108 protein-coding genes and 1 pseudogene (1 of these 109 cut by a window edge) are annotated in these 113,898 nt (G+C 60.6%); 39 read left to right on the top strand and 70 right to left on the bottom strand.

Features of this window, described 5'->3' with window-relative positions; translation table 11 throughout:
* The coding region (locus NKH38_RS07720) for a DUF5801 repeats-in-toxin domain-containing protein (protein ID WP_352904335.1) at window positions 1-4,525 on the bottom strand (4,525 nt) is incomplete at its 3' end.
* A 323-nt stretch (window positions 4,526-4,848) separates the two neighbouring features.
* Between NKH38_RS07720 and NKH38_RS07715 the strand changes: the two genes are divergently transcribed.
* On the top strand, window positions 4,849-5,787 hold the full coding sequence (locus tag NKH38_RS07715) for a transglutaminase-like cysteine peptidase (protein ID WP_023696389.1): 939 nt from the start codon (window positions 4,849-4,851) through the stop codon (window positions 5,785-5,787).
* An 85-nt stretch (window positions 5,788-5,872) separates the two neighbouring features.
* Here NKH38_RS07715 and NKH38_RS07710 read toward each other — a convergent pair whose 3' ends face one another.
* From NKH38_RS07710 to NKH38_RS07695, 4 genes are read right to left on the bottom strand one after another with little or no spacing between them, the layout of a single operon-like run.
* The gene (locus NKH38_RS07710; protein WP_023696388.1) at window positions 5,873-6,514 is read right to left on the bottom strand and encodes a ribbon-helix-helix domain-containing protein; all 642 of its coding nucleotides are present in this window, start codon (window positions 6,512-6,514) and stop codon (window positions 5,873-5,875) included.
* A complete protein-coding gene (locus NKH38_RS07705; protein ID WP_023738302.1) occupies window positions 6,504-7,793 on the bottom strand; it encodes an HlyD family type I secretion periplasmic adaptor subunit in 1,290 nt (429 codons plus the stop codon). Before NKH38_RS07705 ends, NKH38_RS07710 begins: the two co-directional genes overlap by 11 nt.
* A gap of 43 nt (window positions 7,794-7,836) precedes the next feature.
* Window positions 7,837-9,969: a type I secretion system permease/ATPase gene (locus tag NKH38_RS07700; protein WP_023691465.1), complete on the bottom strand. Its 2,133-nt coding sequence runs from the start codon at window positions 9,967-9,969 to the stop codon at window positions 7,837-7,839.
* Between the two features lie 37 nt (window positions 9,970-10,006).
* On the bottom strand, window positions 10,007-11,455 hold the full coding sequence (locus tag NKH38_RS07695; protein WP_023681072.1) for a TolC family protein: 1,449 nt from the start codon (window positions 11,453-11,455) through the stop codon (window positions 10,007-10,009).
* Between the two features lie 1,880 nt (window positions 11,456-13,335).
* Between NKH38_RS07695 and NKH38_RS07690 the strand changes: the two genes are divergently transcribed.
* From NKH38_RS07690 to NKH38_RS07670, 5 genes are all read left to right on the top strand, one after another.
* A complete protein-coding gene (locus tag NKH38_RS07690) occupies window positions 13,336-14,052 on the top strand; it encodes a pentapeptide repeat-containing protein (RefSeq protein WP_352761701.1) in 717 nt (238 codons plus the stop codon).
* Between the two features lie 503 nt (window positions 14,053-14,555).
* A complete protein-coding gene (locus NKH38_RS07685; RefSeq protein WP_352761702.1) occupies window positions 14,556-15,743 on the top strand; it encodes a magnesium transporter in 1,188 nt (395 codons plus the stop codon).
* A 473-nt stretch (window positions 15,744-16,216) separates the two neighbouring features.
* Entirely contained in the window at window positions 16,217-17,491 is a 1,275-nt protein-coding gene (locus tag NKH38_RS07680) for a tetratricopeptide repeat protein (RefSeq protein WP_352761704.1), read from the top strand.
* Between the two features lie 11 nt (window positions 17,492-17,502).
* Window positions 17,503-18,312: a FecR family protein gene (locus NKH38_RS07675; RefSeq protein WP_352761707.1), complete on the top strand. Its 810-nt coding sequence runs from the start codon at window positions 17,503-17,505 to the stop codon at window positions 18,310-18,312.
* Window positions 18,313-18,402: 90 nt separating this feature from the next.
* Complete coding sequence (locus tag NKH38_RS07670) at window positions 18,403-20,373, top strand: CHASE2 domain-containing protein (RefSeq protein ID WP_196814981.1); 1,971 nt, start codon at window positions 18,403-18,405, stop codon at window positions 20,371-20,373.
* An 88-nt stretch (window positions 20,374-20,461) separates the two neighbouring features.
* Here the strand turns inward: NKH38_RS07670 and NKH38_RS07665 are convergent, their stop codons facing one another.
* The 5 genes from NKH38_RS07665 to NKH38_RS07645 all read right to left on the bottom strand — a co-directional run bounded on the left by NKH38_RS07665 (window position 20,462) and on the right by NKH38_RS07645 (window position 23,630).
* Entirely contained in the window at window positions 20,462-21,436 is a 975-nt protein-coding gene (locus NKH38_RS07665; protein WP_023691458.1) for a L,D-transpeptidase family protein, read from the bottom strand.
* A gap of 313 nt (window positions 21,437-21,749) precedes the next feature.
* Complete coding sequence (locus NKH38_RS07660) at window positions 21,750-22,004, bottom strand: hypothetical protein (protein ID WP_023699977.1); 255 nt, start codon at window positions 22,002-22,004, stop codon at window positions 21,750-21,752.
* Window positions 22,005-22,227: 223 nt separating this feature from the next.
* On the bottom strand, window positions 22,228-22,431 hold the full coding sequence (locus NKH38_RS07655) for a hypothetical protein (RefSeq protein WP_023667962.1): 204 nt from the start codon (window positions 22,429-22,431) through the stop codon (window positions 22,228-22,230).
* Between the two features lie 289 nt (window positions 22,432-22,720).
* Window positions 22,721-23,143: a substrate binding domain-containing protein gene (locus NKH38_RS07650; protein WP_352761710.1), complete on the bottom strand. Its 423-nt coding sequence runs from the start codon at window positions 23,141-23,143 to the stop codon at window positions 22,721-22,723.
* A complete protein-coding gene (locus NKH38_RS07645; RefSeq protein ID WP_352761712.1) occupies window positions 23,070-23,630 on the bottom strand; it encodes a LysR family transcriptional regulator in 561 nt (186 codons plus the stop codon). The genes NKH38_RS07650 and NKH38_RS07645 overlap by 74 nt, the downstream gene beginning before the upstream one ends.
* Window positions 23,631-23,806: 176 nt before the next feature.
* Here NKH38_RS07645 and NKH38_RS07640 point away from each other — a divergent pair, with 176 nt between their 5' ends.
* The 5 genes from NKH38_RS07640 (at window position 23,807) to NKH38_RS07620 (ending at window position 29,741) form a co-directional block, all read left to right on the top strand.
* A complete protein-coding gene (locus tag NKH38_RS07640; RefSeq protein ID WP_352761714.1) occupies window positions 23,807-25,009 on the top strand; it encodes an MFS transporter in 1,203 nt (400 codons plus the stop codon).
* A 299-nt stretch (window positions 25,010-25,308) separates the two neighbouring features.
* Window positions 25,309-26,136: a transporter substrate-binding domain-containing protein gene (locus NKH38_RS07635; RefSeq protein WP_502896598.1), complete on the top strand. Its 828-nt coding sequence runs from the start codon at window positions 25,309-25,311 to the stop codon at window positions 26,134-26,136.
* Between the two features lie 143 nt (window positions 26,137-26,279).
* Window positions 26,280-27,560: an NAD(P)/FAD-dependent oxidoreductase gene (locus NKH38_RS07630; RefSeq protein WP_352761716.1), complete on the top strand. Its 1,281-nt coding sequence runs from the start codon at window positions 26,280-26,282 to the stop codon at window positions 27,558-27,560.
* A 19-nt stretch (window positions 27,561-27,579) separates the two neighbouring features.
* Complete coding sequence (locus NKH38_RS07625; protein ID WP_023687785.1) at window positions 27,580-28,551, top strand: amino acid ABC transporter permease; 972 nt, start codon at window positions 27,580-27,582, stop codon at window positions 28,549-28,551.
* Between the two features lie 626 nt (window positions 28,552-29,177).
* A complete protein-coding gene (locus tag NKH38_RS07620; protein ID WP_023681087.1) occupies window positions 29,178-29,741 on the top strand; it encodes a sigma-70 family RNA polymerase sigma factor in 564 nt (187 codons plus the stop codon).
* Here NKH38_RS07620 and NKH38_RS07615 read toward each other — a convergent pair whose 3' ends face one another.
* From NKH38_RS07615 to NKH38_RS07565, 11 genes are all read right to left on the bottom strand, one after another.
* Window positions 29,742-29,918, bottom strand: a complete 177-nt coding sequence (locus NKH38_RS07615; protein ID WP_352761719.1) for a hypothetical protein — start codon at window positions 29,916-29,918, stop codon at window positions 29,742-29,744.
* Between the two features lie 142 nt (window positions 29,919-30,060).
* A complete protein-coding gene (locus tag NKH38_RS07610; protein WP_023681089.1) occupies window positions 30,061-30,279 on the bottom strand; it encodes a hypothetical protein in 219 nt (72 codons plus the stop codon).
* A gap of 73 nt (window positions 30,280-30,352) precedes the next feature.
* Window positions 30,353-31,255, bottom strand: a complete 903-nt coding sequence (locus tag NKH38_RS07605; RefSeq protein WP_352761721.1) for a class I SAM-dependent methyltransferase — start codon at window positions 31,253-31,255, stop codon at window positions 30,353-30,355.
* Window positions 31,256-31,259: 4 nt separating this feature from the next.
* Window positions 31,260-32,237: a GNAT family N-acetyltransferase gene (locus NKH38_RS07600; protein ID WP_352761723.1), complete on the bottom strand. Its 978-nt coding sequence runs from the start codon at window positions 32,235-32,237 to the stop codon at window positions 31,260-31,262.
* Window positions 32,238-32,245: 8 nt separating this feature from the next.
* Window positions 32,246-33,373 carry a glycosyltransferase gene (locus NKH38_RS07595; RefSeq protein ID WP_352761725.1) on the bottom strand — a complete coding sequence of 376 codons (1,128 nt, stop codon included), beginning with the start codon at window positions 33,371-33,373 and terminating at the stop codon, window positions 32,246-32,248.
* Window positions 33,374-33,409: 36 nt separating this feature from the next.
* Window positions 33,410-34,342, bottom strand: coding sequence for a glycoside hydrolase 5 family protein (locus NKH38_RS07590; protein ID WP_023699985.1), 933 nt, complete (start codon window positions 34,340-34,342; stop codon window positions 33,410-33,412).
* The gene (locus NKH38_RS07585) at window positions 34,335-35,096 is read right to left on the bottom strand and encodes a TIGR04290 family methyltransferase (protein WP_023733222.1); all 762 of its coding nucleotides are present in this window, start codon (window positions 35,094-35,096) and stop codon (window positions 34,335-34,337) included. The genes NKH38_RS07590 and NKH38_RS07585 overlap by 8 nt, the downstream gene beginning before the upstream one ends.
* A 3-nt stretch (window positions 35,097-35,099) precedes the next feature.
* Window positions 35,100-35,903, bottom strand: a complete 804-nt coding sequence (locus NKH38_RS07580) for a sugar phosphate nucleotidyltransferase (protein ID WP_352761728.1) — start codon at window positions 35,901-35,903, stop codon at window positions 35,100-35,102.
* Window positions 35,903-37,003 carry a CgeB family protein gene (locus NKH38_RS07575; protein WP_023714676.1) on the bottom strand — a complete coding sequence of 367 codons (1,101 nt, stop codon included), beginning with the start codon at window positions 37,001-37,003 and terminating at the stop codon, window positions 35,903-35,905. The genes NKH38_RS07580 and NKH38_RS07575 overlap by 1 nt, the downstream gene beginning before the upstream one ends.
* Before the next feature lie 14 nt (window positions 37,004-37,017).
* Window positions 37,018-37,614 carry a histidine phosphatase family protein gene (locus NKH38_RS07570; protein ID WP_023667978.1) on the bottom strand — a complete coding sequence of 199 codons (597 nt, stop codon included), beginning with the start codon at window positions 37,612-37,614 and terminating at the stop codon, window positions 37,018-37,020.
* Entirely contained in the window at window positions 37,611-38,714 is a 1,104-nt protein-coding gene (locus NKH38_RS07565; RefSeq protein ID WP_023681094.1) for an inositol-3-phosphate synthase, read from the bottom strand. Before NKH38_RS07565 ends, NKH38_RS07570 begins: the two co-directional genes overlap by 4 nt.
* A gap of 85 nt (window positions 38,715-38,799) precedes the next feature.
* Here NKH38_RS07565 and NKH38_RS07560 point away from each other — a divergent pair, with 85 nt between their 5' ends.
* Complete coding sequence (locus NKH38_RS07560) at window positions 38,800-40,614, top strand: hypothetical protein (RefSeq protein ID WP_352761731.1); 1,815 nt, start codon at window positions 38,800-38,802, stop codon at window positions 40,612-40,614.
* A gap of 8 nt (window positions 40,615-40,622) precedes the next feature.
* On the opposite strand, the gene NKH38_RS07555 is transcribed toward NKH38_RS07560, so the two are convergent.
* The 9 genes from NKH38_RS07555 to NKH38_RS07515 all read right to left on the bottom strand — a co-directional run bounded on the left by NKH38_RS07555 (window position 40,623) and on the right by NKH38_RS07515 (window position 49,841).
* Window positions 40,623-40,808 (bottom strand): hypothetical protein, encoded by a 186-nt coding sequence (locus NKH38_RS07555; protein ID WP_023667982.1) that lies wholly within the window; start codon window positions 40,806-40,808, stop codon window positions 40,623-40,625.
* Window positions 40,809-40,902: 94 nt separating this feature from the next.
* Complete coding sequence (locus NKH38_RS07550; RefSeq protein WP_023681096.1) at window positions 40,903-41,943, bottom strand: UDP-glucuronic acid decarboxylase family protein; 1,041 nt, start codon at window positions 41,941-41,943, stop codon at window positions 40,903-40,905.
* Between the two features lie 23 nt (window positions 41,944-41,966).
* Window positions 41,967-43,070 (bottom strand): CgeB family protein, encoded by a 1,104-nt coding sequence (locus tag NKH38_RS07545; RefSeq protein WP_352761733.1) that lies wholly within the window; start codon window positions 43,068-43,070, stop codon window positions 41,967-41,969.
* Window positions 43,067-44,161 (bottom strand): CgeB family protein, encoded by a 1,095-nt coding sequence (locus NKH38_RS07540; RefSeq protein ID WP_352761735.1) that lies wholly within the window; start codon window positions 44,159-44,161, stop codon window positions 43,067-43,069. Before NKH38_RS07540 ends, NKH38_RS07545 begins: the two co-directional genes overlap by 4 nt.
* The gene (locus NKH38_RS07535; protein ID WP_352761737.1) at window positions 44,158-45,288 is read right to left on the bottom strand and encodes a CgeB family protein; all 1,131 of its coding nucleotides are present in this window, start codon (window positions 45,286-45,288) and stop codon (window positions 44,158-44,160) included. The genes NKH38_RS07540 and NKH38_RS07535 overlap by 4 nt, the downstream gene beginning before the upstream one ends.
* 2 nt (window positions 45,289-45,290) lie before the next feature.
* Complete coding sequence (locus NKH38_RS07530; protein ID WP_352761739.1) at window positions 45,291-46,391, bottom strand: glycosyltransferase family 4 protein; 1,101 nt, start codon at window positions 46,389-46,391, stop codon at window positions 45,291-45,293.
* A complete protein-coding gene (locus tag NKH38_RS07525; protein WP_352761741.1) occupies window positions 46,376-47,668 on the bottom strand; it encodes a TIGR04295 family B12-binding domain-containing radical SAM protein in 1,293 nt (430 codons plus the stop codon). The genes NKH38_RS07530 and NKH38_RS07525 overlap by 16 nt, the downstream gene beginning before the upstream one ends.
* Window positions 47,665-48,738 (bottom strand): GDP-mannose 4,6-dehydratase, encoded by a 1,074-nt coding sequence (locus NKH38_RS07520; protein WP_352761743.1) that lies wholly within the window; start codon window positions 48,736-48,738, stop codon window positions 47,665-47,667. The genes NKH38_RS07525 and NKH38_RS07520 overlap by 4 nt, the downstream gene beginning before the upstream one ends.
* Complete coding sequence (locus NKH38_RS07515) at window positions 48,735-49,841, bottom strand: NAD-dependent epimerase/dehydratase family protein (protein WP_352761745.1); 1,107 nt, start codon at window positions 49,839-49,841, stop codon at window positions 48,735-48,737. The genes NKH38_RS07520 and NKH38_RS07515 overlap by 4 nt, the downstream gene beginning before the upstream one ends.
* Window positions 49,842-50,058: 217 nt before the next feature.
* Here NKH38_RS07515 and NKH38_RS07510 point away from each other — a divergent pair, with 217 nt between their 5' ends.
* On the top strand, window positions 50,059-50,334 hold the full coding sequence (locus NKH38_RS07510) for a hypothetical protein (protein ID WP_023667991.1): 276 nt from the start codon (window positions 50,059-50,061) through the stop codon (window positions 50,332-50,334).
* Between the two features lie 214 nt (window positions 50,335-50,548).
* On the opposite strand, the gene NKH38_RS07505 is transcribed toward NKH38_RS07510, so the two are convergent.
* From NKH38_RS07505 to NKH38_RS07490, 4 genes are all read right to left on the bottom strand, one after another.
* Entirely contained in the window at window positions 50,549-50,875 is a 327-nt protein-coding gene (locus tag NKH38_RS07505) for a low affinity iron permease family protein (protein ID WP_023687797.1), read from the bottom strand.
* A gap of 110 nt (window positions 50,876-50,985) precedes the next feature.
* A complete protein-coding gene (locus NKH38_RS07500) occupies window positions 50,986-51,468 on the bottom strand; it encodes a DUF2269 family protein (RefSeq protein WP_023691442.1) in 483 nt (160 codons plus the stop codon).
* Complete coding sequence (locus tag NKH38_RS07495) at window positions 51,468-52,754, bottom strand: SDR family oxidoreductase (protein WP_352761748.1); 1,287 nt, start codon at window positions 52,752-52,754, stop codon at window positions 51,468-51,470. The genes NKH38_RS07500 and NKH38_RS07495 overlap by 1 nt, the downstream gene beginning before the upstream one ends.
* A gap of 165 nt (window positions 52,755-52,919) precedes the next feature.
* On the bottom strand, window positions 52,920-53,876 hold the full coding sequence (locus NKH38_RS07490; RefSeq protein ID WP_031214590.1) for an NAD(P)/FAD-dependent oxidoreductase: 957 nt from the start codon (window positions 53,874-53,876) through the stop codon (window positions 52,920-52,922).
* Between the two features lie 188 nt (window positions 53,877-54,064).
* On the opposite strand from NKH38_RS07490, the gene NKH38_RS07485 reads away from it, so the two are divergent.
* The 8 genes from NKH38_RS07485 (at window position 54,065) to NKH38_RS07450 (ending at window position 60,693) form a co-directional block, all read left to right on the top strand.
* Window positions 54,065-54,406: a DUF768 domain-containing protein gene (locus NKH38_RS07485; protein ID WP_023696361.1), complete on the top strand. Its 342-nt coding sequence runs from the start codon at window positions 54,065-54,067 to the stop codon at window positions 54,404-54,406.
* 156 nt (window positions 54,407-54,562) lie between these two features.
* Window positions 54,563-55,597 (top strand): ABC transporter substrate-binding protein, encoded by a 1,035-nt coding sequence (locus NKH38_RS07480; RefSeq protein WP_352761751.1) that lies wholly within the window; start codon window positions 54,563-54,565, stop codon window positions 55,595-55,597.
* A 10-nt stretch (window positions 55,598-55,607) separates the two neighbouring features.
* Window positions 55,608-56,375, top strand: a complete 768-nt coding sequence (locus tag NKH38_RS07475) for an ABC transporter permease (protein ID WP_352761753.1) — start codon at window positions 55,608-55,610, stop codon at window positions 56,373-56,375.
* The gene (locus NKH38_RS07470; RefSeq protein ID WP_352761755.1) at window positions 56,375-57,046 is read left to right on the top strand and encodes an ABC transporter ATP-binding protein; all 672 of its coding nucleotides are present in this window, start codon (window positions 56,375-56,377) and stop codon (window positions 57,044-57,046) included. Before NKH38_RS07475 ends, NKH38_RS07470 begins: the two co-directional genes overlap by 1 nt.
* Window positions 57,043-58,218: a lanthanide ABC transporter ABC transporter substrate-binding protein PedA1 gene (locus NKH38_RS07465; RefSeq protein ID WP_023815904.1), complete on the top strand. Its 1,176-nt coding sequence runs from the start codon at window positions 57,043-57,045 to the stop codon at window positions 58,216-58,218. The genes NKH38_RS07470 and NKH38_RS07465 overlap by 4 nt, the downstream gene beginning before the upstream one ends.
* Complete coding sequence (locus NKH38_RS07460) at window positions 58,206-59,168, top strand: PQQ-dependent catabolism-associated beta-propeller protein (protein WP_023729523.1); 963 nt, start codon at window positions 58,206-58,208, stop codon at window positions 59,166-59,168. The genes NKH38_RS07465 and NKH38_RS07460 overlap by 13 nt, the downstream gene beginning before the upstream one ends.
* Window positions 59,165-59,890, top strand: coding sequence for a lanthanide ABC transporter ATP-binding protein PedB/LutE (locus tag NKH38_RS07455; RefSeq protein ID WP_352761758.1), 726 nt, complete (start codon window positions 59,165-59,167; stop codon window positions 59,888-59,890). Before NKH38_RS07460 ends, NKH38_RS07455 begins: the two co-directional genes overlap by 4 nt.
* Complete coding sequence (locus tag NKH38_RS07450) at window positions 59,887-60,693, top strand: lanthanide ABC transporter permease protein PedC (protein ID WP_023681112.1); 807 nt, start codon at window positions 59,887-59,889, stop codon at window positions 60,691-60,693. The genes NKH38_RS07455 and NKH38_RS07450 overlap by 4 nt, the downstream gene beginning before the upstream one ends.
* A 1-nt stretch (window position 60,694) precedes the next feature.
* On the opposite strand, the gene NKH38_RS07445 is transcribed toward NKH38_RS07450, so the two are convergent.
* From NKH38_RS07445 to NKH38_RS07385, 13 genes are all read right to left on the bottom strand, one after another.
* Entirely contained in the window at window positions 60,695-61,111 is a 417-nt protein-coding gene (locus tag NKH38_RS07445; protein WP_023681113.1) for a c-type cytochrome, read from the bottom strand.
* The gene (locus NKH38_RS07440; protein ID WP_352761761.1) at window positions 61,092-61,970 is read right to left on the bottom strand and encodes a cytochrome c oxidase assembly protein; all 879 of its coding nucleotides are present in this window, start codon (window positions 61,968-61,970) and stop codon (window positions 61,092-61,094) included. Before NKH38_RS07440 ends, NKH38_RS07445 begins: the two co-directional genes overlap by 20 nt.
* Window positions 61,967-62,308 carry a hypothetical protein gene (locus NKH38_RS07435; RefSeq protein WP_023681115.1) on the bottom strand — a complete coding sequence of 114 codons (342 nt, stop codon included), beginning with the start codon at window positions 62,306-62,308 and terminating at the stop codon, window positions 61,967-61,969. Before NKH38_RS07435 ends, NKH38_RS07440 begins: the two co-directional genes overlap by 4 nt.
* On the bottom strand, window positions 62,308-62,913 hold the full coding sequence (locus NKH38_RS07430) for a cytochrome c oxidase subunit 3 (RefSeq protein ID WP_352761763.1): 606 nt from the start codon (window positions 62,911-62,913) through the stop codon (window positions 62,308-62,310). Before NKH38_RS07430 ends, NKH38_RS07435 begins: the two co-directional genes overlap by 1 nt.
* Window positions 62,910-64,886 (bottom strand): cytochrome c oxidase subunit I, encoded by a 1,977-nt coding sequence (gene ctaD / locus NKH38_RS07425; protein WP_352761765.1) that lies wholly within the window; start codon window positions 64,884-64,886, stop codon window positions 62,910-62,912. Before ctaD ends, NKH38_RS07430 begins: the two co-directional genes overlap by 4 nt.
* A complete protein-coding gene (coxB, locus tag NKH38_RS07420) occupies window positions 64,883-65,896 on the bottom strand; it encodes a cytochrome c oxidase subunit II (RefSeq protein ID WP_023696353.1) in 1,014 nt (337 codons plus the stop codon). The genes ctaD and coxB overlap by 4 nt, the downstream gene beginning before the upstream one ends.
* Window positions 65,893-66,426, bottom strand: a complete 534-nt coding sequence (locus NKH38_RS07415; RefSeq protein WP_023681119.1) for a c-type cytochrome — start codon at window positions 66,424-66,426, stop codon at window positions 65,893-65,895. Before NKH38_RS07415 ends, coxB begins: the two co-directional genes overlap by 4 nt.
* A complete protein-coding gene (locus NKH38_RS07410) occupies window positions 66,423-67,214 on the bottom strand; it encodes a substrate-binding domain-containing protein (RefSeq protein ID WP_352761768.1) in 792 nt (263 codons plus the stop codon). The genes NKH38_RS07415 and NKH38_RS07410 overlap by 4 nt, the downstream gene beginning before the upstream one ends.
* Window positions 67,215-67,272: 58 nt before the next feature.
* Window positions 67,273-69,150 (bottom strand): methanol/ethanol family PQQ-dependent dehydrogenase, encoded by a 1,878-nt coding sequence (locus NKH38_RS07405; protein ID WP_023681121.1) that lies wholly within the window; start codon window positions 69,148-69,150, stop codon window positions 67,273-67,275.
* Entirely contained in the window at window positions 69,147-69,929 is a 783-nt protein-coding gene (locus tag NKH38_RS07400) for a heme-binding protein (RefSeq protein ID WP_352761770.1), read from the bottom strand. The genes NKH38_RS07405 and NKH38_RS07400 overlap by 4 nt, the downstream gene beginning before the upstream one ends.
* Before the next feature lie 273 nt (window positions 69,930-70,202).
* Window positions 70,203-71,252: a chemotaxis protein CheB gene (locus NKH38_RS07395; RefSeq protein WP_023729514.1), complete on the bottom strand. Its 1,050-nt coding sequence runs from the start codon at window positions 71,250-71,252 to the stop codon at window positions 70,203-70,205.
* Between the two features lie 135 nt (window positions 71,253-71,387).
* Entirely contained in the window at window positions 71,388-72,356 is a 969-nt protein-coding gene (locus NKH38_RS07390; protein ID WP_023681124.1) for a manganese catalase family protein, read from the bottom strand.
* Window positions 72,357-72,723: 367 nt separating this feature from the next.
* Window positions 72,724-75,876, bottom strand: coding sequence for a GAF domain-containing protein (locus NKH38_RS07385; RefSeq protein WP_352758032.1), 3,153 nt, complete (start codon window positions 75,874-75,876; stop codon window positions 72,724-72,726).
* A 212-nt stretch (window positions 75,877-76,088) separates the two neighbouring features.
* Between NKH38_RS07385 and NKH38_RS07380 the strand changes: the two genes are divergently transcribed.
* From NKH38_RS07380 to NKH38_RS07365, 4 genes are all read left to right on the top strand, one after another.
* A complete protein-coding gene (locus NKH38_RS07380) occupies window positions 76,089-76,343 on the top strand; it encodes a hypothetical protein (RefSeq protein WP_023668018.1) in 255 nt (84 codons plus the stop codon).
* 127 nt (window positions 76,344-76,470) lie between these two features.
* Window positions 76,471-77,529 carry an alpha/beta fold hydrolase gene (locus tag NKH38_RS07375; RefSeq protein WP_352761774.1) on the top strand — a complete coding sequence of 353 codons (1,059 nt, stop codon included), beginning with the start codon at window positions 76,471-76,473 and terminating at the stop codon, window positions 77,527-77,529.
* A gap of 20 nt (window positions 77,530-77,549) precedes the next feature.
* The gene (locus NKH38_RS07370; protein ID WP_352761776.1) at window positions 77,550-78,080 is read left to right on the top strand and encodes a DUF1003 domain-containing protein; all 531 of its coding nucleotides are present in this window, start codon (window positions 77,550-77,552) and stop codon (window positions 78,078-78,080) included.
* A gap of 243 nt (window positions 78,081-78,323) precedes the next feature.
* Window positions 78,324-78,716, top strand: coding sequence for a response regulator (locus NKH38_RS07365; protein WP_023687818.1), 393 nt, complete (start codon window positions 78,324-78,326; stop codon window positions 78,714-78,716).
* Between the two features lie 186 nt (window positions 78,717-78,902).
* Here NKH38_RS07365 and NKH38_RS07360 read toward each other — a convergent pair whose 3' ends face one another.
* The 3 genes from NKH38_RS07360 to NKH38_RS07350 all read right to left on the bottom strand — a co-directional run bounded on the left by NKH38_RS07360 (window position 78,903) and on the right by NKH38_RS07350 (window position 80,473).
* Window positions 78,903-79,079 (bottom strand): hypothetical protein, encoded by a 177-nt coding sequence (locus NKH38_RS07360; protein WP_023687819.1) that lies wholly within the window; start codon window positions 79,077-79,079, stop codon window positions 78,903-78,905.
* Window positions 79,080-79,281: 202 nt separating this feature from the next.
* A complete protein-coding gene (locus NKH38_RS07355; protein ID WP_023668023.1) occupies window positions 79,282-79,518 on the bottom strand; it encodes a DUF6894 family protein in 237 nt (78 codons plus the stop codon).
* Window positions 79,519-79,537: 19 nt separating this feature from the next.
* Window positions 79,538-80,473: a Crp/Fnr family transcriptional regulator gene (locus NKH38_RS07350; protein WP_352761779.1), complete on the bottom strand. Its 936-nt coding sequence runs from the start codon at window positions 80,471-80,473 to the stop codon at window positions 79,538-79,540.
* A 213-nt stretch (window positions 80,474-80,686) separates the two neighbouring features.
* On the opposite strand from NKH38_RS07350, the gene NKH38_RS07345 reads away from it, so the two are divergent.
* On the top strand, window positions 80,687-84,016 hold the full coding sequence (locus tag NKH38_RS07345) for a DEAD/DEAH box helicase (RefSeq protein WP_352761781.1): 3,330 nt from the start codon (window positions 80,687-80,689) through the stop codon (window positions 84,014-84,016).
* 71 nt (window positions 84,017-84,087) lie between these two features.
* Here NKH38_RS07345 and cyoD read toward each other — a convergent pair whose 3' ends face one another.
* From cyoD to NKH38_RS07320, 5 genes are all read right to left on the bottom strand, one after another.
* Entirely contained in the window at window positions 84,088-84,498 is a 411-nt protein-coding gene (cyoD, locus tag NKH38_RS07340) for a cytochrome o ubiquinol oxidase subunit IV (RefSeq protein WP_023668026.1), read from the bottom strand.
* Entirely contained in the window at window positions 84,495-85,181 is a 687-nt protein-coding gene (locus NKH38_RS07335; RefSeq protein WP_352761862.1) for a cytochrome (ubi)quinol oxidase subunit III, read from the bottom strand. The genes cyoD and NKH38_RS07335 overlap by 4 nt, the downstream gene beginning before the upstream one ends.
* Entirely contained in the window at window positions 85,178-87,178 is a 2,001-nt protein-coding gene (gene cyoB, locus NKH38_RS07330) for a cytochrome o ubiquinol oxidase subunit I (RefSeq protein WP_352761863.1), read from the bottom strand. Before cyoB ends, NKH38_RS07335 begins: the two co-directional genes overlap by 4 nt.
* A 2-nt stretch (window positions 87,179-87,180) precedes the next feature.
* Window positions 87,181-88,071 (bottom strand): ubiquinol oxidase subunit II, encoded by an 891-nt coding sequence (cyoA, locus tag NKH38_RS07325; protein WP_050591515.1) that lies wholly within the window; start codon window positions 88,069-88,071, stop codon window positions 87,181-87,183.
* A 271-nt stretch (window positions 88,072-88,342) separates the two neighbouring features.
* Window positions 88,343-89,233, bottom strand: coding sequence for an MBL fold metallo-hydrolase (locus NKH38_RS07320; protein WP_352761784.1), 891 nt, complete (start codon window positions 89,231-89,233; stop codon window positions 88,343-88,345).
* Between the two features lie 299 nt (window positions 89,234-89,532).
* On the opposite strand from NKH38_RS07320, the gene NKH38_RS07315 reads away from it, so the two are divergent.
* Window positions 89,533-90,690, top strand: coding sequence for a glycoside hydrolase family 26 protein (locus NKH38_RS07315; RefSeq protein WP_352761786.1), 1,158 nt, complete (start codon window positions 89,533-89,535; stop codon window positions 90,688-90,690).
* A 69-nt stretch (window positions 90,691-90,759) separates the two neighbouring features.
* Here NKH38_RS07315 and NKH38_RS07310 read toward each other — a convergent pair whose 3' ends face one another.
* The 3 genes from NKH38_RS07310 to NKH38_RS07300 are packed head-to-tail and all read right to left on the bottom strand — an operon-like array spanning window position 90,760 to window position 93,646.
* Window positions 90,760-91,281, bottom strand: a complete 522-nt coding sequence (locus NKH38_RS07310; protein ID WP_023687824.1) for a ferritin-like domain-containing protein — start codon at window positions 91,279-91,281, stop codon at window positions 90,760-90,762.
* Between the two features lie 47 nt (window positions 91,282-91,328).
* A complete protein-coding gene (gene glf / locus NKH38_RS07305) occupies window positions 91,329-92,471 on the bottom strand; it encodes a UDP-galactopyranose mutase (protein WP_023668033.1) in 1,143 nt (380 codons plus the stop codon).
* A 2-nt stretch (window positions 92,472-92,473) separates the two neighbouring features.
* Complete coding sequence (locus NKH38_RS07300; protein ID WP_023729506.1) at window positions 92,474-93,646, bottom strand: glycosyltransferase family protein; 1,173 nt, start codon at window positions 93,644-93,646, stop codon at window positions 92,474-92,476.
* A gap of 353 nt (window positions 93,647-93,999) precedes the next feature.
* Here NKH38_RS07300 and NKH38_RS07295 point away from each other — a divergent pair, with 353 nt between their 5' ends.
* Complete coding sequence (locus tag NKH38_RS07295; protein WP_352761789.1) at window positions 94,000-94,917, top strand: glycoside hydrolase family protein; 918 nt, start codon at window positions 94,000-94,002, stop codon at window positions 94,915-94,917.
* Window positions 94,918-95,100: 183 nt separating this feature from the next.
* Here NKH38_RS07295 and NKH38_RS07290 read toward each other — a convergent pair whose 3' ends face one another.
* Window positions 95,101-95,280: a hypothetical protein gene (locus NKH38_RS07290; RefSeq protein ID WP_023712199.1), complete on the bottom strand. Its 180-nt coding sequence runs from the start codon at window positions 95,278-95,280 to the stop codon at window positions 95,101-95,103.
* 137 nt (window positions 95,281-95,417) lie between these two features.
* On the opposite strand from NKH38_RS07290, the gene NKH38_RS07285 reads away from it, so the two are divergent.
* Entirely contained in the window at window positions 95,418-95,927 is a 510-nt protein-coding gene (locus tag NKH38_RS07285; protein WP_352761791.1) for a pyridoxamine 5'-phosphate oxidase family protein, read from the top strand.
* A 40-nt stretch (window positions 95,928-95,967) separates the two neighbouring features.
* A complete protein-coding gene (locus tag NKH38_RS07280) occupies window positions 95,968-96,567 on the top strand; it encodes a cupin domain-containing protein (protein WP_352761793.1) in 600 nt (199 codons plus the stop codon).
* Between the two features lies 1 nt (window position 96,568).
* Here the strand turns inward: NKH38_RS07280 and NKH38_RS07275 are convergent, their stop codons facing one another.
* The 5 genes from NKH38_RS07275 to NKH38_RS07255 all read right to left on the bottom strand — a co-directional run bounded on the left by NKH38_RS07275 (window position 96,569) and on the right by NKH38_RS07255 (window position 99,366).
* Window positions 96,569-96,865 (bottom strand): SemiSWEET family sugar transporter, encoded by a 297-nt coding sequence (locus tag NKH38_RS07275; protein ID WP_023681146.1) that lies wholly within the window; start codon window positions 96,863-96,865, stop codon window positions 96,569-96,571.
* 15 nt (window positions 96,866-96,880) lie between these two features.
* On the bottom strand, window positions 96,881-97,453 hold the full coding sequence (locus tag NKH38_RS07270; protein WP_023729502.1) for a hypothetical protein: 573 nt from the start codon (window positions 97,451-97,453) through the stop codon (window positions 96,881-96,883).
* 114 nt (window positions 97,454-97,567) lie between these two features.
* Complete coding sequence (gene xth / locus NKH38_RS07265; protein WP_023668041.1) at window positions 97,568-98,344, bottom strand: exodeoxyribonuclease III; 777 nt, start codon at window positions 98,342-98,344, stop codon at window positions 97,568-97,570.
* 68 nt (window positions 98,345-98,412) lie between these two features.
* Window positions 98,413-98,625 carry a hypothetical protein gene (locus NKH38_RS07260; protein WP_352761796.1) on the bottom strand — a complete coding sequence of 71 codons (213 nt, stop codon included), beginning with the start codon at window positions 98,623-98,625 and terminating at the stop codon, window positions 98,413-98,415.
* A 213-nt stretch (window positions 98,626-98,838) separates the two neighbouring features.
* A complete protein-coding gene (locus NKH38_RS07255) occupies window positions 98,839-99,366 on the bottom strand; it encodes a YciE/YciF ferroxidase family protein (protein ID WP_023681150.1) in 528 nt (175 codons plus the stop codon).
* A 421-nt stretch (window positions 99,367-99,787) separates the two neighbouring features.
* Here NKH38_RS07255 and NKH38_RS07250 point away from each other — a divergent pair, with 421 nt between their 5' ends.
* Window positions 99,788-101,188, top strand: a complete 1,401-nt coding sequence (locus NKH38_RS07250; RefSeq protein ID WP_352761797.1) for a phospholipase D family protein — start codon at window positions 99,788-99,790, stop codon at window positions 101,186-101,188.
* Window positions 101,189-101,279: 91 nt separating this feature from the next.
* Here NKH38_RS07250 and NKH38_RS07245 read toward each other — a convergent pair whose 3' ends face one another.
* Window positions 101,280-101,576, bottom strand: a complete 297-nt coding sequence (locus NKH38_RS07245) for a hypothetical protein (protein ID WP_352761799.1) — start codon at window positions 101,574-101,576, stop codon at window positions 101,280-101,282.
* Window positions 101,577-101,649: 73 nt separating this feature from the next.
* Entirely contained in the window at window positions 101,650-102,642 is a 993-nt protein-coding gene (locus NKH38_RS07240; RefSeq protein WP_023681152.1) for a YihY/virulence factor BrkB family protein, read from the bottom strand.
* Window positions 102,643-102,835: 193 nt separating this feature from the next.
* Between NKH38_RS07240 and NKH38_RS07235 the strand changes: the two genes are divergently transcribed.
* The 3 genes from NKH38_RS07235 (at window position 102,836) to ligD (ending at window position 106,155) form a co-directional block, all read left to right on the top strand.
* Entirely contained in the window at window positions 102,836-103,060 is a 225-nt protein-coding gene (locus NKH38_RS07235; RefSeq protein WP_156933724.1) for a hypothetical protein, read from the top strand.
* On the top strand, window positions 103,057-103,350 hold the full coding sequence (locus tag NKH38_RS07230) for a hypothetical protein (RefSeq protein ID WP_352761802.1): 294 nt from the start codon (window positions 103,057-103,059) through the stop codon (window positions 103,348-103,350). Before NKH38_RS07235 ends, NKH38_RS07230 begins: the two co-directional genes overlap by 4 nt.
* 162 nt (window positions 103,351-103,512) lie before the next feature.
* Entirely contained in the window at window positions 103,513-106,155 is a 2,643-nt protein-coding gene (ligD, locus tag NKH38_RS07225) for a DNA ligase D (protein WP_352761803.1), read from the top strand.
* Here ligD and NKH38_RS07220 read toward each other — a convergent pair.
* A pseudogene (locus NKH38_RS07220) lies at window positions 106,135-107,019 on the bottom strand (alpha/beta fold hydrolase). The gene ligD and the pseudogene NKH38_RS07220 sit on opposite strands and share 21 nt — an antisense overlap.
* A gap of 182 nt (window positions 107,020-107,201) precedes the next feature.
* Window positions 107,202-107,672: a GFA family protein gene (locus tag NKH38_RS07215; RefSeq protein WP_352518767.1), complete on the bottom strand. Its 471-nt coding sequence runs from the start codon at window positions 107,670-107,672 to the stop codon at window positions 107,202-107,204.
* 703 nt (window positions 107,673-108,375) lie between these two features.
* Here NKH38_RS07215 and NKH38_RS07210 point away from each other — a divergent pair.
* The 4 genes from NKH38_RS07210 (at window position 108,376) to NKH38_RS07195 (ending at window position 110,876) form a co-directional block, all read left to right on the top strand.
* Window positions 108,376-109,863 (top strand): alpha,alpha-trehalose-phosphate synthase (UDP-forming), encoded by a 1,488-nt coding sequence (locus NKH38_RS07210; protein ID WP_245261363.1) that lies wholly within the window; start codon window positions 108,376-108,378, stop codon window positions 109,861-109,863.
* 244 nt (window positions 109,864-110,107) lie between these two features.
* Window positions 110,108-110,272 carry a hypothetical protein gene (locus NKH38_RS07205; RefSeq protein WP_023668056.1) on the top strand — a complete coding sequence of 55 codons (165 nt, stop codon included), beginning with the start codon at window positions 110,108-110,110 and terminating at the stop codon, window positions 110,270-110,272.
* 65 nt (window positions 110,273-110,337) lie between these two features.
* Entirely contained in the window at window positions 110,338-110,502 is a 165-nt protein-coding gene (locus NKH38_RS07200) for a hypothetical protein (protein ID WP_198026950.1), read from the top strand.
* Window positions 110,503-110,612: 110 nt separating this feature from the next.
* Window positions 110,613-110,876: a hypothetical protein gene (locus NKH38_RS07195; protein WP_023681159.1), complete on the top strand. Its 264-nt coding sequence runs from the start codon at window positions 110,613-110,615 to the stop codon at window positions 110,874-110,876.
* A 227-nt stretch (window positions 110,877-111,103) separates the two neighbouring features.
* Here the strand turns inward: NKH38_RS07195 and NKH38_RS07190 are convergent, their stop codons facing one another.
* The gene (locus tag NKH38_RS07190; RefSeq protein ID WP_031197822.1) at window positions 111,104-111,394 is read right to left on the bottom strand and encodes a hypothetical protein; all 291 of its coding nucleotides are present in this window, start codon (window positions 111,392-111,394) and stop codon (window positions 111,104-111,106) included.
* A gap of 2 nt (window positions 111,395-111,396) precedes the next feature.
* A complete protein-coding gene (locus NKH38_RS07185; protein WP_050588792.1) occupies window positions 111,397-111,951 on the bottom strand; it encodes a response regulator in 555 nt (184 codons plus the stop codon).
* Between the two features lie 158 nt (window positions 111,952-112,109).
* On the opposite strand from NKH38_RS07185, the gene NKH38_RS07180 reads away from it, so the two are divergent.
* Window positions 112,110-113,898, top strand: the 5' portion of a protein-coding gene (locus tag NKH38_RS07180; RefSeq protein ID WP_023687842.1) for a CheR family methyltransferase. It continues 1,319 nt past the right edge of the window; the window shows 1,789 of its 3,108 coding nt (coding positions 1-1,789); the start codon lies at window positions 112,110-112,112; the stop codon falls past the right edge of the window.

The raw sequence follows: 113,898 nt of genomic DNA, 5'->3' as shown, positions 1-113,898 counted from the left end.
CCGCAAGGCCGGCTTCATAGACCAGGTCGTGCGCGCCGGCCGGGTTGCCCTGGTCGACGACGATCTGCGGCACGTCGTTGGTGCCGTTGATGGTGATGGTCAGGGACGCCAGAGCGGTATCGCCGTCGCCATCCGCCACAGCATAGTCGAAGCTCTCGGCCACGGTCTGGCCGGCATCCAACGCCTGTACCGCGGCATACCCGGCCGGGTTCTGGGCCTGGGTGTAGAGCACGTATGTGTAGCTGCCGTCGGCGCCCACCGTCAGCTCGCCGTAGGTTCCTGCTACATGATTGGCAACGGCACCGTCCCAGGTGATCGAGCCCAGGCCGTCAGTGCCGAGGTGATCCGCGTGGCCGTCGGTTGCGTTGGCGTCGGCGCCGCCGACCCCCGTGATCACATTGCCATCTGCAGTCAGCGGCCCATCTTCGGTGACCGAGTCCTGATCGTTGACCGCAACCGGACCGTCATCCTGGAATTCGATGCTCAAGGAGACATGGGATACGGCGGTGCTCGTGTCGCCATCGAAATCGGTGATCGTGGCCTTGACGTGCAGGTCGGCGGCGACGGTCGCGATGTCGTCAAAGGCTGCCGCGCTTGACCCGTCGACATTGTGGGCGATCGGTTGATATTGCCCGATCCACACCGCTCCGGTCGGGTCGACATAGACCTTGAACACGTCGACGCCGTTGGCAGAACCAACCAGAACGCCGTCCGAATTCGTCGAGAGCATGATCGCCGAGCCGTCGAGTGTCTTCAGGCCCGAATCGACATTTGCCAGCGGGTTGCCGTTCGCATCGGTAACCGCAAACGAGAATGTCGCATCGTCATCGGCGCCAACCGAGGCATTGAACAGGCCGAGCGCACTGGCTGATGACTTTGCGTAGCCGAGCGCGTCTGGCTCCGTTACCAGCGCGGGCGGGGGGAGCGCGGTGTCATCCGCGGAATTGGGGTCGGCGGCGTTGTTGACGCCGGCTGACTCGTCGTGGCTGACCCGGAAGACTTCGGTTTGCGTGGTGACCGTCGTGACCTTGGCTTCGATGCCGAAGATCTTGAACGGGTTGCCGCCGGTCAAGGTGGTATCCGTTGTCCCGTTATTGTCGGAATCGAATTTGAAACTGTCGTAGTTGCCCACATTGAGCTGGTCGAACGGGGTGCTGCCGATGACCTCGACAGTCGCACCATCGGGCACGCCGGCGAAGGCATAGCCCACCTGCACGCCGCCTTCGAAGACAGCCGTGCCGGCGGTCAGCACACCGTTAATGTTCACGGTGAACGGTTCGAATGTGCCACCGTCCTTGGCGCCGATGAACATCACGGCGGCTTCGACACCCTGGGCTTCCGCAACATCGATCGTGAACTTGACCGAGGCGACATCGTACGAGCCGCTGTCGCTGACGCTTGGCGGATTCGGACCGTTGGGTGTGATCACAAGATCATTGACGAAGTCCATCGTCACGATTTCGGGGCCGGTCAAATGCGGATGGGTTTCGTATCCGTCGATGATCTGGCCGTCGCCGACGCCGATCTTGGTGCCGGTGGTGTTGACGGAATTGTCGCCTTCGTTGATGTCGATGCCGCTGAGCTTGATGTCGTGATTGCCGGCGCCATCCATGCCGCGAACATCGGTGTTGCCGGCCTGCAGCGTGTAGACGATCGTTTCGGTCGTGGTTGTGGTCGTCGTGCCGGCATCCCGCGCGACGATCTGCGGAACGTCGTCGAGCACCTGGACCTTGAATGTACCAGCCGCCAGTCCGATGGTATCGCCGTCACCGTCCATGGCGATGACGAAGGCCGAAAGATCGATACCGCCATTGGCAAGCGTATTTTCGGTGTTGTCGCCCGGGAGCGTATCCAGAGTCGGATGATCGATCTGATCGATCAGGGTGAAGACATAGGAGCCGTCCGCACCGACGGTCAGGGTGAAAACAGGACGATCCGTGCCCGCCTGATAGCCGGCGCCGGCGCCTACATCGACATAGCCGGTCAGGGTCGTGCCGTCGGAGACGATGAGGACGTTGCCGCCTTTCGAATCAAATCCCGAATCCGATGGGGTGGTTTGGGTGACAAGGCCGAAGGCCGAGCTCGCATTCGGGCCGTCAGAGCCGAAGTCGACGATTGCATTCAATGCGCCGGCAGCACCGATGGCAACAGCGGAGTTTGTTCCGGTCACTTCGCCGTCCGACTGAGGATTGTCGGCATTTCCGGTGGACTGGCTGTTGTGCAGACCGTCTTCGTCGACATTCGCGGTGACCTGGGCGGTGCCAGTAACCTTCGGCCCGTCATCGTCGAAGGAGAATGCGGAGCCTTGGCCGTTGATCAGGTCGACGGTCGCCTTCTCTGTGATGGTGTCGCCGTCGCCATCCTGGCGCGTTACCTCATATTGCAGCTGAACCTGGCCGCCATTGGTCAGCGACAGATTGAGTTCGGAATCGAACTTGTTGCCGTCGGCGCCATGGTTAAGTGCCTCATAGAGCGTGGTCTGCAGCTGCTCGGCGCCAGGCGCCCCGGTGATCGCGATGGTCAGAACCTGATCGCCATGCGTGTCGCGGCCGACGATCACTCCTCCTTCGAGGAAGAGCGTGACGGCGCCGCCGTCGGTGGCGGTGAGATTCGTGGCAAGGCCACCGGCCGGAATGCCGGTAAAGCTCAGATTCCCGGTAACGGTACCAGGACCGTCCGAACCATAGCTGCCGCCGACAGTGAACAGATTGGTCAGTCCGCCTGCTACCGCGGTGTTGGCCTGCGCCAAGCCCGGACCGGCATCATCCGTGTTGGCGTTGCCGCCGGCATCTTCGGTCTCGCCGATAGCGCCATTGTAGCGATCCGCGCCAACCGTCTCGTCGAGTTCGACGGAAAGCAGGCCAGCGGCTCCATCGTGGGCGCCAACCGTAAGGCTTGGCCCGTCATCGTCGAAGGAGAATGCGGAGCCTTGGCCGTTGATCAGGTCGACGGTCGCCTTCTCGGTAATGGTGTCGCCGTCGCCGTCCTGGCGCGTTACCTCATATTGCAGCTGAACCTGGCCGCCATTGGTCAGCGACAGATTGAGTTCGGAATCGAACTTGTTGCCGTCGGCGCCATGGTTGAGCGCTTCGTAGAGCGTGGTCTGCAACTGCTCTGCGCCGGGCGCGCCGGTGATCGCAATGGTCAGGACCTGATCACCCTGCGTGTCGCGGCCGACAATCACTCCTCCTTCGAGGAAGAGCGTAACGGCGCCGCCGTCGGTGGCAGTGAGATTCGTGGCAAGGCCACCGACTGGAATGCCGGTGAATGCCAACTGCCCGGTCGTGCTGCCCGGTCCGTCTGCACCGTAGACGCCGCCAACGGCGAATAGCGAAGAAAGGCCACCCGCCAGGCCGGTCGTCACCTGGGCCAGGCCAACCCCGTCATCGGTGTTGGCGTTGCCGCCGGCATCTTCAGTCTCGCCGCTATTGTAGCGGTCGCCGCCGACCGTCTCGTCGAGTTCGACTGAAAGCAACTGTGCCGCTTGCGCGGTTGCCTGGACCGAAAGCGTTGGGCCGTCATCCAGCACACCGATATTGAGGGTCGCGGTGGCAGGATCATTATCTGTGTCTGTAACCACGACGGCAAAGCTGTCGGAAACCCCCTCGGTCGTTCCAGTCGATGGGTTGTCGTGATGATCAAGAGTGTTGTCGGCAAGGGTATAAACCCAGCTATAGCCGTTCGTCGGATTGCCGGTGACCACGAGCGTGCCGTATTGCCCGGCAACGCTGCCGCCGTTGGTCACGTCCACACCGTCAATGACAAGCGTCCCGATGCCATCACCCGAGACGATGTTGAAGGTCCCTGAAACCTGCTCGGCGGTGCTGGCCGGATCCGTCCCGTCGGAAAGCGCGGCCTCGTTGACGACAAATCCGGAGCCAATGTCGATTGTCGGCGTCGTATCTTCTTCCCTGACCCCGATCGTCAGCTCACGCGGCTCCAGCCGTCCAAATTGCAGGTCCGTCGGCGGCAACAATGCGGAAAGATCGAAGCCGTCGCCGATACCGCCTGGGGGAATGGTGAAGTCGCCGCCGGCACTGCCTGGGGCGCCGCCCGGGCCGGCCGAGATCGAACCATCGGCACCGAAGGCGACATCGACGTGGCTCGCTTCAAGAGCGGCCAGCAAGGCCACGCGCGGAACTTCGACATCACCGATGATGAAGGTCGGCACGTTGAGCGCGCCATCCTTGATGAGGATGACTGAACCGTCGGCCTGTTCCAGCAACAGATTGTGGCCGTCCACCTTGATGTTGTCGATGGAGACGTCCGCCGGAAGTTTCACGATGTTGCTGGCGTCGGCCACGTATTCATGCGGCGCGGCTGCCGCCGGCGCTTTCGCCTCCGCGGGTGCTGCCGGCTGAACGGGTGCGCCACTGCCGACATCGACCGGCACCGGCTCGGCAGGCGCCGCCTGAGCGGCCTGCGCTACCTGGATGCCTGCCTGCGATGGCGAGCCGCCATGTTCATGTGAAGAGTGCTCGTCCCAAGAATTCGAGACGGTATCCAAATCGTTACTGGTCGTCATCGCCAAACCCCTCCGGCATTTCCCGGATAGAGACAGTGACGACTTCTGCTTTGCAACTGTCCCGCAATCAATTTCATATATCCCGGTATGCAAGTCTCGGCATTTTTTACGTGTGGTAAACCCGGAAGATATAATCTGATATACATTGGCCGCGCCGCGCTTCGTTTGATATCCGCCGGCTGAGCTGGATTGGTAAACAGAAGTATAAATTTGAATAAAGTTTTACACAAAATAGGTATTCCCGATTGAAGGAAACTTATCCACCTTCCTTTCCAGTAATTTGAGACAAGATTGGTACCGTCCACAGTCAAGAGGTGGGCGTCATGAAAAAAGAAAAATCTGCCCTGGGAATAACCGGGCTCAGGCTCCTCCTGCTGGCAATGGCGATCGCAAGCCTGCCGCAGCCATCATCCGCGAAAGCAATTGCCGTGAATGCCGGCGCTGCCGCTGGAGTTCTGGCGGCGGTCGAAACCCCGTCCAGTCTCGGCGGCGTTTCGCTGGCTCGGCCGCAGCCATGGCAGCCGGTTTCAGCCTACCGGATCGGCATGATTTTCAGCAGCTCTGTTGCCGTTGATGAAAAGCGTGGTTCTTCGATCGCGCCGCCCGCCGCCGGGATCGACCTGATCCAGACGGCGGCGATCATTCCCGGCGTGTTCGGTTCTGTTGCCCTGTCGATGCGCAATTTCCCGGTTTCGGCGCGCTGGGCGCCGGTCTACAAGGCAATTGTCGACTGTACCGCGAGCAGCGCGTGCGAACGCAAGAACAGCGCCTTTGCCGAGATAGTCAAGGCAGCCGGGAACAAGCGCTTCATCGACAAGTTGTCCTTCGTCAACTCAAGTATAAATCGCGCCATCGCCTACAAGAAGGACAGCGTGGTTTACGGCAAGCTCGACTACTGGGCCAAGCCCCGGGAAATCCTTGAGCGGCGGGCAGGGGACTGCGAGGATTTCGCCATCCTCAAGATGGCCGCGCTGCTGCATGCAGGCATCCCGGCGCAGAGCATGTCGCTGGTCGTCTTGCAGGATCGCAAGCGCGGTTTCTTTCATGCCGTGCTGTCGGTCAGCACCGGCAGCGGCGTCTTCATTCTCGACAGCCTGAGCAACGTCGTTTCGCGCGACACAGACCTGCCGACCTACGTACCGCTCTATTCGTTCAGCACGGATCGCGCGTGGATCCATGGCGCGAAGACCGGTTCTGCTCAAATAGCCGATATCAAGGGCGGCCTTTCGACGGTCGCGCCTGGTGAAGGTGTGCAGCCGTAAGCTTCCGTCAGAGAGTCTTGAGCGCTCTATCTCTTGTTTGACGCAATTTTCGACGGAAACCGCTCACATTTTTCCCGGAATTGCTCTAGCCGCCGAAGACGAACGCCATCAGCAGTTCCGGCTCGACCACCGGCGCCCGCACCGCGCTCAGTTGACCGCGGTAGCGGCGCTCGCCGGCGCCTATGACGAAACCGGTCGCGACCGGCGTCTCGCCATTGGCGTCGAGCCTGGCGAATATGTCGGCGACATTGAGGTCCAGTGCCAGCTTGAGATCCTGGCGCGCGTCCTCGTTCGGCGCCACCGGCAATTGCCGCCGCACCAACTGCTGGAACGGCGCATTGAAGGTCAGGATCTTCTTCGACGACGCCAGGGCAAAGGCCGGCGAGGGACAGGCGACGAGAATGGCGTTGATGGTCTTGATCGACGCGAGCCTCTGCAAGGTGACGTTCTGGTCGGCCAGTCCACGCATGCAGGCTACGCGGATTGCCGATGTCAGGTTTCCGGCGTTGGCGTGGCTCTCTGCAATTTCCTCGATCAGCGTGCCGATGGTGCATTTGCGGCTTTCCGCCATTTGCTTCAGCGAAGTCCAGAACGCCCTCTCCAGACGAATGCCGCGGCGCGTGCCGCCACGCGCCACAACCCGGAACTCGAGACCGAAATCCTCACTCGCCAGCGGTGGCAGCAGCCGGTCGCGATCGACCGGGCGGGAGATCGCACTATCGCTCACTCATTGCCTCCTCCCGCGCCTTGTTGATCGGCTTCAGAAGGTAAGTGAGGATCGTTTTGCGTCCGGTCTTGATGTCGACCGAACAGATCATGCCGGGGATGATCGAATAGGTCTTGCCGTCGCGCGTCAGGGTCGATTTGTCGGTGGCGACACGCACCTGATAGTACGGTTCGCCGGTCTTCTGGTCGACAAGGCTGTCGGCAGTGATGTTCGACACCTTGCCTTCGATGCCGCCGAAGATCGAGAAGTCATAGGCGGTCACCTTGATCAGGGCATCCTGGCCCGGCCGGATGAATGCGACGTCCCGCGGTGAAACCCGGGCTTCGACCAGCAGGGTCTCGGACGTCGGCACTATACCCGCGACGACCGCGCCGGGCTGGACGAAGGCGCCGACCGTGTTGATGTCAAGCGTGTTGACGATACCATCGACAGGCGAACGGATATCGGTACGCGCCACCTTGTCGGTGGCACCGCGTATCGTCTCGTCCACCACCGAGAGATCGGCCAGCGCCTGCGTCAGATCGCTGAGCGCTTCCTGTTGCAGCTGCAGGCCGAGTTCGTCGACCTGAAGCTTGGCTTCCGTGATGGCAGACCTGGCTTTCTTGATGGTCTCTCCGGCAAGCGTCAGCTGACCATTGAGCTCGGTCTGCTCGCGCTCGACGCGGAGCTGCTCGGTTCGCGCCATCAGGCCTTTCTTGACCATCGCTTCGACCAGCTTCGCCTCCTGGTCGCTGACAGCCAGGTTCTTGGTGAGGCGATCGGCATTGGCGTTGGCTTCGTCGAGTTCCTTCTCACGCTGATCGAGGCGCGACTTGAGAACCGACAGTTTGACTTCGAAGTTGTCGCGCCGCGCTATCAGCAGCTTCTGCTCGTTGTCGCAGATTTCCGGCGCCACCTTCTGAATCTCGGGCGGGCAGGGAAACGCGCCCTCTAGACTTCCGGTCTGTTCGAATTTGAGCCGTGCAATGCGCGTCTGCAATGCCCGCGCCTTAGCCTGCTGCTCTCCAAGGCTGGAAGTGTTGAAGGTGTTGTCGAGACGAATGATGAGGTCATTCTTCTTGACGACCTGACCGATCGTCACGGCGATTTCCTGAACCACGCCCGGCTCGCTGGCCTGGATGATCTGGGTCTTCGACGCCGGTATGATCTTGCCGTCGCCGCGTGCGATTTCATCGACCTCGGCGAAGGATGCCCAGGCTACCGAACTCGCAAAAAGCGCTCCGATAATGAATATCGAAGCCGACGCAAAAAGCGGCGGACGGTCTTCCCTGGCTAGCATTTACCACGTCCCAACGTGCTGTGTTCACGCATAATTCTGTTCGTCAGGCGCTTGTTTTCTGCAGCGCTTGTATCACCTGGTCTTTCGGTCCATCGGCAACGATCTTGCCCTGCTCGATGACGATCAGGCGGTCGGCCAGCTCGAGCATGCTGAAGCGGTGCGTCGATACGATCAGGGTCGTGTTGCGATCGAAAGCCACTTTGAGCTGCTTGATCAGCTGGCGCTCGGAAGCCAGATCCATCGAGCCGGACGGCTCGTCCAGGAACACGATTTTCGGTTTGGTCAGCAACAGGCGGGCAATTGCCATTGTCTGCCTCTGACCGCCCGAGAGATTGGTGCCGCGCTCGCCGACATTCATGTCGTAGCCTCGCGGATGGCGGGAGACGAAGTCGTCGACGCCGGCAGCCTTGGCCGCCTCGACGATCTGCTCATCGGTCGCCTCCGGGCACGCCATCAGGAGATTTTCCTTGATGGTGCCGGAAAATAGATCGTTGGCTTGCGCGACGATCCCGACCGCGGCGCGAACCTCCGATGGGTGGTATTGGCGGATGTCGATCCCGTCCAGCAGCAGCTCGCCGGAGGTCGGCAGGAAAAGCCTGCCGATCAGCCTCCCCATGGTCGTCTTTCCCGAGCCTATGCGGCCGATGATGCCAATCCGCTCACCGGGCTTCACCGAGAAATTCAGGCCGGTCAGCACTTCGTTTTCGGAACCCGGGTAGACAAAGCCGACATTCCTGAATGCCATTGCACCGTTGCGAATGGGGCGGTTGACGAAACCAACCGTGTCCGGCCGATCCTCAGGCTGCGCCATGATCGAATTCACCATTCGCAGGGACAGCATCGCCTGGCGAAGTCTGGACAAGGTGATCGCAATCTGCCCAAGCGGGGCCACCGCCCGGCCTGCCAGCATGACGGTGCCGATGATGGCGCCGGTCGAGACATGCCCTTCCGAAAAGGCATAGGCGCCGGCCACGATCAAAGCGACGGTGACCATCTGCTGGATGGCTTGGGTTATATTGCCGGCGGCAGCCGAAAGCTGTTTGATCTTCTCGGACGTGTTGGATGCGTTCTTGGAATGCTCCGCCCATTTTCGCAGAAGGTAAGCCTCTGCGCGCAGCGATTTGATCGTTTCCAGCGTGGAGATGGATTCCACCAGCAGGGCCTGGCGCTGCGAAGCCTCGTTCATGGAAGCGGCAACGCGTTTGCCGATGCGCCGTTGCGTGATCAGCCCGACGATCACCGAGGCCACAAAGGCAATGGCCGGTATGACGACCAGCCAACCGCCTATCGCATAGATGACAAGAAGAAAGACGAAGACGAAGGCCGTGTCGATGAAGACGCTGATGGTGTTCGACGTGAAAAACTCGCGCACGAACTCGTACTGGGTCACCCGATTTGCATATTCGCCGGTTGAGCCGGGCCTTGCCGACAAGGACGAATTCAGCACCTTCTCGAACAGCATATAGGAGATGCGAAGATCGGCCTTGCGCCCGGCATAGTCGATCAGTGACGCTCTGGCGGTCTTCAAGAGCAGGTCGAACAGAATGACCGCGCCGATCCCGATCGACAGCACCCAGAGCGTCGATATCGCCTTGTTCGGCAAGATCCTGTCGTAGACGTTCATGGTGAAGATCGGTGAGGCAAGAGCCAGCAGATTGATGAATACCGCCGACAGGATGACCTTCGAATAGGTGCGCCAGAACGGCCCCATCGTGCCGGTCAGCCAATGTCGCCGCTCGATCTTGGCCGCCGAACCGACGCTCATCGCCTCTACTGCGTTGGCATAGGTTATCGAGAACGAAACGCCGCCACTAATATAACTTCCGGAAAACTCGGATTTGCTGATTGTCGTGCGGCCGTCTTCCTGGGGAGCGGTCGTAAATCCACCGTCCTCGGTCTGGGCAAGCAGCGCTACAGGCAACTGGCTGACGCGAAACAGAATGGCGGGAAGGTCGATGCGTCCGCGAAGAAAGTCGCGATGGCTGAATTCCGTGATTTCAAGACCGATGCGTTCGGCAAGATGCCGGATGGCGTCGATATCGATGCGGGTGTCTGACAGCGGCACGCCGGCAAACAGCACGGTCTCGGAACTCGGCCTGCCCAGGTACCCGGCAACAGCGGAGAAGCAGGCCTTGAACGCCTCTTTTGGGGAGAGGATTTTGGGTTGTGGGTTCACGATCGGCCCGCAGGACTATCGTTCGTCCTTGACCTTCCTACTTCTTTCTTACCGGTGCGAGGATGTCGAAAGGCAGATCGTTCGTCTGTTCCGACGGCGTGCGCGCATAGGTTTCGGTGTCGGCCGTTTCAGGCGCATTGAACTCGGCCTTGGCATAGGCGGTGGCCTGTTTTGCCGGCTGAAGATTCATGGTCTTCAGCAACTGCCCGGTTGCCGCCAGCAGCCGGTACTGCGCGAAAAGCGACGCGTAGGATGCGGTGTCGGCAAGCGTGGCTGTGTTGAACCGCGTGTTCTGCGCGTCGAGCACGTCGAGCAGCGAGCGCTGTCCGACCTTGAACTGCTCGCGATAGGACGCCACCAGCCTTTCGTTGGCGGCAGCCTGAAGCTTCAATGTCTTTGCCAGATCGGCCTGCCGGAAGCGGCGATCCCATGACGTACGGACGGCTTCCTCGATCTCGCGCAGAACCTGGTGCAGCACAAGGCGCTGCTCGCTGGTGCGGCGGACCTGCTCTTGCTCGTTGGCTTTGTCGATGCCGCCGCGATAGAGGTTCCAGCGCAGCACCAGCCGCGCCTGCAGGTCGCTGGCGTCGCCATCGTCGCCGTCGATGTCATAGCCGCCGCGGGCGCGGCCTTCGGCGATGACGGAGGGCCCGAATTTCGCCCGCGCCGCATCCACCAGGGAGGCGGCGGCGTCGATATCGCTGTTGGCCATGTGGACGCGCGGATTGTTCTGTCGCGCCAGCCCTAGCGCGTCGTCGAGCGACCTTGGCAGCGCGCTCGAGACATCGCCTGGCCTTGACGCGTTGGTCAGCGGCTTACCGACCGTCTTGAAGAACCGTATCTTGGAAGCCTCCAGTTCTTCGGTCGCCTCCTGCATACGTGCCTTGGCAGCGAACAGCCGCTCCTCGGCCTGCTGGCGATCAGCCTCGTTCAACGCGCCGCCTGCAATACCTTGCCGGATGTCGCCGAGGATTGCCTGGTGAAAGCCCAGATTCTTCTTCGCTTCCGAAACGATCGAAGCCTGCAGCATGTATTCGAGATAGTCCTGGACGACAGACAGTCCAATGAATTCAGACCGTTCCAGCACCCGGAACGATGCGCCGTCGACCCGCGACGCCTGACGGTTCAGTTCCGCCCGCCTTGCGCCGCTGTCATAAAGCGTCTGCGTGACAACGACATCGGCTTCCGCCGGATAGAGCGCGTCATCCTCTATGGACAGCGAACGCCGGGAGGAATTGTCGAGACGACGAACCCCCGCCGACGCCTCGACATCGACGCTGGGAAGATAAAGTCCCTTCGCTTGGCGTAGCTCGAATTCGATTGCTTCGCGGTTTTCGATCGCTTGGCCAATTTCGGGGTTGGACTCCACCGCAACCGCCATCGCCTCCTGGAGAGTGAGCGCGTGAGCATTCCCACAACTCAATATGGCGACCGTCGTCAGCAGGCCGAGGCGCTTGCCTATCGCCGACATAGATGTCGTATTCATTTCACCCCACCCCAACGTTCCCCTGCGCCATTATTGCCAGGCGTTACAACTCAACCGTGATTGTTCACAAATTTGCAAAATATGGGAGCACTTATTGATTTAGTGACCGCTAAAACGCTGAATTCAAGCAAAATTCTATAGAATGTCGCAAAAATGGCACATAAAATACCCACTCCGGTTTTTGGGTAACAGCCGTCCGAGTTTGAACAGGCAAGCGAAACCGCTCCGGGAAGGAGGACCGCAAGGCCACCTTATGACCTATTTGCTCCTGATGGCTTGACTATTTCTGGGTGTACTTTTTCAGCGAGGTGACCGACAACATCTTGGTTGGCAGCTACAATCGGGAGGATAATCTTAGCCCGCTTGCCAAGAGCCTGGAAAGGACACCCCTGCCTTTCTTCGACCTGAAGCGTGGGCATAAATCCCTGAGCCGGCGAATAAACGCCGACGACTGCTTCACTGGCCGGCGTGCCAGCATAGGGCTCGTATGACGGCCGATCAACGACTGGGTCAACCGAAGAGGTGACGGTACTTTTTGAGGCGGTTCGGTAGGCCATCGAATGCCGCAAGGTCCAAAAATCCCTCGATTGATCCCGATAGCTGGTGAAACCTCAAAATATTTCTTGTGGCGATTTTCCGTTAAAATCAAAAGCGTAATTTTTTTGACGGTTCTAGTGTCGGCCTTTCGCAGCTCAGAAAAAATTTGACTTGTAACGAGTCATACGCTGTTTAAAATGCGGAACGAAGTGGTCGGTAGTGCCACCACTTTGCGGGACGACATACGAGAGTTGCAGGACGAGCGGTCAAACATCGAGGGGCCGCCGGCTCGTTAGATACCACTACTCGTTCCTCCGCGCCATTCCAACAGGCTGAACTTCGAGGCAAGTGAGCCCGTCCTGGTCCGGCGCCTCGACTCGTAAATCCATTCCACCGATTACAACTGCCTGCAAGCTGCCGCTTGTTTGTTACTTCCCAAGTCTCATCGGCCATATCGAGGCGTTAGACCGTCAGCTGGTCGCGCGCTGTTGCCACAGCTGCCGATCTGCAACCGCCCCCATTTCCGCCGTTCTGGACCCTGTCCCCCAACGTTTGCAAAACGAGGTCAGCTATGGTCGGCAGTTTGGGGGTCGCGGGAGCATACGGAATGATACGGGAACCTTTCAGATTTTGGCCCACCAAAAATTCAGCAAAATCAACAATTTCCGTTCGCCTTCGGGCCCACCAATAACTCACGGCTTAAGCCGAACTCTTTGTTTTGTGAATTGAGCGTTTTCCCGAAAGTATGGGCCTTTGGATCGACATAGTCGTCAGTCCGTTCGTCGATTCACCTTCTGGGATGCCACCTGTCACACGTAACCCAAGAATTTCAGCTTCGAAAGACTTCCAGCGATTCGTGCGGCAATCGGCGGCTACGACGTGCAACAGGATGGGTTCACACGACTGATGGCTCAAACCACGGGAAGGCGCTCGTTGACAGTCACTATGGTTGTCACGGCCTCACGCTTCAGGCTGTCGCTCTCCGCCCCGCCGGCGCTGGGAGGGTCACCACCGAACTTTGGATGGTGTCTCTGGCCGGGGGATATCCAGGTTTCTATGAAATCCAACGGATCTACGCTCCCCGTCATTTCCTTCGCGAGCGTCAGAAGCTCCTCCAGGCGCTGCTCACGCTCCTCGTTCGTGCACTTGAGGCGCTCATGCGCATCCGCGAAAAAGCACTCTACCGTCAAAGCCTTTCCCCACCTCTCGATAATTTCGCAAGCTGCTGCTGGCTATCGGCAGATCGTTGATGCGCAACTGTGACGGCGGTCGTTACCGTGGCTCGAGTGTCAGCAGATGTGGTAAGGTTGATTGTCGGCGAGTAGCAGAGGGGTCCAGCAACAATGACTTTGAGACGAACCAGAGCTTACGGCGGATCCGGCTTGGTTCTGGCGGTTTGCACTGTATTTGCTTGGCAAAACGCCACCGCCGCTCAAGATTGCTACGCAGCCGCGACGCCTGGCGTCAATTGGCAGGAGTGTGACAAAAAGCTTCTCATCCTGGAAGGACAGGACCTGAGCGGGGCAAACCTGTTCGGTGTTGATTTCACTTCGACCGACCTCAGGAACAGCAATCTCCTTGCGGCAAATTTTGAGAAGGCAACGCTTGTGCGCGCTTCCCTGGCCGGCTCGACCGCCAAAGGCGCCCGGTTCGACAAAATCGAGGCGTACAGGACCGACTTCAGCCAGATGGACGCGCAGGGCGCTGTGTTTACGGGCGCGGAAGTGCAGCGCTCGAATTTCCAGAACGCCAATCTGGTCAATGTTGATTTCACAAAGGCGGAATTGGGGCGTGCGCAGTTCCATGACGCCGATATCAGCGGCAGCCACTTTTCGTTTGCCAATCTCGCGCGGGCGGACTTCCGAGGAGCGAAGTTCACCGCACCGATAGACTTTGAGGGCGCTTTTTTCTTTCTGACCCGTATCGAGGGCCTCGATCTGTCCAACTCGGCGGGTCTGTCCCAGTGGCAGCTCAACATGGCTTGCGGGGACGCCCGGACCGAGTTGCCTTCTGGCATGACGAGGCCAGAAAATTGGCCCTGTCAATTCCAGCAGGAATAGCCCGCCCGTCCGCTTCCCGCCAAAGGCTGCCGGGCGGCAAAGCGCCTCAATTCAGTCCTCGGCCGGGGGTCAAAGCACGACACTGCGGGACATTTCCGGCAATCTCATTTACCGGCGAACGACAACGACCAAATGGAGGACGGATGCCCAAGGTCAAAGGTAGTACCGCTCTGGACAAGGAGCGCGCCAAAACAGAGAAGCTCCTCAAAAAGGTTGGATACACAGCCTTGAAGGAGGCCGGTGTGGTATCCAAGCGACCCGACCTCCCAAATCTAAAGATTGAAAAGCGAGGGAAGTAGCGCGGACACTCCCATGCTGACCTGACCGAAGGCACGCCCAAAATGTAGACGTCTGCTTTGCCTTCTCAAGCTAGGAGTGTGCAGGCGGCGCTTGCGACAACCACAAAGCGGACTGCTGGGGCCGGAAGAAGCTGTCGTATTTCCGCCCCGGTGCGGTCCGATACTTCACAACTTTTTCTCTTTCCAATTGGGGGGCCATAGCAAATGAACGAAGAGACCGGCGTTCAGAAGTTGGTGCGCACGCTGCGTGCTCGAGCACCTGATGACGCAGCTGAATTGCTCGCTAGAGAGTCTCCCGAGTTCATCCGCGACACACTAAAGCTGTTGCCGGACGGGCACGCCCGTAAGGTGGCCGAGCATTTGCCACTGCATATGCGGCCCATCAGCTCTCATGACGGTGAGATGGGTTTCGCGATCCCCGAGTCGCTCGTCGACGTGATGGACCCGATCCCCGCCAGCGTTCCTGTCGGGACGACGGTTGCTGCCGCGGTGGAAGCTGTCAGAGGCGCCCAGGTGCCGACCGAGCTCACTTATCTCTACGTCACGGACAAGGGCAATAAACTGGTTGGCCTGGCGGTCCTGCGCGATCTGATGCTGAGCGAACCGGACGCGGTTGTCGATCACATCATGCTGCCCAGGCCGTTCGCTCTTGATGTCGGTCTCTCTTTGAGTAACGCATGCAAGGCGGCGGTACGGCGTCACTATCCTGTCTATCCGGTGGTGGATGCGGAGAACCGGCTGCTCGGGCAGGTTCGCGGCTGGCGCTTGTTCGAGCAGCAAATCATCGAGATTTCCGCCCAGTCTGGCCAGATGGTCGGCCTCCAGAAGGAGGAGCGCTCTTTTACGCCGCTGTTTTCAGCCTTCCTGAAGCGCCATCCGTGGCTGCAGTTGAATCTCCTGACGGCCTTCATGGCCGCATTCGTGGTCAGTTCGTTCACAGGCACGATCGAGAAGATCGTCGCCCTGGCGGCGTTCCTCCCGGTCTTGGCCGGGCAGAGCGGAAACACCGGCTGCCAGGCACTGGCTATGACGCTGCGCGGCCTTGCCCTAGGGGATGTGGACAAACGACCGAAGCTGCACTTGGTGATGAGAGAGGGCGCGCTCGCGGTCGCTAACGGCGCGCTCGTCGGCGTTGTTGCGGCTGCGGCGATGTGGTTCTATGCCTCGAGGCGACCGGAGTCGGCGGCACAGGCACCGATGCTGGCACTTGTGATCTTGCTTGCCATGTCCGGATCGTGCCTCATGTCCGGCATCTCCGGCGTGCTGATCCCGTTGGGCCTGCGCCGGGTAGGCGCCGATCCGGCGGTCGCCTCGGCGATCTTCCTCACCACCGTGACCGATATTGTAGGCATGGGCCTGATGCTGGGGCTGGCCACCATGCTCGTGCTGTAGCAAGCTGCGTGCGGTGACGCGTCCCTGGGCGTTGAGGCAATGAGCTGACCTCGCGTTCAAAGAAATTGCAAGACCCGGGCCGAATCGCACACGCCTCGTGAGAAGCACCTCCGGCAGCTCTCCGCCCCTTGCGAAACGCGACGGAAGGCCTTTGGAGAAGCCGTGGGTGGCCTTGAAGCCTGGTGACCAGATACGCAGGATCGCCCTCCCAATATTAATCTTGTCGGCTGTGCGATCCACTACTGATGAGATTTGAGTTGTTACGCCTTCGGCCAAATACTTCAATTATGTGCAGCAATGTTGAGAAGAATTTTTGATAATCAGCGGAGCCGAAACAGGAATAAACCCGATATCTTGTTGCGCAGCTGCAACAGCTGCTGAGACTCGCATAAGTCCGGCGACCGTTCAGTCGCCTTTTTCTTGCAGTCGTGCTAAATCCCTCGCACTAGTCGGGTTTGGGGTGGGTTCTCGGCATGCAATCTTCGTTTCGAACGATCTTCGGCGTCGCCGCAGCGCTGCTTTGTGCCGGCGTGTTGCCGGCCGGCGCACAAGGTCTTTTTGGGGCCTATGACGATGCGTTTGCGGCCCGCATCGCCAGTCCGGCCGACAATGGAACGCTCGCCCAATTCGTCACGGTTGCGGTCAACGCTGGACAGTACGATCAGGCGATCTCCTCGATCGAGCAGTATCTAATCCAGTACCCCCGCGATGCGCGCGCCCGGCTTGCGGCCAGCCGGTTGTATTACCATGTCGGGTCCTATGAATTGGCCCGGCGGCAGGTGCAGTACGGCATCGAAGTCGGGGGTCTGACCGCAAGTGAGCAACAGGAAGCTGTTCGCCTGCTCGCCCGCATCGAGCGCGCGTTGCGTGGCGTCACCTGGGAACTCGCCCTGACCGGCGGCGTATTCAGCGCATTCACCGATTTTGAGCCAGGCGGGGCGCAGGACGACGACAGCTTCGTCTCGCCTTACGGGCAGGCGGAAGGTTTTGTGCGGTGGGACCTCGGCACGCCAAGTGCCGACGCGCTCGTTCTTTCGGGGTCGTTGACCGCGACTGAGCGTCTTTTCACGGAAGACCTGTCTGTTCCGGGTGGCGAGAAGACTTTTATCCACGGCAACGCAGCGATTACCTGGGACAAGGGACTGCCCAACAGCGGGATCGATTCGCTGCGCCTGCTGCTTTCCGCGTTCACCGTTACGGATCGTTTCGACAGCGACATTTACGAAACCGGTATCGGCCTCGGTGGACGTTTCGTCGTTCGCCCGACGGTCGAGACGACGCTCTTCGCCGGTGGCGGCTACATCGATCTAAGCGCCTCGCAAGGCATTTTCGCGGATAGCAGGGTCTTCTATGAGGCAGGCGGCAGCTACCGCTTCCGCAATGGCCAGGCGCTCGGCTTGCGCTTTGTCGGCTCGAATGACTTCGCTTCCGGATCGGGCGAAATCAGCCGCAGCTATACGGGCGAGGTCCGCTATGGCGGCCTGTTGATGAACGTACCGGATTTTTTCGCATGGTCGCACCAGATCGCCTTATCGGCCGGCCACAGCGACACTCCCGATCTGTCCGTCGGCATCGGCACAAATATCAAGAGCGACTTCTGGCGCATTGCCTCGGAAAGCGATTTTCAGCTGACGGAAGCGCAGAAGATCAGCGTTGATCTCGCCTATCGTAAAACCAACTTCGCCCTCGCCAACCGCGACCGAAAATCGTTCGAAATGCTCATGAGCTATACGTTGACGCTCAATTGAAAGAGGCCGCGATGAGGTATCATCAGATCGTCATTTTTATCGCCTGCCTCGCCTTCGCGGCACCATCCGCCGCTGAGACGGTCGGGTCGATGACGGCCTATCAGACCATCATCGTCCGCAATAACGGCGGGACGATGAACGTTGGCGCCGGCGTCGAACTCGGCGACCAGTTGCGCAGCAATCCCACCGGTCTCGGAATGCTGGTGTTCCGGGATGAATCGAGCGCCAAGATTGGTCCAAACACCAGCCTGACGATCGATGAGTTCGTCTACAATCCGGGCTCCGGGTCGGGAAAGATCGACATCGGGATGAACAGCGGCCTGGCCCGTTTTTATGGCGGCCAGGTTTCGAAAGGGGGCGTCATGCAGGTTGCGACGCCGCACATGGTGCTCGGAGCGAGAGGCGGCATCATCGAAGTGCTGGTGGCAGCCGGCCAGACCGTCGGCATATTGCGCGCCGGCCGTATGACCTGCACGATCAATGGCAAACGGCTGGTCATCACGAACCCGGGCTACGCCTGCACGTCGGACGATGGCAAGCTTCTGGCCGGCTACGGCGGCATCGACGCCTTCCCGATCTTGGACAGTTTCGACCGGATAGCGGGAACCGGCCTGCCGGGCGCACCGGGTCCTGGGTTGGACGTAAGCGCAATTTGCACGTCGGCTCTAGGCTCCTCGCTCAAAGTCTGCGGGTCCAGGGACGGCGCACTGCCAGGAGTGGTCATGGAATTCCCTGACAGCCCAACGCCACCTGCGGGCAGCGGGGGCCGGCGGGGCGAGTGTGAGGGTGAGGGTTGCTGCTACTACTACAACTGCGATTAGGCCTGGCTGCACGAGATGAGCCACTCGGTCGGTAGGCGCTGGGCTGATTGGCGGCAAGCCGGCAGGCGCAAAATATCCGGCCTTTTGGTCGTGCTCCTGCTGCTCGCTTGCCATTTGGCTTTTGACGGGCCGTTGTCGCGCCTGCGTGAGCGGACGTACGACTTTTATCAGTTTCTCGCCCCACGCCAGGCGACGAGCAATCCTGTCGTGATCGTCTCGATAGACGACGACAGCCTCAAGGCACATGGGCGATGGCCCTGGAACCGTGGCCTCTTGGCCGATCTGGTCGATGGCATCACGCAATCCGGCGCGGCGGTGGTCGGGCTTGCGCTGGTACTCCCCGAGGCTGACACCTCGCCTGAGGGCATGGCCGGAGACAAGCGCCTGGCAGCGGCGCTGTCCAAAAATCGAACGGCTCTTGCCGTCAGCCTGGGCAATGAAGCGACGGTTTCAGAAGCAGAACCCAAAGCCGGCTGGTCGATCGTCGGGCAAGTACCCGATACACTTCCCGGCTTCACCGGTCTTACCGGGTCGCTTGCCGAATTCTCGAACGCCGCCGCAGGCCTAGGCGTGATTCGCACCTTGCCCGATCCCGACGGCGTACTGCGCCATGTGCCGCTGCTCTGGCTTCGCAACACCCCTCAACGCGCGCAGCTGTGGCCGTCTTTCGCACTCGAGCTCCTGCGCCTTTACGCTGGACAGGACGGTTACACAGCCCGGATGAATGCAGCCGGGTTCGACGCACTCAGGATGGCAGGCGCCATTGTGCCGCTCGAGCCGGAGGGGAGCATCCGCCTCTGGGAAACCGCCACCGACACGCCTCGCCTGTCTGCCAGCACTATCCTTTCGGGCCATGGCGATCCGCGGCTGCGGGACGCCATCGCCATTGTCGACCTGTCGGCTGTGGGCCTGACGCAGTACCTGCCCACGCCGACGAGTCCAGCGCGACCAGGAGCGGAGATCCACGCCGATGCGATCGGCCAGATGCTTGCCGGGCGCTTCCTGGCAGAGCCAGCGCACGCGCGTATGCTCGAGCGGCTCTGGTTTCTCCTCAGTGCCGTCGTTTTCATCGGGGTTTCCGGAGTGCTCGCCGGGCGTGTCGTGCTTGGCGCCCTCTCCCTGGCGCTGCTGGCCGTCACGCCGTTCGTGTTCGGCGCTCTCGAGTACAGCCTGCAAGGTGCACTCTATGACCCGCTGCAGCCGGCGCTTGCAACCATCATGGTTGCGGGCTTCGAAGGCTATGTCCTCTACAGGCGCAGCGAGCAGCGCCGGTCCACCCTGACGCGACAGTTCTCCCAATATCTGTCGCCCTCCGTGGTGCAGCGCCTCGCAAGCTCGGACACCGAGGCAATCCTGTCCGGCGAGAAGCGCGAGATCACCATTTTGATCAGCGACATACGTGGCTTCACGACCATGAGCGAACAGCTCGACACCCAAGAGATCGCCAAGGTGGTCAACCATTTCCTCGGCATTGCGACCGATGAGATCCTCAAGCGCGACGGCACCATCGACAAGTTCATGGGCGATGCGGTGCTGGCCTTCTGGAACGCACCGCTAGATCAACCCGATCATCGTGAGCGTGCGCTCGACGCGGGCCTGGCCCTTATCGAGCGGGTGAGGCGCGAAGACGCCGCCTTCACCGCGGATGGCCATCGCTCCATCGAAATCGGCGTCGCCATCGAGACCGGCATCTGCTCGGTAGGCAATTTCGGCTCCGAACGGCGCTTCGATTACACCGCGATCGGCTCCCCCGTGAACCGCGCGGCACGGCTCGAATCGACGACCAAGAAGCTGGGCATCCCCCTGGTGCTTGGACCCGGCTTTGCGGCAGGAGCATCGATGCCGGTCGTCCAGGCGGGCGCCTTTGAGCTCCAGGGTTTCAAGGGCGAGGTGCCGGTTTTCACCGTTCCGGAGATGCAAGCTGCTCAACAAGGTATGAGCCGCGAAGTAGAGAGCCAACGTGGTGAGCAATCTGGCGCCCCCGCCATGGTGGTTGGTTCGCCGCCATCCGTGCAAATGGCGCCGCTTGACCTGACACCCCGAACCCGGAGCATCCGCTGATCGGATCCAGCGGATCGCAAGATGCGATTGTCACGGGCACAGACGGACATCTCGTTTCGGCGACCATCGAGGGATGCGACGGCTTGCGTCACTCGTCCTTGAAAGTCACCTTCATATGTTTGTGCACCATTGAGGCGAGGTCCTCGGCATCCCAGTTCGTTAGCCTGATGCAGCCGTGAGAGAAGGTCTTCCCGATCTTGCCGGGTTCGGGCGTGCCGTGAATGCCGTAGCTTTCGATGGAGAGGTCGATCCAGATTGATCCCACGGGATTGTTAGGGCCGGCAGCAATGGTGAAGGGCCGCTTGGTTTTGACTCCCTTGAATGCAAAATCGGGATCGTAGTGATAGGTCGGGTTGTGCACCACCCTTTGGATCTCTGCCTGCCCACTTGGTGCCGGCTTCTCGTCGCTCCCGATCGAGGCAGGGTAGACGGCAAGCGCTTTATTGGAGGGGTCGAGCACGCGCACCTGATGAGCGCCTTTGTCGACTTCGACGCCGGCAATGGTGGCGGGAGGTTCACCCCGGCCAACATCTGGTACCAGCAGCGTGGTTCCAGCTTTCCTGAATCCGGTGCCTGGGTTTAGCCTCCTGAGCAATGGTTCGCTCACATGGAAGCGCTCCGCCAGCTTCTCGATCGAGTCGTGATAGCCAAGCCTTCTCAGGCGAGCCATCCTCTCCATGCGCCCCGGAATGCGTTTGGTGAAGGGGCCGCGTACATCTTTGCGGGTCAGTTCATAGGTGATCAGAGCTGGGCTGGTGGAGGTTGCCATCAGCTTGTCCCAAGTCGCCTGGGTGAGCTTGCCATCTGGCGCCAGTCCGTTCGACGCCTGGAAGGCCTTGACCGCCTTGGCGAAGTTCTCTCCAAGGCGGCCGTCGATGAGCCCCGGTGAGAAGCGCGCACGATCCAAAAAAATTTGCGCCTTCAGCACGGCAGGATCGAGCCCTTTCGGATCGCCGGCGGAGAATTGCGCCTGATTTACCGCGGCTAGGTCCAGCTTGGCCGCCTCCGTCCCGCCGCATGCGAAGGCGAGTGCAATGGCGAGGAGGAGAAGGAGCCTGATCATCGATTTCACTCCTTACGTTAAATCGCACCTGATCTGCTTCTATGACGCGCTGTGGCAGATCTGGTTCCATTCGCCGGTAGGGGATCATAGGCAACCAGCCTTACGCTGCCGACCGGTCCGAGACGTTTGATGCCCATGCCTTGCCCCTCACGAGAGGCGTTGCTGGCCGCGCAGATCGGCAGTGTAAAAATGGTCTGGCCATGTTGACGTGAGCTTCTACCTTCAAACTGCCCACTACCTGGACCGGCAGTCAAATGGTCTCAGGGCAGCAAGTGAGGAGATGCGCTGGGAACCGGCTTATCGGGCGGGTATTCTATTGATCTTCGGTATCGATAGATCCATGTTCCGTCGTCACTGTGATCGCGTTGTCGCCCGCGATTGCTCTAGCGTATTCGAAGCGCTCCAACTTCTGTTCTGCCGACAGGCCTTTGAACATCGCGGTGGCCGAGTTCGTGATTTTGAAGTCGCCGCAACTCGGACAGCGAAACTCCCGGATGTCGCCAACTGTCTCCGAATTAACGAGTGCCTGCTCATCTGTGATAGGGCAAATTGCGGCCATCCAAGCCATCGTGGTCCTCCGTCCTAAGGCCGTCCTCGATTACCCAAAAGGCATCGTCGAGTGCAAAATCCATTCTACCGACGCTCACCCCACTAGAGTACTCCACCGAGTAGATTGCGCTCTCCACTCTCCAACCCGGAATGTCGATTAAAGCCGAGTTCCTCGGCGAGCGATTTGCTGGTGAGCGGTAGGCGCTCTCGCTCAGGAGCCTCTCCCAAACGATCGGAGATGTTCATGTAGCGTCGGGCAGGACCGAAGGGCCGGAACGTGGCGTTTTCATCTCTTCGGCAATCACCAGTAGCGCCTCCAGAGCGACGGCGATCCCCGACATCACCGTACTTATGTCTGCGCTGCCGCCGAGCGTCGAAAGTTCGGCCGCTCGCGTTTGCATGCTTTGGCTCAGCTCTTGTAACTTCAGGCGCAGTTCGTCATCCATGTATGTTCTCCAAGCTTGACGCTGGAGGAACGCGCCTGCTTACAACCCGTTCCGCCGGTAGCCGCAGAGAACCAGAGACACCGCAGATGCTACAACTCGCGCTGTGGCGGCGCTTAGGATGGGCGGTGGATTGAGCCTCAGCGACTGACCGTCGGCAAATAGCGGATGCTTCAGTCTCGAAAAGGTGCTGGACGGCTCGATATGCACCGCCCCTTGGCCCTGGGTGCTGGTCCCATGCACAGTAAGGCCGTGCAAGTGCGCGCGGCCTCTGGGCTCAACATTCCAGTCGTCATGGTCCAAAGTTGTCCCAAGGTGGGTTCTCACCAAAGTGGGCGGCGAGAAGCGTCACGAAGCTTTGAACTTTGGCAGAAAGATGCCTTCTTGACGGGTACATCGCGTAGATCGACCGGCTTACCGGCTTGAACTGGGGCATCACTGTCTCCAGTTGGCCCGAACGAATGGCTTCTCCAACAAGGAAAGTGGGGCAAAGTACTATGCCTGCTCCACCCAGCGCCGCATCGCGCAGGAGCTGCCCGTTCGTTGCCGTCATCCGTGCAGTGATTTTTACCGCCACTTCCCCCTTTGGTCCGTCGAACCGCCATTTTCCGCGGCTGGCGCGCAACGCGTAGTCCAGACAATCATGGTCGTGGAGATCCGACGGCTTTGTGGGACGCCCGCGTCTGTCCAGATAATCGCGCGAAGCGCAGACCACCTCGCGTGAAGGCGCGATTCGGCGAGCAACCAGATTGGAAACCGTGAGTGGAGCGATTTACCGCGACATCCAGGCCCTCTTCCACGATGTCAACCACACGGTCGTCCAACACCAACTCAACCGACACCTCCGGGTAGACCGCGAGATATTCTGCAACGACTCTCCCAAGGTGCATCGCGCCGAAGGAGATCGGCGCGCTGACACGCAGTGAGCCGGTGGGACGTGTCTTGCTCTCGGCCGCGCTCGTACGAACTTCCTCGACATCCTCGATTATGCGCAGACTGCGCTCGTAGACGGAGGCGCCGAGCTCTGTCAGGCTTATGCGCCGGGTCGTCCGGTTGAGAAGGCGTGCGCCAAGCCACTCTTCCAGCATCTGGACATGTTTGCTCACGGCCGCTGGCGATAGTCGCATCCGCTTGGCCGCTCCAGCGAAGCTGCCTTCACCGACGACGTTGGCAAACACGGTCATGCTGGTCAGCCGGTCCAACTGCAATCACCTCTTTCATTCACGTTTCGTGAATTCACCATCCATATCTCCCTCAATTATCAATCCGCAGTGGACAGATTATCTGAAACCAGGCCGGGATCAATTGCCCGATCCGTCTCTCTAACGTTTGCCCGAAACGTTGGCGTCGAGTGCCTTCTCGCGGGCTGGAGGTGATCATGTCTCTGACCAAAGCAGCCCTTCGGGAGAAACAGGGAGCCACTTTTCGCATGTGGCTCTCCGTGCTCACTGTATCGCTGGGTATTTTTTCGATGATCACTGCGGAGCAACTCCCTGTGGGGCTGATTCCGGCAATTTCTTCCGAGTTGAATGTCTCTATTGGGAGTGGCGGTCTCACGGTGACGATACCCGGCGTAATTGCGGCGTTCGCTTCTATCGGTTTGCCGTTGGCAGTGGGGAGGCTCGACCGGCGTATTCTGATGGCGGGCCTGCTCGCGGTAATGGCTGCGGCGAGCGTGATTTCAGCGCTCGCAACGAACTTTCCCGTTCTGCTCGCGTCCAGGCTGCTCGTCGGGATCACCATCGGTGGCTTTTGGGCGATAGCCGGAAGCATCGCAGTACGCCTTGTTCCTGGACCGTCCGTGCCGCGCGCCATGACTACTGTCTTCGGCGGTGTAAGTGCCGCTGCGGTGCTGGGCGTGCCGGCCGGCACGATCATCGGTGATCTAGTCGGCTGGCGCGGCGCGTTCTGGTCTCTCGCCGGCCTGAGCTTTGCCATACTGCTCGCCGCCCTGCTTGTGCTTCCGAAGCTGGAGGCGGCGCAGCCTGTGGAGGTGAAAGCCCTGCGTGCGCAATTGCGCAATCCCGCCCTCCTGTCGGGCGTGGTTGCGACCGCACTGCTGGTGGCTGCCCACTACGGTGCCTACACTTTCGTGAGCCCGGTGTTGCTGGAGGTCTCGGGCGTCACTGCAGGGAGCATAGGTTGGTTACTGTTGGGGTATGGCATTCTCGGAATGATTGGCAACGCCGTCGCAGGCGTCTGGGCCGCCAAATCCGTCGGTCGCACATTGGCCTGCATCGTCATTGGGCTCGGCGCCACGCTGGCTCTCTTCCCGTTGCTCGGGGTCACGCCGCTCACAGGAACCATCCTGCTGCTGGTGTGGGGCTTCGCGTATGGCGCGGCGCCCATCACGCTGCAGACGTGGGTGCTGAGTGCAGCACCAGAAAGCGCGGAGACCGCGACGGCCATCTACTGCTTCACTTTCAATCTTGCCATCTCCGTGGGTACCCTAGCGACCAGTCAGATCGTCGACACGATGGGCGTGAACAGGGTCCTCTGGGTCGACTCCGCCATCATCCTGCTGGTGCTGCTGCCGGTGTGCCGCGCACCCATGCTTAACCGGAACATCGGAAACTCGTAGACAGCAAGCCATCCTGTGCCGCCCATCTGGCAATGATGTGATAGGTTGAAGTAGATCTTCGTTTCCTCTGTCTTGAAAGTCACGCGCGTCACATCAAACGCGGGTTCCGCCGCACCGTGCGGGTGCCGATGCTTTGCGCCCCCGGAGGACAACTGGCTACTTGAAAAAGGACTTGATCCCCTCGTCGATATGTGTGCTGATATGAGATCGATCTCATGCCGCGCTCTCAATTGCTGTTTCTCTACGAGAGCGCGCTCTGGGAAGCATATGTCTGAATGACGATGAAGAGGGAGGTTCAAGTGAGGAAATTGATCGCGTGGCTGACCTTGGCCACTACCACGCTCGCGTTCGCGTCTGCGGCCTCGGCGGGTGAAACCATCGACCGGGTTACCTCGAAGAAGGCAATGGTGGTCGCCACAAACAGCGGTTGGCCGCCGCAGAGTTTCCTCGACGACAGCAATCAGTTGGTCGGCTTCGATATCGACGTCTCGAAGGAGATCGCAAGGCGCCTCGGTGTGGAGGTCAGTTTCGACACGCCGGACTGGGCGACGATGACGGGCGGCCATTGGCAGGGACGCTACGATCTGGGTGTCGGCTCGGTGACGCCGACCAAAGCGCGGGCCAAGGTGATCGATTTCGAAGGCATCTATTATTATAGCCCCTACGTTTACGTGGTTCACAAGGACAGCCCGGCCAAATCGGTCGCCGACCTGAACGGTAAGATCATCGGCGTCGAGACCGCCACCACGTCGGAGGATTTCATCCGCAGACAACTCGAGATCGATGCTCCCGGCCTGCCGCCCATCGAATACAAGCTGGAGCCCGGTGAGATCAGGACTTTCGCCGACTCAATGCTGCCGTTCGACGATTTGAGGCTCGGCGACGGCGTGCGCCTCAACGCGGTCATCGCACCAGAACAGACGGCTCAGAACGCGATAAAGAACGGCTACCCGTTGCGTGTCCTGGAAGGCGGCTATGCCTTCCGTGAGCCACTGGTGGTGATCGCGGAAAAAGGTGATGCCGAGTGGAATGCCAAGATCGGCGGCATTCTCGACGAGATGAAGAAGGACGGTACCCTCGCGAAACTGACCACCAAGTGGTACGGCAAGGATTACAGCTCTGACTGAGAGGCATCGTGGATAAAGCTTGGGCGGGGTGCATTCAATTGAACATCCCGCTCCATCTGTTTTGTTTCAGCCGCATTTCCACGACACCGGGCGGCTCCGCCTGCCTGCAAAATGCTCTAGTGCCGCCACCTCATCTATTGATCATGACATGTCCTGACACCTATTACCGACGCACGCTTGCCGACAACACCATCAGGCCGCCGCTGAGCGGCGTTTCCGAGTGCGAGACAGTCGTTGTCGGCGGCGGACTGGCCGGCCTGACGACGGCGTTGCAGCTGGCTCGCGCCGGCCAGCAGGTCGTCGTTCTTGAGGCGCAGCGGATAGGCTTCGGCGCCTCCGGTCGCAATGGCGGCTTCGTCAATCCCGGTTTCGCCACCGGCACCGACAACATCGCCGCGATGGCCGGCGTCGACGCGGCACAAAAACTGCACCGCCTGTCCATCGAAGGCGTCGACTTCGTGCGGCAGACGATCCGCGATCTAGACATCAAGGCGGCAGAGCCGCGCTCCGGTATATTGAGCGTGCTTCGCCACGATGGCGGCGCCGCGCTCAAGGCATATGCGGAGCAACTGGCGCGGGATTTCGACTATCGGCTCGACTATCTCGATCGCGACCAGGTGCGAGCGGTGCTGAATTCCGATCGCTACCACCAAGGTTTGCGCGATCCCAGCGCCTTCCACATGCATCCGCTTAACTATCTGCGCGCCGTTGCGGGCGAGATCGAACGGCTGGGCGGCAGGATATACGAGAGAACGGCTGCCGTTGAAGCCAACCTTGACGGCGCCGAAAAGATCTTGCGCACCGACAGCGGCGAAGTGCGCGCCCGCCTGGCCGTAGTTGCCACCGGCGGATATACGGGCCCACTGGTCGGCCGGCTGCAGCGGGCATTTCTGCCTATCGCCACTTACGTTATGGTGAGCGAGGAGGCGCCTGACCTCATCGCCAAGGCGATTACGACGACCGACGCCGTCGGCGATAACCGTCGCGCAGGCGATTATTACCGTGTTGTCGAAGACGGCAGGCGGCTGCTCTGGGGAGGGCGCATCACCACCCGGGCAGCCTCATCGGGCGTGTTGGCGAGGCAATTGCGCCGTGAGATGGTCACCACTTATCCGCAGCTCGAACACCTCAAGACCGAACTCGCCTGGTCCGGGCTCATGTCTTATGCCCGGCACATGATGCCCCAGATAGGCCCGTTGCAGCCGGGCGTCTGGTACCTCACGGCTTTTGGTGGCCATGGCATCAACACCACGGCGATCGCCGGCAAGTTGATCGCCGAAGCCATACTGGGACAATCGGACCGCTACCGGCTGTTCACACCCTTCGGCCTTGCCTGGGCGGGCGGCCCGGCTGGACTTGCGGTTGCGCAACTCACCTACTGGAAGCTGCAGGCGCAGGATTGGTGGCGCGAGCGGGCCCGCTGACCGCAGGGAGATCGAAGACGTGATCGGCCGACTATTGCTCAACCACCCGGACGCGGCGCGCCGCGTTGGCGTATTCTTCGTGCTCGCCGCCATCGCCGCCGGCCTGTATGGGCTCGGCATCAAAGCCAGTTGGCTCGGCAAGCTCGTTCCGGGGTCGGTCGAGTGGCTCGCCGCCAACCCGGACGTCGGGCGGGCGGTCTCGGCGGTGCTGATCGCATTGATCTTGGTGGCGAACTGGAACGCGCTGCGGTATCTCAGCCGCAAACAGCAGATTGTGGCAGTTTGGATAGAGCTGTTCGTGTTGCTAATGTTGTTTTTCTATTCCTTCGACCTGTCCTTCGCGTTCATCGCCAAGAAGATCGGCTTCCTCGTCTCGAAGGGTGTGGTGACGACCCTCTACATTTCGGCCATTTCGATCGCCATCGCCACCCTCATCGCCTTCGTTGGCGCCATCGCCAAACTTTCCCGCAACGGCGTGGTCTATGGCTTGGCGACCTTCTATACCTCTCTGTTTCGTGGCTTGCCGTTGTTGATGCAGATCTACATCATCTATCTCGGCCTGCCGCAGATTGGCTACGTGATCGGCGCCGTGCCGGCCGGCATCATGGCGCTGTCGCTCTGCTACGGCGCGTACATGACCGAGATCTTCCGCGCCGGCATCGAAAGCATCTCGCGCGGCCAGACCGAGGGTGCTACGGCACTCGGCCTTAGCGCTAACCAGACGATGTTCCTGGTCATCCTGCCGCAGGCGATGCGGGTCATCGTGCCGCCGACCGGCAACCAGTTCATTGCGATGCTGAAGGATTCTTCGCTGGTCTCGGTGGTCGGGGTCTGGGAGATCATGTATCTCGCACGCACGCAGGGCCAGACCGAGTTCCGCCACATCGAGATGCTCATCACCGCCTCAATGATCTATTGGCTGCTCTCGATGGGGCTCGAGTTCCTGCAGTCGCGGATCGAAGACCGGTTCGGGCGCTCACTCAAGCGCTGATCGTCATCCGTGATTTTCGCCAAAGCGAGTTGCACAGCACCGCAACAGCCAGCTTCGGAGAGCAGCTGCAGATTGTACGCCACAGCACGCCGTTCGGCGACGCCGTCAAGGGTGAATCAACCCGGTATTTCATCGGCTTAGCCTGATCGGAGGGCAGAATAGAGCAAGTGCTGGACGAGCATGTTCGTTGGCCGACTGCCCGGCAACTTCGACCGATTGCTGGATTTCACCCGCGCCAACAAATCGATAAAATCAACGACTTTAACATATCCTCCGGGCCAACCATTATCGCTATGTATCGATGGTAGCCGAGTTCGCCAAGTGGTTCGCCAATAGGTTTGTCAGGCAGTGGTTTGCGCGTTGCCAGCCGCACGACTCGGTCCATGCCCTGCACAGCCAAACGCACCGGCGAGGCTTCCCGGGAATGAAGCTCGGCATGGTGTTTCGTTCCCTTGAAGTGGGCGTGTTTGGGGGAAGACCGTAGTCGGCGCGTTCGCGCCCGATGGAATTTTCGAAGAGTTGTTTCCAACGGCGGGAACGAACCAAACTTCCATGCATTTAGCTCTGGCTTCGTTCATTCACTCTTTCTTCTGGGAGCTGGACCATTGTCATCCGGAGGCTATCTCTTGGCCGACCAACAAACCAATGACGTTTCCATCGTTGATCTGATACCTGCCCTGCGGGCTTTCGCGCGCACCTTCTGCCGCGTTCCAGACGATGCCGACGATCTGGTGCAGGAAACGTTGACCAAAGGGCTCGCCAACATCGACAAGTTCGAACCCGGTACACGCATGAAGTCGTGGCTCTTCACCATCATGCGCAACACCTACTACACCCGGATCAAGATCGCTGCACGGGAAGCGCCAGGCCTTCTCGACTGCGCGTCTTCGAGACCGATTTCGGAAGCTACCCAGGAATGGACCGTTCAGAGCAAGGAAGTTCACGGCGCCATCCAAAAGCTGCCCGAACATCAGCGCGAGGTGCTGATGCTGATCGGCGTTTTAGGAGTGGGCTACGAGGAAACCGCCGAAATCTGCGGCTGCGCGGTAGGGACGGTCAAGAGCCGGCTGAACCGTGCCCGCGCCAACATCCTTGAGCTACTCGGGGAGAGCTCTCTGCAGACATTGATAGAGAGACGAAATCAGCTGTCGGATGGTCAGCTCGATATAGAGGTCGACAACCGCAGATAGTCAGCTCTTCACGTCTCGCCGACGCTTCTCGACGAGAGCGTTTTGCAATTCGATCGCCAGCTTGGAGAGGCGGTCCGGTATCTTTTCCTGCTCTATGGCGGCCAGGAGGGAAGCAATCTCCTGATCCACTGCCATCTCGACAACCAGATCCGTGGTATCGTCGCTCGAATGAGACATCACGTTCTCTTGATAGCATCCCTAGATCCAAGTCTGATGATGAGCGCTCGGCACTACAAGGCGTTGTCGACCGCCGAGAGGCTCACCGGCGGCCCTTGCACAGTTTTTCCTCCGTGCCGCGGCAAGACGCGGCGCGGTGGCGTCAGTCCTTCAGCAACCGGTTTGCGGCGTGATCCTGAAATTGATCGGACTTGATTCGATTGCCGTCCAGCCCGCGCTCTCGGCCATGTTGCTTCCTGTCGCGGTTGGACAAAACCGCGTTTTCCTCGATCTTGTCCTTGTCCAAGGTGGTCATTGCGCCGGCGCCGGCACCTTTGCCTTGGCTGCCTTGGCCGAAATGCTTTTTGCCGCCGGATGCCATGATCTCCTCCTTCGAATCCAGGACACCGATCGGTGCCGACGCCCGAACCGGCATCGCGCTGTAATGTTCCGTCTCACCCAGCAAGCAGGAAGGCGTCGCCATCCCATGACCGAAACGGCTTCTCGCCGTCGATGACGACCCGCAATTGGTGAGCTTGCGCAAGACGGCCGATGTCGGCCCGGTCCAAAGAAAGCGATCCGCGATAAGAATAGTTCAGCAATGCGAGCCGGCCCGGCCGTTTGAGAACGCGCGCAATTTCATCGAAAAGCCGCTCAGCCATGCCGGCCAGGACCAGGTAGGGAAAGCTGTCGACCGCCAACACGCAATCGAAACTGTCGTCGTCGAAGTCGGCCAGATCGAGACCGGAGGTTTGGCGCAGTTCGACATTGCCGAGCGCTTCGCATTGCTCGGAGGCGATAGAGATCATCCGCGATGATATGTCGATGCCGACCATCCGCTTGAAGGAATTGGACAGCGCGCGCTCGAAACGTCCGATGCCGCAACCGATGTCGAGAATGTCTCGTTCAATTCCGGTGAATTCTCGCGCCTCGAGCCATTCAACGATTTCGTCGGTCATGGCTGTCAGCCGCCCGTCATCGCCAAGGGATCCTAACTGGACACTTGCGGCTGTCGAAATTGCTGCCGCGGCATCAAAACTCGAGGCCAGCCGCGTGACGACGGCAATATCCGTCTCGCCGTTACCGCGTTCATGCCGAACGGCGCCGCCTGTCGCTCGCAAAGTGGCAAGGACGCCCGGTCTGTGGCGCAGCAGTCCAGCGACCTTTCGCAGTCTTTCAGCATCGCCGGTATCCGCAGGACGGACTTTCAGCACGAACTCCGCCAATTCCGCCGCTTCAATTGTGGGCGGCAGGTGAAGCGCCAGCCTGACGAGAACAGCTTCGGCGCAGGCACCATCGGCCATGCAATCTTCGACCGCCCGTCTGACCGATGTCCGGCGCTGCGCGTGCACACTCATGACATCAACTCCGCGTCCAGATCCTCCGCATCGTCCACCTGTCGACGGCGCCCCAGCCATATTTGTAGGCCTCCTGACCGCGCAGGAAGTCGAACTCGCGCGCATCTTCGCGGATCGACTCCGCGATCGCGTGGCCGATCAGGATCGCACCTGGGCTCTCCTCGGCATAAGCAGGATCTAGGCCGCCGAGATAGGCATAGGCGCGGCCGCGGTGGTGAAATCCGTAATAGGCGGCGACAGTCGTGCCATCGATCGCGAGCAACCAGCATCGGACCAGACCGTGAGCATCGAGCAAGGGAAGTGAAAGCCCATGGAAGTGCTGCACGGCGGGGTCGGCCAATACACCACCTCCATGTCCAACCCAGCGTGCATGGTGCAGGCGGATCAATTGGTTCAGGAAGTTCTGATCGCCCCGGGCTGACGCCAACGCGAGCCGGCCGCGTCTGGACGCCGCTTGACGCGCCCGGCGCAACTGGCGCCTACGCCGAGCGGGAACGCAGCCGGCCAACGTTTCGTCGCCGGCAACAGCAAGCACGGGGCAGGCTGCATGAATTGCCGGCCTCTCGACCGTTAAACCGGGATGCGCGATCGTAAGACCGGCACTGTTTTGCGGCAGATCAGACAAGATCCATTGTGACCACCCGACGGAGCAGATCGTTTCGGCAATGGTGGCGACAACCGCCGCCTCGATATCCCGGACAGCCAGGATGTCCAGATAATCACTGAGCGAAATACCGACCGGAAGCAGCTTCGAACCGGCCGTTCCATGCTCGAGATAGAGTGGCGCCAGCCCGACCAGATCGCCGCCACGCCAGACCGCAACTGTCGCCAGTTCACCGGGTGCGAATGCGCGCCACCATGGCACCAGCCAAGCGGGGGATTGGAACGGCGTCGCAGAGGAGCTCTGCTCCCATAGTTTCCACCAGTGCGGCGTCAAGGCATCGAATTTTACGGGGTCATCGATGATTTCGCTGCGCAACACTGCTTTTCTCACGGTGCCGCTGCGAAGCGCCGGCAATCTGTGCCAAGTTGTGCCAGCGCCTGATAGGCAGCCATATACGACGAGATCATCCGTTCCAGCGAAAACCGCCGTCGCGCCTCCACCCGGCACGCCTCGGCGTCCAGGCTGGGCGCCGCAAGAATGGCTTGGGCCATCTCGTCGACTGTGTTGACGAGAAAGCCCGTCCTGCCGTGCTCGATGACATCCGCAAGCGCACCATTCGGGAATGCGACCACCGGGGTACCGCAGGCGAGGGCTTCCATGGCGACAAGCGAGCTTGTCTCGGCGGCGAGGCTTGGAATGACCAGACAGCGGGCTGCGTTGAGAAAGCGCCTCTTGGCGTTAAAACCGAGCGGGCCCAGGAAGCGGCGGCGAGCATCAAGACGGGATTGGACCTCGTCGCGAAAGTAGCGCGTATGTGTTTCGTAGGGGTAGACCTTGCCGCCGATGACCAGGGGCACGCCCGCCTGTTTGGCCGCGTCCAGGGCCAGGTGAATGCCCTTTTCCGGGCAGACCCGGCTGAGAACCAGGGCAAAGTCTCGCTTCGGCTGCACCAGGCTCAGTGCTTCGATGTCAACGCCGTTGGGAATCGGCGCCACCAGTCTGGCCTCTGGTGGCGCCGTTTGCTGCTGGGTGGGCGAGACCGCATGGAGCCACAGGTCGTCGCGCGTCGGTCGCAGAGCCTCGGCCGGATACCAGTCCAAGGGCAGGTGGAGGCTCACCAGGGTCGGACCATCGTCGGGCAGATAGGCATGAAAATCGATGCCGTGCAGATGAACCACATCGATCGGCCATCGGGCGCGGGCAGCGGCGATCGCTTTGCGATGAGCCTGCTGCGCGCGGCTCTTCGCCGCCTCGTCGAGCACGCCGTTTTCAGCCGGTATTTCCACAAGGGTACCGCTCGCGCTGGAGCCGCGGCAGCCAATGACGATAGAGCGGTGGCCGGCGCGAACCAGCCCCCGATCGAGCATCGACAGAACCTGTTCGGCACCGCCGACAGCATCGGGTCCGACGGGTGCGAGAGGGTAGGCGACATTGAGGACAGTGAGCGCCGCGGCTGGTTGCGCCTCGGTCCCGTATGCCGCACCACCTGTCGATGATGCCGCTAATTCGTCCAATGTATCAGGCGTCTGATGCATGGCAGCATGACACTTTCACGCTGCCGAGGCCCGCCGCGTCGGGAGCGAAGCGGACGTCATGCCGGGCGCATAGCGGCGGATCATGGTTGCGCAGAATTCCGCGAACTCCTCCGGCGCCAGTGGCGGGCTGGTGTGGTGGGGCATCATTCCCCGATGCTGCGGTGTAAAGCAAAAGGTGACCGTCACGTCGAAATCGGCGAGTGCCTCCATCTGCCGGTCGAACCAGTCCAGCGCGTTCGGCCGGAAGCTGTCTGCCCAGGAAAGCCCCGTGCGCATATTGGTGACGCCCAGCCGCTTCATCCAGGCGACGGCATCGTCCAGCCGGGGGTCCTCGAAATGAAACCACTGCACCAGCCCCATTGCGGGCGTGTAGCGCAGGAACTCCTCCAGCGCAGGTTTTGGCGTACCGTCCTGGCGCAGCAGCCCCATGTGGAAATGTCGATAGTAAGAAGAGCCCTCCGCCTCGCGATGCCGCGTCGTTGCTTCCCATTCGCGCGGAAGATCGTAGAGGCTGTACCACTGGATGCGTGGTGCGTTGCCAATCAGCAACTCGGCGGTGCGCTTGAGCCCCCAAACCTGGATTTCTTCCGCGCCGAAGGTCGATACGCCGACTTCGCTGACCCAGATGGGAAGGTTGGTGACGGTCGCGATCTCGCCGATCTTCTGTGGCCATTCGTGGATCTGCCACAGGTTCCAGTCGAGCGGAAAGCCGTGCACGGCGACGGCATCGACATGGTCCAGCACGCCGAATTCCTTCATGCGGGTGATAAAGCCCGGATCTATCGGCGAGATGCCACCGAGTACTTTCGTCAAAGACGGGTTCTCCGACGCGATTGCGTCAGCCGACAAGATCGCCATCCTGGCAAAGCGGCTCCAATCGGGATCGAGCTCTGGGTCCCAATGCGATTTGTTGTTGGGCTCGTTCCAGATCATGGCGGCTTCAATCATGGAGCTGTCCTTTCGAGGGGTAGATGGCGCCGCCGCCGGCCGGGTCCCCGGCTGCGCGGCAGAAATAGACCTCCTGCTCGGGGTGCAGAACGATCTCGAAACCGGCGCTGCGCAGCATCGCTTCGGTGCAGGCGCGGTTTGGAATCCACCAGTTGGTGGGATCGTCGGCATAGCGGTGCTCGATGAAATGCAGCTTGGGAAACTGCGGCTGGTCGAACAGGTCATGCGTCCAGAAATGATAGTTTTCTTCCAACTCGGGCAGATCCGCGCTGCCGCGCTGCATGGACTGGAAGATCATCAGGTCACGGGCGACATGTTCGCGGATCAGGTCGAGCGCGAGCAAGGGGTGGCGCAAATGGTAAAGCACTCCCATGAACAGCACGACATCGAACGTCTCGCGCAGCGAGCCGACGTCGTAGACCGAAAGCTTCTGGAATTCGATCTCGCAATCGGCAACCTCGGCGGCAAAGCGAGCCTGCGCCAGGTAGGCGTCATCGAAATCGATGCCGAGGACACGGTCAGCACCTCGCCGTTTCATCTCGATGGAGTAAAATCCTGCATTGCAGCCGATATCGAGTACGGCCTTGCCCCTCAGATCAGCGGGAATGGCATTGGCAAATTTGCGCCATTTGATCAGCGGGTAGTTGCCCAGAAAATGGTTGGGAGCGGTTTCGACGCCGGCAAGTTCCATGTTGTGGAACCATGGGCCGAGCGCATCGATGCGGCGGCGGATTTCGGCATGGGAATGCAGCATGGCTCAGGCTCCTTCGCCAGGAACGACGGGTACATGCGACTGCGCGCCGGGCATGATCATGGTGGGCCGGCGCTGCGCGGATGAGGCGTCGTTTTCAAGCAACCGCAGAGCTGTTCGATAGCCGTTGAAAGTGCCGACATCGACATAGTCCGACCCAGCCCTGACACCAAAAGCTGTACCGCCGGCCGCAATATAGGCGTTGACCAAAGTGCCGATATATTCGTCACTGCGCTCGCGCTCACGCCAGAGTGCCGCAAGCTGATGCAGGATATGGCCCGGCATCTTGAACGCACCCCAAATCCAGTTCGTGGCGGCATCCTGTCGTTTGACCTGGATTTCGATCACGCGCTCGTGGACGTCGGTGACGACGGCGTCGAAGAATTCCGGCTGATCCACCGGGAAAAGCAGAAATGAGAGCTGATCGTCGGGCAAATGGCGGAAACCGTCCTCGGGAAACCAGATCGTATCGGGAAGGCCGACCAGGACGACCTCGTCGGGCGCGACGAGGGGCGCCGCCCGGAAGATCGCATCGCACAGACCGACGGGGTTCGGCTGCACCACGAAGAGAGCCGCCGCGTCACCGTAGCCGGCGGCGTAGTATTCAAGGATGTCGGATTTGCCCGATCCGATGATGAAGCAAATCTTGTCGACGCCGGCCTGCACCATGCGCCGTACCAGATACTCGCTCACGGCGCAGGGACGCTCGGTCTGTCCATCGATCCGGCTACCGACCGGCAGCAGCTCTTTCGAGAAGCCGAGCGGCTGAATGCGGCTGCCGCGCCCGGCAGCGGGTACGATGCCCAACATCAAACCGCTTCCCTCATCGGTTCGCCGGGAGATCTTTGAAAGGCATCGTTCAGGATGCGATCCAGTTCCGCCGCGCGCCGTGCGGAAGTGTGTTCGCCCAAGACCCGGTCGCGGGCACGCCTTCGAATGCCGTCGAGCTCGCGCTCCGGCAATCGCAATGCGGCGACCACATCATCGGTGTCATGCGCCAACAAGATTTCGCGGCCGGGTTCGAAAAATTCGGCCAGGCCCGGCCATGCATCGGTGACGATGGCAGCCCCACACGCGGCCGCTTCGAAGAGCCGTCCCGACGGGCACCAGCCCTTTTGCGCCATCGCCTCCCGGGTGACGTTCAATGTAAGGCGAGATGATGAGAAGAAAGCCGGATGATCGGCGGGCGGAAGATGCCTGACAAAGAAGATATTGTCGCTCCATGGGAATTCCTGCGGATATTGCGCGCCGCCAATGATGAAGCGGTGGTCAGGCAGGCGCGCGGCCGGGCGGACCAGCAGCTTTTCGACGCCGGCCTGGCGATCCGCCGCGTAGGTTCCGAGATAGGACAGATCACCGGCGAATTCGGCCCGCTTCTCTGCCGGCCGGTGTTGGTCGGGATCGACATGCCCATAGAGCGGCACCACGTGACGCGCGCCCAAAACCGACTTAAGCGCCTCGATCGCAGAGCCGCCGGTGTAACTCAAAACGAGGTCGAAATCGGCGAGACCCTCAGGTCCGAAATAGGGCGGACGCTCGCCTTGCTCGATGCGGGCAAGCGTGACCGGAGTGTCGAGATCGTAGAAGACACGCAATCCGCGACCTGTCTGCTGCGCCAGCCGCGAGGCCTCCACGGCGTCGGCACAGTAGGAGGTGACGACGACGACATCCGCTTGCTTCATTGCCCGCTCCGCAACGCGACGGATGTCCTCCCAGTCCGGATAAATGACGACGTTGCCGCCATCGAGCCGATCGAGATCACGCGTCCCGGCATAGTAGGGGGTATCGCGTTCGAAGAAGGTGATGGACCATCCCAGCCGACCCAGGGCGCGGATCAGTCCCCGCCAGAGCGTGGCATGGCCGTTGCCCCATGATGATGTAACGGTGAGACCGAAAATGACCATCTGCATCCGGAAAGTCCTCGTCAGGCAGCTTCGTTCATTCGCAGGAGCTTGGAGCCCCAGTCACCCGACACGATCGTCGTGATCGAGGCTGGATCGATGTCGAAGCGGAAGCAGTCGCCGACCGGCAAGCCAAGCACCTTGCAGACGGCGGCTTTGATCACGTCGGCGTGGCTGACCAGGGCGACACACTGATTCGGATGCCGCTCGCGCACTGCGTTCATCAGTGCGACGATCCGCTCCTGGACATCCAGCATGGTCTCGCCGCTCGGTGTCCTGGCCTCCTGCCGCTGGTCGTTCCACGCCCGCCAGCCGGCGTCGCCGTTCAACTCGTCGAAGGTCTTTCCCGACCAATCGCCGAAATCGATCTCGTCGAGTTCGGCGCAGATCGCGATTTCACCGACGCCGCAGGCAAGCGCGATCGGCACGGCCGTCTCTTGCGTACGCTCACGCGGGCTGCACAAGATGGCTTCAATCGGCTCCCGGGCCATGCGGCCACCAAGATGCGCGGCCTGCGCCTTCCCAGCCTCGCCAAGGCAAACGCCGTCCATTCGTCCTGCAAGATAGGAGCCGACATTGTCGTGCGCTGCATGACGGATCAAAAAGAACGTTGTCGTCATTCCGCGGCATCCAGCAAAGGCTCGTCCTTGCCGGCGATGAAAGCGAGCGTGCGCTGCCGCGCTTCGGCGTCGGTGAACTGTTCGGGAGGCGACTTCATGAAATAGCTGCAGGGGCCGGTCAGTGCTCCCGCTATGCCGCGATCGAGCGCAAGCTTGGCGCAGCGTATCGCATCGATCACCACGCCGGCTGAATTTGGAGAATCCCAGACTTCCAGCTTGAGCTCGGCGTTGAGCGGCACGCCGCCGAAGGTCGTCCCTTCCACTCGGATATAGGCCCATTTGCGATCAGTCAGCCACGGTACGTGGTCGCTGGGTCCGACATGAATATTGCCCGGCTCCAGGGGAACATCGAACTGGCTGGCCACGGACTGGGTCTTGGAAATTTTCTTTGATTCCAGCCGCTCGCGTTCCAGCATGTTGAGGAAGTCGGTGTTGCCGCCGAAATTCAGCTGATAAGTGCGATCGATGCGCACGCCGCGCTCGCGGAAGAGATTGGCCAGCAGGCGGTGAACGATGGTCGCCCCGACCTGGCTCTTGATATCATCGCCGACCAGCGGCAGCCCTCGCTGCTCGAAGCGCCGGCGCCATTCCGGACGTGAGGCGATGAAAACGGGTATGCAGTTGACGAAGGCGCAGCCGGCCTCAAGCGCGCATTCGGCGTAGAAGCGCGTCGCCTCCTCGGAGCCCACCGGCAGGTAAGAGACCAGCACGTCGGCGCCGCTGTTGCGCAAGATTTCGCTGACGTCGGCAACCGGCTCCGGCGCCTCCTCGATTTCGTCGCGCAAGTATTTTCCGATGCCGTCAAGTGTCGGTCCGCGCTCGACGCGAACGCCGTTTGCCGCCGCATCGGCAAAGCGGAACGTGTTGTTCGGGGCGGCGTAGATTGCTTCAGCGACGTCGAGGCCAACCTTGCTCCTGGCGACGTCGAATGCGCAGACAATCTCGATGTCGTCGACATGGTAACCGCCGAGGTCGGCATGCATCAGCCCTGGGATTGGTTCGTTGCTTTTTGCGTGACGATAATAGGAGAGGCCCTGCACCAGGGAGGATGCGCAATTGCCGACCCCGACGATACCGACACGAACCTTTTTCGATCCCACGAAACTGCCGCCCTATGCTGTTCAAAGGTAAGTTCCTGCCGCCGAACCACCAGCGTGCCGGAATGTTCCTTGGCCTGCCGAAAAATTGCGCAAGACAGCATGGATCGAAGCAGCGCTCGCGGCGTTGCCGCAAGGCAAAGCATTGGAAAACCGATCGATGATCGTTTACGGCGACCAGAAGCGGAGGCAGAGCGCAGAACGGCTTCGCGAAGCTGCCAGCGAGATTGCTCAAAGTCTGGACCGCATGGCTCATGGCGTCCGACGCCATGCCGCGTTGGTCGGCCTATTCATCAGCGTATCGGAACTGGTTCGCGCGCTTGCCGATGTCGATTTCGAGGCCAGGGGCATCGACATCTTTTCGCCGCGGCAACAGCAAGGCGCCAGATTGCTGGTTGGTCTTGCGGCAGAGGTGGCGAAGTCGTGGCGAAGCGGTTTCGCCATGGGCGGTGGCATCGAGCCGGGACTTCTCCAACTGCTGGACGGGTTGGATTGCGAGGCTGAGGTTCTGACCGGTTCTGCCGAGGGTTACGCGCATTACGCGCTTTATCCCGAAAGCTATTTGGGAGCGGCGCAGGAGTCAGGTCTCGATGCGAACACATGCGTGATCGGCATCCGCAGCATCGGCCTGGGGCTTGCCGCCATAGTGGCTGCCGCGATTGGCGCGCCGGCGCCGTTCAGCGTTCGTCCGGTCGGCCATCCTTTCCGCAGGCACATCAATGCCGATCCGCGCTCGATCGCTTCCTGGAAGAACAATCCATCGACACGCTTCGCCGTTGTAGACGAAGGTCCCGGTCTGTCCGGCAGTTCGATGCACGCCGTCGTCGCGTGGCTGCGGGAACTGGGTATTGGTATGGACCGCATTCACCTGTTTCCCAGCCATCCTGGCAACCCGGGCACCGAAGCGTCACGGGAGGCCAGGGAGACATGGTCGCGCTGTCCGAAACATGTGGCGACGGCGCTCGAATGCACCTTCCCCGAAAGCTCGAACATTCCCTCTCTTACCGACTGGGTGGCCGAGGCGGTCGGCAGCCCCGAATTACGCCTGACCGAACTGTCTGGTGGCGAATGGAGGAGCGCCCACTACGTCGACGAAAAGCATTGGCCGCCGAGCCCGCGCGGCATCGAGCGGCGTAAATTCCTGGCGTCCGCGGGGTGTGGTCGCTGGCTCGTCAAGTTCGCCGGCCTCGGCGAAACCGGACGGAATAAGAAACGAACCGCGGAAATGTTGGGGAAAGCCGGGTTGGGGTCGCAAGTGGTCGGGCTTTGCCACGGCTTTCTGGTTGAACGGTGGATTGACGGCACCACGATGGACCAGGCGCCGCTGCCCAGAGGAAGGCTGGTCGCGGAGTTGACGCGCTATCTAGCCTGGCGGGCGCTCAATCTCCGAACCTGCGAACCGGGTGCATCATTGCTCGCACTCGCGGAAATGGCTGTTTCCAATACATCTGAAGCCCTGGGCGAGAACCGAGCGGCGACGTTGCGCCATTGGCTCTCGAAAAAAACCCCTGCGCATGTTCTGCAGCGGGTGGAAATCGACGGAAAGCTTCACGCGTGGGAGTTTCTCGTTTGTGCCGATGGCACGGTGGTCAAGACAGATGCGGTCGAGCATTGCCGGGCACACGATTTGATTGGCTGCCAGCCGATAGAGTGGGACATTGCCGGCGCCCGTGTCGAATATGGACTATCCGACAGCGATGTGACGACATTGGTCGAGGGGATGGGGCTCGATATTGACAATGGCCACATCGATTTTTTCGAACCCTGCTATTTGGCGTTCCAAATCGGGCTCTGGAGCACGGCTGCGCGATCCGAAAATGGGCAGGAAGAAGCAAGGCTGGCCGCGACGGCAGACCGATACAGGGCGGGGTTGATACGGTTCCTGGACGACTCTCAGGTGTAACGTTTCGATCAATCCAGCCTTCGCAGCATGTCTGCTTCCTGCTCGAGAATAGCGGCCACTTCCTCGCGCTGCAGATGCGTCATCATCAGGCTGACGCAGCACTCGAGATAGGTAATGGAGGAGCGCCGCAGATAGGCAGCCGCTTCGCGTTCGGCAATCTTGTCGACATCCTTCGCGGGTCGCTTGGGTTGCATGAGGATGATCCTCCGTATCGGGTCCCTCCCGCCAAACTACAAGGTTGGATGGATGTTCCGCACGATCTCCGGGCAGCTACGGCCGCGGCCCACGTCATGCAGGAAGGTTCTGCAGCCCGCCTGCGGGTCTCCTTTTGGCAAGGCCTGTCATCTGATCGCCGATGCCGGTGCCTTCGAGCGCCGCGAAATAATCGATCGTCAGCTTGAGCCCTTCGTTGAGCGGCACTCTCGGCGACCAGCCGAGCAGCGTTTTCGCACGCGAAATATCAGGCTGCCTGCGCCGAGGATCGTCTTGCGGCAGGGGCAGAAATTTCAGATCCGACTTGGTGCCGGTCATCGCCTTCACCAATGCCGCCAGTCGCACGATGGTGAATTCTCCGGGATTGCCCAGATTGACCGGCTTGCCCGGATTGGGATCGATGTTCATCAGGCGCATCAATCCATCAATCAAGTCGGACACATAGCAGAAGGATCGCGTCTGCTGGCCGTCGCCGAATATCGTCAGCGGACGCTTCTCGAGCGCCTGCATGATCAAATTCGAGACGATGCGACCGTCGGCGGGATCCATTCTCGGACCGTAGGTGTTGAAGATGCGCGCGACGCGGACGTCGGCCTTGCCGGCTCTTAGATAGTCGAAGCAAAGCGTTTCGGCGGTGCGCTTGCCCTCGTCGTAGCAGGCGCGTGGGCCGGTGCAGTTCACATGACCTACGTAATCCTCCCTTTGCGGGTGTTGTTCCGGATCGCCATACACTTCGCTCGTCGAGGCCTGCAGCAGTCGCGCGTCATTGCGGACAGCGAGTTCGAGCAGGTTGAGGGTTCCGATCACGCAGGTACGCGTGGTGTGTATCGGGTCGGCCTGATAACGCGGCGGTGAGGCGGCGCAGGCCAGGTTGAAGATGTGATCCACGGGCTCGCCGAGATCCAGTGGCCGGCAGATGTCCTGCTCGATCAACCGGAAACCCGGCCGGTCCATGATCGAGATGATGTTTTCCATGCGCCCGGTCAGAAAATTGTCGACGCAGATCACGCGCCAGCCGTTGCGGAGCAATACTTCGCAAAGATGCGAACCGAGGAAGCCCGCGCCGCCGGCAACAAGCACCGTCTTTGCCCTGTGCGCCTTTCTTGTCTGTCGCATCGCTGTTTTCTCCTGTCTGCCGTTCATGCTGCACTTCCAATGTCGAGATCGAGGGCCGTCGCCCTTGGTTGGGTCAGCGCCGCCACGAATTCGCGAGCCCTGGCCCCACCGGTGTGGGAAGCGAGGACGAGTTTGCGAGCCCGGCCGGCCATGGCCAGGCGTGCGCGCTCGGAGTCGCCAACGAGGATATCGATGACTTCGTCCGTCTCCGCGGCGGTGTGGATCGCCGATGCAGGAAAGAAGCTGTCGAGCCCTGGCCAGTGGTCGCTGACGATGGGCGTGCCGCAAGCCGCCGCTTCGAACAGGCGCACGCTGGGCGACCATCCTGCGGTGATCATGGAACTGCGTGTGACATTCAGCGTGTAGCGCTGACGGCTATAGAACGCGGCGTGATCGGCTGGCGGCAAATGTTCGATGCGTTCGACATTGTCCGGCCAGATGATGTCGGATGGATATTGGGAGCCGGCCACGACGAAACGGAGGTTCGGCATATGCCGTGCGGGCTCGAGCAGCAGAGCGTTCAGCGTTGTCTGCCGGTCCATGCTGTAGGTGCCGAGATAGCCGAGATCCCAGCGGATCGGATCTCCTGTCGGGTGATGCCGTTCTGGATCGACCGAACAATAGAGAGGTTCGGCATGGCGTGCGCCGAAGTCTTGCGCCAGATGGTTGAGCGTTGGTCCGCCAGTGAAGGAGAAATAGACATCGAAGTACGGAATTTGCCGCGAACTCAGATAATCGCAATCGTCGGCTGAAAGCTTGGCCAGGGTCACCGGGGTGTCGATGTCGTAAAAGCAGAGCTGCCCCTTGCAAAGCGAGGCGACGATGTCGATGACCTGGCGTCCTTCTGGAACAAAGGATCCAATGACGATGATGTCGGCCTGCTCCAGGCACTGTGCGTAGTCGCGTTGCAGCTCCGCAGTGGTTTCGTAGTAGCGCAAGGCGCAGAACTCCGGATCGCGCAGATCGCGGTGATTGGCGTACCACGGCACGTTGCGCTCCAGAAAAGTCACCCGGTGACCGAGTCCGTGCAAGCCTTTCAAAAGACCCCGGAAAGTCGTGGCGTGGCCGTTTCCCCAGGATGAGGACAGCGACAGGCCGAGAAAGACGATGTCCAGTTTCTTGGTCATTCCGCTGCCTCCACGGCCCCGTGCTCGAAATGACGTTTGAAGACGGCATCCGCCACATCCGCCCGAAGCGCGTAGGTATGGTCCGCCAGCACGCGGTGAAGTGCGGCTTGGCCGATTGCCTTGGCCCGCCCGGGGGTCAGCGAGCGCATTATTTCGGCGACATCGCCGCCGTCACGCGCGACCAGGATCTCCTCGCCTGGTTTCAGGAACAGTTCCACGCCCAGCCATGCATCCGTGATGAGACAGGCGCCCGCGCCAGCCGCCTCGAACACTCGCGTGGCCGGTGAAAAACCGTTGGCGGCCATGCTATCGCGGCTGATGTTCAACACGGCTTTTGGGGTGACATTGAAGGCGTTGTGATCGCGGGTGCAGACATGGCCGAGCCAGCCTACATTGGTGGGGAGCGGCTTGTCGCCCCAACCCGAGCCTCCGAGCAGGAAACGCTGTTTCGGCAGCTGGCTGGCGGGATCGAGGAAAAACGATTCGACACGCGCTTCACGGTCCGGCAGCCGGTTTCCGAGGAACGCCAGGTCGCAGGCAAAACGCGCTTTGCTGGCGACCGGATGGTGCGTTTCGGGATCGAGCGCATTGTAGATGGGCACGCACTCCTTGGCGCCCATGGCACGATAGGCCCAGACAACGGGATCGCCGCCACCATAGGTCAGCACGAGGTCGATCTCCTGCAGTGCACGATGGAGCGGGTGGTCCGGCTCGTCGCGCAACTGGGCAAGCGTGGCTGGCGCATCCACGTCCCAGAATACGACAAGCGCGTCGCTGCGGGCGTGGTCGAGAACGGCGCGAAGCAGCGCCTCGTCTTCGAAACCGACGCCACTCGCCTTGACGACGATGTCGGCGCCGGCGGCACGTGCCGCGACCTGCATCAGCGCATGCTGGGTCGCCTCATAAACGACGACAGTGCACCAGTCGGGAGCTTCGATGTCGCGGTTCTTCTGCCGGTCGTAGACATCGGGTTCGTAGAACGTGATCTCGTAACCCAATTGCGAAAGTGCCTTGAGCAAACCGCGATAGTACGTCGCGGCACCGTTCCAGTAGGACGACAAAAGGCTCGATCCATAGAATGCGATCTTCATGCGACGGCTTCCTTTGCGGCTGTCGGGACGGCGGTGTGTCGGTTCGCGCATTGCGTGAGCACGCCGAGCAACTCGTCGACGCGGTGGCGGCAGGTGTGCCGCGAGCGGATGGTCTCGAGACCCGAGGTCACCAGGGAGGCCGCAAAGTCCTCGTCGGACAACACCGTCCGAAGCTGTTGCCGCATTTGCGAGCCATTCTCGGCAAACAGGAAGTCGACACCGGGCCTGAAAAGCTGCTCGACATCGGACCATGGCGCTGAAATCAGCGGAATGCCGCAGGCGAGTGCCTCGAACATGCGGATCGTCGGGATTCCGGGCAACCTCTCGCGATAGGGGCGCCGTGGAACGTGAACGGTGACACGATGCGCGGCGAAGGCCTTCGGCACGTCGGCATTGGCGATCCACCCCTCATAGCGCAGTCCTGCGGTGGCCAGATCCGCAAGTGCGGTCTTGGGGTAGCGTACGCCGTGAACAGCGGCATCAAGGCCGAGATCGTGCACCGGCTCGATCAGAAACTCCTTGAGTTCGGCGGTCCGCTCATCATCGCCCCAGTTGCCGATCCAGACCAGATCGGAGGTGGGGTGGATCTCCGGGTGCGGCTTGAACAGGCGATCGTCCGCCGCTTCATGCCAAGTGAAGACGCGCTTGCCCCAGCCGGCGCGCAGATAGCTCTCGCGCAAGGTTTCGCCAAAGGCGAGAACGCCGTCATAGTGCTCCAGCCGGAGCGCCGAGAGTGCCTCGGTCGCAGACACGGCCCGGTGGTGGGTGTCGTGAAAAAGAAGGATGAAGTTGCCGCCGGCGGCCCGGGCACGGCCAATACGTGCGACAAGCTCCGGATCCGTCCACTCATGAACGATCACAACGTCGGCCTCGGCAATCCAGGCTTCGTGATCAAATCCGGCATCGTAGGTCACCGGCATCAGTTCGGGAAAATCCTTGCGGAAGCGTTCGATGGCGAACGACCCCTTCTCAGCCACCAGATTCGACCGGCTCCAGCCATTCGCCGGCTCCAGCGCAATCGCCTGATGCCGGCGCTGGACCAGCTCTCGCATGACGCCGCGCAGGAAATGGGCATTGCCATGGTTCCAGTCGGAAACGACCGAGTGGGTGTAGAACACAAAGCGCATGATCAGCGCTCCGCCATCGCTAAGGCCGCTTTGTCGTAGACGCCGCGCATGGCCGCTGTCTGCTTTGTCAGCCTAAACCTGCGGCTGCGTCGGATGGCTGCCTGGCCAAGCTCTCGCCGGAGCTCGGCATCGCTGGAGAGACGGTTGAGGCAGGCAGCGAGATCGTGCGGATCGCGCGCGTCAAAGAATATCGCGGCCCCGTCCCATAGTTCGCGATAGGTGGCGATATCGGAAAGCACCAGGGGCGTAGCCGACATGGCGGCTTCCAGCGCGGCCAGGCCGAATGGCTCGTAGAGCGATGGCGATACGAAAACGCCGGCGCGAGCCATCAACGAACGCACCTCGTCGGACGGCACTGCTCCCAGAGGAACAGCATGGCTGAAGCTGACATGCTCGCCGTTTGGGCCGTTCGTCGACCCGGCGGCAAACAGAGGCCATCGCGTCAGGGACGCCGCCTGGTCGACCACCGCGGCATTTTTGCCCTCGTCCCACCAGCGGGCAGCAGCGAACACGAGCGGTTGGTGCTTTTCGGCCTTCGGCAGAGGACGGGCACCATTTGTGACCACACTCAAGCGCGCGATCGGGCCGTAGCAGGTCTCTAGCATGTCGGCATGGCTGCGGCTCGGCGCGATGACCGCGTCGGCCCGATCCATGCCGCGTCTGTTGCGCTCCTTCTGCCAGGCCCATGCCCCATCCGCCGCCTGTCCTCTGACCGCATGGAACCAAGTCGTCACGCAGGAATGGGAGACCACCACGACCGGGCATGGCGCGTCGAATCCCGCCGCCTGCGAAGGCGCGTTGAAATGGACAAGGTCGATGGCGTGGTCGCGCATGGGCGCATGCAACTCCCGAGGCAGCGCGTCGAGATCACCGCCGTTCCGGGTCATCCAATCCGGCGGCGTGTTGAGCCAGATCAGCTTCGCGAAAGCCTCCGCCTCGTCGGCCTGCTGCCTGGACGGTGGCGGACCGAGACCGGCAAGCACTACGCTATCGCCGCCATTGACAAGTTCCCTGGCCAGGTCGAGCGCATAGCGCCACACGCCGCCCACGGCGTCGACCGTCATCAGGATGCGCCGCGAGCGCGGCGTCAGTGTCCGCAACATGTCGCCTCCAGTTCCGCCAGCGGACGCGGGCGCCTTTCCTGGATGTCGCTGAACTTCTGGAATGATGCGAGATAGTGATCATGGGCGCGCTCCCAGGCGAGGTCGTCGGGTTCGCCCCAAAGCTCGCGATAGCTTGGCGAACTCGGATATGGATAAAGCGGTACGGGTTCATTGGCCCACACGCCGTTGTCGATGAGGTGCGTTCGCCAGTAATCGACGAGGGCAGGGTCATCCTCGACGACGCCGATCAGATTGGCCTGTACGAATGGAACGTGACGCCTGGCATTGACGAGCAGCGCGGCGAGTTCCTCGGTACCCAGCCGGCAGCGCTTCGCGAGCATCGCACGACCTTCCACGGTCAGGCTTTCGAGACCGGCCTCGATGGAGACGCAGCCGGCCGCACCAAGCAATTCCAGCAGCTCGGGCTTCCAAAGGTCGATGCGGGTCTGCACACCGAACTTCACGTCGCGATGGATCAACGCTTCCAACAGCGCTTTTTGCGGCAGGAAGATTTCATCGATGAAATAAATGTAGCCGACGCCCTGGGCAATCAGCCGATCGATTTCCGCTATGACCGCCTCGTGGTTTCGGCGGCGATAGGCATCGCGGAAATCGATCTTGGCGCAGAAGCTGCAATTGTAGGGGCAGCCGCGCGATGCTTCGACCTCCGCGCCGAACCCAACCTGCTTGTCATCGAACCTGTGATGGTGATGCGAATGGGCTGCGATCCAGTCTGATGGCCATTGGAGTGGCGGATGATCGACAAACGAGCTGGCGTGGACGCCGCCGTTCAAAACCACCTTGGCGTCGCGCAGGTAAGCGGTCGAGGGGACCGCGCTCCAGTCGTCGCGCCGGGCAAGTTCCGCGACGATTTCCTCGCATTCGCCGCGCACAACAATGTCGACGCCAAGCTTGCGCAAGGTTGGCGCGGGCGTAGCCGAGCCATGCGGCCCGACCGCGGCTGTGCGTCCACCGCGCCCGGCGAGACGGTTGAGGAAATCGGCCGGCACGCGCAACTCGGGTGGTGCGCAGCGCCAGAACAGATAAGTCGGGGCGGTACTGACGACCGTCATTGCAGGCGCGAAATCAGCCACACGCTCGGAGAGGTCCGAGTTGTCGAGCTTCTGCAATTGCCCATCCAGCATCAACACCTCATGGCCGGCTGTTTCGAGGAGGGATTTCGAATAGCCGAGTTCCAGCGGGAGATGTGGTTGGCGGCAGCCGAAATAGATGCTGTCGTCATAGGTCCAGAACGGGTTTACCAGGGCGATTTTCATGCGACGTACCTCACGACTTCGGGGCGAGGCTGGAGCCGGTGTTGTTGCAGCCAGTCTGCGAGATCGCGAATGCCTTCGCGCCATGAAACACGAGCTTTCCAGCCAAGCATCGCTTTGATCTTGCGGGTGTCGGCGACGAAGAAGGGCTGATCGCCGGTGCGTTCGCCATCATGGCGGATCGAAAGCTCACGGCCGGTCAAGCTACGGATCTCGCTCAACAGCATGCGCAGGCTGATCGCATTATCGGGGCCGCCGCCAAGATTGAATGCCTGTCCTTTGGTCGTCTCGATACGATCGAGCGTGGCCCTGTAGGCGGCGACCGCATCGGAGACATGCAGTATGTCGCGCACTTGTCTGCCGTCGCCGTAAATGGTGATTGGACGTCCCGTCAGCGCACTCAGCAGGAAGTGCGCGACCCAGCCTTGATCCTCGGTTCCGAACTGGCGCGGCCCGTAAATGCAGCTCATCCGCAGCACCGCCGTCGGCATGCCGTAGGATTTGGCATAGTCGAGCACATATTGGTCCGCCGCGCCTTTGGAGCAGCCATAGGGCGTGCAGAAATCCAGGCCGTGGGTCTCGTCGATGCCATTCGCTTGGATGATGCCGTCGCAAGGCAGGTAACGATCGCCGTCCTCGCGAACCGCGACGTCTGGCAGGCTGCCATAGACCTTGTTGGTGCTGGCGAAGACCACCGGAACAAACTCACTGCTCAGGCGCGCCGCCTCGAGGACATTGAACGTTCCTCGAAGGTTGATGTCGAAATCCTCGTCCGGTTGGACCAGGCTCGTTGTGACGGCGGTTTGCGCGGCCAGGTGGAAGATCGCCTTGGAACTCTTCAGAACGGGCGCAAGCGCGTTGGTGTCGCGCACGTCAATCGTTTCGACCATGAGGCGGCTTCCGTGTTTCTGCGCCAGCCATTCAAGGTTCTGTTCGACGCCGGGGCGGCTGAGATTGTCGATCACCAGCACCGGCTCGCCATCCGACAACAGGCTGTCGGCCAGGTTCGATCCTATGAAGCCGCTGCCGCCGACAATGGCGACGGGCGCGTCGCGTCGATTGCGCGTATTCATGACACCAGCCCACGTTCTTCAAGCTCGCGTTTCATGTCGGCGCCGCGGTCGATGGCGGACGAGTTGCGCACCCAGGAAACGAAATCGGCGAGCGAATTCTCCAGTTGTTGCCTCGGCTCGAAACCGAGCAGCTCACGGGCCTTGGAAATATCGGCGAAGCAGTTGCGGATATCCCCGGAGCGCGCCTTGCCGAGCAACTCTGGCGAGCGGTCCGGCGTTCCCATGGCCTCGGCAAGTACCCGCGCGACGTCGCTGATAGCATAGGCTCGGCCGCTGCCGATGTTGATGACGTGACCCCTTGCCTGGCGTTGCTGCAGCGCAAGACGAAAGGCGCGGGCGACGTCATCCACATGGACGAAATCGCGTTTCTGTTCGCCATCCTCGAAGATCATTGGACGTTGGCCGTTGGCGAGACGCGAAGCAAAATTGGCCAACACGCCGGTATAGGGGTTCGATAACGCCTGGCCGGCGCCGAAGACGTTGAACAGGCGCAGCGCGACCGTATCGATGCCATAGGCTTCGCCGAAGATCAGCACGGCGCGTTCCTGGGCGTATTTCGTCAGTGCATAGATAGAGGCGAGATCGACCGGCTTTTCCTCGTCCGTCGGCAGGGAGGAGAGGGGTTCGCCTTCCGGCGACAGCGGATTCCACTGTCCGTTTTTGATGTCGCTCGCCTTGCGCCGGGCATTGTCGATGCGCCGGCCGTCCGATGTAGCATAGAGGCCCTCGCCATAGACACTCATCGATGAGGCGACGACAATGCGCTCGACCGGGTGTTTGATCAGCGCCTCAAGCAGCGTCGCGGTGCCGAGATCGTTGGTGCCGACATAGCGCGCGATCTCGTACATCGACTGTCCGACGCCGACTTCCGCGGCTAGATGAATGACCGCGTCAACGCCTTCCAGCGCCTTGGCGACCGCCTCCCGGTCCCGAATGTCGCCCTTGATCAGCTCGGCCCCGGCGGGAAGGGCGACTGTTTCGCCTGCGTGCACCTGCTCCAGCAGCACATCCAAAATGCGAACCGAATAATCCTGCTCGATGAGTTCCTGGGCGACATGCCGGCCAATGAAGCCGCAGCCCCCTGTAACCAATATCCGTTTCACGACCACTCCTAAGACAGGTAATCTTGGCGACCCGAACTTTTCGGCAAAAGGTTTGTTCCCTTGGCTTCAACAAAGTTCCTTTGGCCGGCTTCGTTCGGAAGCAGCCACATCGCGCTCGCCGCGCCGTGCCGGAACATTGCCGCCCTTGTGCTGTTAGGACGCCGGCAGCCCCGACGATGCCCGATGTTGGCAACGCCGATGATCAAAGGAGATTTCAATGTCCCAGTCGCAAACGACCACCAATCACGACGAAATCCGCAAATGGGCCGAGGAGCGGGATGGACGGCCGGCAGTGGTTCGCACCAAAGGCGCGGGCGGCATCCTGCGGATCGACTTCGGCAAACCCGAGGAAGCATTCGAGCCGGTCGAATGGGACGAGTTCTTCCGCATATTCGACGAGAACGATCTGGCCTTTCTTTACCAGTCCAAGACTGGTGACGGACAAACCAGCCGTTTCAACAAGTTCGTCGAGCGCAACCAGAAAGGCGAATGACGCACTTCGAGCCGGCCGATTGCCTGACCTGGTTCTCGGGCAAATTTTTCTGGATACAGTGGAACAATAGAGGGCTCCGATCCTTCGGTCGCTGAACCACAGCCGCAGCAAGGATCGAAGGCCTGGGCCTGAGCGCAGGAGGCGGCGGGGCTGGATAGGCGTCAAAAGCTGGAAACCCGCTACTCGTCCTGCCGTGAAACCAAAACGCCGCTCATCAGTCGTCCTGCTGCTTGCGGTGGCGGTGTTTTTCGATTTCCTCGGGCTCTTCATCGTCGATCCGCGTGATGTTCGAGGCATTGTGGTCTGATCGCAGGATCTCATCCAGTTTGGCGTGAATGGCCTGAGTGTCGCGGTGCTCGGCACGCTGGATGAATAGCGTCATGGCCCACGTAAACAAGGTAGCCGCTCCATGCCAGTCCAGGGTCTGTCGCTCGAAGATCATCCAAAGGATTGCGTAGACCAACAGGATCAGGAATGCCGCGGGGCGGGAGGTTAATGTGCCGATTGAAGTAAGCACGCCGGTGACGGGATGATTGGCCATGCGAAAGAACTCGCGGCAGTGACCGTGGTTCCCGACCGCAGTGCATCGCGCCGGCACGAACCAGCTAGGCGCGACGGATGAATTCACGGCGCAGTGCTTGCCGATCGCAGCTACAACGATGACCACTCGATTGCCGGGCGCGCAATCATCAGCCAGAAAATGGCGAGCACGGCGCCGAAAGCTGGGAAGCCGAAGACAAACCAGCGTCTGAACAGCTGATGGTAGCGCTCGGGAGGAGGTTGGTTGGAGAGTGCGGCCTGTGTGGCTAGATTTCGCATCTCGATCTGCATCCACACGACAGGCAGCCAGAACAGGCCCGTTAAGATGTAGAGCAGGATCGAGAGAACGATCCATCCTTCGGACAGCGAATACCCCGCAACCCTAGCGAGGCCCAGTCCGGTCAGAGGTTGTGCGACAACGGCCGTAGCCGTGAACAGGAAATCAGCCAGCACGACAATTCGGGCGACAGCTGCGATCGTCGCGGCATTTCCGGTCCGGTGTGCCAAAAGCATGAAAAAAGCAATGCCGGCACCAGTTCCGAGCAGCACAGCAGCGCCGATCACGTGCAGGTATTTAAGCACGAAGTACGTCATCAGCGTTCCTCCAGAATGGCCAGCGCTGCAAAATGCAGAACGAGGATCGGGAGGATTTTGATCAACGGCCCGAGTGGCTCAAGCCAAAGATCCGGCCGCAGAATGCTCCCAGCGATCGCATAGAAAAGCGATACCGCGATTGCGCCGAAAAGACCAAGCCGGCTGGTTGGGCGCCAGGCGATAAGCGCCCCGACGGCGATGTCAGCCAGCGCGCCGGCGACTACCGCCGGTTCGGCCAAGGGGCCGGCAGCAGTGCCAATCAGCAAGTCAACTCCGCTGCGCCAGCCGGCAGTGAGGGAAATGATGCCGGTCATGATCCAGAAGAGCGGCAACATGACAAAGAGCGCCGGCTTGACGAAGTAAAGACCGGCGAACCATCGCTCCTGCACCGTCGCAGGATTTAAACGCAGTGCAGATGTAAGACTTGATGGTTGAATGCCGGTCGCCGTCATCCAGGGTTGGGGATCGCCGACAGCGCCACGGGCAATCTCTTTTGCTGCATTGCTGCGCATCGGCGGGCGCCAGCCCAGCTGAGCCGCGGCATCCCCGAACCTGTACAAGATAGCTGCGGCCCAATTCGGCAAGATGAACTCCCGAGCACTGCTCCATCCGAACCAGCGGCGATAGCGACCCACGACCTCGCTCATCGAAAGTGCCTCGGGCCCAGCCAGGTCCAGCGTGAGGTGCGATGGGCTGCCGGGTTTGAGGAAGAACAGGACGGTGGAGATGACGTCATCGAGTTGGACGACTTGGAGACGGCCCGTGCCGGGCATCAACGGCAAGAGCGGCAAAGCCGCGAGGCCGCGAAACAGTGCACTTGCGCCGAAGGCCGGCCTTCCCAGCACTACGGAGGGGCGCAGGATGACCCAGTCAAGGCTACGTGCCATCAGTGCTTCATCGCCAGCAAGCTTGCTGGCGGAAAAGGCGGACGGCTGCTGGCGATCGACCCCGATGGCAGAAAAGTGAATCACCTTGTTCACACCTTCTTGCTCACACGCGGTGAAGAGAGCCGAGGCGCCGGTAGAATGGACATGCCGGGTGTTTTCCCGGGCACTATCCTGCAGGACGCCGGCACAGTTTACGACGGCGTCCACACCGGCGAGATAGGGGATCCAGTCCTGAGGTCGCAAGGCCCGTGCCATATCCAGGGAAACGGTTTGGATCTGCGGGTGGACGCCAGTGTCTGGGTGGTGAAGCACGCGAACCACTTCATGACTCTCGCCGGCCAGGCGCGCGCAAAGCGCGGCTCCAATCAGACCTGACGCGCCGGTGACGAGAATTTTCATTCCTTCCTCCAGCCGTTCGCCAGCGCGTGCCCGTCCATCAACCCAGCGGCTGCGCCTGGGACAACTCTAGCAAAGCCGAAGCCGGTAGTCTCACGCCGGGTGGAACAGGTTCCGGGCATCAACGCAGCCAAAGGTGAGCCGGTACGGTGCGTTCGCATCTGCAGGTTAACTTCGCCGGAAGTTCGTCGCCGGCTCGGCGCAATCGCGGAGGTCGTTATGAATGTGAGTTGCAGCCTTGGCGGCGTCTCCGAACGCAACAGCAATTTGATTGAGCCCCTCGGCCACGTCGCCAATGGCATAGAGTCCTGGCGTTGAAGTCTCAAGGTGTCGGTTGACCAGGACATAGCCTTCTGCGTCACAGTTAGCCCCCAGAGCAACCGCTAGTTCGGAGCGTACGTCGCTGCCCATCGAAGGGTACACCACATCGATGTTGCGCATCGGGGCGCCCTCGGCCATGACGACATCGAACCCGGTTCGTCGAGGGATCAGGTCATCGACAGCGTCCCAGATTTCAACTCCGCCTGCCAAGGCGGCGCCGCGGGCAGCTTCGGAAACATCATCCTGGTTATTGGCGAGCAAGGCGACCTGACTGCCATATCCCTTCAGGAACAGAGCCTCCCTGACGGCGAGATGCTCCGGACCAACAACGCCGATGCGGCTACCCCGGGCCTCATATGCATCGCAAACCGGGCACAGTCTGACAATGCCGGTTGCGATCGCCTCCTCCAGTCTTTCAATGGGAGGTGCCTTGTCCACAATGCCCGTTGCCAGAATCACGCGCCTTGCTTGGACAATCCCGCAGGTGGTCGTCAGAACAAAAAACCCCTCGCGTTTTTCGGCGTGGCCTACGCAACCATGGACAAGGCTCGCGCCGTATAGCTGTGCCTGGGCTCGTAGGCGGCCGAGCAGTTCTTCCCCGCTGATGCCGTCGGGGAAGCCGGGACAGTTACGGGATTTTGGGATGAGCTTGGCACGCGCATGCCCCGCGTCGAGCGAGATCACCGAACGCAGAAACCTGGCTAAATACATGGCTGCAGCGAGCCCCGCGGGGCCGCCGCCGACGATGGCAACGTCAAAAACTTGTTCGCCCGAAAAGCTTGGTTCGCCCGAAAAGCTTGGCATCGGGCCTAACTTCAACTCAACGAGCTTGTTCCACAGGGTCGAAATGGACGCAATCAGGATACACATTGCGCAATAAGAGTGAACTCCAATCGAGTCGTGAAGAGAAAGGCCACTGCCTCATCAAGCCTGCAAAAACCCCGTGGCTCCCAACGCTGTGAGTACAGCGCCACTGGGAAAGTGAACGCATCATGGAACTTCGGCTCACCGTCGCGCTTAGTTTGGCGAAAGGGTGGTCTGAGATGAGCGCGACCAGAGAGTTTTTTCAAAACTGGCTACAGGAGAATGTCGGCACACTTCCTGGTCGAGAGGAAGTCAGCGTCGCTGTGCTCGCTCAGCAATTCGAGCAGGATGCCGAGGTGGCTGGTTATGGGCGTGAAGTAAGGGAGGACGAACTCGGAAACATCGAAGATGCTATCGTGCAAGCGATCGAGAACGCCGGGTCCGGGGTGCAGAGCCCGAGCTCCGAAAAGAGCGATCCGGCACCTGTAATGGACGCGTTGGAGGTCGATGATGCCAAGAGCGGACCGTAGCCCCTGACACCTTCTTCTGTTCGCCTGAACAAGCCCCCCGGGCTGCCATACGAGCCGAAAACGGACCTTAGGTGCTTTCCCGTTAGTTCCATGCACCATCGAGGAACATTCCTGCCGCCACCGCGTTAGGAAAGTTCCTTCACACCCGGTGCGCCCGTGCTGACTGCTACCCTTCCAGGCGAATGGCTGACCCGGCATGATCAGGGTCACATCTCGCGGCGGGCCGCTCTTGCGGGTATTTGTTGCTGGCTATTGGGTGCTTCCGCAGAAGCCGCGCCACAGCCATCGCCGCTCGTGCGATTTGGCGTGCTGGGATTTGGCACCGCCGCCTGGGAAGTTGACGTCATGCGGCGACATGCGTTGGACACCGTGCACGGCGTATCAATCGAGGCTCAGCGGCTTGCCGGTACCGAAGCCGGTAAGACCGCATTGCTGGCGGGCAGCGTCGACGTCATCGTTTCGGACTGGGTGTGGGTCATGCGCCAGCGCAGCGAAGGCGCTGATCTGGTCTTCTATCCCTATTCTCGTGCCGTCGGCGCGCTGGAACTGCCGCAAGGCTCGTCCATTCGAACTCTTGCGGACCTCAAGGGCAAAAGGCTGGGGATCGCAGGTGGTCCGCTGGACAAAAGCTGGATCCTGTTGCGCGCGCTCGGCCTCCGTCAGGTGAAGCGCGATCTTGCTGAAGAGGTGGAGCCAGTGTTCGGCGAGCCGCCTTTGTTGGAGCAGGAATTTCTGGCGGGGCGACTGGATGCACTGCTGACGTTCTGGAATTTCGCCGCCCGTCTCGAGTCAGAGGGGGCAACGCCTCTGCTCAGTGTCGCGCAAATCCTGCAGGGGCTTGGCGTATCCGTGGACTTGCCGATGCTCGGCTACGTCTTCCATGAAAGCTGGGCGCGGGCCAACCCGATCGCCCTCGCTCGATTCACGAGCGCGACCGCGGCAGCGAAGTCGCTGCTCGAGTCTTCGGACGACGAGTGGCGGGTGCTCGCGCCTCAATTGGGCACGGACGATCCTCACCTACAGGCGGCGTTACGCGCCGCCTATCGAGCCGGAATCCCTCGTCGGTTCGGCAAAGACGAACGTGATGGCGCGGCCCGGTTGTTTGCAATCCTGGCCGAATTGGGCGGCGAGGATCTGGTCGGCAAGGCGACGAGCCTCGATCCTGGTGTCTTCCGGGCCATACCGGCTTGAGCTCGCGCCAATGACCGATGTCCCAGCGTTCCCCATCACAATGCAGCGTTGGCAATCGGCTGCGGCATTGCTGACCATGGTGCTCGTCTGGCAGATTGCATCATCGATCGCCGCCGATCGCCTGTTTCCTGGTCCGGTCCAGGTTGTTTCGGTTCTCCTGCACGAAGTGGTTCGGGGCGAGCTGCCATACCATTTGGGCATCTCGCTTGCGCGCGTCGTGGCAAGCCTCGGGTCGGCAATCGTCATCGGCGCGGCCCTTGGCTACGCGGCAGGCCGCTCGCACAGAGCCGACATATGGATGAGGCCTTGGATCGTGTTACTCCTCAACATGCCGGCGCTGATCACGGTCATTCTAATTTATATCTGGCTTGGTCTTGCCGAGACTGCGCTTGTCCTTGCGGTCGCGCTCAACAAGATCCCCAATGTCGTGGTGACTATTCGTGAAGGCGCCAGCCGGCTGGACAAGGACTTTGCCGAAATGGCTGAGCTCTATCGCTTCGGGCGTGCTGCAAAGCTGCGGCATGTCGTGCTGCCGCAATTGGCGCCGTTCTTTCTCGTCACCCTGCGCAGCGGGCTGGCATTGACGTGGAAGATCGTGTTGCTCGCCGAACTGCTCGGCCGCTCCAACGGCGTCGGGTTTCAGCTACAGGTCTATTTTCAGAACTTCGACGTCACCCACATCCTTGCCTATGCGATCAGCTTCGGCGTTGTGATGCTTGCCATAGAGTATGGACTGCTTGTGCCGTTGGAAAGTCGTCTGTTCGCCTGGCGACGCTGATGCTGAGGATCAGGATCGAGGACAAGACTTTCCCCGGTGACGACGGCCAGCGCCGGACGATCTTTCGCGCGCTGTCGCTTGATATAGCCGACGGACAGGTCTGCGTCCTGACCGGCCCTTCCGGTGTCGGCAAGTCGACGCTGCTGTCGATCGTTTCGGGCGCCGACCGCGAATTTCGCGGCAGCGTGAGCGGACGACCGCTTCCGATAGGCATGCTGTTCCAGACACCGAGGCTGCTGCCCTGGCTCACCGCCTTGCGCAATGTAGAGCTGGCCATCCCGGATCGCGCGCCCGATGCGGCCCGGTGGCTTGCCGCTGTCGGCCTGAAAGGCAATGAGAAGAGCTATCCGCAGCGACTCTCGGGCGGCATGGCGCGGCGCGTAGCGCTTGCCCGGGCGCTCGCCGTGGAGCCTGCGCTCCTGCTCCTCGACGAGCCATTCGCTTCACTCGACGAGGCGACCGCGCAAGCCATGCGCCGCCTGCTGCAGGATTGTTTCGCCAGTCGGCGGACTACCACGCTGCTGGTTACGCATGATCTCGCCTATGCCTCGTCGCTGGGGGATCGGGTTATTGTTCTGGAGGGATCGCCTGCGCGCATCGTGCGCGATGTCGCAATCTCACGTGGCGATGAAGCGGGATCGTCGCGCTTTGGGCTGGGGGCGACACAATGAGACTGATGCTGGGCCTTCTCTTTCTTTTGCTGATCACCGGCCCTGGCGCCACCGAGCAACAGACGATGGTGATCGGGTATATCGGCCAGGAGCGCAAACCGGCTCTGCCCCTTGGACCCCTTGATGAAACCGTCACCGACGACGGCCTGCAAGGCGCACGGCTCGGCATTGCCGACGACGAAAGCACCGGCCGGTTTCTTGGGCAGAAATTTCGGCTGGAGGAAAGAATATTGAAACCAACCGAAACGCCGGACGACGCGGTAAGACAATTCGCCGATGCCGGCATCGCCTTTGTCGTCGCCGATCTCGACGCCAGTCAGCTTCTACAGGCCAGTGCCGCGCCCGGTGCCGAGCAGATGACGTTGCTCAACAGCCGGGCGCCGGACGACGTGCTTCGCCAACAGGACTGCCGTCGGAACGTGCTGCACACGATCCCGAGCCGCGCCATGCTCGCCGACGGGCTGGCGCAGTATCTCGCCTGGAAGCGCTGGCAGCGTTGGTTCCTGCTTGTGGGGCCGCATTCGCAGGATCAGGCGATGGCGGCGGCCTTTCGACGGGCGGCGGCTCGCTTCGGAGCCGAGATCACGATCGACCAGCCGTGGACATTCAGGCCCGCCAACGGACGTGCCGATACAGGGCATGTCACGCTGCAGACCGAAATACCCGCGGTCACGCAGGTCAGCGACTATGATGTGCTCGTGGTCGCCGACGAGGCGGATGAATTCGGCGCCTATCTGGAGGGCCGCACTGCGCTGCCGAGAATCGTCGCCGGCACGCAAGGGCTGGTCACCACAGGCTGGAGCGCTGTCAGCGAGGAATGGGGCGCCACGCAACTGCAGGACCGTTTCCACAGGCAGGCAGGGCGCTGGATGTTGCCCAGCGACTACGCGGCCTGGCTCGCTGTGCGCAGTATCGGCGAAGCGGCGACGCGCCTGCACAGTCTCGATCCCGCGGCAATCGGCAGATATATACGCGGCGACGCGTTTCTTCTCGCTGGCTTCAAGGGGCAGGGGCTTAGTTTCCGTCCTTGGGACGGACAGATGCGCCAGCCCATTTTGATCGCCGGGCCTCGCCTCTTGATTTCCAGCTCACCGCAACCGGGCTTCCTGCATCAGCGCACGCCGCTCGACACGCTGGGCATCGACCTGGAGGAGAGCACATGCAAGTTCTGATGACGCTGTTGTTGGCGGCGTTCGCTCTTGCTGCTCCCGCCGCCGCCGAGACCATCTACGTTTCCAATGAGCAGGACAATACCGTCGCGGTCGTCGACGGCGTGACAATGACTTTGCTGGCGACGATTGATGTCGGCCGCCGTCCGCGCGGGCTGGCGCTGTCGATCGACAACAAGATGCTGTTCGTCGCGGAAGGCGACGACAACCGCATCGACGTGGTCGACGTCGCGAAGCGGCGGGTCGTCGGGGAATTGCCTTCGGGAGCCGATCCGGAATTCTTCGCAGTCCATCCCGATGGCAAGCGGCTGTTCGTCGCCAACGAGAATGACAATCTGGTGTCGGTGGTGGACATCGCCGCGGCCAAGGTCATCGGCACCGTGGATGTCGGCGTCGAACCGGAAGGAATGGCGGCCAGCGCCGACGGCCGCTATGTCGCCTGCACTTCGGAGACCACCAGCATGGTGCATCTGATCGACGCAGGCACGCTTGAACTCGTCGACAATCTGCTGGTCGATACCAGGCCGCGCGCGGCTTTATTCTCGCCGGACGGGAAGCAATTCTGGGTGTCCTCGGAGATCCGGGGCACTGTCACCGTCTTCGACACGGCAACGCGCGCGCAGACCGGCAAAGTCGAGTTCGAGGTGCCGGGTATACGACGCGAGGGTGTGCAGGCGGTCGGCATGGCGACGTCTCGCGATGGCACGACCGTCTATGTGGCGCTCGGCCCCGCCAACAGGATTGCGGAAGTCGATGTGAAAACGCTGGCGGTCCGTCGGCTCTACCTTGTTGGTCAACGACCCTGGCACGTTGCGCTCTCCGGCGACGAGAAGCGCCTGGTCAGCGCAAACGGGAATTCCGGCGATATTTCGTTTATCGATCTGGAAAACCAGGAGGTGGTGAAATCGCTGCCGGTAGGGCGGGGGCCGTGGGGCGTCGTGATCGGGCCATGAACGCCTTGTCGGTCGAGAATCTGGGCCATAGTTTCGGAAACCGGCAGGTTCTCGACGGCGTTTCTTTCTCTGTGGCCCAAGGCAGGATGTGCATCTTGCTAGGCCGCAATGGCGCCGGCAAGACGACGTTGTTCTCGCTGATCACCGGTCTTTATCACGCCCGCTCCGGCTCGGTGCATGTCTTCGACCAGGCGATGGATGTCAACCCGTCCGCCGCGTTGGCGCAGATGGGGGTCGTCTTCCAGTTGCCGACCCTCGATCTCGATCTGACGGCCGGCGAGAACCTGCGTTACCACGCGGCCTTGCATGGGCTTAGCCAGGCCTTGAGCAAGGAGCGCTCCATCCACGAACTCGGCCGGCTGGACGTGCTGGACAGGATCGACGATCCTGCCCGAGCGCTTTCCGGGGGGCAGCGTCGCCGTGTCGAGATAGCACGCGCTCTGATGCATAGCCCACGCCTTTTGCTGCTGGATGAGCCGACCACCGGGCTCGACGTGCCGGGCCGCCGCGCGCTCGAGCGGCACGTGCGGGAGCTTTGCCGCGAGCGCGGCATTGCCGTCCTGTGGGCAACACATTTTCTGGAAGAACTAACGGCGGATGACGATGTGGTGGTGCTGCATCGAGGCACAATGCGGTGGGCCGGCCGCGCCGATCGCCTGGCTACCGATCTCGGTGTAGCGAGCACGGGCGAGGCCTTCGCGTCGCTGACGGAGTCCGAATGAAAACGTCTCACGCGGTGCGCGCGCTCAACGGCATCCTGCGCAGGGAGATGCTGCGCACGTTGCGGCAACGCGGCCGGCTGCTCTCGGCGATGGTACGGCCGCTGGTCTGGCTGGCAATCTTTGCCGCTGGCTTCCGCTCCGTTCTCGGTCTGTCGATCACGCCACCCTACCAGACCTATGTTCTCTATGACGTGTATGTGGTGCCCGGGCTAGCGGCCATGATGCTGCTCTTCCATGCCATGGCGAGTTCGCTGGCCATGGTCTACGATCGCGAGATGGGCAGCATGCGCCTGTTGCTGACCGCACCATTGCCGCGCTGGTACCTGCTTGCGGCGCGCCTGCTGGCCAGCGTGATCGTCGGCGTGCCGCTGGTCTATTTGTTTCTGTTGATCGCGCGTTTCTGGGATGTGCGGCCGCCCGTTCTCGGCTACGTCGCGGTATTTCCGGCGCTCGTGCTGGCGGGCCTGATGCTTGGCGCGTTCGGCCTGCTTGTCTCCTCGGTTTCGACACAGATGGAGAACTTTGCCGGTGTCATGAATTTCGTCATCTTTCCGGTGTTCTTTGCCTCGACGGCGCTCTATCCGCTGTGGCGGCTTGCCGAGGCGGGACCGGTGCTGGCAACAATCGCCGCCTGGAACCCGTTCAGCTCGGCGGTCGAGCTGATACGCTTCGCGCTCTATCTGCGGTTCGATCCTGTCGCGGCGATTGTGGTCCTTGGCTGCCTCATCGCCTTCTTCCTCGCGGCGGTCATCGGCTACGATCCCGGCCGCGGCTTGTGGTCCCGGCGCGGCGGCGAGGGCTGATTTACCTCAAAGCATAGAGATAAGCGGCGATGTCCCGCGCCTGTTGCTCGGTGATCCTCGTCGACGGCATGGCCGTGTGCGGATTGACTTCCCTCGCCGAGCGTATCCAGCGGATCATGTTCTCCGGATTGTTTGCCAGCAGGCCACCGATAAAGACCCTGTCGGCAAGGCCACCGTCCAGGCGGGGTCCGACCTGGCCTTGCGCACCCGGCACGCCGGGTATCGTATGGCAGCCGGAGCAGCCATTCGCCGTCATGATTGGAATGGCGCGGGCGCCTACGCCGCCGGTCGCCGCATCCGACTCGTGCCGGACGCGCTCGCGCCTGTCGGACCACAAAGTCGCCGCTGCGACAGCCGCAGCCAGCAGCAGGATTGCGGCAAGGGCGCCCCCGATCAGCCTACCCAGGTCGGAGCGCATGTGTTGCCTCCCTGGTTGCGCTGCTGCTTATCCAGAGGCCGGCGAGCAGCAAGGCGGCGCCGCCATAGATCAAGCCTGCCGGAACCCACATTACCAATCCGGCGAGCTGCTGGTCCTCGATCGCGGTCATTCCCCACAATGCCGCGCCGGCGCCATTCTCCGGATACCAGAGTTTGGGCGAGATCAGCAGCAGGACACCGAGCAGGCCGGTATGGAGCGAGGTGAAGAAAAGATGCATGACGGAGTTGCCATAGGTCTGCTGTCGACCGGGGCGCGGTAGGAGCGCCCACCAGAACAGCAAGGCTGTGCCGAGGAAGCTCGCATGCTGGGCATAATGAAGAAAGCCCTGCTGGAGCGCTGACTGGAACAACGCCGGAATGTGCCAGATCCAGATGGCGACGCCGTGAATGATCGTCGCGTTGAGGGGGCGGATCACCAGGGCCCAAACCGATTGCAGCGTCTTTGCGCGCGTGAGCTTGCCCGTTCCGCGGCGAAGTGAGGCCGGCAAGGACCAGAGCAGGACTGCGCCTGGGCACGCGGCGACAAGGAGAGGCGCCGCCACCGCCATCAGCAGTTCATGCTCGATCATATGGGCGGCAAACACTCGCTCGCCGAGCGCATGGATGGGGCTGACCAGTGCTGCCGTCAGCACGCCCCAACCGGCGGCGAACAACAACGCCTGCCGCATCCGCTCGGGACGGCCTCGGCTGCTGCGGCGCCACAACCGAGTCGCTCCGATGGCATAAAGGAAGGCAATCGCGGCCAGCGGAAACGTGATGGGAAATGCGAGCGTCCATCCGGCCTCGGGCGCGCCGGCGCCGTAGCAGATCGAGGTCGAGAAGATCGCGTCGAAGCTCATCGCAGGCACTCGTCGAGAATGAGAGCCGCGCTGCCTTGCATGATGATGACGAGGGCAAACAGCAATGCCGCAAGCATGCCGAGATCGGCGACGAACTGCTCGGTGCTGCGCGTGCGCTCAGGCTTGAAGGCGGCGCCGCCCTGCCGCTTCGCCCGCCATGACAAGGCACCGCCGAGCAGCGAAAGCACGGCGAGCACCAGTGCCACGGGAAGCACCACCGGCACCTGGCGGTTGCACTGCCATGGTACGAGTGCGTAGTTCAGCTGCGTCGAGATTGCCCAAGCCATCGGCCCCGACAGAAGACCACCCCAGGACGTTCCCATTTTCAACGCACGCATCAGCCTAGCCTCGGCATCCAGTAGATGAGCAGATAGATCGGGATCCAGGTCAGCACCACGAAATCCCAATAGAAGACATTGTCGCCGACATCGCCGAAGCGCCGGCCGCTATAGCCATGGCGTGTGAACATCAGCACCGTCAAAACGATGGTGTCGCCGACATCGGTGATCAGGTGTGTGGTATGCAGCCCGAGCAGCACCCAGAGCATCGAACCATAGGCGTTCGTGTCCCAGTAGATGTTCAGCGCCGGGAATTCGAACCAGCGCACGACAAGCGGGGCCAGACCGAGCAGCGACATCACCACCAGCCCGATCCGCACCGGCACGATCGCGCATTGCTTGGCATGGCCGTGGAGCATGTGGTTCGGCACCACGCTGATGATGAACAGGATGGTGACGATCGTTCCGGGCCAATGGTTGGGGTGCGGGGCGCTTAGACGCCAGTTGGGCCACAAAGTGGCGAGATAGAGATAAGCGCCGGCGGCCAACGCAAAGCCCATGCCTTCCAGCGCCATGAAGCCGAGCGTTCCCCACCAGGTCGGGCTGCGCGGACCATGTCCAAAGGTTGGGAGGTCCGAAAGATCCAAGCTGGGACGCTCACTCATCCCTCATCCTCCGGGTCGTCCTTGGGCCAGAACCAGCCGATCAAGGTGATGGCGATCGGCGCGGCGCCCCAGACGATCGCCCAGGGCGTGAAGATCGAATAGACAAACGTACCGCCGACGGCGATTGCCGCCAGCAGCGGCCAGATCGACGGTGTCGCCGATTTCTCGCGAATGTCGGGATGGGCTTCCGCCACGGTTGAGATCAACAGCTCACGGACATCGACGCGGAGACCGGTCGCCACAGGCAGCGCCTCGCGTTCGGCCCAGAGCGGCTCGACATGTGTGACAATCGGTATCCGCGCGAAATTATAGCTTGGCGGCGGCGAAGACGTCGCCCATTCGAGCGTACCGGCATCCCAGGGATTGTTTCCGGCCAGTGCGCCCTTCAACGCGCCGTGTACAAGATTGAACGTGAACAGTACGAAGCTGAGGAAAAAGAGCACCGCGCCGGCGCTGATGAACAGGTTGATGTTGCCCCAGCCAAGCTCGGCCGGATAGGTGTAGACCCTGCGTGGCATGCCCCAGAGCCCGACGAGATGCATTGGGAAAAAAGCCGCGTTGAAGCCGATGAAAGCCAGCCAGAAATGCCAGCGCCCGAGACGCTCGCTCATCATGCGGCCGCTGATCTTGGGGAACCAGAAATAGGCCGCGCCCAGCAGCGGGAAGACCGAACCGCCGATCAGCACGTAATGGAAATGGGCGACGACGAAATAGGTGTCGTGCACCTGGAGGTCCAGCGGCACCGAAGCGAGCATGACGCCGGTGAGGCCGCCGATGACGAAGATGAAAAAGAAGCCGAACACGAACAGCAGCGGCGTGCGCATCACCGGCCTGCCGTCCCACAAGGTCGCCAGCCAGCAGAAGATCTGGATGCCATTGGGGATGGCGATCAGCATGCTCGACGCGGTGAAGAAGCTGGCGCCGAGCTTGGGTAGCCCCGTCGCGAACATGTGATGGACCCAGAGGCCGAACGAAAGGAAACCGACGGCGATCAGCGACAAGACCAGCCCGAGATGCCCGAACACGGGACGCCGGGCGAAGACCGGGATGATCGCGGAGACCATGCCCGTCGCCGGCAGGAAGATGATGTAGACCTCGGGATGGCCAAAGAACCAGAACAGATGCTGGAAGAGCAGTGCGTCGCCGCCCTCGGCCGGGTTGAAGATATGTGTGCCGACCAGCCGGTCGAGGATCAGGAAGGTCGAGGTGATCATCACCGCGGGCATGGCGAAGACGACGACGAAGGAGGTAACCAGCATTGCCCAGACGTAGAGCGGAATCCTGTCCAGCGACATGCCGGGGGCTCGCTGCTTGAACACGGTGACGATGGTTGCCACCGCGACGGCCAGGGAGGATACTTCTGTATAAGTGATCATCTGGGCCCAGACGTCGGCCCGCTTGCCCGGCGCGAATTCGGGGCCTGACAGCGGCACATAAGCAAACCAGCCGACGTCGGGCGCCATGTTGAGCGCGAAAGACACCCAGGCGAATATGCCGCCCGAAACATAGATCCAGTAGCTGAACGCATTCAGGCGGGGAAAGGCGATGTTGCGGCTGCCGACCATCAGCGGGACGAGATAGATGCCTGTCGCCTGCACGATGGGCACGGCGAACAGGAACATCATGGTCACACCATGCATCGTGAACAGCTGGTTGTAGAGGTCCGGGCCGATCAGACCGCGCTGCGGCCCTGAGAGCTGGATGCGCATGGCGACAGCGTTGAGCCCGCCCAGGCACAGAAACACGAAGGCGGTGATCAGATAGCGCCGTGCGACGACCTTGTGGTCGACGCTCGACAGCGCGCCGATGATGCCGGGGGGCGTGCGCCATGTCCGCGCCAGCCAGCGATCCAGGCTGGCATCGTCCATGCCGGTGTCGCGCGGTCCGTCATGCTCGGGTGCGACGTCGCCCGCGGTAGAGGTTTCACGCACCGGCGGCAGGTCGCGTTCGCTTGTGAGGTCCGCGCTGCTCATTTAAGCGCCTCGAGGTAGGCGACCATGGCGTTGAGTTCGTCGCCGCTGAGCTCCACCACCGGCATGTGGGATCCAGGCTTGATGCCCTGTGGGTCGGCTATCCAGGCGGCGAGATTGCCGCGGCTCATTGTCAATGTCCCGGCGGCAAGCGTCTGCCGGCTGGCTATATGGGTGAGGTCAGGGGCGACCGTTCCTCCGGCAGGCGTGCCGCCTATTCTGTGACACATCACGCAAGGGCGCTTCAGAAACAGATCCTGGCCGGCCTTGGCTTCGTCCCCCGTCGGAGTAGCGGCCGGCTGCAACTGGTCGTTCCACCAGGCGTCGAACTTCGCACGCGGCTCGGCGATGATGAAGGTGCCCATGTTTGCGTGCTGCGCCCCGCAGAACTCGGCGCATTGACCTCGGTAAACACCAGGCTTGTCGGCCTTGAGGTCGAGCACGTTCATGTGGCCGGGAATGAGGTCGAGCTTGCCCGAAAGGCTCGGAATCCAGAAGGAATGGATGACGTCGGTCGAGGTCAGAAGAAGCCGCACCGGTTCCCCGGCGGGGATATGAATCTCGTTCGCCGTGGTCAGGATGCGGCTTGGCGTGGCATCCTCATAGCGCACCTCCCACCACCATTGATGGCCGGTGACCCGAATGGTCATTGCGGCATCCGAGCCGATCGCGGCGAGCGTCCTGTTGGCGAAGAAGCTCAGCAAGGTCAGTCCGATCAGGACAATGGCGGTCAATCCGACGGCGGTCATCACCGCGCGCAGCTTCCGGTCGTCGGCGCCGGCCTCGATCGCGAGCGGCTCCGCCTGCGCGCGCGACCGCATCATCAAGGGCACGACGAGGGCGATCATCACCAGCACCCACACCACGGCGCAGAGCGCGGTGAAGAACCAGATCAGCCATGCCAGTTCGCTCGCCGCGGGACCTTTCGGGTCGAGGGCGGATTGCCAGCCCGCGCAGCCCTGGAGCAACAGAGCCCCGGCGGTGGCGAACGCCATCGAGACGAGACGTTTCACGGCGACTTCCCCAGCGTGGCCGCGTCGGGCATGCGGTTTTCCGAAGGATGCGCCATCATGTCGTCATTGCGTTGCGGTGCGGCGGAAGACGGCGCGTTGCCGCTCAGCGAGCGCACGAAAGCCGCGAGCTCCCAGATCTGGTCGTCGGGAATCTTGTCGCGGAAGCTCGGCATGCCGTTTGGCCGACCGTCGCGGATCGTGGCATGGATGCTTTCGATCGAGCTGCCATAGAGCCACTTCTGGTCCATCAGGGCCGGCCCCATGCCGCCGCCGCCATTGGCGTGGCATCCCGAACAGTTGAACCAGCCGAAAAGCCGTTTCCCTTCGCTCATGTGGAAGGCGTTGGCCTCGAAGCTCGCCGCCTTGTTGTCGCTGGCGGGGGGCCGCTGTCCGCCGGGCTCCAGCGTGGTCACAGGCGTCGGCTGCTCGCCCGATCCGAGCGCCGATTGCGGGCGCGTGTCACGTTCCTCGCGCTGGCAGGCAGCGAGCGCCAGGACTGGAAACAGGAGCATGGCCACCGCGGCTCTCATCGCACCGGGCTCCCCGAGGGATCGAGGCGGGGCACGCCATACTGTGACAGCAAGGCATCTATCTCGTCCTTGTGCCTGGACAGGGCGCCATTGACATCGCCGCGCAGCGCATCGTCTTCGCGGCGGACGCCCATCGAGATGTCGTAGATCATCGGCAGTTGCGGTCCGTCGATGCGGGGCGCAACCGGCGTGATGCGGAGCGGCACCTTCTGCCTGGCGGCGAAGTAGCCGGCGAGGGGGCCCCAGACCACGGCAAGGTCGATCTCGCCACTCGCCACCGCTTCGACGATGCGCGCCGGCGGGTTGGGGGCGGAATAATCGCCATAGACCGGATAGCCAACGAGGTGCCCGACGATACCGCGGCGGCCAAGCGCCTGGACCGGAGGCGAATTGGCGCCATCGTCGCCGATGAGCTGAACACCGATCCGCATGTCGCGCAGCCGCGGATCATTGAACGATGCTACGTCGGGGCCGTCCCTGCGGGTGACGAAGACATAAGACGATCGGTAGTAGGGCGTGGTGGTGCGCAGCATTTCGAGGTTGCTCGGCGTGCCCGGCACGAGATCGCATAGACCGGCCTTCAGCGTGTTTCGGATGAAGCCGCGGCGCTGCGCCCACCAGGTATAGGTCAGCTTCGCGCCGAGATCGGACGCAACGATTTCGGCGATCCTGTTCTCGAAGCCCTGACCGGCCGCGTTGGAGAACGGCATGTTGTTCGGATCGGCGCAGACCCTCAACTCACGTGCGTCGGCTGTGGCCGTCAAGAACACGAAGGCGATGGCGGCCATGCCGATCACCAGCCGTTGACACGCCTTTCGCGCCGGACCTACGGTCAAGTACAATCCATCAAGGCAGCCGGAACACATAAAGCGTGCCTCCCGAGGTTGTCGCGTTCTTCAGATCCTTCATGGCATTGACGAAACCGAGCGCGGCGGTGGCGTCACGCGGGTCAAGATCGCCCGATACAATGGCGCCGGCCCAGCCACCGACGCCTGAGAGGATGGCGACATATTGGTGCCCGTCGGGACCGCGATAGGTGATGGGCTGGCCGATGATCCCGGACGAGGTCTTGAACTGCCAAAGCAGGTCTCCGGTCTTGGCGCTAACCGCCTTGAACCAGCCTTCCATCGTGCCATAGAACACAACGTCGCCGGCGGTCACTACCGCGCCGCTCCACACCGGGAAATTCTCCTTGAGGCTCCAGGCGGGTTTCTCCGCGGCGATGTCCCAGGCGGTGAAGGCGCCGCGATTACCGCCAGGCCCTGGTATCATGCGGACGTTCATGCCCACATAGGGCGTGCCGGCGATGTAGTTCACCTCGACGCCTTCTTCATCCATGCACAGATTGTTGTGCGGGATGTAGAGCAGGCCGGTCTTCGGCGAGAACGCGGAAGGCTGCCAGTCCTTGAGGCCCGACGCCGTCGGACAGATATCGCGAACGACCTTGCCGGTGCCGGTCTTCTTGTCCGGGTTTACGATCAGCCGACCGGTTTTCAGATCCACACCTTTGCTGGAGTTGACCGGACCAAACGGTTTTGCCGACAGCACCTCGCCGGTTGTCCGGTCGAGGATGTAGAGATAGCCGTTGCGCTCCGGCCGGATCAGCACCTTGCGCGGCTTGCCCTGCCAAGTCATGTCGAGCAGGATCTGCTCGTTGATGCCGTCATAATCGTGGAGGTCGTGCGGGCTCCACTGATAGAACCATTTCGCCGCGCCGGTGTCGGGATCGCGCGCGAAAATGCCAGACGTCCACTTGTTGTCGCCCGGCCGCAAATCCGGATTCCATGGTCCGGGATTGCCGGTGCCGTGGAAGATCAGGTTCAGATCGGGATCATAGGAAATCCAGCCCCACATGTTGCCGCCGCCGATCTTCCAGGCTTCCGGCGGCCACGTCGTGACGCCAAGATCCTTGCCTTTGTCCATGTCGTAGTGCGGCTTGAAGTCCGATCCGATCAGCACGTCCTTGTCCGGCCCGGTGCTATAGGCGATCCAGACGACATGACCGTCGCCGGCGTCGAGCGCCTTTACCCAGCCGCGAACGCCCATCTCGCCGCCGGAATTGCCGACCAGCACTTTGCCCTTCACCACAAGCGGCGCCATGGTGATGGTCTCGCCGATGTTGATGTTGCCGACATGAGTGTTCCAGATCGGCTTGCCCGTGTTCGCATCAAGGGCAATCGTGTGGCCGTCCAGCGTATTGAAAAAGATGCGCCCGTCGGCGAATGCCACCCCTCGGTTGACGACGTCGCAGCAGGCCACCCCCTGTGCCGCCGGCTCGGGATTGGGTTCGTACTTCCACTTCATCGGGGCGCCGGGCTTGGAGAGATCGAGCGCATAGACGAAGTTGGGAAAGGGCGTCACGATATACATGGTGTTGCCGACGACCAGCGGCGCTGCTTCCTGGCCCTTGTTCACGCCTGTCGAGAACGTGAACGCGACCTGCAGGTTCTTGACGTTGCCTTCATTGATCTCGGAGAGTTCGCTGAAGCGCGTCGACGCGTAGTTCTTGGCCGGCATCGTCCATTGGCCGTCATCGGGTGGCGAAGCTGCGGCTGGCGGTACGATCGCTGGTGTTTTAGGGGGCTCGGACGCAGCGCCCAAAAGCGGCAGGCAGGCGAGCAGCGTCACCAGAAGGATAGCGCCAAACGAATTCCCGGCTGCCAATTTGCGGGTATGTCGTTCTACGTCAACGCGCGTCAATGCCAACTGCGGCATAGCTTTCATTTATTGATCGAGCCTCCCACGCCGGCGCCGAGTTCGGCCGCGATGTCGGCCTCCGTTCCGGCACAAAGCGGATGGCCCCAGCCCGAAGCGCTTTTGCCGCCGGGGTCCAGATCGTAGACAATGGCATCCTTGCGATTTGGATTGACGCCTGCCGGGACCTTGTCGAAGCCGAGCGCCGCGCGGATACGCCAGGCGACATTGTGATCGGCGCATGAGGAATCGCCTGAAACGCCGAGGCCGCCGACAATGCTCTTGCCGTCGTAGAGGGCAAGCCCGCCGCCAAACACCACGACGCCTCCGATCGGCTTGCCGACGAGCGGGTCGCCGCCGCTTCCGAACGTTTTGGGATCGCCCGTATAGGCCGCGGCCTGGTTGACAGGATTGGTCTCCTGCAGGCCAAATAGCGGTCCCCCGGGCTGCACCCCCGCATAGAGATTGGCCGTCGAGAGGGCCATCTGAGCCAGGCTGAGACCGTTGGCCGTGTTGGCTTTCTCCGCGGCTATGAGCCGACTTCCCGGCCATTGCGAGTCGGGGGTGGGGCCGCTGAACGCAATCGCGCAGACAGTGCCGTCACGGGCAACGATGGCTGCCCATTCGTTGGTTTCAAAGCCGCCATTGGCTGGTCCGCCGCTTGCCTTCACGTTGGCTTTGAGGGCTGCAAGCAGCTTGTCGTGATCGGCCGGACAGGGCTCCTGCGCCATGGCATCGTGCCCGTGGAACAGGCCACCCATCAGCAACAGCAGGCCAAAAAGAGGTACGAAAAGCTGCGAGCGATACATTGTCCTGGCATTCGTTTACATAACAAGGACCACCCCGGCAGACCGCAGAATGCGAGGATACGTCCAGTGCGTCAGTGCCTAACTCGCGTACTGCTTCTATGTTCCTGCTTTGCATAAAATTCATGCAGTTGGATTTGGGTGCAGGTGTTCAATCAAAGCATGGGACCTGGACACCCGTGGCCACATGCCAAGCAATGAGGCAACGCGGCTGATCCGGGAAAATGCGATCGGGACAGCGCAGACGCACCCGCCCTGACAAACCCTGTTGCCTTGTCACGGCGTTCGACGATGGATGATCTCTTCAATAAGTTTCGCGTCGGCTTCGTATTCCGCGGCCCGCGCAGCCATTTGACTGGCCAGGCTGTGTCTTTCCCGCGCGGCTTCGCGTTTTGCCGTACGTTTGGCCAACTCAGCCCGCTGCTGGTGCGCTCTTAAAAGGCTCCAAAGAGCCTGCTCCGCATCGTCAGCCTGGGCCTGCATTAAAACGTCCGCTCCGAACGCATGTCCGGTGTGGCAGCGGTAACGGGTAATCGGCCCGTCTTCGATCTCCCATAGGGGGCCATGACATTCGGGGCAGACAAATGTCGAGGGGGCGCCAAGCTGGCCTTCGGTCAATTCCATTGTGCTGTGCTCCTGAGCTGCAATCGCTGCCTCAAGGCGGATGCCGGACGGGATTTCTGGTGTCGGTCCTGCGATTTCGGAAGCAAGCCTGTGCAACAGGCCAGCCATTTCGGACAGAGGGACGCAATGGTCGATTTCCACATTCTGCAAGGCGCTCAGCGGCATGTCGGGTACTGCAGCGTCGCCGGGGTCCTGGACTACGCTGACGCCTCCGCACATCTTGATTGCGTGCAGGCCGGCGGTGCCGTCGGAGAGGCTGCCTGTGAGCACGACGCCGATCACGCTGCCGCCAAAGCTGCAGGCGGCCGACCGAAACAGGGGGTCGATGGCGGGGCGCGCCAGGTTCTCGCGCGGCCCGCGCCGCAGCAGCATATGATCGTCGTGTAACAGAAGGTGAGCTCCCGGCGGTGCAACGAAGATGTGCCCGTTTTTAACCTTCATGCCGTTGGAGGCATTTGCAACGGGCATGTTGGCAGCGCGACCGAGAATGTCGCCGAGGTAACTCGTGGGACCAACGTGCTGTACGACGAGGAGAGCCGCCGGGATGTCCGGCGAAAGATCGCGGACAAGTCTCTTCAGCGCGTCGACGCCGCCGGCCGATGCTCCGATTGTCACGATGCACCGGTTCTCGCAACCGTCGGGACGGACCTTATCCGGCTGGCCCGCACGCTCCGAATCTGGTCGTGGTGCGGCGGTGGCCATGGTTGCTTCACCCACATTCAGCACAGATGTCGATGCGAGCGCTCCGGCCAGTCCGTTGCTGGTCGGATGCCCTGCCTTCGTCGGTGTTAGCTTCCGGCCGCATCGCGGAACATAGATGCCCGCGTCGGCTCTGTGCTAACGCCTACGTGCGCGTTTGACGGCAGCCTCTGCCACGGCCGGGGCCTCCTGAATGCTTGCCGCGCCGCCGAAATCGGCGTTCTTGGTACGGCCAGCTCCCGGGCCTGCTCCTAGATCAGCACCTGTTGTCGGATCGGAAGCCGGATCGGAAAGCGTACGGTCGGCCATCCTGGCCACCACCTTCATGTCTTTGGCCCCCAGCTTGACAGTTGCCAGGCCGTCTCCGCCGTCGACGGGCATCACCTCTTCAAGGTCATCGATCCGATCCCACTCTTCGCCGGAATTCCATGGGCCAGCGACATCGCCGTCGCCTTGAGAGGTGTTGACATACATGCTGGCGTACTTCTCTACGCCTGGGAGCTTGCCGGAAGGGAAATTGTTTTCGATCGCGTAGAGTGCTTTCTCAAACGACTTCTGGTGCGCGATCTCGCGGGTCATCAGGAAGCCGAGCGCGTCCTTGATTCCCGGGTCGTCGGTGATGTTGATGAGGCGTTCGTAAACGATCTTGGCGCGGGCTTCGGCGGCGATATTCGACCGCAAATCCACCGTGGGTTCACCGCGCGAGTCGACATAGGCCGCGGTCCAGGGAACGCCGGCTGAGTCGCACAGCGCGGGAGCGCCGCCGAACAGAATTGATTCCTTGGCTGTTGTGCCGCTGGCGCCGATCATCAGGTAAAGGTCGGCTTCCTTCATTTGGCCCTCGGCCAGCTGTGCCTTGAGCCCCTTGTTGAGCATGGTGACGATTGATCCCACCACTTCGAGATGGCTGAGTTCTTCGGTCGCAATATCGAGCAACATGTCGCGACGGCCAAGATCGTCCTCGCCAAGCCCTTGCGTGAAATAGCGCATGGCCGCTGCAAGCTCGCCATCGGCGCCGCCGAACTGTTCCATGATCATGCAGGCCAGGCGAGGATTCGGCTCCGAGACGCGAACGGTGTATTGCAGGCGCTTGTTGTGCATGAACATGGACATCTCTCCGGTTAGACCATCCGAACATCCCGGCAAGTTGATTGTTCCATCCGGCCATCGGCCAGCGAGCATTTTTACGGTAACTTCAGTGTTGAGCATCGCAGGGAGCCAGAGGCGGCATTTATTTCTCCGACCGGTGACCGGCGGCAACGAGATTTCGATCGTGCTGCGCCATCACGGCAATGAGCAAGGCCGCGGATGGGCAAGAGGTAGACAAAATCTGGAGGGATATTGGCTCGGAAAAGTGAAGCCGGGCCATATTAATACGATGTCGGTGTCGACACCTTCGGCCCGTTTCGCCGCACACCTTACGCGGCAAACGCCGGGTTCGGTCACACGGCGAGCGTCGCGGGCTGTTGCCCGTTCACTTTCGATCCAGCACCTTCCGGACTTTCTCTGCCAATTCGTCGATCGTGTAGGGCTTGGTCAAAAGTTCGGTTCCGAAATCGAGCGTGCCGTTGTGGACAATCGCATTTCGTGTGTAGCCGGTGGTGTAGAGCACTTTTAGCGACGGGTGCATTGTCTTGACCTGATCCACCAGCTCCCGGCCCGACATCTCCGGCATCACCACGTCGGTGAACAGAAGCGACGGCACTTGCCCGCTTTCGACGGCCACCAGCGCTTCGCGTGGACCTTGCATTTCCAGCACGGAGTAGCCCAGTTCCCGCAGCGCTTCCGCGGCCATCAGCCGGACGCGATCTTCATCCTCGACAACCATGATGATCTCGTCTGCACAGCCGGGGTGCTCGCCTGCCACGACGTCGATTTGGCTGTCGAGCACGCCATGGTGCGAGCGCGGCAAATATATTTTCAAGGTGGTTCCGATGCCCTGCTCGGAATAGATCTTCACACTGCCGCCGGACTGGCGAACAAACCCATAGACTTGGCTGAGTCCCAGCCCGGTGCCTTTGCCGACCCCCTTGGTGGTGAAGAACGGATCGAAGGCTCTTGCGACAACATCAGCAGTCATGCCCGTTCCTGTATCGGTGACCGCTATCATCACATACTGGCCGGAGGGGATCGCGTTCTCCCTGGCATAGCGATCGTCGACGTGGGCGTTTGATGTCTCGATCGTCAGCTTGCCGCCAGCAGGCATGGCATCCCTTGCGTTGACGCAAAGGTTGAGCAGCGCGCTTTCCAATTGCCCTGCGTCGGCCTCGACATGCCATAGGCCCGCAGCGAGCACGGTCTCGATCTGGATGGTCTCGCCAAGCGTCCGGTTCAGCAATTCGCTCATACCGGAGACGAGGCGATTTGGATTCAGCCGCTTCGGCGCCAGTGGTTGCTGGCGGGAAAAGGCGAGCAGTCGCCTGGTAAGTTCTGCGGCACGTTGTGCTCCATCGATCGCGCCGGTTACGAATTGGTGGACGTTGGTATCGCCGTTTCTGAGCTTGCGCTGCACAAGGTTCAGGCCGCCGATGATGACGGCCAGCATATTGTTGAAGTCGTGCGCGATGCCACCGGTGAGCTGTCCGACAGCTTCCATCTTCTGGGCTTGGCGCAGGTGCTCTTCTGCTCTGGCGCGTTCCGCAACTTCATCTTTGACACGTTGTTCGAGCGTGCCGTTGAGTGTCTGCAGCGCCTTGAACAGCCGGGAGTTGTCGATGGCCGTCGCGGCATGGCCGGCAAGCCCCAGCAAGGCCGCTTCTTGCTGTTCGGCGAACACGCCGGTCTCTGAATGACCAAGGAAGAGGCCGCCCAGGACCTCGCCCGAACGCGAGACGACCGGCACGGCGAGATAGGAACGCACCGGCAGATGGCCCTCCGGCATTCCCTTGCGGGGCCAGTTCTTTCCATAACGGGGATCCGTGAGGATATCATCGGAACGCACCACGCTTGTTCCGCGGAAAGTGGGCTCGAACACCGCGGTGTTGCGCGGCATCGGAAAGTTTTCGAAAGCAGAACGAGGTGCCCCCGACAGGGCGTAGAGCACATAGCTGTCGCCCTTGTCGTCGATCACATTGTAGAAGAAAGCTCCGAATTGTGCGCCCGACAGCACCACGCCGGCATCGGTTACCGTCTGGACAATTCGCTCCACGTCAAGCTCGGCCGCCACGGCTGCCGCAGTGGCGTTCATCAACTGAAGCTGATGCTCCACCCGCTTTCGCGCGGTGACATCGACCACGGTGCCGATGAAGCGGATCGCACGGCCGGACTGGAAAAGCGCTTCCCCCGTTGCGGCAATCCAGCGCTCCTTGCCATCCCGAAGGCCGATCGTCCGGTATTCGATGTCGTAGCGGGAGGGGGGGCCCGGCGCAAGCGACTGGCGTACGGCCTCGTCGGCCCGTGCGCGATCTTCCGGATGGAGGCCCGCCAGGAACGCGCTTTCATATGTCACCTCCGCGTCCGGCGGCAAACCAAAAAGGGCTTTGCACCGGTCGTCCCAACGCAGCACTCCGCTGATGGGATCGTAATCCCAGGTGCCAATAGCGGCCGCGTCGGTGGCAAGCCTCAGCCTCTCCTCGCTGGCCCGTGCCGCCTGTTCCGAGCGAACGCGCTCGATGTGAGCCCAGGACCGCTCCGTCACCTCGGTCAGCAAGGACAGTTCGCGTTGCGACCAGACGCGGCGCTGCTTGTCGTGGATGGCCATCAGGGCAGTCAGTCGGCCTTGTTTGACCAAAGGCATACAGATGGTTGCCGTTATCCCGATATCCTGAAAGGTCTTCGCTTCCTCGGGAGCAATTTCCTCAAGGTTGTTGTTGATGATAAGCGGCTTGTTGGCGCTGAGGTTGGTGACAGCCAGGCGACCAAAATCGGCAAGACTGTAATATCCCCTGATGCTGGGCGAGCCAGGTGCGCTCCAATCGCCGCGGATGGTGAAATGGTCTTGGTCCTGCTCCATGTCGGCATAGGCGCAAATCGAGACGCCAAGATGTTCGCCGAGGAGCCGAGTGGTGATCTGCATGACAGCATCGGCGTCGGCCGCGAGGGCTATCTCCCTGCCGAGGCGGTCGAGAAAAGCAAGGCGTTCGGCGTTCTCACGCAGGGCCAGTTCGGCGCGAAGGCGTTCTATCGCCGTACGCGTCCGGTCCGCGACTGCCGAAATGAGGGCTACTTCCTCCGTCGCCCAGCGTCTGGGCGCGGAGTGGTTCAGGTATAACAGCGCCACCAGCCCGCCATGCTCGGTAACGGGCATGTTGATGACGGATTGGGCGCTGATGGCTTTGAGTGCCTCGGCATGGCTGCTGGTTCGCGGATCTGTCTCGGCGTTTTCAAAGACAACGGTTTCGCCTCGCTTCAAATCCTCGATATACGAGCCGTAGTTCCTGAAATTCAGCGTCCCAGCCAGGCTTTTGATGCCTGGCGCGTTCCAGTCCCTGTCAATGGTGATCGTTTCTTTCTCTAGATCGATCGTGCCGTATCCGGCTCGGCTGATGCCAAAATGGTTCCCCAGCAGTTCCGCGGCTGCGTAGGCCAGTTCTGCGGGATCCGTAATCTCGCGAATACGGTCGCCCAGCGCTGCCAAAAGCTCGAAGCGCTGCAGTTCAGATCGCGGATTGCTTGAAGTGGCCCCCATTTCGCCCCCGTTTGCCCGGACTTAAATGCAGTCTGGGGCCAAGAGTTCCCCGCAGGACGGCAGTTTCTTTGGCGGGCCGGTCAGCCGAACACGCCGCACCGGTCATAGGTTAATGACAGCTTGGCGCGCTGTGGCGGATAAAGGGGAAACCAGCGGGCACTTTCCCGCTGGCTGGGTGCCCGAACCGCACTTCACTCGTTTGGAGACGTTTGATGCTTGACCGACCCATTCTTACGAATACGGACGCTCTCTATCCAGACGACCTGAAAACGCTTCGGTCGGTCTTCGACGCGCTGTGTCAGGAATTTGAGATTTCGTCGGACACTACCGCGGCAGAATCCATCGCGAGAGAGCTGGTCAGACTTTTCCAGACCGGGATGACGGAAGCGGCCATGCTGATGATTGCCGTGCGCGCACGTTGGCAGGGTGATTGGAAAATGGGAGGCAGCAGCGCTGCCCAGGCTTAACGGTCCCAACTCCATGGAGAAGGCCTACTTTAGCCGCTTGAGCGGTTGTACAGCGTTGTCTTGTCTGGCGGAACAAGCTTTCGCCCCGAGAGTTGGGGTCGGCAGATAGTTTCCAACAGGCACGGGCATGGCGTTCGACAGAGATGGACCGAAACTCGCGACCGGGTTGCTCGCGGCCTCGTTGGCGGCGCTGGCGGCATACAACGCCATCCGCGCCAAACGTGCGATTGCCGGCCGGGCGTGCGGACGTGTGATGGAGATCTATGGTGTGCGCCTGCATTTTATCGAAGCCGGAACCGGCATGCCGCTCCTTCTCTTGCATGGCAATGGATCCATGGCGGAGGATTTCAAGTCGAGCGGCATCTTCGATGAGGCGGCAAAGACCTACCGGGTGCTTGCATTTGATCGTCCCGGTTTTGGGCGAAGCTCACGACCGCGCGGCCGGCGTTGGTCCGCTCGCGACCAAGCCGACCTTATACATGCCGCGGCCTGCGGGCTGGGTATAGAGAAATACCTCGTGCTTGGACATTCCTGGGGAGCTTGGATCGCCCTCGAATTGGCGCGCAGGCATTCTCAATCGGTCGTCGGCATCGTGCTGGTCTCCGGCTATTACTATCCGCCACCGCGGCTGGATCTTGCACTGGCCGCACTCCCTGCACTGCCTGTGATCGGCACCGCGTTTCGTCACACCTTGCTGCCGCCGCTTGTAAGGCTTGCTTGGCATTGGGCAATGGAGAAGATCTTTAAACCCGCCATCGTCGCCAGCGAGTTCGCCGCACTCGCCAAAGATGTCGCCAGCCGCCCTTCCCAACTGCGGGCGGTTTCTCTGGAGACAGCATCGATGCTGGTCGCGTCCCTGTTGGGAAAGGCCAACTATAGGGACATTGCCGTGCCCACCGGCATCATGGCGGGATCCGGGGATTGGTTGTTCGACGCGCAACGCGATGCACGACGCTTGCACGCGGAAGTCGGTGGGTCTCTCCTTGAGGTGGTTCCGGGCGCCGGCCATATGGTTCATCAGAGCGCCCCCCAAGCAGTGGTCGGCATGGTGCACACTATTGCAGGACGGCACGCCTTGTTCCAAGCGGGCCGTGGGCAGCGACCCAAGTCGTGTGCCGACGAGTTCAAGGCAGATCCGGCCTCGCGGGAGCCACCGGCGATAAGCGAGGCCGCTTGCACGGAATGATCTCCAAACGGGGCTTTCAAATGAGCGACCAACGTCCAGCCGACATGCAGTCGGTGCTCCACCAGAACATACAGGCCCTGGTGGAGCACAGGCGGCAGCAAGAAGAGCGCCAAGGCGTTCAAGCGTGGGTCGCCGGCGCTGTTTCGCGCTTCGCGGGAAGCATGACTTTCGTCTATCTGCACCTTGCAATTCTTGTCGTCTGGGTCCTCGCAAACCTTGGCGAGATACCAGCCGTCCCAGCCTGGGACCCGACTTTCGTGATCCTGGCTATGGTCGCCTCGGTTGAGGCAATCTTCCTGTCTACTTTCGTGCTGATCAATCAGAACAGAATGGCCGCCCACAGCGAGCGCCGAGCCGAACTGGATTTGCAGATCAGCCTTCTAAACGAACATGAAACCACGCGGCTGATCGAGATGGTGGCTGCCTTGACGGCGCGTCTGAATATCTCGACCCCGGCCGACAAAGAGCTGCCGGAACTCGCCGAGAATGTGGATCCCCAAAAGGTGATGACGCAGATCCAGCAAGCTTCTGGAGATCAGGAGAACGCTTGATCAAAGCGACCTCGTCGGCAACGGTTAAGCGTCGGCTACAACCTGTAATTCAGCCTCATTGTCCAAGGCTGTCGAAGCAGCTAAGCCGGTGTCGGCCTTTTCCAGGGTGGCTTCCCGACGTCACAAGTCCGCCGCGCAATCGAGGCAGCGTAGAGCTTCGATAACCAACAGGCTGCTGCGCGTCAGATGGAACCAAGTTGACGCCGAACTCGTATTAGCGGTGGCGGCTTGGGGAGATTCCGGATGAGCGAAGGTGCTGTTCTGATCGTCGAAGATGAGACAATGATCCTGCTCGACCTCGAGTCAGCTTTGGAGGAGGCCGGCTTCCAGGTCGTCGGCACTCGGAGTGCCGCCGAGGCGCTGGCGGCTTTCGACCCCGATCCGACCAAGTTCAAGGCCGTGCTCACGGACATCCGTCTGGGAGCAGGACAGTCGGGGTGGGAGGTCGCTCGGCACTTGCGAAGGTCCAACTCGACCATCCCGGTTGTCTATATCAGTGGCGACAGCGCGGTACACTGGGGAGCGGAAGGTGTGCCCAACAGCATAATGATCACCAAGCCCTTTTTTCTGCCGCAGATCATAACTGCCGTTTCTCAACTTTTAAACGCGCAGCAAGGTGCAGAAACTCACCTCTAGGAATGGGACCGCGGCTCCGCGAACACGACCGAACATTCTTCTTCGGCCAATCGGCGCCGTCCGGCGTAAAGCGTTCGCGTCTGCTTGGGTCAAATGTCGGCGGCCTCAACCAGATGTCGACCTCAGCTCCTTTCCCCTCGCCACCGGCTCGCATCCACTCGGGAGCCCTCCCGAAAGCAGGGGCGCTCATTGGTTGAGCTTTCGGTCGAGTTCGTCAAGCAATGACCGATGCTCGCTAGGCATGTCCGCGTCTGTCGGCAGATCCAGCAACTGGCGAAGCTGGCGACGATTGGCGTCCGATGAAATCCACTCCCGTATGAGGCGGGCTATGACCTTTTGTTGTGCCTTGCCGATTTCTTCCATGTTAGATTCCGAGCTTGTCCGTTGGACGAACTCGGCGGCTCTTTGATGGTTCCCCGTCCTGTACACAAATCGAGGCGAATCGAGGCACAATCTATGGGTTAATGCATGTCGCTCAAAAGTGGCCCTGGTTTTGAGACACGACATGCCAGTGGATGTTTGCAGTCCCAGTCCGCTCGCCTAACGCTGCGCGTAGAGTGCAAATTTATACGTTCGATTTTACCCGAAGCGAGAGGCTCAGCCGCAAAATCTTGGCGCCATTTTCATCGCGCACTTCGATAAACAATTGCTGCCCGTCGACGCTCTTCAGTGACTCTCTCGTGAGGTCGACAAGGCCCTCGAATCCCGCGCGGCGGACCTCCTCGAGGCCAGCGCATTCGACACCTATTTCGTCTTCGAAGATGAGATCGCCATCGCCGCTGTCGAAGAAAAATCGTGCCATCGGAGAGCTTCCGTCACTGCTAATCTGCGGGGTTCCTTTGGTGCAGGTAGGTCGTGTCGAAATCTCCTGCGTGAGTGAGGCCAGCCCAGTCCAGTGCGTGAACTTTTGATCCCGAGGTGGCAATGAGGCCTCTGCGTCGTAGTTCCTGGAGCATCCGGTTGACGTGGACCGTGGACAAACCCAGTGCATCGCCAAGGGCCGCCTGTGTAATGGGGATATCCGCCACGTGATCCTCAATGCGCCCCATGGAGCGCAAGCGAAAAATCAGTTCGCACAGGATGTGAGCCATGCGGGTGTATGCCTCGCGTCTTCCCACATTGATGACCCACTCCCTGTAAATCGCGGCATCTATCAACGTCGACCGCCAAAAAGCGGTGGCGATGCGAGGGTGCTGGTCGCAAACGGCACGCAGGGTGTCATGCCGCATGAAACCTATTCGCGCCGGCGTAAGGGTCGAGAAGTTACAATCCATGACCGACAGATGCAGCCCATGCAGATCAGGAATGTCGCCGGCGACGAAGAATGATGTGATTTGTCGCTTTCCTTCGCCCGTATGTTTGGTCGAACCGATCAAGCCATCAAGAACGACAAACGAGTAAACAGGACGGTCGCCCTCACGCACCAGATCGTGGTTGGCCAAATATTCCTTCTCCTGGATCGGAATGCCTTTCAGAACGCCGATGTCGGCCTCTCGAAGATCCGAGATGGTCTGAAGCTTGCGAATGAGTACATCCGAGGATGAGGTGGGGAACAAATTGACTACCTGGCTGATGTTGGTGATCGAACTATTATCCGCGCCAAAAGTTCCGACTGGCATGGGGACATATGCGCGGCGGCAGAAGGCGCCGCCGTGCGGCATGGTCCCATGCCTGGAGCGTTTTGCCAGCGTCGAGCGTGGTTGAAGATCCCGGAATGATCGAAGCACCAGTTTTTTAGGACAGCCATAGGTGAGCAAGGCAGCAATGCATTAACCTATGACATAGGCTCGGTTAGAAATTTTCCCGCTGGGCAGCCAGCCCCAGGAGTTCGCCGATCACGGCGCAGCTTTGACCCTGTCGCTCCGCCCATTTCAAGGGCTGCACCCGCAGCCCGTCCTGGAACTCTTTGATGCGCCGCCAGGAACGGGGTGGCTCCGCTGACGTTGTCTCAGTGGCAAGGTGAGATTTCAGTGAACAGGCATATTTCGCGGACGGATGTCGAACAAATCGATCACACGGATGACAGCGGGTTTGCGATAGAGCACGGCGGACCGCCATCCTCAGCAATCGCGGTAGCGCTGGCCCGTGGCCTGGAGACCAGTCGGGACAAGCACATCATCCATATAGCTCCCTCGGAACGCAGTGCCGAGGAGATCGCCGGCGCCTTGCGTCAGTTCCTGCCTGACGCGGATATAATCTTGCTGCCGTCCTGGGATTGCCTGCCCTACGACAGGGTGTGGCCCACACGCGCCAATATGGGGCGAAGGCTTCGTGCGTTGCGTGAGATCGCAACGAAGCCGGATCGCCCGCGCATCGCTGTAATGTCGCTCGAAGCCATTCTGCAGCGGGTGCCGCCTGCTCCGGTCATCGCTGGCGGTTTCACAATTCTGGAGGTGGGACAAAAGCTCGACCGTGACGATTTTAGAACCTGGTCCGAAGCCATTGGCTATGTCGTCGACGAGAGGGTCGACGAACCGGGTGAGATAGCCTTTCGGGGCGATCTCATCGATATTTTCCCTGCTGGCGCGGATGGCCCCGTTCGCGTCATCGTTGATCCCGATGCCTGCATCCGGCAGCTCAAGACCTACGACCCGCTCAGTCAGCTCAGCGATCAGGTTCGAGACTCGATTACGGTCGGACCGGCATCCGAGCTGATCTTTAAAGCTGGTGAGCATCCTGAGTTGACAGCGATGCGCGCGACGTCGATGGAGGAGCGCCTGGTCGCATCGTATGGCGCTATGCCATCCGTCTTCGATGCGGCATCCAGCGCTTCGATCTCCTTCCTTGAAGGGACCGACGGGCAGCCGCTCGGCAGAATTCTGGATCTGGTCGAGGATGCACGTCGTGCCAGGCAGGAGGCAGCCGGAACGAAAAAACCTTTGCCGGGACGATTTTACCTATCCCGTGAAGAGTGGGACGCTGCTCTGCTTAACCGCTGCTGCGTGAGACTAGCCGTTTCTGCCGTGGGAGTTCCCAAATTCTTCCGCCAGGCCCGACCCGGGTATGATTTCGCGGAATTCATCAGAGGGCAGACGAGTGCCGGAGTCAGAGTAGTGTTCACCGGCGATGCCTCTGAACTGCAGCGAGCAGATCGCCTGCTCGATAGGAGACTAGGCCGGCGGGCAGAGGAAGCGGCCGACTTGCCGCAAATCCTTTCGGCCGCGAGGGGCTCTGTTCTCAAGGCTGAATTCGTCCTCGACGAAGGGTTTGTCGACGCGCAATCCAATATCGCCGTGGTGGCCGCATCCGACCTGTTTGGGCCCGCGTTAAAGGCGAGCGGGAGCGCGACCACGGGCATACTCGAACCCGAGTTGCGCATTGGCGATGTCGTCGTCCATGAAGACCATGGCCTGGGCGTGCTCGCCGCGGTCGAACAGGTCGAGTTGGCTGGCCAGCAACAGGATGTCGTCAGACTGGAATATCATGGCGGGGCTTCCTTGCTGGTTCCGGTCGACGACTTTGGACGAATATGGCGCTACGGCTCGGAACCGGAGGCAGTGTCGCTTGATCGCCTCAAAGGCGAGGGCTGGCCGAAGCGACGCGAAGCTGCGTTGCGCGAGATCGACAGGCTGGCCAAACGCCTCTTGAGTCTTGCCAAAATCAGGTCCAGCCAGCCTGCCGAGATCATAAAGCCCTCCCGCACGGACTTGGCCCGTTTTGCGGCGAGATTTCCCTATACGGAGACGCCCGACCAAGCGGCCGCCATCCGCGCTGTGCTCGATGATCTTTCGTCGGGAAGAACAATGAACCGGCTCGTCTGCGGCGATGTCGGCTTCGGCAAGACAGAGGTCGCCCTGCGTGCTTGCGCCGCCGCGGCTTTCTGCGGGAAACAGGTTGCTATCATAGCGCCGACAACGGTGTTGGCACGACAGCACTATGAGACGTTCAGCCGCCGCTTCGCAGGAACCGGCCTGCAGGTCGCCCACCTTTCAAGAATGGTCGGGGCAGCGGAGGCGAGAGCGGCAAAAGAGGGTCTGCGGAGCGGCCAGGTTGCGGTCGTTGTGGGTACTCAGGCCCTGGCGTCCAAGAGCGTCACCTTCGCCAATCTTGGACTGCTGGTGATCGACGAGGAGCACCGGTTCGGGGTCAAGTTGAAGCGCGCGCTGCGGACCATGGCGCCTCGCCTCCATACGCTGAGCATGACCGCCACACCGATACCCCGGACGTTGCAATCGGCGTTGTCAGGCATCCAGGACGTCAGCGTTCTAAACTCTCCGCCCGCCAAAAGACGTCCCGTTCGCACGATCTTGGCAGCGTTCGATCCAGCATCGGTGCGCGCGGCCCTTCTGCGTGAATTTCACCGGGGTGGACAGAGCTTTTTCGTGGTCCCGCGGATCGAGGATATTGCCCAGGCCTGTGACCAACTGAACAGACTGGTGCCGGAACTCGGGGTCAAGACGGCGCATGGTGAAATGAAGGGGAGACAGCTGGACGAAGTCATGGTCGGATTCGCCGACGGTGATGGCGACATTTTGTTGAGCACCGACATCATCGAGAGCGGCCTCGATGTGCCGCGGGCCAACACCATCATCGTTTGGCGCCCCGACCGGTTCGGTCTGGCGCAGTTGCACCAGCTGCGGGGCCGGGTCGGAAGGGGGGCGGTGCAGGCCGTTGCGTTTCTTCTGACCCAGCCTGGCGTTGAACTGGCCGACAGCACCAGGGCCCGGCTTTCGACGATGCTTGCGCTCGATCGGCTCGGCTCAGGCCTGGCAATCAGTCAAAGGGACCTCGACCTGCGTGGCGCCGGCGATCTTTTCGGAGAAGACCAGGCCGGGCATATGAAGCTGATCGGAGTGGGCTTGTACGAGCACTTGCTGGAGCGCGCGGTCTCGGCGGCTGGCGGAGGGGCCAACTTCGGCAAGCAACTTGCCGAGATCAATGGCTCGGGAAAGGGGGCTTTTCCCGAGAGCTATGTCGACGAGCCTACGGTGCGCGTTGGCCTCTATGCGCGGCTCTCCCGCATCCGTTCGGAGCCGGACCTCGATACATTCAGCGAAGAGCTCGAGGACCGCTTTGGAGACATGCCTGGCGAAGTAACCCTTTTGCTGGAATTTACCAGGTTGCGAATAGCAGCGTCGGAATTGGGCGTCGGCAAAGTCGATGTGGGTCCCGAGGCCATCGCGATCACCCCTAGGAACAAGCCGTCGGCGTCCCGATGGCGGAACAGCAAGGCTTTGGGCCTGGAGTACCGGAACGGCCGCCTGATTTTCAGGCCAATCCCGCCCGGCGTCTCAGGCATCGATGCGGTCCGCTTAGCGCTTGATGCCCTACGTGCAGCCCAGCCAAAGCACGAGATCTGACGAGCCTTTTGTCTCCTCGGCCCACGGTGCGAATGGTGCACTGTGGCGGCTGTGCGTTCGCAGGGCAGCGTTCAAGGCATCGTTCCGGCTTGATGGGGTGTCATGGCAGCCATGTTTTCATTCAGATGGGCCATGATCCAGATAGAGCCCAGAACCACCAGCGCGACGATCAGCACGCCGAAGGCCAGGGCCAGGATGTTGTTGGTGTTGTCCGGCCCGGTGGTCAGGTGCAGAAAGAAGACAAGATGCACGCCCATCTGCGCAACGGCGAGCACCACCAGGGCCGAGATGACCGCGGGCTGGTAAATCAGGTCGGTTCGCGCCGCCAGGAATGACGCGATCGTGAGCAGGATGGCCAGCCCGAAGCCGAGCACATAGCCCGAGAGGCCCCCAGCCGTTTCGTGCTCGCTTATGTGTTCCTCGCCCGGCGCTGAATCGCGGCGGTCCTGCAACTCGCCGGTCTTGCTCTCGAACTCGGTCATGACGATGCTCCCAGCAGATAGACCAGGGTGAAGATGGCAACCCAGATGATGTCGAGGGCGTGCCAGAAGAGCCCGAAGCAGTGGAGCCGCCGCAAAATGTCGGGCCGAAAGCCCTTGACCCACAGCTGCGCCATCATCGTTCCCAGCCAGAGCAGGCCGAGACCGACATGGGCACCGTGGCAGCCAACGAGCGCAAAGAAGGCAGAAAGAAATGCGCTGCGCGAGGGGCCTGCCTGCTCGCCGATCATTGCCGCGAACTCCTGTAGTTCCAGGAACAGGAACGCTGCCCCGAGCAACCCCGTGACGAGAAGCCAGAACTGCGTGGCATCCATTGATCTGCGACGGGTGGCGAGTGTTGCCAAGCCGCCGGTGAAGCTCGAAGTGAGCAGAAGGCCCGTCTGGACCGCAACCCGTGTCGGTTCGAACAGATCCTTGCCTGTCGGTCCGCCGGCGGTTGCCTTGGCGAGCACGGCGTAGGCGGCGAAAAATGCCGAGAACATGATGATGTCGGACAGGAGAAAGATCCAGAAGCCGTAGGTCACCGTGACGAACTTTGAGGCCGGGCCGCCTTCTCCGTGGCCCGTCGCAGAGCGCACCGCATGCCGACCGGTGTGATTAAGCCGATACGGATCCCGTGCCTGGGTGCCGGCGCTGATGTCGCCGGAGAATGCGTGATCGCTCATGCCGAGCGCTCCCACCCGCGCAGCCGGGCAAACTGGGCTGCCTTGTGGTCATGGTCGATGCGGGCGACCTCGTCGACAGGGATCTCGTAGTCTCCATGATCGCGCCAGGCGAATACGACGAAGGTTGCGTATGCGCCGATGAAACCGACGATCGCCAGCCACCATATATGCCAGATCAGCGCGAAGCCGATCAGTGTGCTGAAGAAGGCGGTGACGAAGCCAGTCGGGCTGTTGCGAGGCATCTCGATCGGCTCATATGCCTTTTCCTCGTCCGCGCTCTGTTCGATCCCTCGTTGCTTGATGCTCCAGTAGGGTTCTTCGTCTTCCACGTGAGGCAGCCGTGCATAATTGAAGACAGGAGGAGGGGAAGATGTCGACCACTCCAGCGAACGCCCGTCCCACGGGTCGCCGGTTTCGTCGCGAAACTTGTCGCGATACCGGATCGAAACGAAAAGCTGTGTGATCTGCAGCGCCGCGCCGGCGATCATCACCACCACGCCGAAAGCGGCCACCACCAGCCACGGCGCCCAAAGGTCCATATCGATATGTTGCAGGCGCCGCGTCATGCCGAGCAGACCGACAATATAGAGCGGTACAAAGACCAGCATGTAGCCGGCCAAGGTGACCCAAAATGCCGCTTTTCCCCAGCCTTCGTGCAAACGGAAGCCGAACGCCTTGGGGAACCAGTAGGTGAAGCCGGCGAATGCTCCAAACAACACGCCCGAGATGATGACGTTATGGAAATGCGCGACGAGGAAAAGGGAATTGTGTAGCACGAAGTCGGCCGGCGGGACGGCAAGCAGCACACCAGTCATGCCGCCGACGGTGAAGGTGGTCACGAAAGCCAGTGCCCAAAGCATCGGCGTGTCGAAACGAACGCGCCCGCCATACATGGTGAAGAGCCAGTTGTAGATTTTCACACCGGTTCCCACGGCAATGACCGACGTGGCGATGCCGAAGGCGGCATTAACGTCCGCTCCGGCACCCATGGTGAAGAAGTGATGCAGCCAGACCATGAACGAGACGATGCAGATGAACATCGTGGCCGCGACCATCGAACGGTATCCGAACAGCGGCTTCGATGAAAAAGTCGAGAAAATCTCGGAAAAGATTCCGAAGGCGGGAAGCACCAGGATGTATACTTCGGGATGGCCCCACGCCCAGATCAGGTTGACGAACATCATCTGATTTCCATCGGCTTCGTTGGTGAAGAAGTGGAAGCCGAGGTACCGGTCCAGCGTCAGCATTGCGAGCGTGGCGGTAAGGATCGGGAAGGCTGCGACAATGAGCAGGTTGGACGCGAGCGAGGTCCAGCAGAACATCGGCATTCGCAGATAGCCCATTCCCGGCGCCCGCATCTTGAGGATAGTCGTCACCAGGTTGACACCGGTGAGCAGCGTGCCGACGCCGGAGATCTGGATCGCCCACAGATAATAATCGACACCGACGCCCGGCGAGTAGGTGGTTTCCGACAAAGGGGCATAGGGCAGCCAGCCGGTGCGCGCGAACTCGCCGACCACAAGCGAGATGTTGACCAGCAGGGCTCCGGAAGCCGTCAGCCAGAAGCTGACGGAATTGAGCGTCGGGAAAGCGACATCGCGTACGCCAAGCTGCAGCGGCACGACGAAATTCATCAGGCCGATCATGAACGGCATCGCGGCGAAGAAGATCATGATCGTGCCGTGCGCGGAAAAGATCTGGTCGTAATGCTCCGGCGGGAGGTAGCCCGGCCCGTGAATCGCCAGCACCTGTTGTGTGCGCATCATGATAGCATCGATAAAACCACGAAGAAGCATGAGCATCGCCAGCACAATGTACATCACGCCGATGCGCTTGTGGTCGACCGAGCTTATCCACTCGCTCCACAGATATGGCCAGTAGCCCTTCACCGTTATCCAGCCAAGCACGGCGGCTGCTGCCAGAAAGACGCCAAGGGCTGCGCCGAGGGGGATGGGTTGATCGAAAGGAACGGCCGACCAGTCGAGCTTGCCCAGCATCGTCATTCTGCCCCTTGTGGATGATGGGTCATCGTTGCCGCCGCCGCGGGGAATGCCCTTGGGCTCACCTGTGGCTCGCCGCTGGCTGCGCTCTCAGCAGGCCCCGGACCCGGTGGGAGCGTCTGCTGAACGACCGCTTCGAACAGCCCAGGCTGGACATGACCGAAGGAAGCCGGCGCCACATTTGTACTTTGCCGGGCGAGTTCGCGATAGGCATTGGCATTCAGCACGCCGCCCCCGCCACGCAGCGATGACGCCCAGCGGGTGAAGGCATCGGCTGAAACCGCGCTCACACTGAAATTCATATCCGAGAAGCCGTCGCCGCTGAAGTGCGCCGACTGGCCGAAAAAGCTGCCCTCGCGGTCGGCCTGCAGATGCAATTCGGTCTGCATGCCGTTCATGACGTAGACCATGCTGCCAAGCTGGGGCACGAAGAACGTGTTCATCACGCTGGCCGAGGTCAACTTGAAACGCACTGGAACACCGGCGGGGATAACCAGTTGATTGACAGCACCCACGCCCTGCTCGGGATAGAGGAACAGCCATTTCCAGTCGAGCGCCACCACCTGAATGTCGAGCGGCGGCTGGCTAGAAGGGATCGGTTTGCGTGGATCGAGCTGATACGATCCGTAGTAGATCAGCCCGCCAATGAACAGGATGGTGAGCGTCGGGATCGACCAGACGATCAACTCCACGCGTCCCGAATAGGTGAACTCCGGGTTATAGCGGGCGTTGCTGTTCGAGGCGCGGAACTTCCAGGCGAATGCCAGAAGCGCAACAAGCGTGGGAACAACGATCACCAGCATCACCGCCAGCGAGTTCAAAAGAATCGTGCGATTGCCGACGCCAATTGGTCCTTGGGGATCGAGCACTCCCCCCGCGCAACCGGGCAAGAATGCGCCTCCTAGGATACAGAGCAGTTGGCGTGTCAACTTAGGGCTGGATGGCAACAACACCGGTTCTGCAATCTCTCTTTGCGGGAACGCGTGCTAGGGCATGCGTTCATCGGGTTTCCATCTGAGCCTCCCCATGGCGCGGAACCTCGCGGCACTTCGCAGGGTGTCGCCCCCTGAGCGAGTGCCCCAACTGTCGCCGGCCGGGTTTGTTCCGCTGGACCGAGTTACTCTGTCCGATGGTCCCGCGTTGGCCCAATCTGACCATAATTCAGAACGATGGCGGCTCGATTGGCCTAGCTATCGGCGACGCTGGCTCGCGCACGAATTTCAATTTCGGCGGGACGGCAAATACCCTGAACCGCTCAGCCAGGTTATCGAGAGCCTGACGCATGCCCACTCCCGCAGCAGCCGCGCCGTGCCCACTGATGACCATATGGGGGCTCAAGGCAGCCAGATGCTTCACGGACCTTTCCGCGGCATCCCAGTCTGGCGTGAAATAGCGCGGCGGACCGTGCATCTCGAGATCCTGAATGGCGACTTCATAGACCGACTCCTGACCGGTGGTGATGAAAGCGTCTCCTACGATGAGCGAGCGGTCTTGCTCGCGCCAGAGCGAGATATGCCCAGGGGCATGTCCGGGTGTGTGCAGCCATTGCCATCCGGGCATTCCGGGGATCGATCCATCGGCGGGCAAGGGTTGCAAACGGCTGCCAAGATCGATTGGCCCGCGTGGAAAAAGCGGTGAAAGCAGCGCCATCAGTCCACCCCCAACCCAGGGATCCGGTGGCGGATAGGATGTGGTTCCGTCCAAATAGGGGTGCTCGAGTGGATGGGCGAAGACAGGCACGTCCCAGCCATTTGCGAGTTCTAGAACCGTTCCCACATGGTCGAAATGGCCATGGGTCAGGATGATTGCAGCCGGCCGTGCGTTGACGCCGAACCGCTTTTCCGCGACCGCTAGAATGCTGCTGCGAGACGTCGGCAACCCGGTATCGATCAGCACCCAGTTCCGATCTCCGCTGCCCGGTGCGCCGAAGAACACGACATTGACGATTGCTAGCCGCAAGTAACCCAGGTCCGGTGCGATGCTCCAAGCGCCGTCGCCACGATCCTCGCGCCTGGCGTGGTCGATCTCGGAAAGTCGAATCTGAACGGTCATGTGATCCCATGCCTCTGTTGTTGCCGAGCAGCCGCTCGAGTGGATGACGGCGGCTGTACATCGCCCCGAACTTGGGACGGGCCTCCTTGTTCCTCATTTGCCACGCGGCTCCCGGACAGTTCACCACCGGAACAAAGGCTCTACCAATGGGTTCGGCACTACCGGCCACGCAAGGACGAGCTGGACTGAGCAACGAACATGGGGCGCGCCCGACTGAATTCGGTATTTCGCCAACGCGGTTCCCGGTCCGGACAAGGCGGCCGAGTTCGAAGCCGATTGCCCAAAGGAGACTTCGAAAAATGAGCGAAGTGGGACCCCAGACGGAGGCCTCGGTTCCGGAAGCTTCGCGCTTCGCCAGTTTTTTCATGGCAGGCTTTGAATGCTCCTCGCACCGGCGCAAGGACGGCGTTCGCCTCGATCTTATTCGTGCGACCTCGCATAATTTGCATGCCCTGGGCGACTACCGCGGCTGCGCCGAACTCGGCCTTCGCACCATCCGCGACGGCCTGCGTTGGCATTTGATCGAAACCGCTCCCGGAACCTATGACTGGTCAAGTTGGGCGCCAATGGTCGAGGCAGCCCGATCGGCAGGTGTTCAGGTAATCTGGGACATCTTTCACTACGGATCTCCGGACCATGTCGATCAGGGCTCGCTGCGTTTCATCGACGCCTATGCCTCGTTCGCGGCAGAAGCCGTCAAGGTACACCGTTCGATCACCGGAACATCGCCTCTGTTGTGCCCCATCAACGAAATCTCCTTTTTCGCATGGGCTGTTGAGGTCGGCTATTTCCCGCGTGTGGGGCCGAACAAACGTGGATGGTTCAAGCGGCACCTCGTGAAGGCCGCCATCGCGGGTGTTCGTGCAATGCGGGAGATCGACCCCGCCTGCAGATTTGTCTGGGCCGAGCCGCTTATCCATATCGCCCCTCGTGACCGGACCCGCAGCGAACGGCGCCGGGCCGAAAACGCCCGACAGGGGCAGTTCGAAGCTTACGACATGTTGCTGGGCCGCGTCGAACCTGAGTTGGGCGGGAGCGAAGATGTAGTCGATGTCGTGGGCTTGAATTTTTACCCGCACAATCAATGGTACGTAAACGGGCCGACGATTCCGATGGGACACCACGAGTACCGCGCCCTGTCGGAAATGTTGCTAGAAGTTGCTCACCGACACGGTAAGCCGATGTTCATTGCGGAGACCGGTTCCGAGGGATCCGGCGGGCCGGCTTGGCTCCACTATCTCTGCGACGAGGTGCGTTCCGCAATCAGTCTCGGAGCGCCGATCGAGGGTATTTGCCTGTACCCGATAACGGCCTACCCGGGCTGGGACAATTCGCGACATGCCGAGGTTGGTTTGTTTTCCGTCATCCAGGCTGACGGCAGGCGACACCTGCGCAAACCCACAGCAGATGAACTGGCCCGTCAGCAAGCTCTTCTCGTGGCGGACACGACGCCTTGAAGAGGCCTCAAACGAGGGAGGGGCGGGCGAGCGTCTGTTTCGAAACGCCGCCCGCGCCGGTGCGGTGCATCAGCTTTTTGCAGTCGCCCCGGCCTCGCGCAACCTGGCATACCGCATGGTAACGTCGCTCAGATTTTCCTTGAGCCAGTTGGCCATGGCTTCCTCTTCGTTCAGGTTCTGCTTGAGGGCCCTTTCAGCATCCTGGAAGCCCCCGGCGTCGGCCAGTACCAGCAGCGAATTGTAGGCAGCGATCTCGTAGTTCTCGAATGCGAAATTCGCCAGGCTGTTCTTGATGATCTCGTCGCCGGCCATCGAATGTCCAATGGCGGCCACGCTGCCAACCATCGACAAGGCGGTGTCCTTGAGGGTGGAGTGCTCCTCGCCAAGGCCCTCCAGGACGGACTCGAGTCTCGTGATCTGGCCTTCGGTTTCCTGAATGTGCCGGCGCAAGCGATCGGCCACCTCCGGATAGTTCTCTATACGCTCGACCTGAGGCTTCATGATCGACAGCGCTTGGTTTTCCATGGCGTGCGCGTTGCGCAAGCCGACGATAAATATCTCACGGCTTTCCGAGTTGAAGTTTGTATCCATCGAGTTTCTCCTTCTGATACCCGCCCGATCTTCCGTCTTGAAAGAAACTATCTTCTCGGCTCGGCCAACAACGGCTCGTCCGTGCGCGCCCAGGCCGGGAGGCTTTTTTGGATGCGCGAGAAAGTGGCCAGAGCCTGTCCGACTACCTGGTCCATGTTGTAATAGCGGTAAGTTGCAAGCCGACCGACAAACCAGACGTCTGGGCAGCTTGCCGCGAGCGCTTCATAGCGCTTGTAGAGCACTTCGTTTTCGGGCCGGGGCACGGGATAGTACGGGTCCCCGATGTCCGTGGGGTATTCGTAGGTCAGGCTGGTCCGCGAACTCTGCTGGCCGGTCAGATGTTTGTACTCGGTAATGCGCGTGTAATCTTCCGTCTGGGGATAATTGACCACGGCAACCGGCTGAAATTGCTCGCAATCCAGTGTAACGTGCTCGAAACGAAGCGAACGGTACGGAAGGTGCCCGAGCTGCCAGCCGAAATATTCATCGATCGGGCCGGTATAAACCATGCGCCTGAACGGTATCTTCTCACGAATTTCACGGAAGTCGGTCTGCAGCATGATCTTGATGTTCGGATGATCGAGCATGCGTTCGAACATCCGCGTGTACCCGCCGGCCGGCATTTTCTGGAAGCTGTCGCTGAAATAGCGGTCGTCACGGTTGGTCCTGGTCGGCACTCGTGCCGTGACGGATTTGCTCAGCTGACTGGGATCGACGCCCCATTGCTTTCTTGTGTAGCCGCGGAAGAATTTTTCATAGAGCTCGCGCCCCACGGTGCTGACGACGACGTCCTCAGCCGTTCGGACGTCCTCCACCGTTTCGCGTCGCGACGCGAAGAAATCCTCCAGCTGTGCCGAGGTCAGGTCTAGCCCGTAAAGCCGGTTGATGGTGTCGAGATTGATCGGGATGGGAACGAGTTGCCCGTCCACGGCCGCCAACACCCTGTGCTCGTACGGCCGCCATTGCGTGAACTGGGAAAGGTGGTCCACGATCGTTTGGCTGTTGGTGTGGAAGATGTGCGGGCCGTAGCGATGAATGAGGATGCCGGCTTCATTGTAGCAGTCGTAGGCGTTGCCTCCCACATGGCTGCGGCGATCGATCAGCAAAACGCTTTCCTGACGCTGCGACGCTATCCTTTCGGCAAGCACACTGCCGGCGAAACCCGCGCCGACGATCAGCCAATCGAACATGGCTATGCACTCCTGCGAAGGGGCACGACCTTCTTGCGTTGATAGGCGCGCTCAATGTGAGCTGCCATGGCATTCCATGTCCGTTCCCAGGACATGTCCGCAAGGTAGGCATCGACTTGCTGCAGGAGCATCTGACGCGGTCGCGAAAGAACGGAGCGCAGCTTGATTTCCAGATCGTCACAGTCGGCGATTTCCACCAGCCCGGCAGCACCGTAACTGCGAACCACGTCGACGATTGCCGTCGAGATCACCGGCAGACCCGCCGCGAGAAATTCCGGCGTCTTGGTCGGGCTGATGAAACGCGTCGCCTCGTTGAGGGCAAACGGCATCCATCCGGCGTCCCAATGGCGCAAATAGTCGGGCAGATCGCAGTAGGCTTTCGGCCCAAGCCAATGAAGGTTTTCGGCTTGCGGCAGGCTTGCAGGGTCGATCTTGACAACCGGACCGAGCATGACGAAATGCACGTCCGGCATTGTCTTTGCCGCTAGCGCCACGAGATCGACGTCCAGCCGCTCGTCGATGACGCCGAAATATCCAACCCTCGGGGAAGGAATGCCCGCCTGGTCGGCTGGGTCCCTTCCTGGCTGTCTTGCGGTGTGAAAGTGCCTCACATCGATGCTGCTCGGAAATGGAAAGATGGCGGGATGGAGGTGACGCTTGGTCTCGAACAAGCTTAGACCACCGGTGAAAACGAGATCCGCGCGGCGAAGAAGCGCCTTTTCCATCTGGCCCAGCTCGGGGGGCGCATTCCTGAACGCAGAGAGTTCGTCCATGCAGTCATAGACGCATATGTCTGGGTCGAGGAATTCCGTAAAGCGAAGAGCCATTGGGGTGTAGTACCAGGCGATCAGCCGGCTATGCGGCATAGAAGCGATGGTCTGCTGCACAAATCTCCGCTGGACGGCATCTGCTTTCGCGGCCGACGTGCCAAGCGGCAGCACTGGTGTGACAATCAGAATGTTTTCCGATGCCACGCTCGTCCGCATCAGCGGCTGCGGCAATTCTTCGAAAACGGGTTCTTCAAAATAGACCACTCGCTGCTGAGCGGATGCAAGGGTGAGGAGATGCTGCGGACGCTGGTGAACAAAATTCCATCGTAAGTGGGAGAAGCAAACCAGTATATTTTCCCGACGAACATATTGACTGCCGGTTACCCCGCCAAAGGCCGCTTCCATTGACATACTCCCTCTGTGACACTATTTATGTTACGATTAACATTTGTTAATCGCGAATGGAGAGAACTACTTAGTTCCAGCTCCTAACTTTCGATCAGGTGAGTTGTTCCAACTGAAATGAAGAAGGCCCGGTCGCCCGCTTGGTCCACGCACGAAGCGGGATCTGGGTGCGGAGGCGAGGGCGGCTGTCGGAACCCGGCCGCCACTGAAAGCGTGGTTGAACGACGAATGCTGGTGGACAGCGGCATTGCCGCATTTGCGTTGAACTCGTTGGCTATAGAATGTGCCTAACATCAATGATTCGCCTGTATCTCTGCGCGTCTCCGACTGCCGAGGCGAATTCCGGGGCTGACATGAACATCAACTTTGAAACCAACGTTTTTCCACTGTTTCATCCGCAAAGCGTGGATGATCTCAAGGACCCGTGTCCTGTCTTCGATGGCCGTGTCTGGCACGTCTTCGGGTCAAGCGGCACGGTCACCACCGAGACGTGGAGAATCTTGCATGCCACGGCGCCCGATCTGTATGGGCCGTGGGCCGAGCATGGGCCGATCGAACTTCCAATCAACGGCACTGGTGTTGCGGCTCCCGGTGTGACCCACGAGTGCGGCGTCTTCCACATGTTCATCCAGACGGAATTCATGAAGTCGGGTGGCCGTTGCGAGCATGCGGTTTCCAACGACGGGTTCCATTGGGTAGTCCTCAGTCCGGCCATTCTGGCCATCCCGGACACGGAAGAGGACGGAATTTACGATCCGCATCCGGCAGTCATTGGCGGTGGGCGCTACCTGGTTTATTCGGCTATGCCAAAATTCACCAGGGTGCCTCAGCCCGACATCTATCTGGCACGTAGCCAGTCCGACTCGTGGTTCGGTCCGTGGAAGCGGATCGGCAAAATCCTCGACCACAACGATGTTCCCCACCATAACACCAGAGATGATCCCGACTACGAATGGGGCATTGAGGGCGCGCAACTGATCGAGCTGCCGGACGGCCGGGTGCTTCTCAACGCCACTTGCTTTCTTCCGAATGGCCTTCGGGGAAACCGGCAACGGGTGTTTTTTGCCATCGCCGACGAGGTCAGCGGCCCTTACGTTTCGATCGGCCCGGTGTTGGAGCCAGGTCAACCGGGCGAGAACGGGCACTCGACAGTGATGATCGATGGCAGTCAGCTTTCACTGTTCTACCAGAGCCGGGTTGCCACAACCGATCACCGATGGCGCTATGGTTTGGCCAGATGCGACGTAGCTCTCCTTTCAAAGGTCGCGTGATTCCAGGCTGCCATTAGCGCCTTGAGGCGGATGCGCGTCATGCGGCCATGGAACTCCGGAGGGTTGAAGGTGATCCGCGTCGGTGACGGTAGCAAAGTGTCATCGCGAAATGATGTCAGCCCGTTCGTCAATTGTCTCCGCGCATCGATGACACCGCCAGACGCCCGACTAATGGGCTCATAGCTATTTCTTCGGTCCCTTGACAGGGAATGTCGCGTCGCCGTCTTTTTTGCCGGAGATCACCCGCGGATCGGCGCTGGCGACGCCATCGTTTCCGCCGCCCTTGTGGTCCTTTTCCGACTGACCCTTAGCGTCCTGCTCGGGTGTCCGTCTTGATGTTCGAAGCGTCTTGTCCGCCATCATGGCCTCGCGTTTGCCATCCAAACTTCCGGCAATTTCGAAAGTTCCACCGCTTTAGCAAGCCGAAGGACCCAGTGAGTTGGAACGTCGTGGCGGGACGTGAGTTGTAAGCGAGGATATTCACCCGCAGGAGGACGCTTATGGCTAACCGCCGAAAGCAGCAGACGGACCTCACGCCCGCCGAGGCGACAGACCGCATCTGGGAACTCGCCGAGGACATCGACGTCTGCATGTTTGTGACCTGGGACGGCGAGTACAATCGAGCCCGTCCGCTATCTGCGCGTGTGGTCCGTGAAGAAAACGCCATATATTTCCTCGTCAATGACGACAGCGCCAAGAGCAAGCAGCTGTCGACCTATCCAAAGGTCACATTGGCCTGGAGTGACAACAGCCACTACAAATACGTCACGATGTCAGGCCCGGCCACAGTGACAAATGACAGGGAAAAGATCGCCGAGCTCTGGGAGAAAACTGACTCAGCCTGGTGGGATAATGCCGATGATCCCGAGATTCGTCTGATAACGGTCAAACCCGACGAAGGCGAATTGTGGGACAGCCCGGGGCTAATCATGGCTACCGCAACGATGGTGTTTGCGGCCGTTACCGGCGCCAAGCCGAATGTGGGCGACAACGCAAAGGTCGAGCTCTGAGCGAGCGGCTAAACTAACCTCTGCTTTAGAGGCAGCGTCGATGAGCATTTTGGAAACCAGCAAGAAGGTGATCGAGAACGTCACCGGTTTCGCAAGACCGCGCATGGAAATCGTCGCCGGATTGGTGAGGCAGCGAAAGTCGAATGAGTTCTGGTTCAAGGATGATGGACTTGTGCCCAATCATCCAGCATGGCCGCTCGTCGTTTATCGCGGCGCCGTCGAATTGCCCGAAGGACTTGATTCAGCAGCCGTCATGGAGGTGCTTTTCGATGCAAACGGATGGGGCGATAGCTGGCGAAACGGCATCTATGATTACGTTCACTATCATTCGCAAATACACGAGGTTCTGGGAATTGCGCGCGGAAATGCTGAAGTTCGGTTTGGCGGCAAGAAAGGACGAACGCTGTCGCTGAAGGCCGGTGACGTCGCGGTCCTCCCGGCAGGCACCGGGCACCAATGCGTCTCGGCATCCGATGATTTTTTGGTTGTCGGCGCGTATCCTCCGTTTGGGAGTTATGACGAATGTAGGAGCAAGGATCAGCATAGCGATGCGCTCGCAACCATCCCCAGCGTGGGGCGTCCGCGCAAGGATCCTGCATATGGTAGCCAAGGTCCGCTGCTGAAAAGTTGGAAGCGCTAATTTAGTCGTCGGGGTCGAAAGCCTTGGCAACTGCGTCTTTCTCAGCCTGCGGCAGGACTGTCATTGTGAGAATGAAGGCTGACAGCAGGAGACAGACGCCATTCGTGATTATGATCGGCCACTCTGCCTTCATGATGCCGAAGGCCAGCCACAAGGCGAAGCCCAACACAGTGATGGCATACGTCGGCGCGGAGATGCCGCTTGTCTCCCGTGTCCTGATGATTTTCCAGGCTTGCGGGGTGAAACTGCTCATCGAGCAGACGGTCGCGAGATAGCCGATGAGCGTGACTGTCTGCATGGAAGCGGCCCTGACCTACGTCGCAGATACGCGCTTGAGATCAGATACGCGGACCACGCCGTGCTGGCTGACAAAGGTCAGGGTGGAGGCCGTGCTCTGGCTCTGCGAAACACCGGATATGCGATGGTCGCCTGTGTCATAAATCTCCGTCTTTCCATGATCGTCGATGACCAGGCGGCTTCGCTCAGGAAACGCTGCGTAGCGCATATTGTTTTGAGAACCAGCGGCAGACGGGCTCCCAAGCTCCTCAGGCCACCATGAGCCGGCGTGGGCCATACCTGCAGAACGATAGCTCACATTCGTGTCGTCGCGTTGTGGCTTGGCGGGATGTTCGCGCAAGTAGGCCGAGAGCTCCGCCGCGATAGTGTTGAGCTTCGCCTTGAGGCTGTCATCGAACATGTCGCCGACCATCGTCATGCCGGAGGACCATTGTGACATTCCTCCGAAGTCGACGTGGCTGAACTGGGCCATGGTTCCACCACCACGCCGCAACGCCTCAAGGACAGCCATGACAGCGCCATCGGCGACGCCATGCTGGCGTGCAAGGCGCGCAATCAGTTCAGCTTCCTTTTGAGTGTTTGTCATCATTGCGTCCTTGAATCGCTTGGCGCCGGCAGTCCTCATTGTTGACGATAGACATGCGCGGCCAAATGTAATCACGAAGGAGCGCCACTAGGTCTTCAGGCTCCTTGCCGAGGAAGCTCAATCAAGTTCTATCCAGGCTGGCGCATGATCGCTCGGCTTGTCCCATGCACGCGTTTCGGCATCTACTCCGGCATTCTTCAGGCGATCCAATAGGGATGAACTCAGCAAGAGATGGTCCATCCGGAGCCCGGAACTCCGATCGTACCCGCCGCGGTAGGAGAAGTTCCAATAGGTGTAAATTCCTTTTTCTGGATGAATGCGACGAACCGCATCGAACCAGCCCTGAGCAAGCATTTCGGCGTACGCGCTCCGGCTCTCGGGGAAGTAAACGGCATCGCCAACCCAGCGCCCCGGCACCGCCGCGTCGATCGGGCCTGGAACGACGTTATAGTCGCCGCACAGGATGGTCGGTGAGCTATCGCCGAGCAGCACCTGGCCATAGGTGATCAAACGTCGGAACCAGCGAAGTTTGTAGTCGAACTTCGGCCCCGGCGCTGGATTGCCATTGGGCAAATACAGGCAGCCGACAACAAGCCCATTCACATCTGCCTCGATGTAGCGGCTGTGCGAATCGTCGGGATCGCCCGGCAGACCTCGACGACGTTCCAGCGGCTCAATCCCGCGAGCGAGGATTGCCACGCCATTGTAGGACTTCTGTCCGTGCCAGATTGCGCCATAGCCGGCGTTTCTAATCGCATCGACGGGAAATTTTTCGTCAGAGGTCTTCAGTTCTTGAAGGCAGACGATGTCATAGCCGGTTTCGCCAAGCCACTTGAGAAGCACTGGCAGTCGGCCGTTGACGCCATTGACGTTGAAGGTTGCGATGCGGGTCATCTCGACGATTTAACGTCTTTGCGCCGCTTCGATGCGACATAAAGTCGGTAGCCAAATCTTGCCTTTTGTCATCGTCCATCTGCATTTTTGCTCGAAGCATTGGTGCTTTGACCGGAAGCAGCGGATGTCTTTGCATCTTTGGAATGCGCGGCAATTGCCGGACCCGCGCCGGTAGCTTTCCGCAGATCGCCGCTCCCCTTGCCGTCAGTCGATTTCTTGCTCAACAGTCCTGAGAAATATTTTCCAAAGAAGCCCATCCGACTCTCCATCTTGGCGCTCATTCGGCGGCTTTGCGGGCCCTGAACTCATCTCTGCGCTCTTCTCGCAGCTGCCGAGGATCGCTGCGAACCGCCAAGGGCGCGGCGCCTGACCAGCGCGGCCGAACACTCAAGCAGGAAACATTCCAGTCCTTTGTAGATATGCGTGATCATGTCCTTCATCTCCCGGGACCGCCTCGGCACATGGGTCGCCGAGGCGGTTGGGTAGGCGATCAATCAAGCCGCTTTCCGTTCTGCCGCTCGTTCGTTGACGCCGGCTTCACCGAGGGCAGTCAACGCCTCGTCGGTGGCCTTCTCCTCTTCAAGTGTCGCATTGAGGAGCGCAACCACGTCGTCCTTGCCGAGCGTCGTAGCCCAGGCGATCAGGGTTCCATACCTGGCGATCTCGTAGTGCTCCACTGCTTGCGCGGCACCGACGAGCCCTGCATCCAGCGAAGTCGAACCCTTGTACTCCTGAAGGATTTCAGATCCTTCCTCCAGGATGCCGTCGATCGCCGGGCAGGTTTTGCCGCGCGCGGCAGCGCCGAGAATCTCGAAGACCTCCTCCAGACGTTCGACCTGCCCCTCGGTTTCAGCGAGGTGCTTCTCGAATGCTGCCGAAACTTGCTCTTCGGATGCGCCTTTGGCCATCTTCGGCAAGGCTTTCAGAATTTTCTTCTCGGCATAGTAGATGTCTTTGAGGCCATCGAGGAAAAGGTCCTCCAAGTCCTTGTTGTTGCCATTGGCTTTCTTGGCAGTGGGCATTGTGCCGTCTCCTCTGTTGAAAATTGCCCGTCGCGAGCATTTTCTTAACTCGGAAACTCGAACCCGGTTCCGGGATAATGGAGATATCTAAATTTAAAGGGTCCTGCGCTTCACTGAGAACAACGACCACGTCATTCTCGTCGAAGAGCCGCGGCGGGGCGCACGCCATCGGGCTCCCGCCAACGGTCGTGCGGTCTGAGGGCCTGGGACTGCAGGAGACGCAAGTTCCGCGGCAGCAGAGCAGTCGGGGCAACGCCCTCTCAAGCCTCCTGACCGCTCTGCAGCCGCTTGATTGCTGGCCCTGCTTGCATCCAGCAATTGGGTGATTGGACGCTGCGTATGCAACCAGAATACCTCAGAATGGTTCTAGCTATGATTTGAGCGGGATGGCAGCGAGCGCCGTCCAAAGGTGGCAATTTTTATGGACGTATCACTTTCGCGAACCGCAGACGACAACATCAAAACCGGCAAGAGCGGCTTGCTGCTTGTCTCGGACAATTATGACGCTTTCGCTGTGCGCGTGCTGGCGGCAAGGAGCGCTGAGCGCAGCCTCGACCTGATGTATTACCTTTGGCATGATGACCACACCGGCCGCTTGCTGCTTCGCGAGGTTTTTCGAGCTGCTGAGCGCGGTGTTCGGGTGCGCATGCTCCTTGACGACGTCAATCCGCGTAAAAATGACGCGGCATATCTGGCGCTGAACAACCATCCAAACATCGAATTGAAGTTGTTCAATCCGAGCGGTATCAGGCGCGGCCGGATCATGCGTGGTGTGGAAGTGCTGTTGCGGCTCTTTGCATTGACGCGACGGATGCACAACAAGGCTTGGATCGTTGACGACAAATTTGCCATTGTCGGCGGTCGGAATGTTGGCGATGCCTATTTCGATGCGGCAGAAACCAATTTCCGGGACCTCGATCTGCTGCTCCTGGGGCCTGCGGTACGGCAAACCGCGGCGATATTCGATGCCTTCTGGGCTTGCAATGAAGCCAAGCCAATCAAAACCTTGGGATCAGTGGCTGAGCATGAGCATGCCAAATGGCTTGAAGGAAGCGATACCGGCCCCGATCCCAAATTCCTGAACGGCATCGGCAACCGGGGCTCGATCACGGAGTTTATTGCGGCCAGCAACGACGTTCATTGGGTGGATGGCGTGCGGGTCATTTCCGATCCGCCGGAGAAGGTTCGTGGTTGGAGACGTCGCAGCTGGCTTATGAAAGAGCTGCGTCCGATCATCCAATCCACGCGCGGGTGTCTGGAAATTGTGTCGCCCTATTTCATCCCCGGCAAAAGGGGCACAGCGATCTTGCTGGACCTTGTCGGCGCCGGTGTTGACGTTTCGGTTCTGACCAACTCCCTGGCCGCTACCGACGTGGCCGCAGTCCATGGCGCTTACGCAAACTATCGCAAGCGGCTGCTGAGGAATGGCGTCAAAATTTTCGAGCTTCAGCCGTTCATCCGGCGCTCGGCAATCTCGGTGTTTGGCTCGAAGGGCGCCAGTCTGCATACGAAAGCTTTCACCGTCGACGACAATATCGGCTTTGTTGGTTCCTTCAATTTCGATCCACGGTCAGTGTCCTTGAATTCGGAAATGGGCGTTCTGTTTGAGGATCCGAAAATGGTCGCCGAGCTGCGGCATCGATTCCAATCGGAAATATCTCCGGAAACAAGCTATCGGCTCGAACTGAAACACAATGTCCTGCATTGGCATGGATGCGGCGAAGGCAAGATTCAGGACTATACGCATGAACCAGAAGCCGGATTTTTTCGCCGTATCCTGGCGGTCTTCGTCCGTCACCTCCCGATCGAATCTCAGCTCTAGCATCCGACGATGGCCGAGGACCTCGCGATCTCAGCAAATTGCCCTGCCGGGGATCACGTGAGCGAAACGTGAAACCCTGATCTACCACGGGTCAGCCAGACCGCATCACACCCGGTTCTTCGACAACCGCATCGCCAATCCCATGCTGTCCGGCGTCCGGATCACTCGGCAACACGTCGGAAAAATTGACTGTGGCGACCAGGTATCCGGCTTCATCGTAGACCTTGATAGTCGATCCCGATTGCTTGGTTCCTGACCCAGGATCCGCCGCCACCGCTACGCGCGCCATCTCTATTGCTCTCGGACTGGCCATCTCCGCACTCGCTAGCTCTTCCTCGAGAGCGGTAGTCTGGCCGGATACTGTCGTCTCAAAGTGGAATTTTGGCATGGGCAACCTCCTGTTCCTATGCAATTCCGGTGTCCGGGTTGCGTTCCAAAGAAACAGAATTGGTGGGAAGCAGCTAAGATCGCCGCGATGGCCAGACCCGTGTCGCCACGAAGGTCAGCAAACCCGTGATCACAATCCAGGCCTGCACCTCGCGCTGGATGGTTGGCCCAGGGTTCGATGTCTGTCGCGACGGGCTCTCTGCCTCCACTATCGGTTGAAGGTCGGACCGACTGCCGAGACGGACGGAATAGGCCCGCGTGAACTCGGCGCCGAGCAGGAATATCTCAGACGAATAGTAAACCCAAAGCAGCACGACCAGCAGTGCACCCGCCGCGCCATAGGAGGATGCGATCGCGCTGGTTCCGATATACCAGCCAATCAGCGACTTGCCGATGGTGAAGAGCAAAGCGGTCACTGCCGCGCCAATTGCGACATCGCGCCAAGCGAGCGACCGGTCCGGCAGGATCTTGAAGATCGCGGCAAACAGAGCGGAAATCAGCACGAATGATACAATGCCGTTTATCGACGCGAGAATGATCGTGCCGAACGGCAGATGGGCGTTGATGACAGCGCCAAGCGCGGAAATGGCGGCACTCGCCGCCAACGACACAAGCAGTAGAAATCCCAACGCTGCAACCAGACCCAGGCTGGCCGCCCGCGCCCGCACCAATCGCGACACAGACATGGGTGGTGGGTCAATCTTCCAGATTGTGTTGAGCGAAAGCTGCATTTCGCCAAACACCCCGGAGGCTGTCACGAAGAGGGTGACGATGCCCACCAAGGTGGCAAGAGTGCCGGCGGTTCTGTGAGAAGCGCTTTCGATGGTGCTGCGCAGAAGGTCGCCGGTTTGCGATCCCATCACGCCTGCGATTTCGGCCGACAGAGCGAGTTGAGCTGCTTCATGCCCAAAGACAAGTCCAGCAATCGCAACAACGATCAACAAGATCGGGGCCAGGGACGTAACGGCATAGAACGCCATCGCCGCACCGTGGCTGAGGGCATTGTCGTTGATGAATCCGAGGATGCTCTCCTTGCCAAGAACCCAGGCCTCGCGTGCCACCCGCATGGGGAATTCCTTTTACCTCAACGAGCAACCTAGTGCTGTCGGCAACGAAAGCGAGACCTGCCGCCAGTGCGCGAGGCGCGATTGCCGAGACACGCCCGCTTGTCTCTGCACGAACGGCCAGAAATGTTCCATGCGGCGCCGGAACTCGCCGGGCTCGTAATGGTTATCGGTCATCCGATTGGAGTGATCAAAAATGCCTGATAATGAAAACCATCGCGAGACCGGCGCAACGAAGTACCCGGCTAGAACAGGTCCTGATCCTTCGGATGCGTTCTCTCAGGATGCGGCCGGCAACAAGAAACCCAAGAGTGGGGTCGGTCTGACGCGGCCAGTCAATGAGGTGGATGACAAGACGCACCAATCCGATGGCCAGAACGCCCCGGCGAGGCCGGGCGGCGGAAACACGGTCAAGCCATGAACGTTGCCAATCTTCAGCTTGAAGGGTTGATGATGGCGGTCGCGTCAATCAACAACCTGCTCGTTCACAAAGGTCTGCTGTCAATTGACGAGATCGATACCGCCCTGCGAAAGGCAGAGGCGTCCATGACAAATGACGAGCGGACCTACGAAGACATGTCACCGGCCAACCGTGACGCGATCTGCTTCCCGATCCGGCTTCTGCAGATCGCAAACAACGCGCAAGGCGAACTGGACATCCCACCATTTTCAGAGCTTGCAAAAATGGTTGGGCAAACCAAGGAACCTTAACGTCAGCGGTGACGACACCTGTAGTCTCCGTGAAGGCCTCATTTGACGCCGATGCCACTCTTAAGCGGAAAAGCAGCATCGGCGTCGTCTCGGCTATGAACCGAACCAAATCTCACCCACTGCGTTGAGTCCCGGCGTTGCGTCATTAGTCGGGGCACTTCCATGAAAACGGGCGAGCTTTCAACCTACCGGGCCAAAAGGGATTTCGCGAAGACGAAAGAGCCCAGCGGCGAAAGCTCGATTGCGGGTTCGAACCGACTCCGGTTCGTCATCCAAAAACACGCGGCCACGCGGCTGCACTATGATCTTCGCCTCGAGCTTGGCGGGGTCTTCAAATCATGGGCTGTGACCAAAGGTCCATCACTGGATCCTCACGACAAACGACTTGCCGTGGAGGTTGAGGATCACCCGCTGGAGTACGGCGACTTCGAAGGCACGATTCCCAAAGGACAATATGGTGGCGGCACGGTGCAGTTGTGGGATCGCGGATATTGGGAACCGGAAGGCGCCATGTCTCCCGAAAAGGCGTTGGAAAAAGGCGACCTGAAATTCACGCTGCAGGGCAAGCGCCTGCATGGAAGTTTCGTCCTAGTGCGCATGAAGCATGACCGCAATGGCGGGAAGCGGACCAACTGGCTGCTGATCAAACACCGCGACAAATACGCGACAGAGGGCAATGGCGATGCGGTGCTGGCTCAGGATCGATCCGTCGCCTCGGGTCGGAGCATGGAGAGGATTGCAGCGGGGAAGGGGGCAGGTCCGAAGCCGTTCATGATGAAAGGTTCATCGTTGGCCGATGCGGATGCCGTTTGGGACAGCAAGCGCGGCCATGCCGACAAGCGCGCCGCCAGGTCGGCAAAGCCTGCTCCGCGGCCGAAGCGAGCCGCTGGTGCCTCAGCGGCGAAGATGCCCGACTTCATCCCACCACAGCTTTGCGCGACGCTCTCCCGGCCGCCGGCCGGGACGAACTGGGTTCACGAAATCAAGTTTGACGGTTATCGCGTCCAGTTGCGCGTGGAAGACAAGGACATCGCGCTTAGGACCCGCAAGGGTCTTGACTGGACGGAGAAATTTGGCGCCATCGCAAAGGAGGCCGCCAGTCTTCCCAACGTCATCATCGACGGCGAGATCGTAGCGCTTGGCGAGAACGGCGCGCCCGATTTTGCCGCACTGCAGGCAGCGCTGTCGGAGCGCCGGACGAAGGACCTGATCTACTTTGCCTTTGACCTGCTCTTCGCAAATGGCGTCGATCTGCGAAAGATGCCTCTCTCACAACGGAAGGAACGTCTGAGCGAGATGCTCGGCGAAGTCGATCGCGGCGAGCAAAATCTCATCCGCTATGTCGAGCACTTCAGCAATGGCGGCGACGCGGTGCTGCGTTCTGCCTGTCGCCTGTCGCTTGAGGGGATTGTCTCCAAAAAGGCCGATGCGACCTATGTTTCGGGGAGGACCGACACCTGGGCAAAATCGAAATGCCGCGCCGGGCATGAGGTGGTCATCGGCGGCTGGTCGACGACCAACGGCAAATTCCGGTCATTGCTCGTCGGCGTCAATCGCGGTGAACATTTCGCCTATATCGGCCGTGTGGGGACCGGGTTCAGCGAGGCAAAGGTCAAGCAGCTGATGCCCAGGCTGCAGGAGATGAAAGCCGCGACGTCGCCGTTTACCGGCGATGGCGCACCGAAAAGGAATTCAACCGTCTTCTGGACGAAGCCGGAATTGGTCGCGGAAATCGAGTTCGCCGGCTGGACCGGGGGTGGCAATATCCGGCAGGCCGCCTTCAAAGGCCTGCGTGAAGACAAGCCCGCAAAAGACGTCGAGGCCGAGCGTCCAGCTGATCCTCAAGAGACGCCGATTGCCGACCCTGCCAAGGTGACTGGCAAGACAGGAAAAAGCCCGGTTGTCATGGGCGTCATCATTTCCAAGCCGGACAAGCCGCTTTGGCCGAATGCCGGCGACGGTCAGCCCGTCGACAAGCTCGATCTTGCAGAATATTTCGAGACCGTTGGCCCCTGGATGATCAGACATATCAAAGGTCGTCCCTGTTCACTCGTGCGCGCGCCGGATGGCTACGCCGGCGAGCAGTTTTTCCAGCGCCACGCAATGCCAGGCACATCCAATCTGCTGGAACTGGTGAAAGTCTTCGGCGATCACAAACCGTATCTGCAAATCGACCGCGTCGAGGGTCTGGCCGCGATCGCCCAGATAGGCGGCCTTGAGCTTCACCCCTGGAATTGCCAGCCGGGTCATCCCGAAATACCTGGCCGACTTGTCTTCGACCTTGACCCTGGTCCGGAAGTCCCTTTTGCGAAGGTGGTCGCGGCTGCCAAGGAAATGCGCGATCGTCTCGAAGATCTGGGCTTGGTGAGCTTCTGCAAAACCACGGGCGGCAAAGGCTTGCATGTCGTGACGCCATTGGCGGCCCAACGCAGCAAGACGACATGGGCCGAGGCCAAGGCCTTCGCAAAGGCCGTCTGCATCCAGATGGCGGCAGACAGCCCGGATCTCTACCTCGTCAACATGGCCAAGAAGCTGCGGACATCCCGGATTTTTCTCGACTATCTCAGGAATGATCGCATGGCGACAGCCGTCGCCCCTCTCTCCCCTCGCGCCAGGGAAGGCGCGACTGTATCCATGCCGCTGACCTGGAGTCAGGTGAAGGCGGATCTCGATCCGAAAAAATACACCGTTCGCACGGTCCCGGGCCACCTGAAAAAGACCGTCGCCTGGGCTGACTACGACGATGGCGAACGGTCGATCAGCAGTGCCATCAAACGGATTGGTTCAGCCAAGCTCGCCGCATGACGACGTCGGTTCGCGCAAGAACGCGATGACGGCTGCGGCTACCGCGTCGGCTGCTTCTTCGGCCATATGATGTCCGCTTTCGATCGGTTGGCCCTTCAGTTCGGTGGTCCAGGGTCGCCAAACATCGAGCACGTTGCCGTAGAGTGCCTCAAGGTCATCGCGGGCGGACCAGAGCGCCAAGGTCGGGCACGCGACCCGGAGACCAGCTTTCCTGTCGTCGCCATCGTGCTATTGGTCGATGGCCAGACCTGCCCGATAGTCTTCAAGCATGCCGTGAACAACATTCGGATCGTGGATTGCGTCCTTGTAGTCGATATAGGCCTCAGCCCCCATGGACTCGGCTGAGCCGCCATACCATGCGTCAGGATCGGCCATGATTGCGCGTTCGGGCTTGTCCGGCTGTGCGAAAAAGAACCAATGCCACCAGAGCTTCGCAAAGCGGGCGTCGCAGCGTTCGAGGGCTTCCAGGATAGGGACGCTGTCCATGACGATCAGATGGCTGATCGCCGACGGGTGATCCATGGCTGTTCGGAACGCTGTGTAGCTGCCGCGGTCATGGCCTGCGATGGCAAACCGGCGAAAGCCGAGATGTCCCATGAGAGCAATGCAGTCCCTGGCCTTGGCACGCTTGGAGGATCCAGCATGGTCCACGGCGTCCGCCGGTACCGAGGACTGGCCAAAGCCCCTCAGATCGGGGCAGACAACTGTGTGGTCGGCGGCGAGAAGTGGGGCTACCCGGTGCCAGGTAACGTGCGTCCGAGGATGGCCATGCAGCAAAAGAAGCGGCGGGCCTGAACCTCCATACCTGACTCGCAGTGAGGACTCGGGCAGATCCACGGTCTCTAGCTTGAATCCTTCAAACATCCGCTTCTTTGTCGTCAGACTGTGAAAACAAGTCCCGCATGTCCATCTTCAACCCACGCCGGTGAAATTGGTTTCGGGCATTTGTCCGTTTGGAGATCTCTCTCATTCCAATGGTTCGGCCGCCGTTCCGCCAGCCCTGGCGCTGGCTTGCAGGTACGACGCCCGAGATCCAGCCTCCTGCCTCACCGGTCTCTGGGATTGCCCAGGGCGGGGTCGCGCGCCCGGGTGTAGCCCTCGACGCGAGGCAAACCGTCATCCATCCTGATAAACGGCAGCCGCATTTCCCAATAGGCCTGGGCTTGGGGATGGTACTTCTCGGGCGCGTCCATGAATCCGATCGAGATGTAGAACTCATTTGGCAAGCCTTCATCGGTGTACCCAATCGAGGTGCCACATTCCGAACAGAAGGAGCGCACGACGCCCCTGGTTTTCGAAAATGTTTTTGGTTTGGAGCCGAGCCAATCGACCTGATCTGGACGATAGCCAATCCAGATCGTCAGTGGGCTGCCGATCGCTCGTCGGCAGTCATCGTCGTGGTCGAAACAAATCCAAAAGGGATCGCCACTGAATTCAGCTGTGATGGCTCCGCAAAAGCAATGCCCTCGATCAATCCGGGCCGGTTTTCTGACCGTCGTTCGGGGTTTGTCGTCCATGGTAATCTTCCGGCCAGCGTGGTGGCGTAACGCCGCGGACGGCAAGCAGTTCCTTTGGACGTCACAGAGCCGCAGATGCGCGCAACCGGCGGGCTGCTGGTCAATATCATTTGAGGCAGATCAGGCCTTAATTTGTTGGGAACATTTTTTCAGGTCCGCACTTTGTTCGCCGTCTGACCAAAGGAGGCGACCTTGAAAACACGACGCGTCGACAGGGAAAAGATCGAGAGGGCGGATCGAGAAGCCAAGGTGCTGTTGGAAGCGGAGCGGCATGCCAGGGAAGCCAAGACGGCGCGGCTTAGAGAACAGCGACAGTTGTTGGAGGCATCGATAGCGCAGACCCCGCCCGCGCCCGTAGCCGCAAAGCAGCCGCCCCGCCAACGAAAGCCGACGCGCAAGGTAATCGAGGTGGACTGACGGTTTGGTCACTTGGGGCTTTTGCCAAGGTGGGGAGTTGATATGACAGGGCAGGGGATCCGGCAGCATGAATACCAAAGCGGTAAGTCCGGCCGTCGCCAAAGCGGCTGCTCGGCGTGCTGGATCGGGGTCTCATCACCGGTGTGTCCGACGACGATCCTGCGAGAGCCGCTGAAAAAGGCGCCCGAGCGGGCCGAGAACCAGCGAATCCGGCTGGACACTTACGTCGGGAACAATCGCACGCGCGGACCGTTCCCCAAGCGATCTTCACGCTCAGGATTTGCTCTTGTTGCAGCGACCGGATGAAATTCTCAACGAGGCTTCGCAAACGGTTGGTGACCCTCTTGAGCGCGACGCCGTAGGTGGGGAGCCAACTGGCGATCGCGCCATCCCGCGTCGTCTGGTTGTCGTCTCGAACAGGCTGGGGAACATTCGCGATCTGTCGCAAGCCGGCGGACTTGCTGTAGGCATCGGGGATGCGTTGGCCGAGCGTGGAGGCCTGTGGCTAGGAGCAAGCGCCGAGTATCAGGACTACGCCGCGAGCGACGAACCGCTAATCCGCTTGGAACGCGTGGGAAAGATCGAGACGGCTGCGCTTACCCTGCCGTATGAGGAGTATTCGCTCTATTACAATGGCTATGCCAACAGCACGCTGTGGCCGCTTTTTCATTACCGACTCGACCTGGTGAACCACCGGGCAGAGTTTCTACACGCCTACCGGCAGATCAATGCGCGGTTCGCGAAGGCGCTCGCAGGACTGCTGTCGGGCAACGACGACCTGGTGTGGGTTCACGACTACCACCTTATCCCCTTGGCCGCCCAGTTGCGGCGGCTGGGAGTCCGGAATCGGATCGGTTTCTTTCTTCACATACCCTTCCCGCCGCCTGACCTGTTTGTAGCCACGCCCGACCATGAAGAACTCATCGATGATCTGCTTCAGTATGACGTCGTGGGATTCCAGACCGAAACGGACGTGGGGAATTTCCGGCGCTCAGTGCAGGCGGCCAACTCCATTACTTTTGATATCAATGGTTCGGCTGAGATGAACGGCCGCACGGTGTTATCGAGGTGTTTTCCGATAGGCATCGACGTCGATTCAATCGCACGCATGGCCAATGAGGCGGCGGAGGATGTGCAGATCGATTCCATGCGCCGCCAGATTCTGGGCCTCAAGCAAATCATCGGCGTCGATCGGCTGGACTACTCCAAGGGTCTCCCCGGCCGCATGCAGGCTTTCGCGCGTCTTTTGGAAAGGCATCCGGAACACGAGCGGGCGGCAACATATTTGCAGATTGCGTCGCCGACGCGCGAGGAGGTCAGCGCCTATGCCGACATCCGGGCCCAGCTCGAGGCAACCGCCGGCGCGGTCAACGGAAGATACGCGGATTTGGCTTGGACCCCGATCCGCTACATCCACCGTGCCGTATCACGCTCTCGGCTTGCTGGCCTGTTGCGCGCTAGCCAGGTCGGATTGGTCACGCCCCTGCGTGACGGAATGAACCTCGTCGCCAAGGAATACATAGCCGCGCAGGACGAAGCCGATCCCGGAGTGCTGGTATTGTCGCGTTTTGCGGGTGCGGCCGAAGAACTTGCCGAATCCTTGATCGTGAACCCGTATGCGGTCGACGAGGTTGCTGACGCGATCGCAAAAGCGCTCGCGATGCCGCTTGAGGAAAGAATTGCAAGGCATAGTGCACTGCTCAAGCGCATCACGCGCAATGACGCAGCAGAATGGCGGCGGTCATTTCTCGCCACGCTCGCGGGCGAGAACTAGCGCCTGGCATCGATGCCTGAATCCGTCCGTGTGTCACGCGTCCCACACGGTCATAGCCCGGCCATAACCCGGCTTGCCTAGCAGTTCGAGAGGCCTTGAAGCTGATCAGTACCTTGTCAGCCCGCATCAGAAACTTTTCGCTCGTTACCGGAAGCGCGATAGCCCGCCTCAATCGGTGGACTATCGAAGGTTCCACGGAACACACCGCCGGTCCGGTCGTTTGGGCTCTGATAGGAGATCTGCGATGACAAGGAACCCCACGCGAAAGGACAGTGATCTCTCTGAAAAAGAGGCAATCAAGTTGGCCGAAGTCACCGACGTGTCACCTGGGCAGGCCAAAGAGCTTGCAGCCGAGCACGGCAAAGACGGCGCCAAGAAGGAAGCAAGAAATTACAAGGCGGAGGGCTGACTATGGCGGCCAGTGGATCCGCAAACGACAGAGACGCACGAGCCACCCTCTACGCACAAGGAGTAATGGAAGCCGAGCGTAAAGCGCGGGAAGAGAAAACGGCGCGATTGCGCAAAGCCCGTTTGGCGCATGAGGCGGTCAATCCGCCTGCACCCGAGCAGAAACCGGCAGTGCCGGAAACGCCAAAGCGGATCGCCAAACCAGGCAGCCGAAAAGCTGGAGAAGATTAGCTTCAGCTTTCTTCAGCTGTGCCGGTGGCCGGCGCCTGGGAAGAGCAGACCGTGCGGTCGATCTGCACGATAAATTTGTACCTCATCGAACGACACAAAGGAGTCCAGTGATGACGGAGCATGTGTCCCGGAAGGAAGAACAGCGTGGCACCCGAAATGTACTCGGGTGGGGCGTCGTCATTGCGGCTGTGATCTTCGTCGCCCTGCTAGCCTTCTTTGTGTTCATACCCCTTTCAGGCGGATCGTGGCAGACATCGCCAGTAAAGCGCACCCCGGAACAGAACCAAGGCGGCAATGCCCCCGCCGAGACATCACCCGCGCCCGGCGTTAAAAAGAACCCGCAAGAAAATACCGAGATGCCAGGGCAGCAGTGATCGACCTTGGGCTGCGACCCAAGTTGGCCCTGATCTTCCTGGTCGTCTCATCGGCGTCGTGATGGGATCAGGGCCTTTTTCTGGGCGCAGGAACCGCTGAGCTATTGAGACTGGGTTTCGCCCACATCGAGCGCAGACAGATTACCGCAGCAGCATGGGTCTGGCGAACGAGGCGATGACGCCATCGTGGAACTCGAGGCAAATCAAGATGCCTAGCTGCAGGCCGTTCAGTTGGGATTTTTCAGCTGCTTTGACAACAGCAGTTGCTGCTGCAGCTCAAGGGCGAGCTTCAACAGCCGTTCAGGTGTTTCCTCTTCCGCGATTTCGTCGAGCAGCGCTGCGAGTGCGTCGCCCTCAACAGGATCGCGGAATGAGTCAGGTTTGGTTTGCGGAGGTTTGGCCACGAGGATTTCTAGCAGGAATGCGGCCGTATTTGCAAGACGAAGCGAAGCGCTCTTGGGGAGGGGTACCGTAGCGGGGGCGGTCGACAGGGCGGCCTGCGGCAAACTATCGGACAATCTTAATTCATGATGCCAGACCTGTCGTTGCGGAGCACCTCCTCCATGAGTGTATTGAGCCATTCGCTCAAGGGAAGGTCATGCCGCGTCGACAACCGCTCCTCCAGCGCCGCCTTCAATGTCCGTTCCACGAGGCGATCGGCCGCTTGTGGGTCGCCTAACAACAGCCGCGCGGACAGCCTCAGTTTTGGAAGAGCGCGGAAAACGTTGTCTTCACCAAGCGCTGTTGATTGCGCGGCGAGGATCCCGGCAACCGTCCTGAACCCGGCCGGCTTGGAGAGGTTTTGGGTGTACCGGAACCGCTCCGGTAGGGTGATCTGATCGTTTCCGGAGAAGAATACGAACGGGATGCCTCTGTCCGTCAGCTCATCGGCGAGGGGAAAAACAGTCTCACCGTTGAGGTCGATGTCCAGCACCGCCCCGTCCGCTGAATCGATATATCGTCGAGCCCGGCTGACTGACGACACCGGCCCCAAAACGGTCGCCCCACAATCGCTGAAATAAGAGGCAAGTTCGCTTGCCAGCAAGAATTCGTCCTCGACGAGCAGAATTCGCATGCCTAATAACATAGCAGCCCTCCGGGCTTTAAACGGCGGTCGCGTCCATCGGTTCCGTGGCTATCGGCGGTGCGGGATGGGAATTCGACCAGGAACGGTTTACACATTGGATCGAAATCAGCGCTGCCGCGTTGCATTTCACTGAAGCAGGACAATTGATGCAAAAGCTGCCGAGGTTCCCCATAGTCGGTATTGGCGCCTCTGCGGGCGGCATTGCCGCCATGGAGGGATTTTTTCGCGGGATGCCGTCTTCGAGCGGGATGGCGTTCGTGATCGTCACGCATCTCAGCCCGGAACGGGAAAGTCTGCTGCACGAAGTGATTGCGCTTTACACCGGAATTCCGGTTCGTGTCGCTGAAGATGCAATGGATATCCATCCTGACACCGTCTACGTGATGCCGCACAACGCGATCCTCACCATCGAAAATTCCAGCCTAAAGCTGCGCCAACCGAATTCGGTGTCCAGGGAGCGCAAGCCCATCGATATCTTTTTCAGCGCGCTGGCCGAGGATCAGGGCGAATACGCCGTCGGCGTCGTCCTGTCGGGCGGCGATTCCGACGGTACGTTGGGCATCAAGGCAATCAAGGAGCATGGCGGCCTGACGCTGGCGCAACTCTCCGACGAGTCGGGTCCGAGCAATCCCGACATGCCGCGCAGCGCGATCAGTTCCGGTCTGATCGATATCGCCATCCCGGCCGATGAGATGGGTGCGAAACTCATGGAATTTGCCCATAGCTTTGAACTGCTCGACGAGCTTGAAGCTGACGATGGCAAGGCCAGTGCTTTGAAACTCCGCAAGGGCCAGGAGGAAATCTACGCGATCCTGCGCAGCCATTCGGGACATGATTTCTCGGGCTACAAGGCCAAGACGTTCTTGCGTCGCGTCAGGCGACGCATGCAAATAACGCAGAACACCGCGATCGATGCCTATATAGAGTTGCTTCGTTCAAATGCGGAGGAAGTGCGGTCGCTGTTTCGCGACCTGCTGATCAACGTGACAAATTTCTTCCGCGACACGGACGCTTTCAAGACCCTGGAAGAAACCGTCATCCCCAAACTTTTCGAAGGCAAGGACGCCAACGATACGATCCGCGTCTGGGTGCCCGGCTGCGCAACCGGCGAGGAAGTCTTCTCGATCGGAATGCTGATGCGCGAGCATATGGATACACTTTCGGCTGTGCCGCGCATCCAGATTTTCGCCACGGACATCGATGACGCGGCGTTGGGCATCGCACGTTCGGCGCGCTATCCGGAGTCATTGCTTGCGGGCGTTTCGCCTGAACGTCGCGAACGCTTCTTCAGCAATGACGGCACAAGTTTCATCTTGAGCAAGAGCGTACGTGATCTCTGCATCTTCTCGGCGCACAGCGTCATCCGCGATCCACCCTTCTCGCGCATGGACATGGTGTCGTGCCGGAACCTGCTGATCTATTTCGGCCCCGATGTGCAAAAGCAGGTTATTCCGACCTTCCACTATTCGCTGAAGCCCGGCGGCTATCTGTTCCTTGGCACCTCCGAGAGCATAAGCCAGCATGCCGATCTGTTTGCACCGGTCGACAAGAAACAACGGATATTCAAGGCACGAGAACATACGGCGCCGCCGCGGCTGCCGATCTTGTTGAATGCTGCGCCTGCAAGCAACTTTTCCAGCGCCAATGACACTCATGCCCGCCGCGGCTTGTCTTATTCCCTAAGGCAAACCGTTGAAGCCCATGTTCTCGAACGCTACGCTCCGGCCCATGTCGTCATCAATGGTGATGGAGATGTCGTCTATTACTCGGTCAGAACCGGCAAATATCTCGAGCCGCCGCAAGGGGTGCCGAGCAGACAATTGCTCACAATGGCACGCAGCGGCCTGCGTCTGGAACTGCGCGGCGCTTTGCGGGAAGCGGCCGAAGGCCGGCGCACGGTTGTGCGCGAAGCGATAGCCATTGAAGAAGATGAAG

It is taken from the genome of Mesorhizobium sp. M1078 (assembly GCF_040318615.1).
Taxonomy (GTDB): domain Bacteria; phylum Pseudomonadota; class Alphaproteobacteria; order Rhizobiales; family Rhizobiaceae; genus Mesorhizobium.
This window is presented reverse-complemented; position numbering and strand designations above follow the sequence as displayed.

Bases quoted from the DNA above. Each gene is read 5' to 3' on its own strand.
- NKH38_RS07665 (WP_023691458.1), bottom strand. From the start codon at position 21,436: ATGATCAGGCTCCTTCTCCTCCTCGCCATTGCACTCGCCTTCGCATGC.
- NKH38_RS07270 (WP_023729502.1), bottom strand. From the start codon at position 97,453: ATGATGACAAACACTCAAAAGGAAGCTGAACTGATTGCGCGCCTTGCA.
- NKH38_RS07230 (WP_352761802.1), top strand. From the start codon at position 103,057: ATGAACGTTGCCAATCTTCAGCTTGAAGGGTTGATGATGGCGGTCGCG.
- NKH38_RS07455 (WP_352761758.1), top strand. From the start codon at position 59,165: ATGAACGCCTTGTCGGTCGAGAATCTGGGCCATAGTTTCGGAAACCGG.
- NKH38_RS07675 (WP_352761707.1), top strand. From the start codon at position 17,503: ATGAGGTATCATCAGATCGTCATTTTTATCGCCTGCCTCGCCTTCGCG.
- cyoD (WP_023668026.1), bottom strand. From the start codon at position 84,498: ATGACCGAGTTCGAGAGCAAGACCGGCGAGTTGCAGGACCGCCGCGAT.
- NKH38_RS07375 (WP_352761774.1), top strand. From the start codon at position 76,471: ATGGCGTTCGACAGAGATGGACCGAAACTCGCGACCGGGTTGCTCGCG.
- NKH38_RS07385 (WP_352758032.1), bottom strand. From the start codon at position 75,876: ATGGGGGCCACTTCAAGCAATCCGCGATCTGAACTGCAGCGCTTCGAG.
- NKH38_RS07580 (WP_352761728.1), bottom strand. From the start codon at position 35,903: ATGTTGGGCATCGTACCCGCTGCCGGGCGCGGCAGCCGCATTCAGCCG.
- NKH38_RS07690 (WP_352761701.1), top strand. From the start codon at position 13,336: ATGACTTTGAGACGAACCAGAGCTTACGGCGGATCCGGCTTGGTTCTG.
- NKH38_RS07365 (WP_023687818.1), top strand. From the start codon at position 78,324: ATGAGCGAAGGTGCTGTTCTGATCGTCGAAGATGAGACAATGATCCTG.
- NKH38_RS07250 (WP_352761797.1), top strand. From the start codon at position 99,788: ATGGACGTATCACTTTCGCGAACCGCAGACGACAACATCAAAACCGGC.
- NKH38_RS07485 (WP_023696361.1), top strand. From the start codon at position 54,065: ATGGAACTTCGGCTCACCGTCGCGCTTAGTTTGGCGAAAGGGTGGTCT.
- glf (WP_023668033.1), bottom strand. From the start codon at position 92,471: ATGTTCGATTGGCTGATCGTCGGCGCGGGTTTCGCCGGCAGTGTGCTT.
- NKH38_RS07605 (WP_352761721.1), bottom strand. From the start codon at position 31,255: ATGAGTGTGCACGCGCAGCGCCGGACATCGGTCAGACGGGCGGTCGAA.
- cyoB (WP_352761863.1), bottom strand. From the start codon at position 87,178: ATGCTGGGCAAGCTCGACTGGTCGGCCGTTCCTTTCGATCAACCCATC.
- NKH38_RS07610 (WP_023681089.1), bottom strand. From the start codon at position 30,279: ATGGCATCCGGCGGCAAAAAGCATTTCGGCCAAGGCAGCCAAGGCAAA.
- NKH38_RS07215 (WP_352518767.1), bottom strand. From the start codon at position 107,672: ATGGACGACAAACCCCGAACGACGGTCAGAAAACCGGCCCGGATTGAT.
- NKH38_RS07520 (WP_352761743.1), bottom strand. From the start codon at position 48,738: ATGAATACGCGCAATCGACGCGACGCGCCCGTCGCCATTGTCGGCGGC.
- NKH38_RS07445 (WP_023681113.1), bottom strand. From the start codon at position 61,111: ATGCGCTCCGACCTGGGTAGGCTGATCGGGGGCGCCCTTGCCGCAATC.
- NKH38_RS07235 (WP_156933724.1), top strand. From the start codon at position 102,836: ATGCCTGATAATGAAAACCATCGCGAGACCGGCGCAACGAAGTACCCG.
- NKH38_RS07630 (WP_352761716.1), top strand. From the start codon at position 26,280: ATGACATGTCCTGACACCTATTACCGACGCACGCTTGCCGACAACACC.
- NKH38_RS07555 (WP_023667982.1), bottom strand. From the start codon at position 40,808: ATGCAACCCAAGCGACCCGCGAAGGATGTCGACAAGATTGCCGAACGC.
- NKH38_RS07440 (WP_352761761.1), bottom strand. From the start codon at position 61,970: ATGAGCTTCGACGCGATCTTCTCGACCTCGATCTGCTACGGCGCCGGC.
- NKH38_RS07435 (WP_023681115.1), bottom strand. From the start codon at position 62,308: ATGCGTGCGTTGAAAATGGGAACGTCCTGGGGTGGTCTTCTGTCGGGG.
- NKH38_RS07240 (WP_023681152.1), bottom strand. From the start codon at position 102,642: ATGCGGGTGGCACGCGAGGCCTGGGTTCTTGGCAAGGAGAGCATCCTC.
- NKH38_RS07380 (WP_023668018.1), top strand. From the start codon at position 76,089: ATGCTTGACCGACCCATTCTTACGAATACGGACGCTCTCTATCCAGAC.
- NKH38_RS07550 (WP_023681096.1), bottom strand. From the start codon at position 41,943: ATGCGACAGACAAGAAAGGCGCACAGGGCAAAGACGGTGCTTGTTGCC.
- NKH38_RS07450 (WP_023681112.1), top strand. From the start codon at position 59,887: ATGAAAACGTCTCACGCGGTGCGCGCGCTCAACGGCATCCTGCGCAGG.
- NKH38_RS07545 (WP_352761733.1), bottom strand. From the start codon at position 43,070: ATGACCAAGAAACTGGACATCGTCTTTCTCGGCCTGTCGCTGTCCTCA.
- NKH38_RS07335 (WP_352761862.1), bottom strand. From the start codon at position 85,181: ATGAGCGATCACGCATTCTCCGGCGACATCAGCGCCGGCACCCAGGCA.
- NKH38_RS07200 (WP_198026950.1), top strand. From the start codon at position 110,338: ATGGAAGCCGAGCGTAAAGCGCGGGAAGAGAAAACGGCGCGATTGCGC.
- NKH38_RS07575 (WP_023714676.1), bottom strand. From the start codon at position 37,003: ATGCAGATGGTCATTTTCGGTCTCACCGTTACATCATCATGGGGCAAC.
- NKH38_RS07275 (WP_023681146.1), bottom strand. From the start codon at position 96,865: ATGCAGACAGTCACGCTCATCGGCTATCTCGCGACCGTCTGCTCGATG.
- NKH38_RS07285 (WP_352761791.1), top strand. From the start codon at position 95,418: ATGGCTAACCGCCGAAAGCAGCAGACGGACCTCACGCCCGCCGAGGCG.
- NKH38_RS07410 (WP_352761768.1), bottom strand. From the start codon at position 67,214: ATGGCCGCCATCGCCTTCGTGTTCTTGACGGCCACAGCCGACGCACGT.
- NKH38_RS07205 (WP_023668056.1), top strand. From the start codon at position 110,108: ATGACAAGGAACCCCACGCGAAAGGACAGTGATCTCTCTGAAAAAGAG.
- NKH38_RS07475 (WP_352761753.1), top strand. From the start codon at position 55,608: ATGACCGATGTCCCAGCGTTCCCCATCACAATGCAGCGTTGGCAATCG.
- NKH38_RS07195 (WP_023681159.1), top strand. From the start codon at position 110,613: ATGACGGAGCATGTGTCCCGGAAGGAAGAACAGCGTGGCACCCGAAAT.
- NKH38_RS07655 (WP_023667962.1), bottom strand. From the start codon at position 22,431: ATGGATGACGAACTGCGCCTGAAGTTACAAGAGCTGAGCCAAAGCATG.
- NKH38_RS07300 (WP_023729506.1), bottom strand. From the start codon at position 93,646: ATGGAAGCGGCCTTTGGCGGGGTAACCGGCAGTCAATATGTTCGTCGG.
- NKH38_RS07415 (WP_023681119.1), bottom strand. From the start codon at position 66,426: ATGAGAGCCGCGGTGGCCATGCTCCTGTTTCCAGTCCTGGCGCTCGCT.
- NKH38_RS07390 (WP_023681124.1), bottom strand. From the start codon at position 72,356: ATGTTCATGCACAACAAGCGCCTGCAATACACCGTTCGCGTCTCGGAG.
- NKH38_RS07590 (WP_023699985.1), bottom strand. From the start codon at position 34,342: ATGATTGAAGCCGCCATGATCTGGAACGAGCCCAACAACAAATCGCAT.
- NKH38_RS07660 (WP_023699977.1), bottom strand. From the start codon at position 22,004: ATGGCTTGGATGGCCGCAATTTGCCCTATCACAGATGAGCAGGCACTC.
- NKH38_RS07280 (WP_352761793.1), top strand. From the start codon at position 95,968: ATGAGCATTTTGGAAACCAGCAAGAAGGTGATCGAGAACGTCACCGGT.
- NKH38_RS07245 (WP_352761799.1), bottom strand. From the start codon at position 101,576: ATGCCAAAATTCCACTTTGAGACGACAGTATCCGGCCAGACTACCGCT.
- NKH38_RS07460 (WP_023729523.1), top strand. From the start codon at position 58,206: ATGCAAGTTCTGATGACGCTGTTGTTGGCGGCGTTCGCTCTTGCTGCT.
- NKH38_RS07695 (WP_023681072.1), bottom strand. From the start codon at position 11,455: ATGAATACGACATCTATGTCGGCGATAGGCAAGCGCCTCGGCCTGCTG.
- NKH38_RS07260 (WP_352761796.1), bottom strand. From the start codon at position 98,625: ATGAGCGCCAAGATGGAGAGTCGGATGGGCTTCTTTGGAAAATATTTC.
- NKH38_RS07525 (WP_352761741.1), bottom strand. From the start codon at position 47,668: ATGAAAATCGCCCTGGTAAACCCGTTCTGGACCTATGACGACAGCATC.
- NKH38_RS07640 (WP_352761714.1), top strand. From the start codon at position 23,807: ATGTCTCTGACCAAAGCAGCCCTTCGGGAGAAACAGGGAGCCACTTTT.
- NKH38_RS07405 (WP_023681121.1), bottom strand. From the start codon at position 69,150: ATGAAAGCTATGCCGCAGTTGGCATTGACGCGCGTTGACGTAGAACGA.
- NKH38_RS07530 (WP_352761739.1), bottom strand. From the start codon at position 46,391: ATGTTGCGGACACTGACGCCGCGCTCGCGGCGCATCCTGATGACGGTC.
- NKH38_RS07295 (WP_352761789.1), top strand. From the start codon at position 94,000: ATGAACATCAACTTTGAAACCAACGTTTTTCCACTGTTTCATCCGCAA.
- NKH38_RS07505 (WP_023687797.1), bottom strand. From the start codon at position 50,875: ATGGCCAATCATCCCGTCACCGGCGTGCTTACTTCAATCGGCACATTA.
- NKH38_RS07510 (WP_023667991.1), top strand. From the start codon at position 50,059: ATGTCCCAGTCGCAAACGACCACCAATCACGACGAAATCCGCAAATGG.
- NKH38_RS07535 (WP_352761737.1), bottom strand. From the start codon at position 45,288: ATGCGCTTTGTGTTCTACACCCACTCGGTCGTTTCCGACTGGAACCAT.
- NKH38_RS07355 (WP_023668023.1), bottom strand. From the start codon at position 79,518: ATGGCACGATTTTTCTTCGACAGCGGCGATGGCGATCTCATCTTCGAA.
- NKH38_RS07430 (WP_352761763.1), bottom strand. From the start codon at position 62,913: ATGAGTGAGCGTCCCAGCTTGGATCTTTCGGACCTCCCAACCTTTGGA.
- NKH38_RS07255 (WP_023681150.1), bottom strand. From the start codon at position 99,366: ATGCCCACTGCCAAGAAAGCCAATGGCAACAACAAGGACTTGGAGGAC.
- ctaD (WP_352761765.1), bottom strand. From the start codon at position 64,886: ATGAGCAGCGCGGACCTCACAAGCGAACGCGACCTGCCGCCGGTGCGT.
- NKH38_RS07615 (WP_352761719.1), bottom strand. From the start codon at position 29,918: ATGTCTCATTCGAGCGACGATACCACGGATCTGGTTGTCGAGATGGCA.
- NKH38_RS07495 (WP_352761748.1), bottom strand. From the start codon at position 52,754: ATGAAAATTCTCGTCACCGGCGCGTCAGGTCTGATTGGAGCCGCGCTT.
- ligD (WP_352761803.1), top strand. From the start codon at position 103,513: ATGAAAACGGGCGAGCTTTCAACCTACCGGGCCAAAAGGGATTTCGCG.
- NKH38_RS07185 (WP_050588792.1), bottom strand. From the start codon at position 111,951: ATGCGAATTCTGCTCGTCGAGGACGAATTCTTGCTGGCAAGCGAACTT.
- NKH38_RS07490 (WP_031214590.1), bottom strand. From the start codon at position 53,876: ATGCCAAGCTTTTCGGGCGAACCAAGCTTTTCGGGCGAACAAGTTTTT.
- xth (WP_023668041.1), bottom strand. From the start codon at position 98,344: ATGACCCGCATCGCAACCTTCAACGTCAATGGCGTCAACGGCCGACTG.
- NKH38_RS07360 (WP_023687819.1), bottom strand. From the start codon at position 79,079: ATGGAAGAAATCGGCAAGGCACAACAAAAGGTCATAGCCCGCCTCATA.
- NKH38_RS07685 (WP_352761702.1), top strand. From the start codon at position 14,556: ATGAACGAAGAGACCGGCGTTCAGAAGTTGGTGCGCACGCTGCGTGCT.
- NKH38_RS07310 (WP_023687824.1), bottom strand. From the start codon at position 91,281: ATGGATACAAACTTCAACTCGGAAAGCCGTGAGATATTTATCGTCGGC.
- NKH38_RS07315 (WP_352761786.1), top strand. From the start codon at position 89,533: ATGAGCGAAGTGGGACCCCAGACGGAGGCCTCGGTTCCGGAAGCTTCG.
- NKH38_RS07465 (WP_023815904.1), top strand. From the start codon at position 57,043: ATGAGACTGATGCTGGGCCTTCTCTTTCTTTTGCTGATCACCGGCCCT.
- NKH38_RS07680 (WP_352761704.1), top strand. From the start codon at position 16,217: ATGCAATCTTCGTTTCGAACGATCTTCGGCGTCGCCGCAGCGCTGCTT.
- NKH38_RS07585 (WP_023733222.1), bottom strand. From the start codon at position 35,096: ATGCTGCATTCCCATGCCGAAATCCGCCGCCGCATCGATGCGCTCGGC.
- NKH38_RS07540 (WP_352761735.1), bottom strand. From the start codon at position 44,161: ATGAAGATCGCATTCTATGGATCGAGCCTTTTGTCGTCCTACTGGAAC.
- NKH38_RS07290 (WP_023712199.1), bottom strand. From the start codon at position 95,280: ATGATGGCGGACAAGACGCTTCGAACATCAAGACGGACACCCGAGCAG.
- NKH38_RS07370 (WP_352761776.1), top strand. From the start codon at position 77,550: ATGAGCGACCAACGTCCAGCCGACATGCAGTCGGTGCTCCACCAGAAC.
- NKH38_RS07715 (WP_023696389.1), top strand. From the start codon at position 4,849: ATGAAAAAAGAAAAATCTGCCCTGGGAATAACCGGGCTCAGGCTCCTC.
- NKH38_RS07400 (WP_352761770.1), bottom strand. From the start codon at position 69,929: ATGTATCGCTCGCAGCTTTTCGTACCTCTTTTTGGCCTGCTGTTGCTG.
- NKH38_RS07395 (WP_023729514.1), bottom strand. From the start codon at position 71,252: ATGGCCACCGCCGCACCACGACCAGATTCGGAGCGTGCGGGCCAGCCG.
- NKH38_RS07500 (WP_023691442.1), bottom strand. From the start codon at position 51,468: ATGACGTACTTCGTGCTTAAATACCTGCACGTGATCGGCGCTGCTGTG.
- NKH38_RS07570 (WP_023667978.1), bottom strand. From the start codon at position 37,614: ATGACGACAACGTTCTTTTTGATCCGTCATGCAGCGCACGACAATGTC.
- NKH38_RS07320 (WP_352761784.1), bottom strand. From the start codon at position 89,233: ATGACCGTTCAGATTCGACTTTCCGAGATCGACCACGCCAGGCGCGAG.
- NKH38_RS07705 (WP_023738302.1), bottom strand. From the start codon at position 7,793: ATGCTAGCCAGGGAAGACCGTCCGCCGCTTTTTGCGTCGGCTTCGATA.
- NKH38_RS07470 (WP_352761755.1), top strand. From the start codon at position 56,375: ATGCTGAGGATCAGGATCGAGGACAAGACTTTCCCCGGTGACGACGGC.